This is a genomic window from Paenibacillus taichungensis (assembly GCF_003287275.1).
In the GTDB taxonomy this organism is placed as follows: domain Bacteria; phylum Bacillota; class Bacilli; order Paenibacillales; family Paenibacillaceae; genus Paenibacillus; species Paenibacillus taichungensis_A.
Genome location: NZ_QEVW01000009.1, coordinates 1 through 115343, shown reverse-complemented (window position 1 = coordinate 115343; position 115343 = coordinate 1). Strand labels below are relative to the sequence as shown.

The following is a 115343-nucleotide window of genomic DNA, read 5'->3' as shown; positions in this document are numbered from 1 at the left end:
AAACAGCAAACAAAAAACCCATCATACCCGCCGTTATGTAACGGAGGTGTGACGGGCCCTAATCTAATGCTGATCATCAGACATTGTTTGCTTTTATTCAATTCGTTCCAGATTCCCGTTGGCATCCATTTTGAATCTCGTTTTGAGTTCCTCTTCTTCTTCTGTCAGAAATGCAAGTCTGCGAGCACGATCCATAATCTGAATCAGCGCTTTATAATCGTCGTTTACAACACGATAATCCGTCTGTACTTCATTCACTTCCTTAGACAGACGATCATTCTCGCAACGCAGTTCATGAAGTTCATCCTCTTTTTCACGAAGCTCTTTCTCAAGCATTTTAAGCTGGCGACCGTTTTCCTGTACAGTTCCCTTCCATTGCCGCAAGAATCGTATAACTGCATCGATGGATAGGGAGTCTTCCGAAATACCATCCGCCTTGTACAGATTTTCTTCTGTATCTAGGGTGGACAAAGCTGCTACTTGTGGTCCAAGCAATGCCGGTTGTTTGCGAAGATAACTACGTTTTTGTCGTTGAGCCTTAGCATTGCTTATAGCAGACTCATACTTCTTACGTACACAGCTGTTCCAGCGAAAACCGCAAGCGGCAGAAGTTCTGCCTATTTTTTCGCCAACCTCTTCAAATGCAGCCAGTTGTGTACTTCCTTCCCGAATATGACGCAAAGTAACCTCAGCCAAAATCAAATCGTCCTCTGTACTCCAAGCATCCTGTCTCACTGCAGTCATGCTATAATACCCTCCTAACAACATCCTAAAATAACCGTCCCCATAACCGAGTTCCCGGCATGTGAATTAGGTATAAAAGCTGCTTTATTCATTCTTATGCCTCTCATAGAGTTCATAGAATTGATTTCATACTAAAATGTATTTCCACATTTATGAGTACTCATACGTTACATATGCAAAACTAACCATACTTTAACTCTTTTAGGTCAAAAAAAGAATTCGCTTTCATATCCAATTTTGTTTACACCTTTTTCCTTTCCCGGTATAATGTTGTGTAGACAATCTATGATCGTACATAGGAGAGGAGGACTTACCGTGGCACGCATGTTTCGGGTACTCGGGTTCTTCACGCTAGCGATTGGCCTGATGGCTTTTGCGGGAGACTTAGTCGAAATGGCTTTGCTTTTTTTCCTGCAGACTGCGTTTTTTGTCATTTTGGGATACTTGAAATTTACCGAACGTACGTACATATTGCTCTTCTGGGGTTATATGATCGTGACTTTCACAGGGTTCAGCTACTGGACCGTATTCCAAATGGATTTGCCGCTCTGATCCGCCAGCAGCATCAAAGCGATCCGGCTAATGTCGGATTGCTTTTTTGTCGTTTTCAGATTAAATGACTATTCTTTGTGTTATGTAACCACTACGGATATTTCACGTATCTATTTCATATATTGTCTGGAAGAGATAAGCCTGTACGCATCACATGTAGATATGGAAAGGAGAATGAGGGGTGAAACGTCGATACGGCATTCATGGCTTCATCGTATGTATTATATTTTTGATCCAGCTACCTTGGACTTATGCCTATGGAGAGCCTTCATCTGAGGAAACACGTGATATATTGCAACAAAGCCTATCCATCGTCGAAATCGATCATGAGATCGAACGGATCGCAGCAAGACAGAACCAGCTGGACGAACAGCGTCAGACATTATCCATTCAGCTTCAGGAACAGGAAGACCAGATACATACTCAGCAAGACCGAGCGGGTGCAGTTGTAAGATCCTACTATACCGGGGAGCGTGATAGTCTCTTGATGACAGTGCTCGGGGCAAGATCCATTAAGGACCTGTTCATTCTATACGATTACTATCAGATTATTATTGGCAGGGATCATGCTGTTCTGGACAAGTATCAGGATCAATATCGCACCATGCAGCAAACGTCTGTCCAGATTAATCAGACCTCCGCAGAGCTGTCTGAACTCAAAAATAATCTTCAAAATCAACGGGAACGGGTACTTGCATTGCAGAAAGAAGTGGACGGAAAAGTAGCTGCCAGCGGGGATGCTGCAGCCATGCAGAAATTGATGGATGAGTTGACCATCTATTGGGAGAACATCGGCATATACGAGGTCAAGCGATATTTTAAAGCATTGGCATCAGCTATGCAGAACCTGCCACAGTTTATTCAGGAACAAAACGGAGGAATCTCCACTACCGGAACATCGTACACCATTCGAATTGGACAAGATGAGCTGAATACGTTTCTTCGATCACAGAATCCGATATTTGAAGACTTTGCCTTTCAGTTCGACAAAGATCGAATCACTGCTTCTGGGCAGCGTGATCAGTTGCAATTAAGCATCGAAGGTCATTATACGGTCGAGGATGAACCTCAGAATTCAATTCGATTTCATGTCGATAAACTTGTGTTTAATCAGTTAGAACTGCCCGATACCACACGTCGTATGCTGGAACGAGAATTCGATCTCGGATTTTACCCCCAGAAAATTCTGTCCTTTGTCAAAGCCACAGAGGTATCCACAAGCAAAGGTATACTTGAAGTAAAGCTCGCCATTTCATTTTGACGAGCTTTGCAAGGCAATAATACTTTTGACATATTGATTAGCCGTGATCTCTCCCGCGAGAAGTTGTTGGATCTTCTTTTGAAAGGCAGAAGTTAGTATAGAACTTTCCGTCATTACAGCCTGTGAAGATTCAGCCGGAAACCAGGATTTTACATCAGTCGTATCATACTTCGTTATTAGTTTCTGTGACTCAAGATCTAGTTCCTGTTGCTTTGCTGGTAAATAGTTAGCCTGTTGGTACCACTCCGACTGCACGGCGGAGGAAGTCATTCCTTCAATCCAGCGACTGGCTTCTTCCGCTTCAAGTGAGCCAGCTGCAATAACAAGACTTCTTGATTTTAGCGGTTCTAACGCACTAAGAGCTATCTTCTCCGATGGACTCTGTTCGCCTGCCACGCTTTGATCTCCACTCAACAAACGAGAAAGCAACGTTACTACCATAGGAGTTCCTGCCTGCTCATCAGAAGAAGAGAACATCGGATTTATGGATTCGGCTGTAATATACGACTGAATTTGATCCAATAGCTGTATGATTTGTTGGTACGCCTCTGTTTGGGAAGAAGTTTGCGCTTTCTTTATTTGGTCAGGGGCCATGCCTGGCTCAAACTGATTTAACCACGCACTTACCGCGTGAAGGTCATTTAAGTTTATGCTTATCAAATCCGTTCCATCTTGCGTTGCTTGTTGTACAAGTTTGATCCATTGTTCCTTATTTTCGGGTAAACCTGCCAAACCGGCTTCGTCCAGAAATGGAGAGCGAGCTGCGAGTACATAAGCGTCAAAATCAAACGGCATCCCCCATTGGTAACCATTCCACTCTGTCATTTCCCGCAAGCCAACCACAGTTTCTCCTAAAGACTTGGACAGTGTTGTACCGTTTAACGGATACAGATGTCCTTTTTTGGCATGATATTGAACTTCCGCGCTATCCAGAAGAATAATATCCCCGCTCTCTCCTACCGAAAATTGATTATCAAGCACTCGCTTATATGTAACTGGCTCCAAATTCCGAAGACTGATTTCCACATGTTCAGAAGTTGCGACTTCATTAGCCATCTTTTTAAACGATTTAAAGTCTGTCTCAGACATCGAGACTACAATCTCTAGTGGGGCATGTTGGTCTTCGCTACGAGATGACGTATTGGGAAATGCATCTTTTTCCTGATCTCGTTCCTGATTAAGTTGTGAACCTCTAAAATCAAAGCTGGGAGACAGAATCGTTAACGAAAGCAGTAGCACTGCGAACAAAACAACCTGGTGTCCACGCTTCATTAACTTCCCCTCCTTGCTCACCTAATTTTTTCCTGCAACACTCATTGTAACAAATAAGTAGTGCTCTTGTCCTATCCTGCCAAAAAACAGTTTTCCGATATTTTGCATACCTCGAGCATATCGAGTTCTGTGCAATAACTGATTTTTATTTTTTCAGCAAAAAAACCGGCCCTAAGAGCCGGTTCAATAGAAACATTTTCCGGGAAATAAACTTCCCGTTACCTTACAATAAATCCGCTGCAAGCTGAGCGAGCTTGGAACGTTCTCCTTTTTCCAGCATAATGTGTCCACTGATTCCCTCTTGCTTGAATCGCTCCACAATATACGTCAAACCATTACTTGCAGAATCCAGATAAGGATGGTCTATTTGCTCAGGGTCACCCATCAAAATAATCTTACTGCCTTCGCCCACCCTTGATACTATGGTCTTCACTTCATGTCGAGACAGGTTCTGAGCTTCATCGATAATGATAAACTGCCCTGGTATAGACCGTCCACGAATATAAGTGAGTGCCTCGACCTGAATACTGCCAAGACCCATCAAAATTTTATCAATGTCGCCTGCTTTTTTGGTATCAAACAAAAATTCCAAGTTATCATAAATCGGCTGCATCCATGGTCTTAGTTTTTCTTCTTTCTCACCAGGGAGATAACCGATATCTTTCCCCATTGGCACAACCGGACGAGCGATCAATAACTTTTTATACTTATGGTCATCCTCCACTTTGAGCAAACCCGCGGCAAGCGCCAACAAGGTTTTCCCCGTACCCGCCTTTCCTGTTATCGTGACAAGTGGAATATCATCATTCAGGAGCAGTTCAAGGGCCATACGCTGTTGCGCGTTACGTGCACTGATGCCCCATACATTATCATTACTCAGGAAAAGTGGTTCCAACTTCGTTCCTTCTGTATTTACTTTGAGCAAGGCCGATTTATTGGTTCCCATCTCATCCTTGAGAATTACAAATTCATTCGGGTAAAGCGAATAAGACAACTGTAACGGTTTGATCGGTAGAAAGCGATATGTGTAAAACTCATCTATGACCGACGGATGAACCTTCAGGGCAGTGTAGCCTGGATATAATTCACTAAGGCCTGCCGTTCGATCTGATAAGTAATCCTGTGTGAAAAGACCGAGTACATCCGCTTTAATACGAACGAGCACATCCTTGCTGACCAGAACCACCTGTCGCTCAACGACCTCTTTCTCATTTTCCTCAATCTGATAATTAAGCGCGACAGCCAAAATCCGATTATCGTTGGACACTTCTCCAAACATTTCTTGTACTTTCACAAAACTACGATGATTCAGTTCCACTTTCAGATTGCCTCCATTAGCTAAAGGGACGCCACTGTGCAGATGTCCCAATTCACGCAACCCATCAAGAAGTCTCGATACATTACGGGCATTACGCCCAATTTCATCAGCATTTCTTTTTTTGGAGTCGATCTCCTCCAGTACAACCGCGGGAATGATTACCTCATGTTCCTCAAAGGCAAATATGGCATTGGGGTCATGCAGAAGCACGTTCGTATCCAATACAAAAATCTTTTTCATTCAATCCCCTCCAAAGCGGCGTCGTTAAAGGCATGGATAAGTTTGATCTTTCAGCAGCGACATGGACAATCATGCTCCCATACATAAATGTATTCGACTAGGACAAAATAATTGTCAACCATTCTGAAAAACTCCAAGAAAGGATGAACATTTATGAAATATTGGATTTGCACGCTGCTTCTGATCTTTATACTTACAGGCTGCAACAGTTCTACACGTAATGCCTCGCAGCAACAAGGTCAGCATGCCAGAGGTTACGGAGGAAATGTTACAACTCAGCAAGACCAACGGAAAGGATCTCACATGCTCAATACACAGGAAGATCGGTTGCACCCTTCAGCTATGGACCATCTGACCGAAAATACAGGTGAGGTTCATGAGAAAAACGTCATGGACAACACCAAGGCCGATCGTATGCCAAATGGAAAAAGGGTCACCCACCTCAAAACACTTGCCAAGCAAGTGGAAGGTGTCAAAGATGCCAACTGTGTCATTCTTGGCAATACAGCCGTAGTTGGCATTGATGTTGACGGTGAACTGGAACGTGCACGAGTAGGTACAATTAAATACTCTGTAGCCGAAGCCCTCCGCAAAGATCCGGAAGGTGTGGATTCCATTGTTACCGCAGATGCTGATGTCACTGAACGCATTAAGGAAATTGGTGAGCATATTCGTCAAGGTCATCCAATATCCGGTTTCGCTTCAGAACTCGCTGACATGGTGGGCCGGATCATTCCCCAACTACCCAAAGATGTCAAGGTCCGTCAAAATCCGGATGAACACGTTGAACGTGAACAACAAATGCAGCAGCTGCATTCTTCAGACAAAAAACAACAAAAAGCCCAGTGATCTCTCACTAGGCTTTTTTCATTGCAGTAAAAACCTGCTCATCTAATTTCTCAGCAGCACGCTGATCATATATTTTGACAAATTGAGGCACAGAAGATAGCTGGGCTCCATAAAAAAGGGCATTCCTTACCGCTTCAATGGAAATGTCGAAACAGCACATATTAAACGGAACATCCTGTAACGGATTTTGTCGTACGGAAGCACGTCCGTTTACCGCATACACCATCTCTTCCCCAAAAATGGTGACGGTAATAGCCGGATTTTCGATCATATTGTTCACGAGACGTGAACGATGATCAATCGCCACACGAAGGGTAGAAGCATTCTCCGCATAAATCCAGGAGATTGCTGTTGATGTCGGACCTCCAGATTCAATGTCCACGGTGCTCAAGAGCACAAAGGTTTCGTTCTTGAATTGCTGTAAAAGAGATTCAGTCAATTGTGTGACGGCTTCGGACATCCAACCAGCCCCCTAATCTTCTTTATGCAATTCTTGATTCGTTGTTGATGTTATTATAGCATACCACCAAACTTGCTTCCAATCCCAAAGAAATGAATGTTACTCCGCAGTTTGGGATGCTGTCACTTTGCCTGAAAGTGTATCCTGCAACGCCTGTTTGGCATTAGCCAATTCAGTTTCGTTGATATATACATATGGACTTCTCCACTCTCCGGTTACAGGTGTGTAGTGCACATCCGATTTGGAAATATTCCAATAGGTTGAAATGAAGTTTTTCATCTGCTCCGATTCAACGTCTGTTGTCATGTTGTCGTCAATAGCTCCAATCACTTTACCAATCTTCGTTACGCCTCCCAGTGATTTCAACTGATCCAACATGGAATTCAACACTTGATTCTGACGTTTATTTCGGTCAAAGTCATTGGATTCGTCTGTCTTCGGCTTACAGTTCGATTTACGGTAACGAACAAAATCAAGCGCTTCTTTGCCATCCAAATGCTGTGCACCAGCCACCAGGTTAATATCCGTGCCATCCGCCGTATCTTTGTAACACATGTTTTTATCCACTGTCACATCAACGCCACCTACAGCATTAACCGCATCACGGAACGCTTGAAAATTCAGTACCGTTGTATAATTGATATCCACATTCAGATATTTGCCCATCATTTCTTTCATTTGATCCTCTGCATTTTTGCCAGAGGTTTTTTCTTGGGCTTTAAATTTAGGATAATAAGAATTCAATTTATTCGCCTTGTATCCATCCAACTGAATACGGGTATCCCGAGGTAAAGATACAATGGTTGCCGTCTTGGTCTCCGGATTCAGAGATGCTACCATAACCACATCCGAGAGATACGTACCTGTTTCGGGACGATTGTCCGTACCTAGCAGCAACATCGTAATGGGTTTGGTTTTCGCTGACATTCCATCCGGTACTGGCTTGTCAATTCCCGTATCAGCTACCTGATTATATACCCAATAGAGATATCCACCGCCAACCACAATTGCAATAACCAATAAACTTAAAATCAGTCTGCCAAAGGTTCGCATCTTTTTCTTCTTCTTTGGTTGCTTACCTTTGCCGTTCTTCGATCCAGAAGCGCCGGATTGAGTCGGTGCCTGTCTCCGTGGAGGCAGTCCGTTCGAATTCGAGTTCATATCTTCAACACCTTTATCACATCTGTTTTGGCCTATATATAAGACAACCGCTTTCCCTAAGGAAAACGGATGGTCTATACTATACAGAATTTATGAGTTTCGAGCGGCAGCTTCCGCTTTTTTCTTTTGACGACCTTCAATAAAATAGCGCACTCTCACTAACAGCATCAAACCAACAGCCACCAGCAAACATTGAATAATTGGCAACTTGTCGATTTGAAAAACAAGAAGCATGAATGTGCCCATCGCCATCAATATATAGAGAACGATTTCCTTACCAAGTGGCAATTTCTGACGTACCCGAAACACCTTGTTATAAACGTAAGTAATCAATACAAAGATGACGATGTAGGCTACGATCGGGTTTGATGCGAACCATGCTTGCATGCACAGCCAGCTCCTTTCGTGTTCATGCTAGGATATAAGTTAACTATTGTGAAACCCTTTCGATAACTCTGAATAAGACACACATCGGAGGTGACCGTTCCGGTATCGGATCGTTCTTTTGATCGCTGTTATCCCCAGATTTTTTTGATCCATTTACTCAATGGTAAAATCCGGGGATAAAGGCGAACGCTTCGCTTCTACAGAATCGATTCCGATCCCTTCACTACTTCCACTGTGCATAACATCGTTAACTTCTCTGTTCCATCAAACGTTAACTTATATAGTTTATTTTGTTGTTATTAGGCTTTTGAAGCCATTTTGCGTTGTTTTTCTGCACGTTCACGCTCGGATTTGTTCAGTATCTTCTTACGAAGACGAATAGATTTCGGTGTAATCTCACAATATTCATCTTCATTCAGATATTCAAGCGCCTGTTCCAACGAGAAGATAATCGGAGTTTTAATTTTAACCGTATCATCTTTACCTGAAGAACGAACGTTAGTCAGTTGTTTTTCTTTACAGATGTTAACAACGATATCATTGTCACGTGTATGTTCACCAACAATCATACCTTCGTAGATTTCAGTACCTGGCTCCAAGAAGAGCGTACCGCGATCCTCAACGCCCATCATTCCGTAGAACGTAGATGTACCCGTTTCAGTGGAGATCAGTACACCCTGGTGACGTCCACCCACTTGACCGGATACTACTGGAGCGTAGCTGTCAAATGCATGGTTCATAACACCGTAACCACGAGTCAATGTCAGGAAGTTTGTGCTATATCCGATCAAACCACGTGCTGGAATCAGGAACTCCAGACGAACTTGACCACTACCTGTGTTGACCATGTTAACCATCTCTGCTTTACGTGCGCCCAGGCTCTCCATTACGGAACCCATGCTTTCTTCAGGGATATCAATCAACAAGCGCTCAAGAGGTTCCATTTTCTTACCATCTACTTCTTTAACGATAACTTCTGGTTTGGACACTTGAAGCTCATATCCTTCACGACGCATGTTCTCAATCAGGATACCCAAGTGAAGCTCACCACGTCCGGAAACGACAAATGCATCCGGGCTTTCCGTTTCGTCAACACGAAGGGAAACGTCTGTTTCCAATTCTTTTAACAAACGCTCACGAAGTTTACGGGAAGTTACCCATTTACCTTCACGACCTGCGAATGGACTGTTGTTCACGAGGAACGTCATTTGCAGTGTAGGCTCATCGATTTTCAAAACTGGAAGTGCTTCTGGATTGTTAGGGTCAGCAATGGTTTCACCAATATTGATGTCCTTGATCCCTGCAATGGCAACGATGTCACCTGCTCCTGCTTCTTCCGTCTCAATACGTTTGAGACCCTGGAAACCGAACAGTTTTTCGATACGTGCAGTTTTGCTCTTACCATCACGCATAATAACCGTAACGGATTGTCCTTGACGGATCACACCGCGGTTAACACGACCAATGGCAATACGGCCAAGGTATTCATTGTAGTCCATCAAAGTTACGAGGAATTGAAGCGGCTCTTCAACATTCTCTGTTGGGTGAGGGATATGACTAACGATCGTATCGTAGATCGCCATCATGTTGTCATCCTGATTAGCAGGATCATTGTCCATGCTGGATGTTCCGTTCAATGCGGAAGCATACACAACAGGGAATTCAAGTTGTTGATCATTGGCACCCAGTTCAATGAACAGGTCCAATACTTCATCAATTACCTCAGCTGGACGAGCCGCTGGACGGTCAATTTTGTTTACAATAACGATAGGTGTCAGGTTATGCTCCAGTGCTTTACGCAATACGAATTTCGTTTGTGGCATACATCCTTCGTAAGCATCAACAACGAGCAAAACGCCGTCAACCATTTTCATGATACGTTCCACTTCACCACCGAAGTCGGCGTGTCCTGGTGTATCCACAATATTGATCAGGTAATCTTTATAGGTAATAGCTGTGTTTTTGGCCAGAATCGTAATACCGCGTTCACGCTCCAAATCGTTGGAGTCCATTGCGCGCTCCTGTACCGTTTCGTGATCACGGAAAGTACCGGATTGCTGGAGCAACTTGTCGACGAGCGTTGTTTTCCCGTGGTCGACGTGGGCAATAATCGCAATATTGCGAATGTGTTCTCTTGAATGCATGGTTTGTATCCATATCCTTTCCAATTTCAATTCTTATCTACTAAACTTCCCGCAATTTCGCAGGTTACTCACCCAAAATAAGCGTCGGTGATATCCCGACGCATGTCTATATCCCTTATATTATAGTTGATCATAGGTAAAAATCAAGATATTTCGCTTGAAAGACCGCTGGGAAAGTTACCAGCCTCTCCCTTGGCGTCCTCGTCCAAACAGCAACCACATCCCGCCTACAATTAAAAGTACTGCCAAAACGTAGATAATACCGGTGTGAAGCAGTGTAAATCCGAATAAAATAATTGAAAGGATGCCAACTCCCAATGCAACCGGAAGAACCATTGCAGGTCTACGGTGATCAGCCAGTGCATATTCAAGCAAACCAACGGCAATTCCAAGCAAAAAAGCAGGCCACAGGTTGCTCATCAATCCGCTGCCCCATGTATTCGTGATTCCGAACAACAGACCATAGACGGTTAACGTTCCTGCTGGAACGAGTGACCATGATGGCGTAAGCCTTGCATAATATAATGCATGAAGAGCAATACCAGGCAACAAGATGAGCAAAGGCCAGAAGTGCCGTCCAATAAAGCCAAACACACCAAGTTTCCCGAGTAAAATTATTAAACCTGCAACAAAAATAAATATTCCGATTGCTTTTTCATTTCTCATCCTCATCTACAATCACCTCTTATAACATTTGGCTATGTACCCCGTAAGCTAAACTATAAACTTTCCATGATGACTGACTGTTCCCAGCCTTCTTCTAGTGTAGCCGATGTGTATGCAAAAAACTACACTTTATGTCGTACTTCGCCTCTCTCCATTACCCTGTATTACCCTAAATTGATCGGTCCATGACTTATTCAAGTTCCCTCATTTCTTCGAAACAAATAAATACAGCAAAAAACTGCCCGCAAAGGGCAGTTCGCCAGAAAAATTTACATTTCCATTTGTAATCAATTTACACGTTTCGACGAACGAACTTGTGCGCTCCTCCAATCGCGATTACAAGACAAGCCATAGCCACAGGCAGCACTGTATGCGCCTCAGCTGCCAAGCCACCAAGCCATTGTCCCAGTTTCGGATCATTCATCACCATCTCACCTGCTGTGAAGGCCAGAATACCTGAACCGGCAAATACTAGAATTGGAAACCGCTTCAACAAACCAACAATCACCCCGCTACCCCACACCACAATTGGAATACTTATGGCAATCCCGATGACTGTAAGCGCCAAGTCCCCATCCGCCAGTGCAGCAATCGCGAGAACATTATCCAGACTCATGACAAAGTCAGCAATCAAAATGGTTTGGATCGCTTTCCAGGTCGTGGACGCCTTACGAATATGTACTTCATCTTCATTCTGAAGCAGCAGCTTCACAGCAATCCAGAGCAACAGCAAACCACCAGCCGCCTGAATAAAAGGAATACCCAACAGCAGTACTGCTGCAAAGGTTAACAAACAACGCAAAACAACAGCGCCGAAAGCCCCCCACCATACCGCCTGTTTGCGCTGTCTCACCGGCAAATCCTTGCTCGCAAGTGCAATTACAACCGCATTATCTCCACTCAGAACCAGATTGATCATTAATATTTCGGTCAACAGCCATAGCGTATCCATGCTTCTCCCCCCCACTCTAACTTGTATGTCAAAGTTGTCCATGCTATTCTTAAACGTTGAACAAGCTTTCTCAGGTTTGGATATATAGAAGGAGTGACATCGTATGGAGCTGTTTAGCCCCGCTTTTTGGCTAGCGTTGTTGAACGTTGTATTTATTGATCTAATTCTGGCTGGCGATAATGCAATCGTGATTGGTCTCGCGGCTCGAAATTTGCACCCTTCTGTGCAGAAAAGGGCGATTCTTTACGGAACAGGTGGCGCACTTTTAATTCGTATTGTAGCCACTGTGATTGTGCTCTGGCTGCTTAAAGTGCCTTGGCTGCTTCTTGTTGGGGGATTACTCCTGATCTGGATTGCGTACAAGCTATTGGCAGATCAAGGGGAAGAGCATTCGGATATCAAGGCTGGCAGTTCTCTCTGGGTAGCCGTGCGAACCATTGTCATTGCTGACGCTGCCATGGGACTGGATAACGTCATCGCCGTTGCTGGTGCAGCACAACAGCATTTGGTACTGGTTATACTCGGACTGCTGATCAGTGTACCTATTATCGTGTGGGGCAGTACGTTGTTTATCAAATTAATTAACCGTTTCCCTTGGATTATTTATCTTGGAGCCATCGTGCTGGGATATACGGCTTCCAATATGATCACAGAGGAACACCGCCTTGTTCCTTTCTTCACTGAGCATCCTGCACTTAGAATCTTATTTATCGTCCTCGTCACTGCTGGTGTCGTGTTTGCAGGATATCGTAAACGTGCAAGCAGCAATAAACCAGGTGGAGAGCGGCAGCATTCGTATTCCTAAGCTTTAAATAAGTGAAATTCCCATCAGCCACAACCATAAAAAGGACTGACCGATAATACATCGGTCAGTCCTTTTTCTTCATGCAGATAACATAGTGCTTATTATGTCATTCAATCCAGAATGAGGTTCCTCAAAACCACTCTTCTTTCATGTCATTAACTTCAGCCTGTTGATTGGTTATCATAAAGTTTTCACCTGCATGCAGCGTAATTGTTTCTGTCTTCTCCACCGCCTGCTCCACCCATTCCGGTAGCTGACTCATGGTCGCTTCGATTTTGTCCACAATGCGAAGATTCGGGTTCGTTGTTGGGGATTTCGGTACAAAAAGAGTACAACAATCCTCATATGGCAAAATCGATATATCATACGTTCCGATCTGTTTGGACAGAGTAATAATCTCCTGCTTGTCCATCATGACAAGTGGTCGCAGCAACGGCAGATCCGTCGCACGTCCAATGACATTCATACTTGGCAAGGTCTGGCTCGCTACCTGACCCAGACTATCTCCGGTGATCAGTGCAAGCGCGCGCTCACGTTCAGCCAGCTTGGTTGCAATACGTAACATGGAGCGGCGCATCAGTGTGATGATCAAGTTATCCTGCCCCAGTTGGGTAAATGCAGTTTGAATTTCCGTAAAAGGAACCAGATGCAACTTAATTGTGCCTGCATGATCAGCAAGTGCACGCGCCAAATCAATGACCTTTTCTTTGGCTCGCTGGCTTGTGAACGGGTAACTGTAAAAGTGTACACATTCCACTTCCAGGCCTCTACGCATCGAAGACCATGCCGCTACAGGGCTGTCTATACCACCCGATAATAACAGCATCGCTTTTCCATTTGTACCCAAGGGGAATCCACCTACGGCTGGAATCACCTCACTGAAGATATACGTGCCCTGATCCCGAATCTCCACACGCAGTTCAATGTTAGGTTGGCGCACGTCTACACTTAACTGCTGGAATTTCCGAAGAATCGGGGAACCTACCAAATGGTTCATTTCATGCGAAGAATTGGGGAACTCTTTCCATACACGCCTTGCATTAACTTTGAATGTGGTACCGTCTTTGAATTCAGACTCTCTCTCATCCATAAAAGCAATGGCTGTCTCCACGATTTGGTCAGTTTCAGATGGAGTCACTTTAACAGGACTGATCGATGTAACACCGAATACTCGTTTCAGCACAGCAATCAGTTCTGTATGAGATTCACCACCCAGATCGACATACAACCTCCCAAACTCCTTCCGCAGACTTGCCCCTGGATAAGGTTTGAGCAGGGAACGCACCTGGGTGATGATCGTTTTTTCGAACCGGGCACGGTTTTTTCCTTTTAACATAAACTCTCCGAAACGGAGAAGCAGCATATCATATTTCATCTAAAATCACATCCGCCTTTCCAACGGGCGCAGCTGCGCCATCATCTGATGTAAAGCCTGCTCCAGCAGAGCCACATCTTCTTCTGTATGTTCATCTCCAAGACTAATACGCAATCCACCAGCAGCACAAGCATTATCCCTGCCCATGGCAAGCAATACCCTGCTCGGTTCAGCCGATCGCGAAGAGCAGGCAGATTGTGTAGAAACAGTTACTCCAAGTTGTTCGAGGGTATGCAGCGCTACTTCTGCCTTCATTCCAGGATAGGAAAAATGAACAATGTGCGGCGCCCCCTCTTTATGACTATTTAACACAAGTCCGGGAATCGTATCTATGACCTCCATAATACGATCTCTCAAAATCGTTGTACGTTGCGCAAATTCAGCCTGACGTTCCGCAGAGAGACGCATCGCCTTCGCCATACCCACAAGCAAAGGTACATTTTCAGTTCCCGCTCTAAATCCCTGTTCTTGAGACCCCCCTGACAATAAAGGGGTTAGCTCCACCCCACTTCGTACGTAGAGAAGTCCAGCTCCTTTGGGACCACGAATCTTGTGAGCAGACAAGCTGTACAGATCCGCGCCCCATGCCGCAGGTTTAGCCTCCATCTTGCCAAAACCCTGCACGCCATCTACATGAAAAAGCACCTTTGGTGTTTCCCTTTTCAGTCGTGCACCGATTTCAGCAATTGGGTGTATCGCTCCTGTTTCATTGTTTACATGCATCAAGCTCACAAGCACCGTATCAGATCTTATGGCATCCATTACCTGCTGGGCGCTAACCAGACCACTGGAATCCACGGGAAGCCAAGTGACTTCCCATCCCCACTGCTGTAGCTGCACAAAACTCTCGTATACCGAAGCATGTTCTGTTCCAGTTGTAATAATGTGTTTGCCCCTAGACTGATACTGTAAAGCCGCCCCTTTAATAGCAAGATTGTTGCTCTCGGTTGCGCCGGAGGTAAATACGATTTCTTCCGGTTTCACATCAATAGCGACAGCACAACCAGCTCGCGCTCGGCGTAACAATTGATGGGCTCGCTCACCGTACCCATGGATTGATGACGGATTCCCATATTGCGCCTCCATAATCTCGGCCATTGTACGAACGACATCTGGATGAGGAGGCGTTGTTGCAGCATAATCAAAATATTTCAAATGAGGTTCCCCTCCTTGTCTGTTCGTTGTGGAATCTACAGTGAGCATTGTAACACGATCCCCGCTCAACACAAAAAGACCAAACAGGAACCAAGCACATTTAAGGCTGCTGTTCCCGCGTTTGATCTCTTCCTGGACGTACTGTTGTGTTGCCATTTTTGTGGTTTATACCATTTATACCGTATATTTCGACTGTGCTTTCTCCACTTTGGAGATATAAGCCTGTGTTTCCAATGGGAGGCGGTTAAGTACACTCATCAGTTCAGCGTCGCTCGATACACCCAGACTCGAAACTCGTCCGGGTCCGGCATTGTAAGCAGCAAGTGCCATCTTCACCTCGCCACCAAAACGCTGAAGCTGGAGAGACAGGTATTTGGTTCCACCATCTATATTTTGAGCGGGATCATAAGCGTTACTAACTCCCAACCCTGCTGCCGTCCCATCCATCAACTGCATTAGTCCTTTGGCACCTGCCGAAGACACTACATTCGGATTGAAACCGGATTCTGTGTCAATGACCGCCTTGATCAATGATTCAGGCACCCCATATTTGGTGCTCGCCGAAGCAATCAAAGATTCAAAATCTGTAGGTACAGATGCACCCGAATCCACTGCTCCTGTGTTTAGCAGAGAAGATAAAGAAAACACATTACTGTTCGAGGAAGAAACAGAACTTGTGTCCGGGTTATACATGCTACCTAGTTGCAACCACAACAGACCGTCACTGGATCGTTTGGAGATCGCAGCAGAATTCACGTCTTCGCCAACGGTACCAGTATTGTTCAACGTATTTGAATTCGTTCCGAGCAGCCCGTCCATCATACTGGCAAAATCCACTGTTGAAGCGGAGTTTCCATCCGATGCATTGGTTTCGTTGAGACTATTGGACAATTGCAGTTCCAGCAACTGCCGCGACGCGCGCGGATCAATCTGCATGAGTTATATTCACTCCCGTATAATGTAAACGTAGATTATGACTTTATTCTACATTATTTTACAGGGAGGTTCCATTGTTTTCAAAAAAATAGACCGATCATACAACTTTATTACGCAAATGCGAAAAAACCTTCTGTAATCCCCCTTTAGAAGGCGGGAGCAGAAGGCTGAAAATAATAAGCTCATATCCTGTTCGTTAAGCACTTGTTTAGTGCTAAAAAGATTAGATCATGTTTGTGCTTTGCTTTATTAACGGGCGAATGGGATCATGAAGAAATAGCTGAGTGTTGCCACTGCCCCAAGTCCGATGGACCACGCACCCGCCGTTTTCCGGCCATTGACGTAAGCATAGTAACCAAGTACGGCTGCAGCTGGACCAAGGACAATGGACCACATAAATAAGGATGCGATACCAAAGGCCAGCCCCATATATCCAGAGATACGGCCAGTAGATTTCATAACACCGTCACCGTCATCTTCACGCTTAACAGGAGTATGATCTGTTCTTTCCGTAGGTTCTGTTCGAATAGAACCTGTTGGGGGCGCTACCTCTGCGCCATACTCTTCTCTGTGGCTACGTCTTGGATAGTCTACACGTTGACGCTGCTTTTCATCTAGCGGAGTCGATTTTGGACGTTGGAACGATTGATCATCTCTACGGTCATTATTCAATGCAAAGCACCTCCATATAAATGGGAATGACTGCTCATTTCGGTTTGAATGTGTGACAGCAAGTCGCAGATGAAGTACGGGCATGATCGTGATGATCGGAATCAAAAGTCTCTCCGGCAAATTCCTCATGTAAACGACGGGTGGCATGTTGGTCAATGTCAATCATGATGGCATCAGCCTGGCAGAAATTGTTTTCTCCCCAAAAGTGGCAGTTAGCAACACTGCATTTGACGATCGGCTTCTCTTGGCTCATTTTTATCACCTCGACATCTATTGTCTCCGCACCGTAAATCGGCTATTCTCCAACGAAATGCCAGATGATGACATGATCCTTTATCTACAAATGCCAGTTGAAGAAAACGCAAAAAAACCGCCCACAAGGGCGGTTTTGTCCAATTCGTATATAAGTTGAAAATGTAATTACGCGTGATTGCGTTGGTTTTGCATCCGACGCTGCGTCAGATAGTCACTTTCATAAAAGGCCAAATCATCGCGCAATTCTTCGTACGTTTTTGATATCTCAAGAATGACATCACGTACTGCACGAATTGGTTTATCACGGAAACGGATTGCATCCTGACCAGTGTAAGCATATCTTCCATCTTCGGAGTAACATTCATTTTTGGGATAAAAAAAGCTGTTTATACTTTGATGATATGTGTTATAGAGAGCCTTTTCGGCAAAATCGACATCAAAATTGGCACGACGCAGCACAACGCCAAGTTTTTCGTAAGAAACTTCAGAAAAAACGAGCAAATGACGGAGATCCGAAAGAAATCCTTTGTAGAAGGCTGATGACTCCTCCGTCTGATTCTGATCCAGTTCAGGCAAGGCATTTTCATTCAAAAATTTTTCGATCCGATCGATAGCCGGTTTTAACTTTTCCCTAGTTGACTCACATGTTTTCTGTACATTGGCTGCTGACATAAAGGTAGCTCCCCCTTAAATAAGTCCTTACATATAGATCGGCCAACGGGAGGTTCTCCCCTGACCTTGAATTCTCAGGTACTATCCTACCATAAAAAGATGACGAGCGGTATCCCTTAATCAGGCTTTCCCTTTCTGTTCCTGAACATGCCCTTTATACATTGCTCACCTGATGTTCATCTGCATAAAAATAACCGCTTTTCCTAACGATAGATATATCCAGTGACAACGATGATATCAGAGCACTGTAAGATGATTTTCAAAATAAACGAGGAGGTTCCATCCTTATGTCCAGACCGAAATGGGTTAACTGGGCCATTGCCGCGGGTGCGGGCGCACTTGCCTTGACGCTTTTGCTTCCAACGTCCAATCGCCCTGTTCCTGCTCCAAGTGCCATGCCCGATTCTCCACACGAGGAACATGCGAGCAAACAACGTCTTAAAGTCCAGGATGTAAAGTCAACCGATCTGCTGACCCGTGCAGATGCCAAACAGCACCTTAGCATCATGCTAGAGAAGACCTCCAAAATGAATGATGTGCAAATAAGCCAATACGTTAAAGAGCTACAAAAAACACATGATCATATACGATCTATTGATGTAATGAATACCAAAGGATCACGCAGTCGGCACTTTGACAAAACAGCAGCAAAAGGAAGCAAAATGGAACAGCAAAAGCTGGAGCATTCTCTCGCCTTAGCCAAGAAAGCAGTGAGCAAACGTCAAAGCTTCGAATCTTCTTCCTTTCCTCTCGGCAAGGAAAAGTTTTTTGTTATGGCGCAGCCCTCCAAGGATGGAGAACGTGCCGTCATTGCTCTGTTTAGCCAAAATGTACTGAATGCCGTGGAACAGCATCAGCGCAAAAATTTGCGCATGATCCCTTATCCTCGTGAAGGTAAATTTAAAATCGAGTCAGTGCACCCTGACACCCTTAAAGAAATCACTGTAAAAACAGGACATGATAATGCCAATGCCAGCCATTTTTACGAAAATGAAATCGTTATCCGGTTCCGTCAGGATCCAGGTGAACGGGATATGCGCATCATTAAATCTGACCTGCGGACGCAATCGGCACGCAAGCTGGGATACACGTATGTTTTTCGGTCGGAACATATGAATTATGAACAATTACATGCTTATTTCGAACGTAAATGGAATCCGCTGTATATGGAACCCCACTACATGTATTTAACCAATGAGACCGTTCCTGAACAAAAAGATGTAACCGTGCCCAATGATATTTTGTTTTCCGATTACCAATGGAACCTGCCCGCCATTGAGACTAACCGTGGCTGGAATATTACGAAGGGCAACAAGGATGTTATCGTTGCGGTGGTAGACACCGGCGTTGATCTGACTCATCCCGATCTGAAGGGTAAGCTACTGAAAGGTTATAATGTTGTCGATCCGGCGAGCCAACCGCTTGATGACGTAGGCCATGGTACACATGTAGCAGGCATCATTGGCGCTGTTGTGAATAACAACGAAGGTGTAGCAGGCATGAGCTGGTATAACAAGGTACTGCCTGTTAAAGTGCTGGATAATTCGGGTTCAGGCACAACCTATGCTGTGGCCGAAGGCATCATTTGGGCTGCTGATCATGGAGCCAAGGTCATTAATATGAGTCTGGGTAACTATGCCGATGCCCAATTTCTTCATGATGCTATCAAATACGCTTTTGATCGCGACATTGTATTAATTGCAGCGACCGGTAACGATAATACGGAGCGTCCGGGATACCCTGCCGCTTATCCAGAAGTATTTGCGGTATCCGCTACGGATGCTGACATGAACAAAGCTTCCTATTCCAACTACGGGGATTACGTCGATGTGACGGCTCCAGGGACCAGCATTGCAAGTACGTATCCGAACAACCAATATGCAGCCTTGTCCGGAACGTCGATGGCAAGCCCCCATGTGGCGGCACTTGCAGGCTTGATTCGCTCACTCAACCCTGATTTGACGAACACAGAAGTCATGGATCTCATGCGTCAAAGCGTCATAGATCTGGGAGACCCAGGTCATGACAAGTATTTCGGTTATGGTCAGATCGATGTGTTTAAAGCATTGGAGGCGGCCTCTGGCAACAGTGCCCCACTTCAATTCTGGCCACAACATGTGAGACAACAAATGGACAATACAATGAAAAGGTACATCAAACAATAACCGTACACTGTATAAAAAAAAAACAAAAGCAGCTGCGCCCCGGGGCGTATGCTGCTCTTTGGTATATTTACCTATTCCCCCGGGGCACCCGCTGCGACTAGCGTTTGCGGGATGTTGTGAGGGATTTGCTTGATTTTTTCACGGATTTTTTCTTCCCGTTGTAGCTTGAAACATAACAAGGATCTTCTTCTTTGACCACGACAGGATACATGTGATGATGGATTGGCACACAGTGATGTTTTTTGATGACTTCAATCGGGTGAATTACGGGTACGATTTGTGGGATGTAGTAATCTTCAACAACCTGGATAGGGTCACATACAATCGGACAAAGCGGTGGACAGAAATGGTTCATTTCAAACCAACTCCCTTTCAAGTGATACTATAACGTATTGCACTGGGTCCGATGTGGATTGGATGTATGTCCGTGTTCCGAAAAATTATATAAGCGGGAGCCTGTCCGCCGATGTCCCACCCTGTTGCGGTGTAATGTTCTTAATGACCATGCATAATACCCGCAGCCCTTCACATAACAGCTCCTGATTCGTAACCGTGAAGCAAATCCTTAGACTCGCCGTATCCGTTTCCCCCACATAACAAGCAGAGCCCGGCAAAAAAGAAACACCTGCAGAAAGTGACTGGCGATGCAGCTCACGCATATCCAAACCATCTGGCAATTGCAGCCACAAGTTTAGTCCTCCATCAGGCAAAGTCCAGTACATCCCGGGAGAACCTTGTTCCTCCAGTACCGCTGATGCGGCCAGCAGCCGGGAATATAACTCATCTCTCAATCGCGCTGTATACGCACTGTATTGATGTTGTATAAACGATTGCAAGGCCTTTTGTGTAAGCAGCGGACTCCCGAGATCTGCAGTGGATTTGGCTGCAACAAGTCGGGTGAGCACACTTCCGTCTGCAACTGCACACGCTACACGGCAGCCAGGAGACAGTACTTTGCTGAAGCTTTTGATATATATCACATGGCCCGTCCCATCCATCGATTTAATGGAAGCAGGTGGAGGATCACGGAAATACAGATCGGCGAACGGATCATCCTCCAGGATGAGACAATGATAACTCTGAGCAAGGTTAAGCAGTTGCGCACGCCGTTTGGCACTCATCGTAATGCCCGTAGGATTGTGAAACGTAGGAATCGTGTATATCAACTTTGGCGGGTATGTATCACACAATCGGGTTAACAAATCAATACGCATACCATCGTCATCCATCGGCACCGTAATAATCTTCGCTCCTCTGCTTGTGAACACATCAATGGCTCCCGTATAGCTCGGTGCTTCCATGTAAACGACGTCACCAGGACCAACAAACGTACGCGCGACAAGATCGATCCCCTGCTGGGTACCGCTCGTAATCAGCATTCGTTCAGGCATTACCCGCAAACCTCTTTCTGCAAAATGCCCAGAAAACGTCTGACGCAATTCCCTATCTCCCTGAAAGGACCCGTAGGCAGCCATGCGCTCTGGATGATTCGAGGAAAGTCGGTATGCACTATCGATAATCTCTCGCGTTGGCAACAATTCAGGCTGAATTGCCGACATATGCAGCTCATATTTAACTTGTGGAGATGCGTCAAAATGTCTCCAGAGCTGAGCTCGGGGCAAATAATCCACAAGAGCCATCTGCCAGTTCCAAGGTGTGCTGGATTCATTCTTTGCATGAGTACGGTGATTTCTCTCCATATCCTCCGTTTTCTCCAGTTCTTGCGCCCCCCGTACGTAACATCCCTTCCCCTGGGAACATGTAACCAGCTGTATGGCTTCGAGCTCGGCATAAGCTTTGGACACGGTGACCAGGCTGACGCCCAGATCAGTCGTCATTTTACGAACCGACGGCAGACGGGTTCCAGGCTCAATTAGTCCAGACCTTATTCGGTCAGCAAGTGTAAGGGCGATCTGAACATACAATTTGGTGCTGCTTCCCCGTTTCAATTCAATATGCACACCTGCACCCTCCCAACTGTTATGATCAGCATTTTACTGTTATACTGCATTCCGTCTATTATAGTTTATAATATCAGTATAACAGTGAATAACAGGAGATGAGAATAATATGAATATCCCTTGGTCCAAAATGGCACAAAATACCCCGTCCTCTGTCGTTCGCGACATGTTACAGGCTGCACAGGCGCCTGGAATGATTTCTCTGGCCGGCGGTTTACCTGCCCAGTCATCATTCCCGCTTGAGGCCATCCGTGACGCATACGAAAAGGTATTCATGGGTGGTTCGGCTGCTCTTCAATATGCAGAAACAGAAGGTTTCCGACCATTACGTGCCAAAATTGCAGAACGTCTTGAATCCAAGGGCATTCCCGCTTCACCTGACCATATGCTTCTGACTACCGGTTCCCAGCAATCCATTGACTTGGTATGCCGAATTTTGCTCGATCCAGGCGACAGCGTACTGGTTGAATCACCAACCTATCTGGCTGCTCTTCAAGTCATTCATTCCTATCAGGCTGAGGCACACGGTGTTACCTGTGATGATGACGGAATGTTACCTGAATCCCTGGAGGAACAGCTACAACTGCATCGACCAAAGCTCGTTTACATTAACCCTACGTTCTCCAACCCGTCAGGTAAAGTATGGAGTCGCACCAGACGGCAACAAGCCGTGGATCTGTGCCGGAAATATGGCGTACTGATTCTGGAAGACGATCCTTATGGTGAAATCCGCTTTAAACCGGAACAACTGGATGCCCCTGCACTGGCGCAATTGGATGCAGAATCCTATGAGGGTCCATCCAATGTCATCTATACCAGCACATTCTCCAAAACAGTAGCACCAGGTCTCCGCACAGGCTGGATACTGGCTGCTCCGGATGTTATCAAAATTGCTGCACGGGCCAAACAAGGGGCAGATTTGCACTCCAGCAGCATCGACCAAAGAGCACTTCATGCACTACTGGAGTCTTTCGATCTGGACGTTCATATTCGCACTATCTCACAGGATTATGAACAACGGATGAAAAAAATGACCACTCTCATGGCTGCAAAATCGTGGGAAGGCATCTCTTGGAACTCACCTCAGGGCGGAATGTTCCTATGGCTGCAACTGCCTGAGGGTATGCTGGCCAGCAACCTGTTTACCTATGGAATTCAAGAGAAAGTATGTATTGTACCAGGGGATTCCTTCTATGCGGGTACACCAGAGCTGAACCGTATGCGAATCAACTTTACTCATACTGATCCAGATCTGCTTCCCGAAGCTGTAGAGCGTATGGATCGTGCCATTCAACGCTGGCATGCATCATTACAGTCGGACAGTGTAGTTACACTGTAACGAACTGTCATCCACTGTATCATTAGGAACAATTTCTCATTCTTGAATAACAACAAAAATAAGGCGCCAGATTCGAGCAATCTCGAAGTCTGACGCCTTATTTATATGACCTGCTGTGCAGGAATTCTTTTGAAGTTTAGTTTAATCGCGTCCTTCTGATCAGTCAGGCACATCAGGTACAATCGATCTGTTTGCCCGTGACTGATAGTGGACTGTACTTGTTACTGTTGTGTTGTAGTTAGGAAAGCTTACCGTAAGCCGGGTTCTGTGCTCTTCGTGGTTCAGACGGGAACTACCCTCCCACCACAAGCGACAATCATCTATCTAGGCCATACATTGCTGCACAGCTCAAGCGACCAACCTAGACACACCTCGGGCTAAGGCTGCCTTCTCCGAAGAGTTGACTGTGTCCCATTAGGTCTTGCTCCAGATGGGGTTTACCAGGAACGAAGTCACCAGCGTTCCTCGGGGTCTCTTACACCTCGGTTCCATCCTTGCCTGTGCCGGAAAATCCGGCCATCGGCGGTCCATTTCTGTGGCACTATCCTTCAACTCGCGCTGACTGGACGTTATCCAGCATCCTGCCCTGTGGAGCCCGGACTTTCCTCTCGTGGCAACGAGGCCACCAGCGATTGTCTGTCAAGCTTTCCGAACAACATTACATAGTATACAGGCATTTGAGTTTACAAACAAGCTTAATCTTACTGGAAGCAATAAACTCGAGTGCTTTTAGATAAACTGGAAAACTTCCGTATTTACCTCGGATGCGGTCACTTGCGTGTCATAACGTTTGTCTTCCAAGCGTAAACGCAGCCAGTCCGCAGTTTTTGGTTTCATGATTTTCTCGGCATTATGCCCGGCGTCAATAATACACATGCCCGCCATCAGCGCATCGTGAGCCGTATGATAATCAATGTCTCCAGTTACGATAACATCGGCACCTTTGAACCGAGCTGGAAGGGTATATCGGCTGCCCGAACCGCCAAGCACTGCTGCTTTTTTGATTTGCCGATTGAGATCGCCTACTACCCTAACGTATGGCACATTCAGTTGGGCCTTAACGACCTCCACCAGCTCACCGAGTGTCTTTGGTTGTTTGAGTGGTCCCAAGCGCCCTAGACCAAGCGTACGGCCTTTTAAATCCATTGCATATAGGTCATAGGCCACTTCCTCATATGGATGAGCCTTAAGCATCGCTTGTACAACCTTGCTGCGCAGACTCTGCGGTACGATGGTCTCAATCCGCATTTCCTCTACACGCTCCATCTGTCCCTCTGTACCGATGAAAGGTTGTGTCCCCTCTCCCGGTACAAAAGTACCTGTGCCCTCCGTATTGAAGCTGCACTTGTTGTACTGCCCAATACTGCCAGCGCCGGCTTCGAGAATCGCCTGGAGTACCTGCTCATGATGGGTGCGAGGTACAAATACAGCCAGTTTGAACAAATGATCTGTATGTACATCCTCAAGTGATTCCTTGCTCTCAATTCCAATTGCCTCGGCCATCCAGTCATTCATGCCGCCTTCAGCCACATCCAGATTGGTATGACTGATGTACACCGCAATATCATGCTTGATTAGCTTCTCGTACAGTTTTCCCATGGGTGTGTCTGTGTTTAGCGATTTGACCGGGCGGAAAATGATGGCATGGTGCGCAATAATCAGATTGGCTCCAATCCGAATGGCCTCGTCTACAACTTCGTTCGTAACATCAAGCGCGATAAGAACGTGCGTAATTTCCTTTTGCAAACTGCCAAGTTGAAGACCAATCCGATCGTCCGGCACGGCCAGATGTTTGGGAGCAAGCTGCTCCATCAATTGAATTACAGTTTGACCTTTGGCAAACATGAGAGTACCTCCTTCAAGTTCACAATAAGACCTTCCACCTCAGCCGCCTTGTCCCGTGAAGACTCCTGATCGGATTTGGAGATGGACTGCACTACACTTTGCAGCTTGACGATTTCGCTTTCCCATTTGGCAAAAAACACATCCGTTGGACGGTCAGTTAAATAAGGCCCCATGCGGAGCAGCAAATCTGAAGTCAATTCCACTCCGCCTTCAAGCGGTCGTGCCCGATACACTTCCTCATTGGCAATCGGACTGAGTTCTTGCGGCATTGCTGTAATAATCTCGTACACTTTGCCATCTTCCTCAAGCAGCTGTTCTGCAACAACCACCCAGTGATGCTCCAACAACCAACGTCTGAGAATATCCTCACCAACATTAGGCTGCAAAATAAGGAGCTTGACCTCATCCAGTTTGGAGAGGCCACGATCCAGAATGGAGGCAATGAGAGCCCCTCCCATACCGGCAATGGTGATAACATCGACTTCTCCCGCAGAGATGACATCCAAGCCATCTCCACGACGTACTGTAATTCGTTCCTTCAGGCCTGCATCGCTGACTTGCTTGCGTGCAGCTTCATAAGGGCCAGGATTGACTTCTCCGGCTACTGCACCTGCTGCTTTCCCGCTGCGTACTGCCGCTACCGGAAGCAAAGCGTGGTCTGAGCCAATGTCAGCCAAACGGCTGCCTTCGGGAATTTGATCATGTATCCGCTGTAATCGATTCGAAAGTTTCATGAAGCACCTACACCATTCATTTAATTTATTGATTTGCATTGAACAACAAAAAGCGATAAAATGAAATCCAATAAAACATTTCAAGGATGAATTACCAAAACCAAGAAATTCAGATATTCAATTTAAAAATAAAGGAGACCCCGCCGCCGCTTAAGCGTCTTGCGGAAAGTCTCCCATAGTGATTTATTCGAGGAAATCTTTAAGCCGTTTACTGCGGCTAGGGTGACGCAATTTACGAAGAGCCTTGGCTTCAATTTGACGAATACGCTCACGCGTAACACCAAATACCTTGCCCACTTCTTCCAGCGTTCTTGTACGTCCGTCGTCCAGACCAAAACGCAGACGAAGCACGTTCTCTTCACGCTCAGTCAATGTATCCAGGACATCCTCGAGCTGTTCTTTCAGCAACTCATAAGCAGCAGCATCCGCCGGAGCCAATGCTTCCTGATCCTCGATGAAATCACCCAGATGAGAATCATCTTCCTCACCAATTGGTGTTTCCAGGGAAACCGGTTCCTGAGCAATCTTCGTAATCTCACGAACTTTCTCCACACTCAGATCCATCTCGGCAGCGATTTCTTCTGGTGTCGGTTCACGCCCAAGTTCCTGCAACAGCTGACGGGATACCCGGATCAGCTTATTGATCGTCTCCACCATGTGCACAGGGATACGAATCGTACGTGCTTGGTCCGCAATTGCACGGGTGATCGCTTGGCGAATCCACCATGTCGCATACGTACTGAATTTATAACCCTTTTTATGGTCGAACTTCTCAACCGCTTTGATCAGACCCATGTTACCTTCCTGAATCAGATCCAGGAACAACATTCCACGTCCAACATAACGCTTGGCGATACTGACCACGAGACGAAGGTTAGCTTCAGCCAAACGACGTTTCGCTTCTTCATCCCCGTTTTCAATCCGTTTAGCCAGTTCTACTTCGTCATCCGCAGACAACAAAGGCACACGACCAATTTCTTTGAGATACATACGAACAGGGTCGTTAATTTTGATTCCTGGTGGAAGGCTCAGATCATCATCAAAGTGGAATTCATCGTCTCCCTCTCTGGTGTTGTTCTCGGAATCTTCACTAGGGCGAAGGGTTACCTCTTCATCATTTTCGTTCACGACATCAATACCCAGGTCGCTCAGTTGTTCATAGAACTCATCCATCTGCTCTGCATCTTGCTCAAATGGGGAGAGTTTTTCTATAATTTCCTTGTAGTTCAATGAAGCTCTTTTCTTACCTGATTCAATCAATTGATCCTTAACCTGATCCAGTGTCAATTCTGTTTCTAGTTCAGTATGCTGATCATTCGCCATAACTCGACTCCCTCCTCCCTAGAAACATCCAACATTCAGACGTTCACTGTCTCTCTAGGGCAATCATTTCAATTGCAATTTGTGCCGCGCGTACAGAATCACCTGCCCGCTCTGCAGCAATCATTTCTTCTTTTTTCAGGTCGTACTCTTTCTTACGCGGATATTTCAGCACTTCCCTGATGCAATCGTCGAGCACCTGAATATTCCAATCACCTGGACCATCCATCATCGAGATTGAACTGACCGTCTTTTCCAGTCGGTCGTCATGCAGTGAAGACATAAAACGGCTTGTATCCGACGGTTTGCCTTGCGCATAATAGGCATATAGATAAGCAGCAATAGCTGCATGATCATCCAAGTTAAAAGCTTCACCAAGATGCTCATTCACGTACTGGGCAGCCTCATCATCCTGAAGCATCCAGGCGAGCAGTTTGCGTTCAGCAGCGTGGTAAGCCGGCAACAGATTGGGTGTAGGCACCTGCCTATTTTGTTGCCTACCATTATTCCACCTTTTCGGGTTATTATCCCCAAACTGGAGGTTATTTTTCATGGCCTCCCGTTCTTCATTACACTCCTGCTTCAGTGTTTCAAATGATACATCCACTTCTGCAGCCAGTTCCCGCAGATATACTTCCCGTTCTGTAGGAGAAGACAAAGGAGCAATAAGTTTGACCGCTTCCTTGGAATAAGCGATCTGTCCGCCGCCTTCTAGCAGTATATGGTTTTTTTTAAGGTTTATAAGCTTAAATTTTGTAGTCGTTACGGCGCCGTCCACAATCTGGTTTCGGAACCGCTCGCCACCATGCTTGCGGATAAAATCATCAGGGTCGAGCCCATCCGGTATCAGAGCAATTTTGACCTGCAATCCCGCTTCCTCAAGAATAGGGAAGTTTTTGAGTGCCGCAGCCTGTCCGGCTCGATCGCCGTCATAACATACGATAACTTCATCACACATGCCTTTAAGCATCAATGCCTGATTTTCAGTAAGCGCGGTACCCATTGCCGCTACACCATTCTGAATATCCTGATCCCAGGCGGAGATAACATCGCCATACCCTTCGAACAATATGGCCTGCCTTTGTTTGCGAATTGCATTTTTGGCATGATGCAGATTGTAGAGAACACGGCTTTTGTTAAATAACCGGGTTTCCGGTGAATTTAGATACTTCGGTTGCCCGTCTCCCAAAATGCGACCTGCAAATGCAATCGGCTTTCCGCTCCTGCCATTGATCGGAAACATGACCCTGTCCCGAAAACGGTCCACATACCCCTGACCTTCGTTTCGCGGTGACAGTAAACCACCCTTTTCCATCTCTTCAAGCGGAAATTCGCGCTTTTCCAGAAATTGTACCAAGGTATCCCAGCGATTAGGCGCATAGCCAATCTGGAATTGATCAATGAGTTTGTCGCTAAACCCACGTGAGCGTAAATATTCCATAGCCACTTTACCATGCTCTGTATTTTTCAATAAGAAATGATACAGCTTTGCGGTAAGCTCATATGCTTCCAATAAACGTTCGGTTTCTGGATTAACATGAGCCGATTCCCTCCCTTGCCAGTCCCCCATTGAAATGTGGCTTTCTTCTGCCATCGTCTTGACAGCCTCGGGAAAGGATAACCCTTCGATTTCCATCCTGAATTTGATGGCATTTCCACCCGTGCCGCAACCGTAGCAATAGAAAATTTGTTTCTCAGGCGTTACTGTAAACGAAGGCGTCTTCTCAGAATGAAAAGGACAGAGGCCTTTCATATATTTCCCCTGTTTGGTCAGATGTACAAATCGGCTCACCGTATCGACGATATCATGCTGCTGTAACACCGATTCAATAATGCTTTCGGGTATACCGCCTTGTCCGGTACTCATCTTGGTCCACCTTCATCTCTTTAACACGTAAATATTATTCGATAAACTTACACATTCTCCTGCAAATCTTTCAAAAGTTTTGTCAGTTTATGTTGAAAAATTTCCCGATCCTGCTCTGTGAAAGGCTTTGGGCCTTTTCCATAATGCCCTCTTTTTCGTGCTTTGGCCGCAGTATGACGGGAATCCAGCATGAAATCAATGTCACGATCATTAAATTCACGACCACGAAATGATAAAACATAACAACGTTTGCCAAGTGCGAGCGCCGCCAGTCCATAATCCTGTGTAATGACCACATCGTATGGCTTGATGTGATTGGCAATGTAAAGGTCTGCACTCTGATCACTTCGATCCACCTGAACGGTGCGTACTCCTTCTCCGCCTTGAAGAAAATGGTCAAATGAAGAAACCATCAATACAGGAACTTTGAATCGGAGAGCTGTTTCTGCGATCTCAGCCTTGACCGGGCAAGCATCACCATCCACAACAATATGGCGTACATTCAACTCACTCAAAGCCAGACCACCCGGTTTCATAAAATATCTGCATATTGTAATATACGACCCCAGCCAGTCAAAATCCTTCTGACTGGTCTATGGAAATCAAAGGCTAAAATACGGAACGGCTGTAAATATAAATTTTTCACAATCCGTTCCGTATATTTATACCCTCATATATCCTTCTTTAATACTGAATTTATGCTTTGCCGCAGATCTGTCCACTCGGAGCAGAAAAGGACTCGACTACCAGACCAATTTGGAGAAATCAGCAAAAGCTTTCAGATCACGGTCAATGGCTGCAAGCAGTGCCAGACGATTCGCCCGTACAGCCTCATCTTCAGCCATAACCATAACCGAATCGAAGAATACAGTGATAGCTTCCTTCCAAGCCGATGCAATCGCGAGCGCTTCAGCAGCAGCATGCTGAGACAATACCTGACGATATTCCTCATTGGTTTTACTCCATGCCTCATGCAGCTGGCGTTCCCCTTCTTCTGTGAAAAGTTCTGCATGAACCGAAGCATTGGATGCTTTGGCAGCCAGATTACCGACACGGTTGAAGGATTCGACAGTTGTTTTGAAGGCATCTCCCGTTTGGACAGCTGCCATAAGTGCTTCACCTTTTGGAACTACCGCGCTGATATCATCAAATCCGGAAGAAATCACTGCGTCCACAACATCATAACGAACCGTTTCCGACAACAGTTTTTTCACTCGAAGACCAAAGAAGTCCTGTAAATCTTTACGCACCTCTTCATCCGCACGTTTCAACAGGTTCATCTGAGCATGAACTTGAAGTGCAACGCCGAATACATCGGACAATGTCAGCGGAAGATTGTGATCCAGCAAAATTTGTACGATACCTGCTGCCTGACGACGCAGTGCGTATGGATCTTGAGAACCTGTAGGAATGATATTGATCGAGAAACAACCTACAATTGTATCCATTTTATCCGCAGCACTCACAATAGCACCAACGAGGGAAGCAGGAGATTGATCCCCGGCGAAACGTGGCTGATAGTGCTCAAACACCGCTTTGGAAACTTCTTCCTTTTCACCAGCTTTACGGGCATAATCCTCACCCATCACACCTTGCAGCTCAGGGAATTCGCCCACCATAAGTGTAACAAGGTCGAATTTGCAGATATCCGCAGAACGATTCACCGCTTCGGCTACATCAGCTGGTACTTGCAGCTTGCTAGCCAGACCATCCGCAATTTTGCGAATACGGCGAACTTTATCTCCAACCGTTCCCAGCTCTTCCTGGAAGACGATACTTTCCAATTTCGATAATGCATCCTTGATCTCCAGCTTCTGGTCTTCCTCGTAGAAGAACTTGGCATCAGACAGACGTGCACGAAGTACCTTTTCGTTCCCTTTTGCAATGACATCCAGTGAATCGCTGCCGCCGTTGCGAACCGTAACGAAGTATGGCAACAATTGTCCATCATTATCAAGCACAGGGAAGTAGCGTTGATGCTCGCGCATCGAAGTAATCAGTACCTCTTGTGGAATATTCAAAAATGAAGATTCGAATGTTCCAAATAGCACCGTTGGTGTTTCAACCAGGAACAGAACCTCTTCCAGCAAATCTTCCTTGATCGCAATATCCCATTTTTTCTCGGCAGCCAGTGCCTGGATCTGGGATACAATCATCTGCTCACGTTCTTTGATATCCGCAATGACGTGCTCGGAACGAAGCACTTCCACATACGAAGCGGGATCCGAAATAACCGCCTCTTTTCCGAGGAAACGATGTCCACGTGTTACATTGCCAGACTTTACGCCTGCAACTTCCAACTCAATCACATCGCTGCCCAGCAGAGCAACAATCCAGCGAATCGGACGTACAAATTTAAAATCATACGAAGCCCAACGCATGAATTTCGGGAACGTCATGGCATGCAGTATAGCCAGCAAACCCTGACCGATTACAGAGGAAGTTTCCACGCCTTTGCTGCTCTTGGTCGCATAGATATATTCCACGCCGCTCAGTTCCTTGAATGTGAACTGATCCGGTTCAACACCCTGGCTGCGGGCAAATCCGAGTGCAGCTTTACTCCAGTTGCCACTGTCGTCCAGTGCAATTTTACGGGAAGGTCCTTTAACTTCTTCCTCCACGTCCTCCTGCTTCTCGGCAACATCTTTGATCAAAACAGCCAGTCGACGTGGTGTCGCATAGGCATTCACTTCACCATAAGCAATACGAGATGCATCCAGCCATTTCACGACACGGTCTTGCAGCTGTTCAATTGCTGCTCGCATGAAGCGTGCAGGCACTTCTTCCAGACCAATTTCAAATAACAGATCCTTAGACATGCTCAGCTCCCCCTTTCTTGATCAGCGGGAAGCCGAGCTTCTCACGCTCTTCCACATATGTTGCAGCCACTTGACGAGCCAGATTACGGACACGGGTAATGTACCCGGTACGCTCCGTTACACTGATTGCTCCGCGGGCATCCAACAGGTTGAACGTATGTGAACATTTCAACACATAGTCATATGCCGGGAAAACCAGATTCTGTGCCATAGCCTTGTTGGCTTCCTCTTCATGCATGTTGAAGAGCGTAAACAACATTTTGACATCAGATACTTCAAACGTATATTTGGAGTGTTCGAATTCAGGCTGACGGAACACATCACCATAATTAATGCCGTCTACCCATTCCAGTTCAAACACATTTTCTTTTTCCTGAATGTATGAAGCAAGACGCTCCATACCATACGTAATTTCAACCGCTACCGGATTCGTCTCGATTCCGCCGACTTGTTGGAAATACGTAAATTGGGTGATTTCCATACCGTCCAACCATACTTCCCAGCCGAGACCAGCACAGCCAAGAGAAGGGTTCTCCCAGTTGTCTTCAACAAACCGAATATCATGCTTGAGCGGATCAATGCCCAACTGTTTCAGACTTTCCAGGTAAATCTCCTGAATATTGTCCGGAGAAGGCTTGATAATAACCTGGAATTGATGATGCTGATAGAGACGGTTTGGATTTTCTCCATAACGGCCATCCGAAGGACGGCGGGAAGGCTCTACATAAGCTACTTTCCAAGGCTCGGGTCCAAGCGAACGCAAAAAGGTCATCGGGTTCATCGTACCTGCCCCTTTTTCCGTATCATAAGGTTGAACAATAATACAGTTGTGCTCGGCCCAGAATTGTTGCAGCGTGAGAATCATCTGCTGAAAATTCATAATCATGCTCCTTTTCGATGGTTTGTGATGAACAAGCCTAGAACGGTACAGACAATAAAAAGCCCCCGTCCTACGCCTGTTATACAGACATAGGGACGAGAGCTATTCCCGCGGTTCCACCCTACTTGGCTTAGATATAAACAGGAGATCCTGTCATTCAAGCCCACTTTTCCGTGTCATTCATGCTCCCGAGTGCCATTTCAAAGACCGATTCAACCCGGCTCCCACCATCCCCGGCTCGCTCACACAAGATTAGTAAGGTCAATTGACCTTCTCTGCTCTTGAATGTAATAAATCAAGTCTCCTACTTTCTCGTTCAATGCATGTCTCAAAAAGAGAAATTATAGTCCATAATATATAAAAATAAGTACGAAGTCAAGATATATTCCTTATTTCACATCAAGACGACTCAAATCCCGTACTTTTCCATTTGATCAAGAAAAGAACGGGATTTTAGATTCAAGCCAAGCTGATGATCCATAAAGGCCCGCATGATCTTTTTAATCTCATCCCGGGTGCCTTCACTCACCGATATATTACCAAGCCTTTGCAGATCCAGCTGTGCAAACAGACGTAAGAGCTTCAATGCTTTCGGACTCACGGACATCGCCGGAGGATCAAAGTGTTTGCAAGCACGACACAAAACGCCCCCAAGCCTTGGACTAACAAATAACTGTTCATCCGGACGCTCGTGACCGCAAGAAATGCAATCATCCAGCTGAGGTCCATACCCGGCTGCCTGTAATATTTTCATTTCATACAGGCTTGTTATGACGACCGGATCCTTCTCTTCCTTCAACGCCTGAAGACAGGCTTTCAACTGTTTGAACCAGAACGTACCTGTCTCTTCATCCTGCAACACACGATCCAGCAGTTCACAAGCATAAGATGCATAAGAAGCTTTTATTAGATCTTCACGCAGCTCATGATAAGATTCGATAATCTCACCTGCGTTGAGTGTTCCCAGACCAGTGTTACGAAAATATACATATTGACCGTACGTAAATGGCTGCACCAGTGCAGCATGTCGGCTTTTGGGCTTTTTGGCACCGCGGACGAGCACCCCTACTTTCCCGCCGCTTTCGGTGCAAAGCGTAATGATTTTGTTTCCCTCGCCGTAGTCCATGCTGCGGATGACAATCCCTTCCACCCTGTATAGCATGCCTCGTCACCTAACCATTCCCGAATTAGCCAATTAACCTTCGGCTTCTTCATCTTCAATCACTTCCCTTGCAGGTTCCGACTCCTGTCCCACCGAGTTACATGCCTCGGAATACAACAAATAGGATTCCACATCCCCCGTCATCGCAAAAACCTTCCACGAAAAATCTCGCATCGGAATTTCATCCTCTCTTCGGAAATGACGTCTGCTTCTACCAGATAGGATGGAGTCTTGCAAGGTAAACTATGTGTTGCAATTACTGGATACTACATTTATTATTCACGTCCGAAGCCAAGGTCGCGTAGTACACGCTCCTGGTTTCTCCAATCTTTCTTCACTTTAACCCACAGGTCCATGAAGATTTTGGAACCTAACAGGTTTTGAATATCCTGGCGGGCACGTTTCCCCACTTCTTTGAGCAAGGCACCCTGTTTACCGATAATGATTCCTTTTTGCGAATCACGCTCCACAAAAATGACAGCTGAAATATAAACGACGCCATTGTCCTGTACTTTCATATCCTCAATCGTTACAGCAATGGAGTGAGGCACTTCTTCGCGTGTCATTTGCAAAATCTTCTCCCGAATCAACTCGGCACAAACGAACTGCTCCGGATGGTCTGTAACCTGGTCATCTGGATAGTACTGCGGACCTTCCGGCAAATACTTGCCAAGCTGTTCAAGCAACGTGCTTACATTGCTGCCGAGCATGGCAGAAACAGGTACGATTTCAGCGAAATTGTGCAGTTTGCGATATTCCTCAATCAGCGGAAGCAGTGCTTCCGGCTCAATTTTATCAATTTTGTTCATGACAAGAATGACAGGCGTCCGTACATTTTTCAGTTGTTCTGCAATATAACGGTCACCACCGCCCATGCCTTCCGAGGCATCGATCAGGAACAGAGCAGCTTCAACTTCTCCGAGCGTGTTCAAAGCGGTCTGGTTCATGTAATCGCCCAGCTTGGATTGACGTTTGTGAATCCCTGGCGTATCCAGGAAAACGATTTGTTGTTGTTCCGACGTATATACACCATGTATCTTATTACGCGTCGTTTGTGGCTTGTCCGACATAATCGCAATTTTCTGTCCAATGACTTGGTTCATCAGTGTGGATTTACCTACATTGGGACGTCCAATAATGGCTACAAAACCGGATTTGAATGCTTGTTTTTTCATATGTTCCTCCTCAGGCGCCTAGGCCTGGAATGTATTGGTTTTTACTTTTTAGCAGAGTTCAGATCAGATGGTCCAAAAGCCCATGGCAATAGTTCGGCAACTGTAGTCTCCTGAAGATCGCCTTTCATGTTACCCAGAATAACTTTCATATCCGGTTCACACAGTTCATACATGACTTGACGACATACGCCGCATGGAGCAATCGGGCCATCTGTATCTCCTACAATGGCAATGGCTTTGAAACTGCGTGGTTGCTTACCTCCTGCAATCGCGCTGAACATAGCTGTGCGCTCAGCACAGTTACCTGGCGTGTATGCAGCATTCTCAATATTACAACCATGATGCACATGTCCCTCACTGTCAAGCAAAGCTGCACCTACACCAAAATGAGAATAAGGCGTATACGCTTTCGTACGTGCCTTAATTGCTTCTTGCATCAACAAACCATTATCCATAATTAATCTCTCCCTTTGGGGTGTACTATAAAGTTGCACTCAATGAGTTAAATTCAACTTAAAACATTTGCACTGGCCTCTCCGCTGTCAGAACAACCTTACGATCGCTATTATCCCCAGATTTTATTGATTCTCTTTTCCAAAGTGAAAATCCGGGGATAAAGGCGAACGCTTCGCTTCTACAGGTTATTTCTGACCTCTCCGTTATTGTGCAAACCAGAAGTCCAACTTAAAAACGAGTCCAACTTTATAATTAGTGTGTAATATTAAAATCAAAACAAAAACAAAACAAAATCAAAGCAATCCCAGCCAGCTCATCACCGGCTTAATGAAAACGACACACCCAATGATGACGGCGAACACCGCAGCCAGCAAAACTGCACCGGCCGCGGTGTCCTTCGCCGCTTTTGCCAGCGGATGTATATGCGGATGCGCCAGATCCACAGCAGCTTCCACCGCTGTATTCATCAGCTCCGTCACAAGCACCAGAAAAACGGCTGTCAGTACAAACATCCAATCCGTTCTAGAAATCCCGAAAAATAAGCCGGCTGCACACATCAAAATGGCGACTCCTGTATGAACTCTTACATTCCGCTGAGTCCGCAGCCCGTATACGATTCCTTCCGCAGCATTGCGGAATACCATCCCCCAGGAGCGCCTTTTCATTATCGTGTCAACCCGGCTTGGGCGAGTACCGCTTCCTGTTTGCCCATCATTTCGGCTTCGCTGGCTTCATCCTGATGATCATATCCAAGCAGGTGCAAGAAGCCATGAACAAACAGGAACCCCAGCTCACGTTCAAAAGAATGGCCATATTCTTCACTCTGAAGAATGGTCCGTGGAACAGAAATAATAATATCACCGAGTACATCCGGCATTTCTTCCATTTCTTCATCCTCGTCCAACTCGTAGATAATATCCAGTTCCTCATCCACAGTCTCATTCATTGCAAAAGACAATACATCTGTTGGACGATCAATGCCGCGATAGTCGCGGTTCAGCTCATGAATCTGCTCATCATTTACGAAAGTCAGGGCCACTTCCCCGTCCGCAACACCCTCTGCTTCCCCTGCAAGGTTCAGCAGTTGCTCCAGCATTGCAATCATCGGTTCGGTGATTTCTTTATCCTGTTGTTCATTATTCCATGCTAGGTTAAGACTCATTCTTTCATACTCCTGTCTTCTCATATTAGCGAATCAACCCGCTTCAGGCGAGGTTGGCTTCGGTTTCTTCATTTCTTCCGGATATTCAATCCTGGAGTGGAATATACCCATAACGGTTTCCTTAAGGGTCTTAGCGACGATATCCAGCTCCCGCATTGTCAGATCACAGTCGTTAAACTGATGATCGTCCAGTCGACCTTTAATAATCTTTTCAATCATAGACTCCACTTGCTCCACAGTAGGCTTCCGCAAGGAACGGACCGCAGCTTCCACGCTGTCAGCAATACCAACAATTGCCGACTCTTTGGACTGAGCCTTGGGACCCGGATAACGGAAATCATCTTCCGTGAAATCAGGTTCCACTCCTGCTTCCTCAGCCTGACGCAATGCTTTGTGATAGAAGTAATGCAGGAAGGTTGTTCCATGATGCTGCTCAGCAATGTCTCGAATAGGCCTCGGCAGCTTGTAGTCCTTCTGCATTTCCACACCATCGCGTGCATGAGCAACGATTATCGACTTGCTCAGCTTTGGATCAATCGAATCATGCGGATTTTCCATATTGTTTTGATTTTCAATAAAATAAATCGGTCGCTTGGTCTTGCCAATATCATGGTAATATGAGCCGACCCGACATAACAACCCATTGGCACCGATCGCCTCCGCAGCGGCTTCTGACAGGTTTCCTACCATCACACTGTGGTGATATGTGCCTGGTGTCTCTGTTAGCAATTTGCGCAATAGCGGGTGATTGGGATTAGACAGTTCTACCAGTTTCAGTGCAGACAAAATGCCAAATGAAGTTTCGAAAAATGGCATAAGTCCAATGACCAATATGGCGGTCAGTACGCCACCGGCAAACGCAAATCCAATGCCATACAGCGTTGTTGTCCGGTTCCAGTCACTTGAGTCAATCAGAGCCAACGTGAAGACTGCGATCGATCCGAACAGACAGACCATAATGGCACCTTTCAGGATCGTAGACCGCTGACTTGCCCGATGGGTGGCGAAGATCGCAACAAACGATACCAACACCGCGAAGAACCCAAGTTCAAAATCAAAAATTTGACCCTGATGCGTATTCAAAATAATGCTCGACAGCATGCCGATAATAATCGAGCAGACAAAGGCAAGCGATGTATCCAGCAGCAATGCAATTAACATGGCTCCTACGGCAACTGGGGCAAGAAAGCCTACGTATGAATTCTCACTGGTCTGGAGTATCGCTGTAACATGCATAACCACAATCGTAATAATAAATATGAGAACTAGCATCAGCAGTTGAGCATTATTATATTTAAAATGCGTTCCGCTGAATTGCTGAATATACATGAGAATCGCTGCCGACAACAGACAGGACAGCATAAGCAGTCCAAGTTGAGGCCAATAGTTCACTTCGTTTTTCAGCAAATCGTTCTCGCCCAGAAGGGTGTACATCTCCGGGGTAATCATCTCACCCTTGGCAACAAGTGTATCTCCTTGCTTGATAAAGACCGTTTGAGTGTTCTCACGAGCCTGTACTTTAGCTTCCTTGGTACCCTCTTCATCGTAGAAGCGGTTCGACGTCACTACAAGACGTGCAAGCTCCTGCACAACCTCACGCTGCGTACGCTTGCTTAGAGAGCTCACACTGACCATCTCGGCCACTTTGGCACGAGCTGTTGTAGCCTCGCTAATCTGGTCGGTCATTAATCTGGAGACGATATCCCGAGCAACAGCCTTCATCTCCTGAATATCATCCGAAGTCAGACGTGAAATTTTGATATATGTCTCTTCCGGAATACGGTAGCTTTGCTCCTGTACCACATTTCTGATCTCTTCCAAAAGAGTTTCGGAGTATGTACCCGCTTTCCGGTTGTTGTTGATAAAATTGGAAACAAAGTCTTTCTGACGCTGCGGTATTTCATCACGATAGATGTCAATCTTGTCCTGACTGGAAATCTGATCATCCTGATTCAGTCGATCAATACGATCTAGCAGAGTGGTCATCAGATTTTCGTTCCGCATCTGCACGATCTGAAACATCGGCTGTACACGTTCAGCAGCTTCTTCTTGCGCTTTCAGCGTAGCCTTGGTATTCGGAATCTGCATTGGCGCAGCAATATTCACTTCACTTCGTGTGCCTTCCTGAATATCATACCGCTCTGGGAGCAGATTGGAAGCAAGACTCACGTAGAAGAGGATCACCAGAAACAAAAACAGAAGATAGCGTGCCCACACGCTATACTTCCATCCTGTAGCTCTATTTTGAAAAGATTTGCCTTTTGACAGTTCCTTCGAGGTCATCGAGACAATCCCTTTCTATTCTTGATTTTCTGCGGCGTGGTTATAGGCAACGATAATTTTCTGGACGAGGGAGTGACGTACAACGTCTTGCTCGGCAAAATAGACAAATCCAATCTCTTCCACTTGTCCCAGTATTGTATTTGCTTCCACAAGCCCCGACTTTTTGCCGCGCGGTAAATCAATTTGTGTCACGTCACCGGTAATGACCATTTTGGAACCAAAACCGAGACGGGTCAGAAACATTTTCATCTGCTCCGGTGTCGTATTCTGGGCTTCATCCAGGATAATAAACGAATCATCAAGTGTACGTCCCCGCATATAGGCTAGAGGTGCAATTTCAATCAAACCGCGCTCCAGTGCCTTTGCAGTCTGTTCTTGTCCCATAACATCGTACAAGGCGTCATACAGGGGCCGCAAATAAGGATCAACTTTTTCCTGAAGATCACCAGGCAAGAAACCAAGACTCTCTCCCGCTTCAACAGCAGGTCTTGTAAGCACGATCCGCTTGACGCTTCCTTCCTTAAGCGCTGCCACAGCCAGCACAACAGCAAGATACGTTTTACCCGTACCGGCAGGGCCGATACCAAATACAACATCACGTTTTTTAATTGTAGTTACATAGTGCTTCTGTCCAATCGTTTTAACCCGAATCGGCTTCCCACGGTACGTCGTTGTAATCTCGCCTTTGAACAGATCCAGAAGCTGGTCTGCACGCAGTTCCTTTGCAAGCTCAATGGCATACTTAACGTCCCTTTCGGTTAACACATATCCGTTACGTACCAATTGCAACAACACATCAAATAATTGTTCAAGCGATTCCACATTCTGAATGTTGCCATGGATCACAATCTCCGCTTCGCGGGATGCGATCTGGGCAGGAATCTCGGATTCAATCAGTTTCAGAAAAATATCTTGGGGTCCAAAAAGAGATTGACCCTCTCCCGCACTTTGGAGGGAGATTCGTATGCTGCGTGTTTGTTCTGACAAATAGCCTCATTCTCCTTGACTATGGACTAACGGAAGTTCTTCCGCAATGCTTTCTTCCACTTCAAATAATACTTTCATATAAACTTTACCATTCTCTTTCTTCTCATGCAAAATTTTTTCGCTTAAAATTTTCGTTCCTTTGCCGTTTTTAGCGATAATATCGTTTCTTGCTCCTTCCAATCCTTTCGTTCTAGCCCATTCAACCGTGTGCTGCTCCTCTTGTTCCCGAGTTTCCAGATCTTTCTCTGTCAGCCAACCCATGGGAAGAGTGAAGGATCTCCAGGTCAGCGGTTTATGATCACTTTCGGTATCAAATGTGGTAAAAGGCGTATTCCCGTATCCCCAGAGTTGTACTGCCCATTTCCCCAACACAATGTAAAAACGTTCCTTGCTATCTCCAGTCATCGTATTATGTTTCTGTACAAGGGGGACTTCAACCTGATATTCACGCCATACCAGTCCGCGCACTTCCCCTTTGGCTACAATGGTCTTTGTATTCTCTTCATCTCCCAAAATACCGGATATCAGCACCTGTCCCTTCTTAACGCGCATGTCCTTCTGCACGACAGGGCGACCCTGCTCCGCGTAGATTTGAGTGATTACAGCGTCTGCTTTACTGACCAGATGCCTCGGGTTCAACAGCGGCTCACGCTTTGGCTGTGCTGACTCCACAACCTGGATGGTGATGGTTGTCCCTTCTTTGCTCACCCCTATCCAGGTTACATCTGGTAGAGCTAGCGCGAGCTGCCTGGAGAGCTTGTCCTGACTTTGCAGCCGGAATCCCCACTGAAAGGGATAGATGCCTTCTTTTTTCGCTGCTGCGAGCACTTCATCCGTGGGAATCGTCACATTTCCTTTGACCTCTACATTCCAAACCATCGACGACAACGCAAACAGAGCTGCTACAAAAAACAGCATGCCGCCCAGAAAGAACTTCCTTCTTAACAAACGGGCTGCAAAAAAGGGAAATCCACTACGGTGCGTCACTTTTACACGGCAGCCTGTCCGTTTCAGCAAAGGACGCAGCTTGAAAAAATGCGGCAGCAGAATATTCATTTCTGCCTTGCGTCCGTCATGGGCACGCAGGTCCCATACTTCCAGTCCCTGCTCTGCCACCGTATTGATTAATGCTTCAATGTCCCCCCCAGTGACCGTGATTCGGACTGCTCCGCGCAGTTTGTACAGACTGGGCTGCTTCATCCGTTCCCCTCCGCTCCATTCATATGAATATCCAGAATTGTTCCTTCAACAGCCACTTCATCCGGCAAAATATTGCGAATCATCAGTTCAGTTCCTTTGATCTCCAGTTGGCCTTGAGAAAGAGCCAGAACAATGCGATCCGGTGTAAAATGAATGACACCACGATGATTCTCTATATACAATTGCTTTGTGCCGATCAGGGTTAACCGTGGCATATCGTAAAGCACGTCCTGCGGCAGGTCCAGAACTTCACTGGTCCATCTGCGCAGCTTGCGGCTGATCCGGGTCATTCGAAGGTCTTCCCCCTTCCTCTACAGTTCAACTTATGCGCAGATTCTTGGAATTATGAAAACTACGGACCGTGTTAGATGTGAAAATAAAAAGAAGCCGAAACAGAAAAAAACCGTCGTCTGGGATTATGCTCACCAGAGACGGCTTTTCACTTATTACAACAATATGAAGTTATAGTTTTCCTCGTGTTCCAAAGGGTTGTTTAGAGCGAGGAGAACCCAGAACTTCTGCCCATAACACACCAGTACGAATGTCTTCCCGGCGAAGCTGGGGTGATCCAGACTCGCCGGATGAAACTTCATCCCAACTGGAGTCAGACACAACCGGTGTATTTGCAGTAGAAATACGATCGAGTCGCTCACGAATTTCACGTTGTCGTTGCTCCATCACTTTCATTTGTTCTTCGAGGGAGTTTTCCATTCCACCCAGAGAACCCTGTCCTCCAAAGTCATCATTCACAGGATGGGCAGATGTCGTTGCTGGCTGCGAATAGGTTTGATCATATCGATCATCATACTGATCATCATCGTACCGTTCGTCATACTGTTCATCATAGCGTGGATCTGAAGGCCCCGATGACTGCTGAGGCGCGGTATTTCCCCGCGAGCGATCATTTCGGTCCGAATCACCACTCCCTCCAAACGTAGGCATCCCGTTATTTGGACGCTTTTTGTTCGGATCAGCCGATTTGGCTGCTTTTCCAAGGAAGGAAAAGAGTGCAAAAGCAATGACTGCTACAATATACAGATTGTTAAAAATCCATTCAAATAGGCCCATATGCACTCACCGCCTATCTTCCGTTTTTGGAATCACCCTGATCGTTGGAATTCGAACCTTCACCAGGTTTTCCCAATGTGTTACGCATTTGAGTATCTGCTTCAATGTTTTTCAGGTTCATATAATCCATGACACCGATTTTACCACTACGCAGTGCTTCGGACATCGCCAAAGGTACTTGGGATTCGGACTCAACCACACGCGCTCTCATTTCCACTACGCGCGCTTTCATCTCCTGCTCTTGAGCTACGGCCATAGCGCGACGTTCTTCCGCTTTCGCCTGGGCAATACGTTTGTCAGCTTCTGCCTGCTCCGTTTGCAGGAAGGCGCCAATGTTTTTACCTACATCCACGTCCGCAATATCAATAGACAGGATTTCAAAAGCGGTACCTGCATCCAGACCTTTGGACAGTACAGTACGGGAGATCAGATCTGGATTTTCCAGGACATCTTTATGGGAATTCGAGGAACCGTTCGTACTTACGATACCTTCGCCGACACGAGCAATAATCGTCTCTTCACCCGCACCACCGACGAGGCGATCAATATTGGCACGAACCGTAACCCGCGCTCTTACTTTAACTTCGATACCATCCTTGGCTACCGCAGAAACAATCGGCGTCTCAATAACACGTGGGTTTACACTCATCTGTACGGCTTGCAATACGTCACGACCTGCAAGATCGATTGCAGCAGCACGTTCAAATTCGAGTGGAATGTTCGCACGTTGTGCAGCAATCAGGGCGTTGACAACTCGGTCTACGTTACCACCGGCTAGGAAGTGACTCTCCAGTTGATTCATTGTCAATTGAAGTCCAGCTTTGGTTGCTTTAATCAGTGGATTTACGATCCGGCTAGGTGTTACACGTCTTAGTCTCATCGCTACCAGCGTGATAATTCCCACGCGTACGCCCGATGCAAGGGCTGAGATCCAGAGCATAACCGGGAAAAAGCTGAAGAATACGCTCAATACGATAATCGCAACTACCGCAATGAGCAAAACCGTAATCAAGGTTGGTTCCATAGTCAAAATTCCTCCATTTGCAATTTGATTTTTGTAAGAAACATGATAAAAACGGTGTGGAACTATGCTGCTGTGCATTGATTTACACCACTCCACTAGCAGCCTCCGTAGAATGGTTATGTACATTGCCGAAGCTGTAATCAACTCCGGCAACAGAGCGGGCTACACCGGTAACGCTTGTTGAACAACAATCCGGGTACCTTCCGCTTTGATCACAATGATAGGTGTATCAATCGGAATGAAATCTCCATCTGACACCACATCGACACGCTCTCCGTTAAATATCGCTGTTCCCGAAGGACGAAGAGGAGTCAGACTGATGCCCTGCAAACCGATCAACTCTTTGCGTTCTGTCGCCGAAGAGTATCCTTGATCAGCAGACAGCCTGTCACTTAATATGAATCGATTCCATATGCCTCGATCCTTAAATAGAATAACAACGATTGCAATGACTACCAGCGCAGCTCCAAAAGCAATACCTAACGATATAAATGCATCACTTGTATCATAGGCGGCTCGCACGACACCAGCGACAAGCGCAATCGACCCCAAAATACCCAGAATACCGAAACTTGGGATAAACATCTCCAGAATCATCATGATGAGTCCGACAGTGAATAACACCCATGTCTCCGCTCCAGCAAAACCGGCAATGTAGTTACCTGAGAAATAAAGCACAAAGCATACAATACCAACAATACCCGGCACTCCGAACCCAGGTACAATCAACTCAATGATCACACCGGCTATTCCGAGGAATAACAATACCGTCATGACGACAGGATTGGTGAGAAATGTGGATATGTTCTCTGCGGCTGTTCTCTGAACGGTGAACACATCATCTTGACTGTAACCAAGCCAGGCTGCTGCTTCTTCCGGCGTGTTGCTGATATGGTCCGCATAACCCACTTTCAGCGCTTCTTCAGCCGAGAGAGCAATAATTTCACCTTTTTCTTTGGTTTTATTAATCTCAGGCATTTCCACGACCATGTTAACATCCGTCATTCCGGCTGCAATTTTACCGTCACGGCCACTTTTCTCAGCCGCACCCTGCATCTTGCTCTTCCAGAATGCAACCAACTTCGGATCATCGACATGTTTACCTGTGCTGTCCACCATCGCTGCCGCACCAATCATACTGCCTGGCGACATTACGATCTTATCTGCATTCAAAGCCAGAAAACTTCCGGCCGAAGCAGCATCTCCACGGACAAATGCAACGGTTTCAACTGGGCTTTCCTTAATTAATGTACCCAGTTCTTCTGCCGTGTCGACACGCCCTCCCGGCGTATTGATATCCAGAACGATCAGGCCAGCATTCATCTCTTCTGCTTCCTTGAACCCGCGTTCCATAAACTTGCCAAGTCCCTGCTCGATTGGTTTATCCACCGGAATAATATATACGGCGCCACTTTTCTCAGCTGCATGCGCTGACGGTGATCCAATCCAGACAGGAAGCAGCAGCGTCAGTAGCATCATGAGCATCAATGGCCCCGTAAGCTTCTTCCGGCGCTTTCCCTTCACAAATAGTCCCCCCTTTTCCATTAATGTTATACTGTCCAGCTTATGGTATTTATTACGTACAATGCAACATTTCGTTTCAAAATCTTAAAATTATATTTGAAACCGGACGCAATTGCAACATTTTAAAACCATAATCATATATATCATCCATTTAAAAGCAATATTTGTGAATTTCCTCGAACAATGTGGACAAATCCCAAGCATGCTTCAAGTTACTTCTGGAACAGAGGCATGTATCATGAATAATGTAAAACGGAAAAAACACCCCCTGACAAGTCAGGAGGTGTTTATTGATTTGCTTTATTGCAGAAATTGTTGAACTGCTTGATTTACCAGTTTGCCATCCGCTTTGCCTTTGACTTTCGGCATAAGGGCAGACATGACTTTCCCCATCTCGGCTTTCGAAGAAGCACCGGTTTCCTGGATGGTCTGCTGTACAATAACTTTAATTTCTTCTTCGGTAAGCTGTGCGGGAAGGTACTGACTGAGTAATTCAATTTCCGCTTTTGCATTTGCCGCGAGGTCTTCACGGCCCGCTTTGTCAAATTCTTGGAGGGCATCTTTGCGCTGTTTGATTTCACGACTCAGAATATCAAGCACTTCGTTATCATCCAAATCTCTTTTCAAATCTATTTCAAGATTCTTGATCGTCGAACGAATCAACCGAATGTTGGAGAGCTTGAACTTGTCCTTGCTCTTCATCGCTTGCTTCATATCTTCGTTCAATCGTTCGCTAAGATTCATGTAGTTAAAATCCTCCTAAAACTTTCTCTTACGAGCAGCCTCGGACTTTTTCTTGCGCTTTACGCTTGGCTTCTCATAATGCTTACGTTTCTTCACCTCAGCCAATACGCCATCTTTTGCGATGGAACGTTTAAAGCGACGAAGTGCAGCATCAATAGTCTCGTTTTTGCGAACTTTAGTTTCAGACACCAGTTTTCCCTCCCTCCGACCAGACCGTCCAAGAGCAATAACACGGTTCATCACCTTTCATTATAGGCGAAAGGTAATAAAGGTGTCAACCTTAACGTAATGATCATTTATTTTATGTGAACTTCAGCTCCATATTCATGCCTTTTATGCATATATGAGTCAGTCCTGATTTAGAGTAACTTGGATCGTTTATTTGTGTGAGTCTGACAAACTTGTCAACACGCCAAGTCGGGTCCCACCAAGTAAATGATAATGCAGATGATGAACGGTTTGTTCTCCATCCTTGCCGCAGTTATTAATCAGTCGATAACCTGTTTCTTCCACGCCAAGACGCTTGGCCGCTTCCTGCGCAGCCAAATGAATCTCACCAATCAACGGCAAGTCTTCCGCCGTTACTTCATTCATGGAAGCAATATGTTTCTTGGGAATAACGAGTACATGGGTCGGTGCAGCGGGCTGGATGTCATGAAAGACGATGACATGGTCATTCTCCAGTACCTTATTGGAGGGAATGCTGCCCTCTACAATTTTGCAAAATAAGCAATCCATTGTTCACACCCTCCTTTGAATTAAAAATTATGTATACCCTTCTATCATACCGGAACTGAAAACTCACGTCCAATTTAACCTGTTCAGCTATGTGACTGAGATCGGATTTATCCACAAAAAAACCTTTCACATCTTGGTGGACTGCTCAGCATTCACCACAGATGTGAAAGGTCATTATTTGCAGCACACGCATTACTCCATCACACAATTCTATCAATAATAAGGTAATAATGTTAAGGCAGTGAGACCAATCAGAGGAAGTACCAGCCTATTAAAACGTCTGCGACCATAACCATAGTAAGGATATGGATATCCATATCCCGGGAAAAATCCCCGTGAATGCGCTGGATAAGTAACTGGCATCATATTTGGTCCCCAGTTTGCATTTGCATGATTAACTGCAGCTTCATGCCCTACGGGAACAGCCAAATAAATCATGTCATCATCCACATGTTCCACAATGCCATCATAATGGGCACCGTCATGCATCTGTATACATACATAGCGATGCATGTGTTCCTTACACAGTTTCTTCGCTTCTACCTTTTCCACGTTCGATCGCCTCCCGAATCTGTTCTGCTCTTCATCACCCTTTCATGGTATTCAGATCTGGGCGAAATGACACTGTCAATGACAAGAGTTTCAAGATAAGTGCCTAAGGAGTGATATCCGTATAGAAGTTGTACCCCTGTGAATTAAAAAACGAAAAAAAGAAGCACCCCGTTGCAGTTTCCATACGGAAGTCTGCTGTCGCGGGCGTCTAACCAGGATGATTCCTGATCAGACGTCCGCCGGGGTGCCTAACATAAAGTTTGTCGGCTTAACTGTAGTATAACAACAGGATGAACCTGTATCTGTGAGCAATCTCACTCAACTGTCACAACGAATATATATAAATGAGATTCAGACTAACAAACCTCAATTATTCAGGAGCTTCCCCTTAGGATCAAACTTTAAAGATTAGTTTATGACAAGAATCACAATTGGGAATCATTCAATCATATGTGTTCTGTGTTCAAATCCCTATAATGTTTCCAATACTACGCGAGAGCCAGCTCCGGCTTCACCCGCTGGAATAACTACAAGTTTGCGTGGCAAGCGTGCTCGCAGCTCTGGAACGTGACTAATAATACCGACGGCAAGACGGTCATCATGCAGTTTTTCTAATGATGTAATGACGGTATCCAGCAATTCAGGGTCCAATGTGCCAAAGCCTTCATCCAGGAAGAAGAATTGCAGTGGGTACTGACCACGCAACTGAATCTGGGCAGACAGAGCCAGTGCCAGTGACAACGAAGTCAGGAACGTCTCTCCACCGGACAAGGTGGACACCGGACGTTTAACCCCACCGTTTGCATCATCACAGATGACGAAGCCGCCGCCCGAATCCACCTCAAGTGAGTAACGTTGTTTGGTCAGGAAGCGCAGACGCTGTGAAGCAGCCTGACTAACCTGCATCAGTTGTTCTTCTGCAATATACTCGACAAATGCATTACCTCTGAAAGCTGCTTGCAGTTTGCTAAGCATTTCACCTTGTCGGCTGACTTCCACCCGTTTGTTCTCCAACTCGGTCCAACGAACGTGTCGCTGTTGCACATCTTCCAGATCCCGTTCTGCACGCGCCTTGGCTCTAAGAGCCGCTTCATCGTCCGCACGAGACTGCTGGAGTCGCTCTGTGCAAGCCAACCATTGTTCCTCGGATACAACAGCTCCGCCCAGTTTTTGTTCCAGCTCACGCAATTGAGATACGAGTTCACGATCACGCTCCCGATGCTGCTGAATTTCCGCCACCATCCGCTCTGCTTCTTGGGAAGGAAGGGCTGCTTCCACAACGGCATTCTCGGAATCAAATGGCGATTGATCCAGCAATTGCTTCCAGCGTTCCTGTGCCTGCTGCAAATGCTCTGCTGCCGAAGCTGCTGCTTGATGAGCCATGACATCCTTTTTGGCTGATTCCTGTTTTAGCGCATCTGCTTCTTTGTAACGCTGTGCCGAATCGGAAGCAATTTTCCGCAGCCCATCCAGTCGTGTCTGGGCCGCAGCAATCAAGTCCTCGACCCGCTGCTCGCCAACCCATTGGCGCAGACGTTCTTCCTTCTCGGCGAGCTGTTTGCTGTTTCCTTGCCATTCCGTTTGCCACTGGATCAGCTGTTTATCCAACTCAACCAGCTTCTGCTGGAGGGACTGTACCAGCTGTTCCTTTTCTTCAAGGAACGTCACGCTCTTGTTCAGTCGTTCCTTGATGTCTTCTGCGCGCGCGTCGCGCTCCTGCATCGCCTGATGAAGGGCCATGGCCTGCTCCTGAGCGATGCCTGGCAGTTCCGCGGCCCAGCGGCCGTGCAATGCGGTTGCGGCGGCCTCACTCTCGGCCAACCGGCGCTCCGCCTGGGCGAGTCCGGCTTGGCCGGCCTCCTGCGCAGCAGCCGCTTCCATGCGGCGCTGCTGCGCGCCCACAGCCGCCTGCTGCAACGCGGCGGCTTCCGCTTGCAGCGGCGCTGCGGCTGCGGCCAGTGCCCGCGCGGCTTCGCGCAGTGCGGCGGCACGCTCCGCCCAGTCCGACGGGGAGCTCCCGTGTACGGGCGACCCGGCGGGCTCCGGCTCCGCTGCCGCAGGCGCGGCCTCGGCTGCGGCCGGGGCTTCGCCGGCCGCAGCACCAAGCTGCGTCAGCAGGCTGCGACGTTCGTGCAGCTGCTGGCGCAGCCCAAAGCGCAGCTCCTGCAGCTCCGCGTGCAGGCTGCGCAGCAGTTCCAGGTCCGCATCGCCTGCGGGCGGACCTTCTCCCGGCGGCGCAGCCGGGAGTGGGTGGTGTGCGGAGCCGCACACCGGGCATGGCTCGCCGTCGCGCAGCTCGGCGCGCAAGGCGGAGGAGAGCCGGTGCAGCTCCTGCTCACGCATGGATCCGCGCAGCTGCTCCTCCGCCCTGGCCAGCAGGCTCTGTTCGCGGCCAATGTCCTGTTCACAGGCAAGCAAGGCCTCAAGACCCGTTGCCGCCTGTTCAATCAGATGCTGACGCTGTTCACTCAGACGGCTCTCTTCCTGGGCAGCCAGCTTCAGCCGATCTGCCCCCTGTTCAGCCGACTGCCTATTGGCTTCCATCTCAGCCTTGTTCAGGCGCAATTGCTCCGCCGCAGTATCCAGACGATGCTTCAATTCCAGTGCAGCCTGCAGCTGCCTGCGTTCTTCGGACTTCACTTCATTCGGCTTCAGACTTTCCTGTAATTCTTCCCGCCGTTTGCGGCCACGCTGCTGTAATTCTTTCTCCTTCTCCAGCTGTTGTCCGATGACGCTGTGTTCTGACTGTCCTTTGTCCAAAAGCTGCTTAAGACGGGTACTATCCTCTCGTAGCCCGTCCCGTTCCCGCTGTAACTCCTTGGCCTGTTCCAGCTGTTCCAATCGAAGCAGCAGCTTGGGTTCTTCCTCAGCCATCTGTACACGGGCCGTTTCGGCCTTCTCGGCTTCCAGTACAGCCAGCCGTTCATGTTCCGCAGCTTGCTTATGAGCAATCTCGGCTGCATCCTCACGTAACTTCTGCTGTGCTGCTGCGTCACGCATCGTCTGCAAAGAAGGGAGTATCGCGTCTGCCGCCCCAGCCAGTTTCAGCCGTTGTTCCCCAGCTTCGATCTGTGGTGCACGTGCTTTCAGCTTTTCGTGTTCCTCCATACGAGCCTGGCGTTCATGGCTTAACTCACGGACTTTGCCGAGCTGTTCGGCTTCCTTCATCGCTTCATCAAGCGTTTTGCGTGACAATTCAGACTGTTTCACAGCAGCTTGAAGAAGAAGCTCCGTTTCCGCCAAAGTCTCTTTGCTGGCATTGCCGAGCCCTTGCTGCTCGGCAGCCAGTGACTGATGAACCATATCATTGTCCTTCACCCGCCGGCTGAGCTTGATGGCAAGCTGATCTCCATACTTCTCCAGATGGAATAAGCGTTGCAGCATCTGGCGTCGTTCACTGCCTTTCAGCGACAGAAACTCAGCGAATTTCCCTTGTGGAAGCACAACGGCTCGCGTAAAATCATCCATTTTCAACCCAATGACATCTTCAACGCAGCGGTTCACGTCTGCCAGTTTATCAGCCAGCACCTGTTCCTCTCCGTTGACGGTCTCAATGAATTTGCTGATGGTGTTGCTCACCGAAACCTCATTGTTTCGTTTGAAACGTCGTTCCACCCGAAATCTTCTTGTACCTTCCGCCGATACAAGTTCAAACGTAAAAGAAACGGACAACGAATCCTCAGCGTGATTCATGATTCCTTGGGTACCGTTAACCGCACGTTCTACTTTTCCGTACATCGCCAGCGTAATCGCGTCGAGCAAAGAAGATTTGCCGCTGCCTGTAGGGCCAAAAATGCCGAACAGTCCCGTTTCCGTCAATACGGTAAAATCAATCTCCTGCGTCTCCCGATAACTTTGCAGACCTGCAACTTTCAATAAAATCGGCTTCAATTTCCCTCGACCTCCTCACGCACACCCGGCTCGTCCTCATCGACGAGTTCCAGGAACAGTTGAACCAGACTGTCTTCGGGTAATGCCCCACCTGTCTGACGCTGATAAAATTTGCGGAAAAGCTCATGTACTGGAAGCTCGGATCGTTGTTCCAAAAGCCCAGCAGCTGCCATCTCGGGATACACCGGACGGATATGGATGATTCCGTCATGCGACTTACGAAGCTGCTGGATTTCTTTCAGAGACATGGCGTCATCCAGCCAGACTTCCATATCAATATAAGCCTGAGGATCACGCCCTTCATCCAGCCACCGATAAACTTCAGCCAGACCGCCACGCGCCTTCCAGCGTACAAGTGGACGTCCGGAGGTCAACAGCACTTCTTCCACGTTTGCGGCTCCTCCTGGTGCCAGATCAACCATGGTGACGGACTTGCTCTGCCCCGCTTCAGAGAAACTGTAGGCCAGTGGAGAACCACTATACCGAATCACACCGTCCCCTTTAACTGCCTGCGCACGATGGAGATGCCCCAGTGCTGTATATTGGGCACCAGTCGACAATGCAGAAGGGTCAACCGTATAGGCGCCCCCTACCTGAATGGGACGTTCCGAATCACTTTCCACTCCGCCCAGAACATAAATATGACTCATTGCCAAATTCACCGTATCCGCACGAAAAGAAGCAGCCAAACGCTGCATTAACATGCCGACCCGGCGACTGTAAGCCTGGCGAAGCACATTCTCATCCCCATCCGTTGTCAGCAATTCGTTCAGTCTCGCTTCCGAGGGATATGGCAATGCAGCAATCTGCGCAGTCTCTCCCGTTCGCTTGGCATGGATCGTAACTGCTTCTGAAGTAGGCATGCCTACAAGTGTAATTCCCTGTCTGTTCACAAGCGGGGTCACCGAAGCCACTCGCTCCGGCTGATCATGGTTCCCGGCAATCACCACAAGTGGTCTCCCTTGTTCTGTCAGACGCGCCGCAGCCTCATAAAAAAGCTGTTCCGCCGATGCAGGTGGATTTACAGAATCGTACACGTCTCCAGCCATCAATATGGCATCTGCCTGCTGCTCATCCGCGAGTCTAACAAGCTCATCCACAAAATCCTCCTGCTCTCGCAGCCGGCTCCGTCCCTCCAGCGTTTTCCCCAGATGCCAGTCCCCTGTGTGCAAAATCCGCATCGTCCGTTCAACCCCTCTCTCATGCCAAATCCAATGATAAAAATTCCATCCGGCCGTTTTAAAATTTCACTTTATAGTTTCACAGCATGTCCGCCATCAAAAAAGTACAGCCACTTCCGGTCGACTTTCCGACCCAGAATATCTTCAATAGCCCGGCCGTACAGCTCCAGCTGGAAACGATAGTTTTCCGTCAGTTTATCCAGTCCGCCCCGATGCTCCAACACCCGATCTGTCTTGTAATCGAGCAAAACAAGCTCCTCATCCACCTCATACAGGCAGTCAATAATCCCCTGTACCAGCGCCGTCTCATTTTCAAGCGATGCCTGCATCTTACCGTCTTCCTCCAACGTTTGCATACCTGCATCTGGTGACAGACTATGAAGCCATTCGTCAGGAGAATGATGTGCAGGAAGTCCATAAATAAACGGGATCTCCCGTTTCACCCACTCCGCACGCAACAATTCTGTCCCAGGCTCTGTATTGAAGAATCCAGCCAGTTGTTCAGACTCAATAACCTCTGCCTGATGGGGGAGCAAAAGCTGGAGCTCAACTAACCGCAAAAGTGTCTGCTCAACGATTTGCGAATCAACAGGTGAACCATCTACAGGAAGATGCTGCATCAACGTATGATACACCGTTCCCCGCTCGGCTCCAGTCAATTGTTTCTCCTCCATGAATTTGGGACGACGGAGATGCAATTTAAAGAACGAGCCTCCATCCTTCGCTTCACGGCCCTCATAATCCACAGAAGCCTCAGATTGTTCTTCAACTTCCTCCATCATCTGTAACGGTTGATGGTCCTGCATGGCAAGCAATGTCTTCAGTTCGGTAACCGATGTGCTGGCAGCTACTTGCGTTGCTGCTTGATGAGGATATGTCCATGAAAGCCGTTTATCTACTTCACGAAGCAGCTGCACGGCCTCTTGCTCACCTATTGATAATACAGCTTCCTCACTGATGTCTCGTGGTGTTGAATCATGTGTATCCTCGATCATCCCTTCTTCAGATGAGGAAGGATACAGCTCCACAGGCTGAGCTGCTTTTAGGGCAGCAATTCGATGTTTCCGCACTTCTGTCATGCCGTCTTCTTCACCAAGCGACTGATCCACAAATATCTCCCGGGATACTTGATCAGCAGAAATGACGGAAATGCCCCAGCGTGATTCATCATCCACAAGGCAGGCAGAATACGAATCAGTGCCTCCCGCAAGTTCACGCAGCAAAGCCGCGTCCGGATGTCTCATCAAGGAGGGACCGATCCAGTCCAGGTAACTCCGTCCTGCTGCAAGCAGATAGTCAGGCAATACCCGTTCCGGGCTGTCCTTAATCTGAGACCAGGCCACTGCCTTTTTAACAACATCTTTCACCGTACCAACCAGAATCATTTTCTCTTTTGGACGGGTCAGAGCCACATAGAGCACCCGCATTTCTTCGGCAAGCAGCTCAAACTGGGCACGACGACGAATCGCCAGATTAGCCAACGTTGGATAGGCAACCCGATTCTCACGATCTACAAACCTCGGACCAAACCCCAACTCCTTATGCATCAGAAACGGCGAATTCAGATCCTGCTGATTGAACATTTTGGATATGCCCCCTACAAAAACAATAGGGAATTCCAAGCCCTTACTCCGGTGAATCGTCATGATGCGTACCGCATTGTCCTGCTCACCAGAACCACTTGCTACGGTGCCAAGATCTCCCCCGTTCTCACGTAGTCTGGATACATAGGTCAGGAAGCGGAACAACCCACGATTGGCCGTTGCCTCTTCATATTGCCGAGCGCGATCATATAGAGCCTTCAAATTACTTTGACGCTGCATGCCTCCCGGCAGGCCGCCAACCCAGTCCAGATAACCCGTTTCCCGATACATTCGCCAAATGAGTTCACTCAGGCTGCCTTGTCTGGCTTCAAGCCGCCATTGTTCCAACTGACGCATAAAGCGAATTAACTTTTGTTGCAGCTCTGAGTCGGTATCGTTCTCCCTATGCGTATCTTCGCTTATACCTCCACCCATACTTGCATCTATACCGGCATCCAGGATCTCGTCTTTATTTGCATGTACAGAGGATTCCTGTACACGTTCGATAACATCTGCTTCGGCGGATACAGCCGACTCCCGCTGCCCCTGTTCCATTTCCGACCAGGCTTCCGGCCATTCCAGCTGGATTGCAGATGAATCCGGATTCGAAACTTTCTCACCATGCAGTCTGGAAACATTCAACGAACTATTGAATGCTCCTGCAGCTGATACAACAGCATCATAGAAAGACTGTCGCTTGTCCCCAAGGCGAATCTGCGCCAGCTCTTCTTCATCCAAACCGACAATCGGCGAACGAAGCACGGAAGCAAGCGGGATATCCTGTCTTGGATTATCCACAATCTGAAGCAAGGACAACATCACTTCCACTTCGGTCGCCTGAAAATACCCTTTGCTTTGCTCCCCTCCGGCAGGAATACCCTGCTGTCTGAATTCCTCAATCATGAGCGGAGCCCACATCAGGGCAGAACGAAGCAAAATGACTATGTCTCCGTAACGCGCAGGTCGCATGGATTTGAGGGCTTTATCATAAACGTTAAGAGCTGGTTTATCCGTATCTCCAACCATTTCACGAATACGTCGAGCCATGGCCCGAGCCTCCAGCTGGGCGGTTTCGAGCTCCGCACTCTCCAGCTCAGCAGAAGGCAACGCATCCCCATTCTCGTCCGTGCTTTCCGTCAGATCAGGTCCTCCGCCTTGACGATCGATCAACATGAGTTCAGGTGTGTAAGCCTCATCTCCAAGGGTCTCAGCCGGGAAAGTAGCTCCATAAGCAAGCTGTGCTCGTTCATCATAGGCAATCTCAGCTACCCCTTCATTCATCAGCTGCTTGAATAACATGTTGACCGAATGGACGACTTCTGCACGACTACGGAAGTTGCGTGCAAGATCAATACGTCTTCCTGCATGCAATGAATCTCTCTCTTTGTCCACTTCCATATCCGAATTCGCTGCATATTGACGATACTTGTTCAGAAACAGACCGGGTTCCGCCAGACGAAAACGGTAAATACTCTGTTTTACATCACCAACCATGAATCGGTTTCCTGGATTTTCTCTGGAAATCAGTCTGACGATATCTTCCTGCACCGTATTGGTATCCTGATATTCATCCAGTAGCACTTCATCGAAACGCGCCCGGTATTCCATTGCTGCATCCGAAGGCATGGACAGCTCAGGGGTTGAATCCTCATGGCGCAAAATATGAAGACAGTAATGCTCCAGATCACTGAAATCGACCTGACCGCGCTCCTGTTTAGCCTGTCGATATCGCTCTCCAAATGCGCTGACCAGCTTGGACAGTTCCTGCATTAGGGGTGCAGCCTGCTCCAGCTCCTGCCAAAACGAAAACGCACTTCTTCCAAACAACGACCCTTTCAGGTCCGTAACAGCTTTTTTCGCCGCCTCACGCAGTTCCTTGACCTGTTCTTGTAACCCCGGGTCCGTCTGGTCCTTTTTGCAAGGTTTCAGCTTGCCAAAAGCTGCTGGCTGAAACACTTCAGGCAATCTTTCCCACGGCATGACCTCAACAGCTGACAGAAGCTCTTCGACCATTGCCAGATCTTCTTTTAATGTATCTGCATAAGGTTTCGGACCTTCCGGCTGCATCGATATGCTGATCCCTTGACGCAGCAGACCAGCAGCTCCACTCAGGGCAAGCGCGGCATCTCGCAAAATACTCTGAACCCATGCAGAATGCCCAAGTGCCTCGACACTTTCCACCTGAAAAGCAGATGCCATCTCCGCAAGCCAATGATCCGGCCAGGAATGACTGCGTGAGAAATCATACAAACGCTGCACAAGTCGATGCATGGCATCATCGTTTCGTTCCCCACTGAACCAATCCACCAATTCGCGGAATGTACTGCCTTCGTCTTCTTCCCCATACTTTTCCTCAAACAACTGCTCCAGCAATTCCTGCCGCATAATTTCAGCTTCATTTTCATTCAGAATCCGGAAAGCCGGGTTTAATGGGATTTGCTGATAATAACGACGAATGACCTCCATACAGAATGAATGCAGAGTCGTAATGGATGCCCGCCCAAGTAGAGAAAGTTGTTTGCGCAAATGTTCTTCGGCAGGCTGCTCTTCAAGTGCACGTTCCAGTGCTTCCCGTATCCGTTGCTTCATCTCGGCCGCAGCAGCTTTCGTAAATGTTGCAACCAGCAAACGATCTACGCTGAATCCGCGGGAAGGGTCTGCAATCTTACGAATAATCCGTTCAACCAAAACAGCCGTCTTCCCCGAACCCGCAGCAGCAGCAACCAGAATGTCTTCCCCACTTTGTGAGATGGCACTCCATTGGTCATCACTCCAGAAGCTTCCCTCCGGTTTTGGCATATTCGTCATGATGATTCCCCTCCTTTGTCATGAGACAGCATGTCCCAGATTTGCTGTTTGCCCGGTTTGGACAACAGATTATATTCATTGCCTTCGATATTTTCATCAAATTGACAGACTGGCTTGTACGGACAGAAGGTGCATGCAACCTCCTGCTGGATACGGTAAGGTTCAATCGCCACATCCCCGTCTGTAATCCGGGTGCCAATCTCACGTATATTGCTGCGAACTGAAGCCAGCAAAGTATCCCATTGCTCTGGCGTAGCTACAGCAGCACTGCTATAAAAGCTGCCATCAGCCTTAAGCGCAACCGGAATAATAGCTGAATAGCCTTTGTCCAGGGTATTGTCCATTTGAGCGATCGCATCCCGGTCCGCGAGCAGCAAGCCTTTCATTTTGAACCTTTTCAGCAGTTCTTGTCCTGCCTGCTCAGAAGTCATGCCATTCGCCGATTGAAGCAACGGGTTATGCACATGGAAATAGAGTGTTCCTCCAGGCATCGCCGATTCTCCAAGCCACTCCTCGGCAGCACTAAGCAGCACCTCCAGGTACGTGAGCATCTGTAATGATAGGCCATAATATACTTCATGCAGCTTGAGATCGGTCTGGCTCGATTTGTAATCAATAACCCGCAACAGCAGGCCGTTCTCTCCTTCAGCCACATCCACACGGTCGATCCGTCCCACGATCTCCATCACACAGCCATTTTCCAATTCGAAGCGCAGCGGTGGCAGGGGTTTGCCTGGTCCAAAATCAAGCTCCAGCCCAATCGGTTCAAAGCTTCCCCGTCTGGACTGTTCACCCAAAATAACCGATGCCCGGCTAACGATATCCTTCAGCTTGCGGAAAATATAACCATACCGTTTCGTGCTAAGCAAAATCTCTCCCTGCAACTGTGGTGCAATTTGCTCCACGGTGTGTTCCGCTTCCTTTCGACATTCATCCGGAGACAGACTGCCCCAGCTGCGATTCTGCTCACGCAAACGTATGGCAAGCTGACTCAAGGCAGCATGGAACAATTGTCCAATATCAGGGGCTTGCAAGCGGTACAACTGGCGCTCTTTCAATCGCAGCCCATGGGATGCAAAATGGGAGAACGCACATGCCACAAAACGCTCCATTCGAGAGACACTCGTCCTTACCTCTGTACCATATAATCTACGACTGGTAGCCGTACGAAGAGGTAACGCCCGATTGCGATAAAAGACCGATCCAAGCAATTGTTCCAGCTGAGGTCTGCTCGTCTCCCGAGAGACATGCCAGTTATAGATCGCCCACCACATTTCAGGAATATCTTCTCCACGACGCCATCTGCGCAATTGTCCGATGAGATAAGAGAGGCTCTGACCAGGATGGTTAACATAAGACCAGTGTATCTCTTCAGCATTGGTAACCGGCGGCTGGGCAAGCAATGGCTGCTCATGCAGACCGAACATCTTCCGTACATGTCGTACAATTTCCGAGGGCAGTAATGTTTTCCCTTCATCATCTGCAACGGGATAACTCAGCCATAACTGCTTGCTCGCCGCTGTCAGGGCTGTATAGATCAGAAAGCGTTCATCCAGCATTTGTCTTGTTGCTCCTGGCCCAAGTCCCAGTCCTCTCTCTGTCAATAACAGCCGTTCCTGCTCAGTTAACACACCATCATCCTGAGGCACAGCAGGAAGTTCACCATCAACTGCACCAAGAATAAATACGTAATTGATACCCTGAAGACGTGTACGATCCATCGATCCAACCAACACTTGATCAAGCGCTGGAGGAACAAGTCCCAACTTCAGTTCAGTTAATCCGGTCTCCATCAGCCCGGCAAACAGATCAATATCCAGCCGTTCGGCACCCATCATATCAACCATCTGATCTAATAGATCTAGGACGGCACCCCACATTTGACGATGCTCTCTTGACCGTTCCGGATCCCCCTGGTCCTTGGCTTCTGCAGACATCTGATCCAGCTTCCAAGGAATCTCGGCATCTTCCAGTAATCTGTATAGCGCCGCACATTGGTCTTTGGCTGTCTTTGCCTTGCTCATTCGTTTCTCAAAAGCACCCAGTGGATCAACAATTACCGTACGGCATTTTTCCATTAAGGACAGCATTTGTTCCCGGCCCCGGCTGCGGACTTCCTGATCGTTGTCTTCCAGGGAAAGGCTGGGTACATACTTCCATGGCTTTCCATCTGTCCAGCGGTATCCGTGAATTCCGCATGCCAATATATAATTTTCGAGCTGGTCCATATCTTCACGTTTGATGGAACCGTCCCGCGGTAGAAGCAGATCCGTTTTAACACAACGAAACACATCCTCATAACGCCAGCGACGGCGAACGATATCGAGTGCAGAACGAATAAATTCCGCTAATGGATGATGTAGTTCATTTCTTCTCCGATCCAGAAAGACAGGCACACCATAGTCCCTGAATAGGGGCTCAGCAATATCGGCATATGTATCCAACTGACGAACAAGCACTGCCATATCTCGATAACGCGCACCTTCATCTTGCGCCAAACGACGCATCTCACGAAGTGCTCCTTCCATCTCAGCCCGGCGGTTCTCCGCGGTGTAAAGTCGGACACCTGCATCGCGCCCTTCACTCTTCCAGCGAACTCTGCGATCAAAGCCAGCCTCCAAATGCGCCAGTCCAGGACTGCCTTCATATCTTGGCAAAACTTCCGGTTGAAGCAAGGTTGTCTCATTAAGAACACCCAGATCTTCAGCCATGCCTTTGAGACGTGCGTATGCACTCGCTGTGGGATGGAACAGCTCCAATTCTCCTGGAAGTGCGCCGTGGTCGTAAGCTCGATCCAACGTCAATGTAATTGTAACGGAAGAAGCTTGCAGCATCAGTCTTCCAATGACACTCATTTCCTGCGGGGTAAATCCCTGAAATCCATCGATCCAGATCTGTGCATCTTGCAGCAACATGCTTTCTGGCAATCGCTCTGTCAGTTCAGTCAACGTGTCTTCATCATCGATATATAGCTCGGTTAATTCCTTTTCATAGTCACGGTATATAAGAAGCAAGTCATGCAGCTTGTCTCCCAGAATCGGTGCAGAAGAGGAAGTATTCCATGTGGAAAGTCCTTCTTCCAGTGAAGCAGGGTCAAGTTCATAACGTTTAAACTCACTGTATAAATCATTTAAGTCTCCTATAAATCCCAGCTGACTGCCCGATGCTCCAAATAGCTTCAATTCTTCCTTTCGACGCTGGAGCACTTTGTAGAGCAGCATTTTTTTGCCTTCAGCTCCAATGGGAATACGTGCAGAACCACCTGCCTCCTGCATTACCCGATAGGCCAATCGGCGAAAACCAAGCACTTCAGCGCGCATGGTACCTTTAATAGCCCCTGAAGAAACCAGTGACTGTTCGGTTCGAAACGAACTCTGTTCCGGGACCAGAAGAATCAGTGGTTTACCTTGCGGTTCCTTTTGAAGCAGGGATGTGATTTCCCGGGTAATCAGCGCACTCTTGCCGCTGCCTGCCCGGCCAATAACAAAGCGTACGGACATGTTTAATCCTCCAAACCATCACGAACAAGATTTTAATTCCCAGTATAACATATCTGACTTGGTTCGGAACATACGTTTGCCACTATCCGGCAATTCCAGAGAGCTTTTGCATGAGCATAGCAAAAAGCCCGCAGCTTATGAAAACTGTGGACTCTTTACGTAAATGTGTGTTCCATTTAATTGGAAATCGCTCAATTAATTCTTTTTGCTGCGTACTTCGAAGATGGCAAATTTCAGGTAATGACCTTCGTCTACACCCAAAATTTGAGGGTGATCCTTACCAGCTGCTTTCCAGTCGATTAAACGTAGCACTTTGCCTGCATCCTCGGCTGCATCCGCAATGGTTTCCAGGAAGAGATCCGGACGCATGTGGTATGAACAGCTTGCGGTTACGAGATACCCGCCCTCATTCACCAGCTTCATTCCTTGCAGATTGATATCCTTATACCCACGGCATGCGCCTTTGACTGCTGATTTCGTTTTGGCAAAGGCTGGTGGATCGAGGATAACCACATCAAATGTTTTACCACCAGCTGCAAGCGCTTTGGACGTATCCACTTTCTGTTCGCCAGCACGGGCACGTACGTTACGCTCATCGAGGCCTTTCACCTGCTCACGCAAATATTGGAATGCATCCGCAACGACAAATTCTACCCGGTCAGTGAAACCATTCAGCTCTACGTTAGTACGTGCACTTTCAATTGCATGCTCTGAGATATCAAGGCATGTTACTTTTTTGGCTCCATATTTGCAGGCGTTCAATGTGAAGCTACCTGTATGGGAGAAACATTCCAGCACAGTGGCCCCATCCCAATAAGGGAACGTCACAACCTTGCCACTTTTATTCACAGGAAGCAACTGCTGCGTACCATCCTGCTCAGTCTGTTGGAGCGTAATGCCACTCTTGTACCCCCAACCCTTCATAAGTGGTTCGATGGCTGCACGATTCTCGCGCTGGTCGAAGAAATACCCTGTCTTTTGGCCTTCCACGATGTCCACCTTAATGAGCAATCCGTTCTCGGTTACCGTGACATGACGCGGGCAATCCCCGTACAATGGTCCCTTCGTCTGCTCCAAACCTTCCAGTTCACGAATGGATACATCACTGCGTTCATAGATGCCTTCTGGCTGCATCACTTCAATTAGAGCTTGTACAATCGCTTCACGACAACGGTCCATACCCAATGTGAGCAACTGAACAACAAGGATGCTGCCAAAACGGTCAACAATCAGTCCTGGCAGGAAATCAGCTTCCCCATAAACGAGACGGTATGCCTCTCCATCCTGGATAAAACGCTCCCGGTGGCGCAAGCAATCACGGAAACGCGCTGCAAAAAACGCGGTGTCCATCTGTTCAAACTCCAAAGGTTGATAGGCCACAACTCGAACCGTGATCTGAGATGCAGGATTATAGTATCCCGTCGCAAGATAGCGACCTTGGTGGTTCAATACGTTGACGAGATCTCCCGGCTCGGGATTTCCTTCAACAGAGGCGATTTCATTGTTATATATCCATGGGTGTGCATGTTCAAGCCGCTTTTTGCGGCTACGTTCCAGTGTAACTGATGGCAAGATAGATCCACTTCTTTCATATGTTAGTTGTTGAAAAGATAGGTTTGGTGCAAAGGTGACCGCTACGGGGATGGATTGAAATTTCGATTGCTGTATAGGTCGTTTTACAGATGAATCTCAAATTCCACACTTGCCACTGCGATGACAGAACAACCTTCCGATCGCTGTTACCCTCAGATTTTTTTGATTCCTTTTTCACTATAGGAAAAATCCGAGGATAAAGGCGAGCGCTTCGCTTCTTCAGGTTTTTTCTGTCCTCTCCGTTATCGTGTGAATCTTTAGATCACCCCATATGACCGTAAGCGCTTCGCTTCTTCAGTTCCAATTCCATCACCTCCGCTACGTTTGCAGAATCTCCGTATCTTTTGATTGGGGGTGCGGTAATTTGGGTGAAGCTTCGACGCGAATTGTTCCTACGATTCCTTTTACCTAATTGGTAAATCCGTTAGCCTGTCATGGTTGTCCTTATTTACTCATAGGATGGGAATAAGGATACGCACGGAAGGAATGATGTTAACTCATGTTTAGAGATGTAGTGCTGCCCCTGTTATACGGGCTTCTTATCTTTTTTGGCGGGATGAAGCTGATGGAAACAGCCTTGCAGCGGATGGCGGGGCCCATGCTGGCTGGATGGTTGGGCCGGGCTACCTCTGCTCCCTGGAAAGGCATGGCTTTCAGCGCGGGCGCTACTGCCCTGCTGCAAAGCAGTACTGCCGTCACCGTATTAACCATTGGGCTGGCGAACACCAGATTAATTACCTACGGACGCACACTTGGCATTATTCTCGGCACCAACATCGGGACGTGCCTGACCACCGAGCTGGTCGGACTGCAGATCGGACGGTTTTCCCTGCCTCTGCTTGCCTTCTCTCTGACAGGCTGGGCCGTCTTTGTTGTGCTTGGCGAACGAAATCAGTTCGCTCCTGAACGCACACGCCGGACGCTATTTACCATGCAATACAGCTTTCTCGCTTCAGCCGGATTTGCCCTAGTCATGACAGGTATTCAAGTGATGCAATCCATTGCCGTCCCCCTGCGAAGTATGGGTGTTTTCCAGTGGTTTCTGGATCGCTCAGCCGACAGCTTGTGGTGGGGCTTTCTGGCTGGTGCCTGTCTGACGGCGCTCATTCATAGCAGCGCAGCCGTCATCAGCATGGCCATTACGCTTGCAGCCACAGGTGTACTGCCTGTGGAGATCGGCATCGCTATTGTGATCGGGTCGAACGTGGGGACCTGTATCACCGCCGTGATTGCTGCGGCAGGCGGAGCATCCGCAGGCAAATTTGTCGCAGCCTCCCATGTCGTACTAAACATTGCGGGAGCGCTGCTATTTATGCCGCTGATCGGCCAGCTGCATGCAGTTTCGGCCTGGCTGTCAGCGGATAACGGGGCACAGATTGCGCATGCCCAGACCCTTTTTAACGTCACCAGTTCACTGCTTGCCTTGCCATTTTGCTACTTGCCGATTTGGCACAAAAAACCACCGGTCTCCACCCCAGTAGCGAAGTCACCCGTGGCTTGATGCTCAAAACGCTCTCAACAAACAGTAGCGATACGTCACTCAATAGAAAATAGCTATACGTTAATGCCTAATTTGTTCAGTGCCACACGTAAAATATCATCGTTATTATCGTATCCACTTTGCAGCTGTCTGGACCAAGCTTCTTCCGGAGCGTACCAATCCACACCTTTGATTTCTTCAATCTGAGGCTGCAGATCGCCGCTTTCCGCTTCAACAAGATAATAATGAACTTCCTTATCCACCGGTCCAAACTCAGCATGCTGATACGTATAGGCAATGATATCGACGGGTTCTACAATTCGGCCGACCATGCCTGTCTCTTCCAGAATTTCACGCAATGCGGTCTGTTCCACCGTTTCTCCATCTTCCATTTTGCCCTTGGCGAGGGTCGTTTTGCCGTAGCGATCTACAATCAGTTGAATTTGAAGTTTTCCGTCTTCTCCCGTGCGGTAGACGACTCCGCCTGCCGAAATTTCTTTTCTGTTCATGTTGCTCTCCCCCATTACGTGGAATTGTCTTTATCTTTTTTTTGGAAAAAGAAGGACCTCATCTCCACGGGTACGCTCCCCAAGGAAATGAAATCCTTGTTTCTGACGCCTCGATTACATCGCTGCGGACTTGAGATTTTCTTCCAACACACGAACCAGCGTAGCCTGACTTTCATTCACACCCGCCTCGGTTACTTTGACACGGCATACTTTGCCGACCATATCCATGGAACCATCAAAGACCAGCTGAATGTAATTGTCACTGTAACCGTGCAGTTTACCACTGCCTTCACGGCCCTTGGCTTCACCTTCAGGAATGACATCCAGTACTTGCCCCACAAATTGCTTGGCGTATGCCAGCTGCATTTGCTCGGATAGATCAATCAGTTCATGCACGCGTGCATTTTTAACTTCCTCATCCACCTGATCCTCCATACGCGCTGCCGGTGTTCCGGTCCGCTTGGAATATGGGAATACGTGCATTTCGGAAAAACCGATTTTCTTCATCAGTTCGTAGCCGTTACGGAACATCTCATCCGTCTCACCCGGGAACCCAACAATAACGTCGGTTGTAATCGCTACATCCGGCATCGCTTCCCGAATGCGAAGCATTTTATTGTAGAACTCTTCGGTCGTATATTTACGACGCATGCGTTTCAGTACGGTATCATCGCCCGCTTGCAGCGGAATATGGAAGTGGCGCACAAGTTTGTCTGAACGTTTGATCACATCCAGCATCCGATCATCAATCTGACTGGCTTCAATCGAACTGATCCGAATACGCTCCAGGCCCTCTACTTTATCCAAGTCCCACAGCAGGTCCGTCAGATCGTAATTCTCCATGTCATCCCCGTATCCACCAGTATGAATGCCTGTCAGAACAATTTCCTTATATCCGGCGTGCACGAGTTGATGAGCCTGTTGAATGATGCTATTTGCTTCCCGACTACGGGAAAGTCCACGCGACCACGGAATAATGCAGAACGTACAGAAATTATTGCAGCCATCCTGAATTTTGAGAAACGCACGGGTACGATCGGCAAAATCCGGTACGTCCATCTCTTCAAATACCCGCGTTTTCATGATGTTGCGCACTGCATTGACGGGCTGACGAGATTCCTGAATTTCATTGACATATGGCAAAATTTTGTCCCGATCCTGTGTACCGATAACTAGATCCACGCCAGGGATGTCCAAAATCTCTGCTGGAGAAGTTTGCGCATAACAGCCTGTAACGGCTACAATTGCTTCCGGGTTGCGCCGTATGGCACGACGGATAATCTGGCGGCTCTTTTTGTCGCCGGTATTGGTTACTGTACAAGTATTAATCAAATATACATCTGCTGTCTGTTCATCGAAGTCTACCTGATCGTATCCTTCGTTTTTGAACAATTGCCAAATCGCCTCTGTATCATAAAAATTAACTTTGCAGCCTAAGGTGTAAAACGCCACGGATGGCATAATTACATTCCCCCCATTTCTCCGGATTCATATAAGACACAAGTTAGCGCCGCCATTCCAGCTGTCTCGGCCCGCAAGATGCGTTTGCCCAGTCCAACGGATACAGCACCCGCCTGATCGGCTTCAATCGTTTCCCTCTCCGAGAATCCGCCCTCAGGTCCAACAACGATCAACACTTCTGCACTCGCACCAGGTGCAAGCTGCTCCACAAACGGCTTCAAAGCGTCTCTTAACTGCTTGCCGTTTTCCTTTTCATAACAATAACATACCAGACTGTAACCCTCAAAAGAAGATAGCAGCCCTTTCCAGGAAAGTGGCTGCTCGACGGATGGAATGCGGTTTCGATGGCTTTGTTCAGCGGCTTCCTTCGCGATTTTCCGCCACCGCTCCAACCGTTTGCCTTCTTTCTTGGCATCATATTGTACAATCGTACGCTCAGACAAGAAAGGAACAAATGAAACTGCTCCGATCTCTGTACATCTTTGAATGACTGTCTCCATCTTATCGCCTTTTGGCAAGCTTTGAGCCACGGTTACACGTATCCGTGCTTCATGGTCCATTTCGAGGGGTTCCACAATATTCGCTGTTACTTGCTGGGCTTCGATACTTTCAATCTCCACCAAAGCTTCTTTGGAGTTTCCGTCACTGACAATCAGTTTATCTCCAGGTTTACCACGCATTACTTTGCCGATATGGCGCGCATCATCACCCGTGATGACCACGGAATGTTCATTAAACTGTTCTGCAGATACAAAATAACGCTGCATTAGTCTATCCACCCATTCTATCCTGTTATGACTGGAATTCACCCCGCCTGATGGCAGGCGTGAATCCAATCGCCACAGATGATCATACAACTTTTATGTCCTTCTGACCAGTATTTCAGTCCCATACACTATACGTTTCTAACGATATAAACCGATGATTAGCCTTGCCAGATCCAGATACATATTCTGGGCAAATTGATATAAAGGTTGAATCGTCGCATTTTGCAATGGAGGAATAACAAGGATCAACAGGAAAATAAATATGGACCATTGCTCTACCCCTTGCAGTTTGCGGCTGATTGAAGGCGGCAGAATATCCTCCAGAATTCGATATCCGTCCAATGGAGGCAACGGAATAAGATTAAAGAGAAAAAGGAAAAAGTTCGTCAGATTAAATATGGAGAAAAACATGGAGATTGCCGTAAGCAACCTTTCATTCTCAATGCCACCCAATGCCCCCGAACCAACCAGGGACGCATAGATGATCGTACCGATGATCGCAAGCAGCAAGTTACTCACAGGCCCTGCTACAGATACAATGACACCCATTAATCTCGGTTTGTCGAAGTTCGCCCGATTTACTGGAACAGGACGTGCCCAACCAAAACCGGCAATAAGGAGCAGCAACACACCAAACAAGTCAAAATGCACAACCGGATTGAGTGTAACCCTACCCAGCAGCTTGGCTGTTGGATCGCCGAATTTGTTGGCAAAATAGGCATGAGAAAATTCATGGACCGTAAAAGCAATCAGGATCGCCAACAGGAAAAACGGCAGTTGATCCAGCGGATAACGAAAGAACGAGTTTAAGTCCATCGATTACCTCTTTCTGGCCACAAACGCGATCCAGTCCTCATCGCGATGCACCGAACTTATTTCGAAGCCGGAAGCAACGAGCGCATCATGGACAAGCTGCTCTTTATTTTTCCAGATGCCTGAAGTAATATAAACGCCGCCAGATTCAAGCGCATGATAGACATCATCCACAAACAGCATAATAATTTCGGCCAAAATGTTGGCAACGATAACTTTCACCGGAAGCTTCACGCCCAGCGCAGGGTCCTGACTACCCAGAACAGACAACAGATCACTCTCTTTAACCGTAATTTGTTGTCCCAGGCCATTGAGTTCCACATTTTCCTTGGCACTTGCAACCGCAACCGGATCAAGGTCCAGCGCCAGTACATGTTTTGCACCTAGGTGGACAGCTCCAATGGCCAAAATACCAGAGCCTGTACCTACGTCAATAACTTCCTCGCCACCCTGAATGACCGATTCGAGTGTACGCAGACAAAGTGAAGTTGTTGGATGTGTTCCTGTACCAAACGCCATGCCTGGATCAAGCTCAATAATTTTCTCATTTGGGCTTTCCGGTGTATACTCTTCCCATGTCGGTTTAATGGTTAGACGTTCCGAGACACGTACTGGCTTGAAATATTGTTTCCAGGCGTTAGCCCAGTCATTTTCATCCACTGTCCGAGTCTCAAAACGAACCTCACCCGTCTGGATATCGAATTCGGAAAGTTGCTCAATGCGTGGACTTACTTCAGATTGCAATGCATCCATGTCTGTACCTTCCGAGAAGTATCCTTTAATGACCGCAAAGCCTTCAGGAATATCATTCAATGGAAACTCGTACAACTCGCCATACGTCGTATCCCGTTTTTTATTTAAAGTACCGGACTCTTCAATCGAGACCCCTCCAGCACCCGCTTCATGTAAAAAATTCGAAATCATCTCCACAGCTTCTTCTGTGGTATGTATTGTTAGTTCATGCCATAACATACTTCGTTTTTCCTCCTCATTTTTCAAACATCCCAACCATTGTACTACACAAGCACGCAGGAGTACAAAACGGCAGCATTAAAAGAAACAACAAAAACAGGATACCCGCAGCCTGACTGCTCGAATACCCTGTTTTAATTATGAATACACTCGATTAACTTGTTAGCAAAAGCGTCCACCATTCTGTGTAATCATCTCTGCAGCTTGCGGGAGAGAGTCACTGGATACGGATACGGTCAGCAAGATTTCTTGCTTGGACCTACCTTCAGAGCCAGCATGCGGATCGTCATAAACTTGTCCACCCGACAACATCTCGGTCTCATCGCTTATAAGGGAAAGTACATTCAGCTCACCACTGAATCCCCCAATCATGGCCATGGTTGAGTTATCAGTGCTCTCATCCGCTCCCGGATTTACTGAAGACGATGAGTCATTCAGACTCTCTATACTCAACTGGTTTGGGTGCAGCAATTCCAGCGCTCTGCGTGCAGATTCAGCCTCGGACCAGCTTGTGAACACTGCTTCGATAATTACTGCAGAGCGATCTTCAGTCATGAATCTCCCGACCCTGACGACGATTGGCAGCTTCACTTCGGCGCAAAGCCTCTATATCTTCATGATCTGCAGCTTCGGCGCTGAATTCCACATCCTCATTTTTGGCGGACTGCATTCGCTTCATCTTTTCCGTTTTCGTCAAAATCTTGCCTGGACGTTCATGTTCTGCCATCGTTATGTTCCTCCTTCAAATTGTATAAGTTCAACTAAGCGTATTTACACTGGCACTCCGATGACAGAACAACCTTCCGATCGCTGTTATCCCCAGATTTTTTTGATTTTCTTTAAGGGAAAATCCAGGGATAAAGGCGAACGCTTCGCTTCTCCAGGTTTTTTCTGTCCTCTCCGTTAACGTGTAAATGTTTTAGATGAAACTTACATGGATTTTAAAACTAAATCATACCGCCGGCTTGTTCGATAATGGATAGAGCACGGTGATGTACCGCCTCGTCTACGACAACGGTCAGTAATACATCTCTGCCCGTCGGACCCTCTTGTCCGCCATCGCTCATACCGCTTGCAGAAGGATCTGCTGCGGCCATGATGCCCGCGCTGGCATTTGTGCCTAGAGCACCTGGTACCCAGGAAGAAAAACTGCCTGATACGCCTGGTGTATAGGATGCTCCACTCGGCCCGACACCCGCATAACGACTGAATCGATTGATCGACAGGTCTTCCACTCGCAATGCCTCCAGTTTTTTGGCTGCCCCTTCCGCTTGCTCCGGGCTATGGAAATAAGCCAAAATATTTTTTTCGGTCATCCGGTTCACCTGCTTCCCTAGTTTCGGCACATCAGTAAACCACTGAATGCTCATGTCTGGTATCTTTCCGCAAGCGTGCCCATTTTATGCAAAAAAGGACACCCCTCGCGGAAATACCGCTGTGGTGTCCTTTTTTAAATTAATGATTAAGACTCAGTCTCCACGGAATGCCCGTTTCACCCGGTCAAAGAAGGATTGCTCATGCTCATGAGTTTGTTCTCCATCCAGCGCAGCGATTTGGCGAAGCAGATCTTTCTGCTCGTCATTCAGCTTGCTAGGCGTAACGACAACAACTTTCACATGCTGATCCCCTTGCCCCATGCCGCGCAGGCGTGGTACGCCTTTGCCTTTAAGACGGAAATAAGTTCCTGTCTGTGTACCGGCAGGGACTTTCAGCTTCACTTTCTCGGACAGCGTTGGGATTTCAATCTCATCTCCCAATGCGGCCTGAGCAAAGGTAAGCGGAATTTCACAATAGATATCATCGCCTTCACGCTCGAAGAAATCATGTGATTTCACACGAATGACAATATACAGATCTCCTGCTGGTCCTCCGCGCAGACCACCTTCACCTTCACCAGTCATACGCAGTTGAGCGCCGTCATCTACACCCGCTGGAATGCGAACATGAATTTTGCGTTGTTTGCGTACTTTACCGCTGCCGCTGCATGTTGTACATTTTTCCTTTATAATTTGTCCAGAACCGTTACAGTTCGAACAAGCACGACGGTTGACCATACGGCCAAACGGTGTATTTTGAACCACTTCCTGTTGACCGCTACCTTGGCAGACGGAACAGGTCTCCGGTTTGGTTCCCGGTTTCGCACCTGAGCCATGACAAGTATCACAGCCTTCGGTACGAGGAATGGTAATGTCGGTTTCCTTACCAAATACCGCTTCCTTGAACTCAATCGTCATGGTGTATTGCAGATCGTTCCCCCGTTGCGGAGCATTCGGATCACGTCGTCCACCGCCACCGCCAAAGAACATATCGAAGATGTCGCCAAAGCCGCCGCCGCCAAAATCGCCACCGCCGCCGAATCCGCCCTGATTTGGATCAATATGACCGTATTGATCATACTGTGCCCGCTTCTGGCCGTCACTGACTACATCATAAGCTTCTTTAACTTCCTTAAACTTGGCTTCCGCGTCAGCAGCCTTGTTTACGTCAGGGTGATACTGACGGGCAAGCTTGCGGTATGCCTTTTTGATTTCCTCGTCGCTGGCATTTTTGCCGACGCCGAGTACCTCATAATAATCACGTTTTTCAGCCACTCTTCCACCCCCATATCATTCACCATATCGCACATCGTGACAAAAGGAAAGCCAAAGCACGGGAGCCCCGGCTATGACTTTCCCTTCGATCCGAACGTCACCGATGATTAATTCACTAAGAATCGTGAATTAATTTTGTTTTTTATCTTCATCCACAACTTCGTAATCAGCGTCTACGACGTTGTCACGTTTTGCAGAACCTTGTTGCTCTTCAGCACCTTGAGCTGCTTGCTCTTGAGCTTGTGCTTGCTCATACAGTTTTACAGACAGTTGTTGAACGATCTCTGTCAGTTCTTCTGTAGCGGCTTTGATGTCTTCCAGATTGTCGGAAGCCAGAACGCCTTGCAGTTTTTCTTTTGCAGCATTCGCTTTTTCAACTTCACCAGCGTCTGCTTTTTCGCCAAGATCTTTAATCGTTTTGTCAACAGAGTAGATCAGTTGATCTGCGCTGTTTTTCGCTTCAACGAGTTCTTTGCGTTTTTTATCTTCTTCCGCATGCAGCTCAGCATCTTTCATCATTTGCTCAACTTCAGCATCGCTCAAACCGCTGGAAGAAGTGATGGTGATTTTTTGAGTTTTGTTTGTACCTTTGTCTGTTGCAGATACATTAACGATACCGTTGGCATCAATATCGAAGCTAACTTCGATTTGCGGAACGCCACGTGGAGCTGGAGGAATATCTCCCAGCATGAAGCGACCGAGGGATTTGTTACCCGCTGCCATCTCGCGCTCCCCTTGCAGAACGTGAATCTCAACGCTAGGTTGGTTGTCCGCATAAGTGGAGAATACTTGGGACTTGCTTGTAGGGATCGTTGTATTGCGCTCGATCATTTTAGTGAATACGCCACCCGCAGTTTCAATACCCAGGGACAATGGAGTTACGTCAAGCAATACAACGTCTTTCACGTCACCTGTCAGTACGCCCGCTTGTACAGCAGCACCCAAAGCTACAACTTCATCCGGGTTAACCCCTTTATGAGGCTCTTTACCTGTCAGTTTTTTGATTGCTTCCTGTACTGCAGGAATACGTGTTGAACCACCAACCAATACGATCTTGTCGATATCGTTAGCTGTCATTCCAGCATCGCTCAATGCACGACGAGTTGGTTCAAGCGTACGCTCAACCAGACCAGCAGAGATTTCTTCAAATTTCGCACGGCTCAGGTTCAACTCCAAATGTTGAGGAACGCCATCAGCCACAGTAATGAACGGCAGGGAAATGGTTGTAGTCAATACGCCGGAAAGTTCTTTTTTCGCTTTTTCCGCTGCATCTTTCAAACGTTGAACCGCTGCTTTATCTTTACTCAAGTCAATACCTTGATCTTTTTTGAACTCACTTACGAGATAATCAATGATTACTTGGTCGAAGTCATCGCCACCCAGTTGGTTATCCCCACTAGTTGCTTTAACTTCGAAGAAGCCGTCACCCAGTTCAAGGATGGATACGTCGAATGTACCGCCACCCAAGTCATATACGAGAATCGTTTGGTCTTCGGATTTTTCCATACCGTATGCCAAAGCTGCTGCTGTTGGCTCGTTGACGATACGCAGAACTTCCAGACCTGCGATTTTACCTGCATCCTTTGTTGCTTGACGCTGGCTGTCATTGAAGTAAGCTGGTACGGTAATAACCGCTTGAGTTACGGTTTGACCCAGATATGCTTCAGCATCGGATTTCAGTTTTTGCAGGATGATTGCAGAGATCTCTTGTGCAGAGTAGTCTTTGCTATCGATTGTTTCTTTGTGGGATGTACCCATATGACGTTTGATCGACATGATCGTACGATCCGGATTTGTGATCGCTTGACGTTTAGCCGTTTCACCGACAACGCGTTCTCCATCTTTTTTGAAACCCACTACGGATGGGGTTGTACGTGCGCCTTCCGGATTTGGAATAACGACAGCCTCGCCGCCTTCCATAACCGCTACGCATGAGTTTGTTGTTCCTAAGTCAATACCGATTACTTTGCTCATCGGAAAATTTCCTCCCTCGACAATTTAAATGGATCAGATTGATCCTTATTTGTATTTGTTGTTCCTAATCGTGCTCTATGTGTGTACTAACCTTTATATTAAACTTCGGTGGCATCGTACAATCAAGAGTGAACTCAATTATTCATTCTGTAATAGAAATTTATGAGCTAACTTTGACCATAGCCGGACGAAGTACTTTATCCTTCAACATGTAGCCTTTTTGGACTTCCTCGACAACGGTACCTTCTTCATACTCGTCGCTCTCCACGGACATGATCGCCTGGTGGAATTCAGGATTAAACGGTTGTCCTACCGTATCCATTGACGTCAGACCTTCATTGTTAAGCACAGTCTCCAGTTGACGGAAGATCATTTCGATGCCTTTGGAGAAGGACTCGACTTCCGTACCTTCCGGTACAGTAGCCATGGCACGCTCGAAATTATCAATAACCGGCACCAATTCGGTGACCAGCTTCATCGAAGCGTATTTCGCCAGTTCTTCTTTTTCTTTTTGTGTACGACGACGGAAGTTATCAAAATCAGCTTGCGCACGGACAAAACGTTGTTGATGTTCCTCGGCTTCCGCCTTCAAACGTGCGATCTCATCTTGCTCCTGATCTGTCATCTCTTCCGCCTGTGCTTCTGCAGCTCCGGCTTCGTTGACAGGCTCCTGTTCCGCTGCTGTAGTTGCTTGTTGTTCCTGTTCTTCTGCTGCGAATGATTGCTCCTCTTTCAAGATGTTCACCTCCTTATAAGAATGAAATGCTTCAATTCCCTTATTTGAAGCGATGCGTTAGCATGGCCGTCAAATCACGGGATAATGTATTTAAAATATGAATGACACGTGCGTAATCCATTCGCGTAGGTCCCAAAATTCCGATGGAGCCCAAAGCCTCTCCATCCAATGAATAGGATGCCGTTATCAGGCTGCAATTGGCGAAGGCTTCATGATCATTCTCGGTACCTATTCGCACCTGAATACCAGATCCACCCTGCACGGGCATCATCAATTTCATGAGTGTTGGTGTCTCATCCAGCAGGTCAAGAATATCTTTTACCTTTTCAATATCTCTAAATTCTGGCTGAGTCAACATATTGGTGGCACCACTAAGGAACAGACGATTGTCATGCTCGTTGTCAAAGGCACTGTTCAGCACCTGCATGACTTCCTCATAACGTGTAATATGCCGTTCCATCTCTTGCCCAAGCTCGGTGTAGAGACGAGACTTTAATTTGTAAATTGGCACGCCGACCAGCTTGGTGTTTAATAAGCGAACTACATTTTCCATCTCCGCTACCGAAATTTCGGGTGGAATCTGAACCGTCTTGTTCTCCACCTGACCCGTGTTCGTTACGATAATGGCTACAGCCTCGTTTTCATTAAGCGGAAGCAGCTGAAAATGACGAAGTGACGTGTGAAAAACTTCCGGTCCAAGCAGGATCGAAGTATAATTCGTCATATGCGACAAAATGACTGAGGCATGCTGAATAACTTGTTCCATCACGTTCAGCTTTTCTGCGAAAAATGACTTCAGGTCGTCCAGCTCTTGTGGCTCCACCTGATTCCAGGGAACCAAATGATCGACATAATATCGATAGCCTTTGTGCGAAGGTATGCGACCAGCCGATGTATGCGGCTGTTCCAGAAAGCCCATATCTTCAAGGTCCGCCATTTCATTACGGATCGTCGCCGGACTGTATCCAACATCTCCCCTTTTGGAAATGCTCCGGGACCCTACGGGCTCAGCTGAACGGATATAGTCATCCACTATGGCGTTCAGAATCATTCGTTGACGCTCTGTTAACATGGTGAGTATTCCCTCCTTCTGACTGTACTGTCCCATGTCGTTAGCACTCCGGTTAGATGAGTGCTAAGCGGTAATACAAAAATACCAAAATGACGTGAGCATTGTCAAGTCAGTTTGATGAGTACGCTCATCTATTTATAGTATAGACCAATGTCTCCAAGACATAACAACTTTACTGTGCATCTTATGAATTAAAAAGAACCGCAGGTGAGATAGAGTATACTCGGCTCAATCCATACGGTTCATTCATTTATCAGGCTGAAATATTCAACTCTTTTAATACAGCAATCTCATCACAGCAATCCTGTTTGCTGCAATGAACACAGTCGGTCCATACTTTTTCCGGGAAAATCTCCTTATTCACAACGGCAAAACCGTTTTTGAGAAAAAAGGACACTTCATATGTCAATGCCATGACCTTGGGAATTTGCTGTTTCTCCGCTTCCTCTACCAGTCGGTCCAGCAGCAGTGAGCCAATGCCCATGCCTTTGTGACCTTCGGAGATGCCGAGCGATCTGACTTCCACCAGATCATTTCCCAGACGGCAGAGAGATCCACAGCCTACAACCTGACCATTCACTTCCGCTACAACAAAGTGCTCCAGCTGCCGTTGCAGTACTTCCCGTGAACGCGGAAGCATGATTCCACGCTCTGCATAGCCCTTAATCATTTCAAATAATGGTTCAACATCTTCCGGTACGGCTTTTCTGCATATGGCCGACATCCAGCTCTCCTCCTATAAGAAGCTTTCCAGAGGAAAGCCGACTTCGTAGTTGTATAAATCACACGCTCTGTAAAATCAATATGAATAAATATACAACAGAGCGTATAGAATTTCAAGCTACGAATTCAGCGATATGGAACCGATAAACTCGGCAAAAACGTCATTTCCGAACAGGATGCCCTGTTCACTAAGCCGGAAGCCGTCTGGCGTCTTCTCCAGCAGTCCTGCATTCAACATTTTGCCCAAAGGCTTCGCAAACACTTCCTCCATAGGCTCCCCAAACTGATCACTAAACCGTGAGGATGAAGCACCTTCCAGCATTCTCAACCCAACCATCAGATAATCTTCCATTGCCTCGGCGCGGCTGATCTCAAAATGATCGAGACGCGGCAGACCTCCTTTGGAAGCTTCAACATACGGGTTTATACCTTTTATATTCATATGGCGTTCGCGGCCTACATATCCATGCGCACCTGCACCCAGACCGTAGTAGTCCTCATTACGCCAGTACGTAATATTGTGACGGCTCTCGAAGCCGGGTTTGGCAAAGTTACTGATCTCGTATTGTCCGTAACCCGCTTCTTTCATACGCTTCATTAATAGAAGATACATTTGCAACTCGTCGTCTTCATGAGGAAGCGGTAGCTGGTTCTTCTGATACAACGTGTGGAAAAGTGTATTTTCTTCCACCTTCAGGCTGTATATCGAGTAATGCGGCAGATCCAGTTCCAGCGCTTTGTCGATACTCTCGTTTAGGTTCTCAACCGTCTGGTTTGGCAAACCAAACATCAGGTCAATGGACAAGTTATGCAATCCAGCTGCTCGGGCATTTTCCAAACTGCGGTATACATCATCTGTATTATGAATCCGGCCAATACCTGTCAACAGATCATTTTGAAAAGCCTGTACTCCAAAGCTGACACGGTTCACTCCGCCTTCTTTCATAACTGCGAGCTTCTCTGCATCGGTCGTGCCCGGGTTAGCTTCCATTGAAAACTCAATATCATCTGCCCAATTCGGAAAATAGGTTTTGACGGACTTCAGGAATACGGCCATTTCGTCCGGTTTCAGTGCAGTTGGCGTACCGCCGCCCACAAATATGGTTTTGATTTCTCCCGGCGGATTCGCTTTAACCGTATGTTCCATCTCCCGTTCCAGCGCTTCAAGGTACTGCATAACGGGCTGGTCCTTTAATACATAGGAGTTAAAATCGCAGTAAAAACATTTATTTGTGCAAAAGGGAATGTGAAGATACACCGCTTGGGGTGCACCTGTCTTCCGGCTGTGTGCTGCCAATGTCATGGCAAGTCCCCCTCTATTTGAAAAAAGGAAAGCCATCCGGCTTCCCTTTCAGCTTGGTTTATTGGTTATTCTGTAATCTAATTTGAATACACACATTCTGTGTTGTACCCGCGTTTGCAAGCAAACGGCTTACAATTCAATTTTGATACACACATTCTGTGTTGTACCCAAAATTGAATTATTAATCATCAATTTTCAGCACCGCCATGAACGCTTCCTGCGGAACCTCTACGTTACCAACCTGCTTCATCCGCTTCTTACCTTCCTTCTGCTTCTCGAGCAGTTTCCGTTTCCGCGAGATGTCACCGCCATAACACTTGGCAAGTACGTTTTTACGCATTGCTTTTACCGTTTCACGAGCTACAACTTTGGTACCCACAGATGCTTGGATCGGCACCTCGAACATTTGCCGTGGAATCAGCTCGCGCAGCTTCTCACAGATAATGCGTCCGCGGTTATACGCACGGTCACGGTGAACGATGAAGGACAAGGCATCGACTTGCTCACCATTAAGCAAGATATCCATTTTCGCCAGATTGGACTGACGATAACCGGACAGCTCGTAGTCGAAGGATGCATATCCTTTGGTGCTTGATTTCAATTGATCGAAGAAGTCATATACAATCTCGGACAACGGGATCTCATACGTAATGGTAACCCGAGTTGTGTCCAAATATTCCATATTCACATATTCACCGCGTTTATTCTGACAAAGCTCCATAATGGTACCTACATAATCATTTGGTACGATAATCGAAGCTTTAACATACGGTTCTTCAACGTAATCAATTCTTCCCACCTCAGGATAGTTGGATGGGTTGTCAATCTGCATAACTTCACCATTGGTCAACGTCACGTGGTAAATTACGCTTGGTGCAGTCGTAATCAGTGGAATATTGAACTCACGCTCAATCCGCTCCTGGATAACATCCATGTGAAGCAATCCAAGGAATCCGCAACGGAATCCAAAACCGAGTGCACTGGAAGTCTCCGGCTCAAAGCTGAGTGAAGCATCGTTCAACTGCAATTTCTCCAACGCTTCACGCAGGTCAACATAATCCGATGTTTCAATCGGATAGAGACCGCAGTATACCATTGGATTAATTTTGCGGTAACCCGGCAAAGGTTCAGGTGTTGGATTTTTGGCATCTGTCACCGTATCCCCGACTTGTGTATCGCCTACATGACGGATACCTGCAACGATAAATCCAACATCACCGACGTTCAGCTCGTCCACGATAGTCATGCGAGGTTTGAACGCTCCAACCTCAATGACTTCAAAAGTTTTGCCTGTTGCCATCATTTTGATTTTGGAACCTGATTTGATCTTGCCGTCTACAACACGTACGTAAACAATTACCCCTTTGTACGGGTCATAGTGAGAGTCAAAAATCAGCGCTTTCAAAGGCTGGTCCGGATCACCTTGTGGAGCTGGTACACTTTGCACGACTTGCTCCAGAATCTCTTTGATACCGATACCCGCCTTGGCTGAAGCCAAAACCGCATTGCTTGTATCCAGTCCAATGACATCTTCCACTTCCTGTTTAACCCGATCCGGGTCAGCACTTGGAAGGTCAATCTTGTTAATTACCGGTAAAATTTCAAGATCATTATCTAATGCCAGGTACACGTTAGCCAGCGTCTGGGCTTCAATTCCCTGTGCCGCATCCACAACCAGCAAAGCACCTTCACATGCAGCAAGGCTACGTGATACTTCATATGTGAAGTCTACGTGTCCAGGCGTATCAATCAGATTCAAGAGATACTCTTCGCCGTCATCGGCTTTGTAAGTCAGCGCTACCGCCTGCAACTTGATCGTAATTCCACGTTCGCGTTCAAGTTCCATTTGGTCCAATACTTGTTCTTGCATTTCACGTGTAGTTAGCGCACCTGTGTACTCCAAGATCCGGTCCGCAAGTGTTGATTTGCCGTGATCTATATGTGCAATAATTGAAAAGTTACGAATTTTACGTTGTCTTGCCCGAATGTCAGTCATTCCTTACCCCCAGAAACAGCCTAGTGTCAATCACTTCATTATAACAGTTGATGCAGGGTGCATCAATCCCGCGTTGCCTCAACTTTATAATTAGCGCCACAATTGCGAACTCCCAAGGGTATATTTTGCCTATATGTCACAACCTTTTATTCAGCGACTCCGCTAAATAAGGATACTACCCACTTCATTCCGTTATGGGACAGATTTTGAAGAAGACCTGCCGTTTTGTCAGCCAGCACGTCGACCGGCGCTTTGCTCTGCTCTGCACCAAGCACCTGACTCGGTGACAGAACAGGTACTGCTGGAGGTTCTTTAATCTCCTGTTTTACGGACGTGGTCGGAACAGACTCGGCAACCGGTGACACCGGCTGAGTTTTCACCACTGCAGGGTTGCCGGTCGAATCATCGCCCCTATTAAAGCTGCTGCCTGCCAGCTGCATTCCAAACAGAACACCCAGCAACATTAATACACAGATGGAAAACAATCTTTTGCCGAATCTGGACACATTCCTCGCCTCCTGTTATATCTTTGTGTCTTCTATTCTTTCATCTCAAGAATACTAGCCACCTTTTGACGTCTTTTCCGCACTCGCTTTGTCCACCTTCTGATCATCCCAGTACACCTCTGCAATCATGTCGGCGAGTACTTTGGATGTCCGTTCCAGTTCAGCAGCCGTATTATCAATGCCGCCAATCTCAATCAATATGCTGTTGGGAGAAAGCGTCTGGTTGTATTCACCATTGTTGGCCCCGCCACCATCTTTGCCCCAGACGCCCCGAGACACCCCTGGATACTTCGCTTCCAGCTTCTTATGAATTTTGGCCGCAAAGGCTTCATTCTGCTGCCAGTTTGGATTTTCATGTCCTATAATAAAATATACTTTGGCATAACCCAGATTATTAATGGTCGTCGTTGTTTTGTTATGACGCTGAGAGTCACGGTGGATATCGATGAGATACGTAAGATCGTCATTTTGAGCGAGTGCAGCTTTCACTGTCTGACGAGAGTATTTATAGGAATAATTCCAGTTATAATCTTTTACCTTGGTCGGATAATCTTCCTTAGCATGTTCCACCCCAATCCCCAGTTTCTCTAAACTGTCGGTCAAGTAGGTTCCCACTTGAAAAACATTACCAGTCGATTTACCAGAGGAAGGATTGTCACTCTTCGTGCCCAAGAGAGGATTGTATCCTTCACGTGGATGAGAATGGTAGACAAGGATCGCTTTTTTTCCTGTCGTTGGTTTACTCGGTTCATCTTTACCGCCACTCTTCGGTGGAGGATCACCCTTTACTTCACCATCACCGGGGTCCTTTGGATCGGATGGATCGGGATTATCCTGACCTGGCGGGATATGCTGCTCGCCACCTGATTTCCCTCCGCCTGCCGAGGCCGTATCAATGAGTCCTGGACCCGGCTGATAATCTTCTGGAGCTTCAGCTTTTTCATTCCCCGATCCCGGTCGCAGCAGTACGGGTTGATTGGAACCCATGCCAGGCATTTCTCTAGCGATCAGGCTTTTGGGGTCTTGCGGATTCACATTCGTCAGCAGTTGGAACACAAACGAAGTCAGATTCTCACCAGAAAATGCAGAAGCCTGATCTTTCTTAGCTAGATGAGGCATTTCCATGCCGAGCATGTCCACAAAAAAGCTGCTTGATACGGCTCCCGCAAATCCTTTCATAGAAGAAACGGGCGAGCTATTCAAACGCTTCTCTGCCATGCCTCCTAGACCGAGTACAACAAAAAACAAAGCAGATATGATCATAAGCAACAACAACGTACGGCCCATGGCCAGCACGTGCAAACATCTCTTTTTCCATTTACCAATATTCCAGGCCAATATTTTGTTCATTGCTTCTGTCTCCTTCCCTGCTGGACAACGCTTATACTTCAACTCTATGAGCCTGCCAGATTTGATAGAACAGGAAAAAGAAGATTGCACAAAAAAAGAAAGTCCGATAGATTCGGACCTTCTTCCCAGGAGTCTCAAACATTTTAAACTTCAAAATGTTATTTAATGAGTGTAGGCAGCCACATTCTCAGCATTTACTGCGTCATGGAGCGCGGCATTCAGACCTGTTGCAATAATATTGGCAATATCTTCGACAAATTCGTCGATTTCTTTGGGGGTAACGATCAGATCATGACCTAGTGGCTCCAGTACCTCTTTTACCAAACTGAGACGGTCATTTTCGCCGATATCGTCCAGCATGCCCATAATCTGTTTCGTCTGGTCGGTCTCTTGCCGAAAATGAGTACGCATCATTTCGATGACGTTATTCACGATGGTCGAAGCATAACATACGGTAGGTACACCAATGGCAATGCAGGGAACACCCAATATTTCACGTGTAAGTCCACGTCGCTTGTTCCCAATTCCTGAGCCAGGATGAATGCCGATGTCTGCCACTTGAATCGTTGTATTAACACGTTCGAGGGAGCGTGAAGCCAGCGCATCAATCGCAATGATTGCATCCGGTTTCGTTCGATCCACGATCGCTTGTACGATGTCACTGGATTCTATACCCGTTGTACCCAGGACACCTGGCGCAATGGCACTGACTTCCCGATACCCCGGTGCAACCTGATCCGGCACCAGCTCAAAATACTGACGGGTAACCATCAGATTCTCCACTACCAGCGGACCAAGTGAATCAGGCGTGACGTTCAGGTTGCCCAAACCCACAATCAGCACCTTGGATGTCTTGTTAATTCCGGCCTTGGCCAAAAAATCTTCCATCTCCCGCGTGAATTCTGCCGCCACCCGCTCCTGAAGATCGGTATCCCCGTTACGAAGCGATGGAACCTCCAAAGTGACATAGTGCCCCTTCACACGCCCAATTGCTGAAGCGGCTGCATCATCAAGCACATCAATACGTGTGATTTTGATACCGTCTTTCTCATCCACATCCTCCCGCAGCCCGGGAATCGTCTGTTTCTGTCCCCCCTGAGCCATCTCCTTGGAGTCAATTGCCAAGTCGGTACGAACTGCATAATTTTGCAAATCCAGTGTCATCTGTCCCTGCCTCCCTTACCGCATTTGAGCATATTGTGTGGGAAAATGGTGTGCTTTATGCAGCACTATCGAACATCATAGGAAAATCTGTTGCAATTTGCATGCCAGCGTGCTAGAATATTTTAAGTTGTGAAACGTTTGTATTCATGCAAATGCCTTACAGGAGGTGAATGTAATGCCAAACATCAAATCCGCTGTTAAACGCGTAAAAACGAGCGACAAGCGCCGCGCACTCAACGCTTCCCAGAAATCTGCACTCCGTACAGCTGTTAAAGCTGCTGATGCTGCTCTGGTAAGTAACGAAGTTGATACTGCAAAAGCTGCGATTCAAGCTGCTTCCAAAAAGCTGGACAAGGCTGTAACTAAAGGTCTGGTTCATAAAAATGCTGCAGCCCGCAAAAAGTCTCGCTTGGCGAAAAAACTGAACGCTCTTTCCGCACAAGCGTAAGAAGCGTTACTTATACGATCTAATGGAAAAATCCTGAACAGCACGAGCTTTCAGGATTTTTTAGTATCTGATTCTATAAGCACTCATTTAAACAGAGCGGCCTTTATTCCGATGATCTCACCATCAACGGATTAGAGGCCGCTTTGTATTACAGTTATATCTAAGTTTAAGCTCCGAGCCTTAACAAGAAAAGCTCCAGTCCGAGCACTTTATCCACTGCCCCGGTCTTCATCTGATAATCCAGTTCACTGAGGTGACTCAGAATCAACCTCAAACGTTCTGCCTGAAACTTGCGAGCCTGTTCACCAGCAATTTTAACAGCATACGGATGCAGACCAAGCTGGCTGGCAATTTGCTGTTGGGAGTAACTCTGCTGCCCTAACTCTTTTACCTGAATCATAATTCGAAATTGACGAGCAATCAAGGCAGCAATTTTGATTGGTTCTTCACGCTGCTTCAGCAACTCATAAAAAAGACCCAAGGCTTTCTCCAGCCTTAAGTTAGCAAGCTCCTCTACCAATGCGAACACATTCTGCTCCGTACTTCGCGCCACCAGTGATTCGATATCCGCGCGTGTGATCATGCCGCCGTTACCAGCGAACAGACATAACTTGTCCACTTCCGCAGATAACGTCTGAAGGCCTGTTCCTGCATAACTCACAAGTGTGTCAGCCGCTCCGGCCTCAAAAGATACATCCTGCTGCTTCGCCAGCTTTACAATCCAACCCAGCAGCTCCTCACCACTTAGCGGGGCAAATGCAAGGACAACGGCTTGTTTCTTAGCTACCTTCACTAGTTTTTTACGCTCGTCCAGTTTATCTCCTTGGGCCAGAAACACAATAGTACTGTAATCTGCCGGATTGTCCATATATGTAAGCAGCCGATCAATCTGGTGATCAATTTTGGAATCCTTGCCTGCTGTAAACAAATTAGCATCGCGAACGATAATGAGTTTACGTGGAACAAGAAAAGGAACCGTCTCCGCTTCTTCAATGACCACCTCCACAGGTGTCTCAGAGAGATCATATGGAATGATCGCAAATTCTCGGTGTTCTTCTTCAATTACCTGTTGTTTTAACATATCCGTAAATTGCTGTATCTGGTACTTCTCCGTTCCGTACAGCACATATACCGGAGCCGTTTCTCCATTACGTATTGCCTTTGTCGCACTCTTTACATCCATCACGGTGCCCCCTTATCTCTCTTATCCTACCAGAAAACGTAACAGACAACAAAGGGGCCTTACATCCGGTTAACGGATGAAGGCCCCCTGTCCTACATCTATATAAACGCTGACACCAACAATTCTAGAAAAAGCTGGTGCGCGGTCATACGACGTCAGTTATGCCAACTGAGATAGGACGTTGTTGTTACTTTCAATATATTCTTGATACAACAGAAATGTTCGGCAAGTCTTGAGGCCAAACGTATAATTCACAGCCTATTTGGCAGAGGTTCCGCTTGAAGTAGTAGACACGTTAAACGATTTTTTCACTGTTGTTCCATCTTGATCTGTCTCGTAATTAAATACGGCGCTATCCTGAGACCAGCTCGCAGATTTTAGTGTACCCTCCACATTACGTTGCTCGACCAGATTTAGCACATCCGAGTCAGCGGCTGGTTTAGAGTAGATGCTGATCTGATCGCCGAGCAGCATGACCAGATAGGAGCCATCGGGTGACTTCCATTCTTTTGGAGTCGTGGTGGCAAGTGCCCCTGAATCCGTGGCAGCCAATCCTTTATTTCCTCCCGCTGCATCCATACCTGTCTCGGAATCAGGACTCGTCACACCCTCTGTCGGCTCTTCTACCTTAACATCAGGCATATCCTGAGAAGTGAATGATTGTGCGTCCCCATTTTCAGGCTCTGTTGCTCCGCTCTCAGTAGAACCTGTCGAAGATCCCGTAGCAGGTCCTGAGTCTTGACTTTTTTGCTGATCCGCACTCTTGGTACTATCAGCAGGATTGGAACTGGAAGGGGCGTTCTTCGTTGCATCACTCTTGTTCAATTCTGAACCTGTATCCGGCTGTTTAGAAGTTTGGCCTTCCTTCAATTCAGGTTCCTGCTTCTTCTCTGAACTGTCTTCTTTAGGGCCAATTTCTTGAGCTTGTTTATCTTCAGCGGATGGCTGACTTTCCGAACTATCAACCCAGACACTGTTATCGCTCTGTAGAGAGGAGGAAGAATCTTCATTGTTGATCTCTCTGCTCAGTGGATTTTGACCCTCATTCCCGCCTTCTTGAGCACTGCCTGTGCTCATTATCATTTCTGCATTTTCAATCTTCTCTGGCTGATATCCGAAAATGGCAACGCCCAGTACAACAGCTGCTGCTGCTGCGCCCATAGACATCCGACCTGCCATGGAATTCAACCATTTTTGCTTCGGTTTCCGCTCACTTGAACGCTGTAAATTCTCAAATGCAGCAGGGACAGGACTCATTTCCTGTATGGTACTGCTTTGTTCTCTTTTCGCTTCGTCGATTGCATCCAGTTGCGGCATAATGGCATCAACCAGACTGAATCTCGGGGTTACCTGCGGCAAATCTTCCAGTTCTCTGGAGAGAGCTCTGAGCAAACTAAAGTTTTCAGCGCACTCCGGACATTGGGCCACATGCTGTAGCATCTGCGCAGTTTCCGCCTCGCCCAGATCATGATCCAGATACCGGTGCATCCATTCCACCACCTCTTCGCATTTCATCCTGTCACACCACCTTTCTGATACTCCTGTAGTAGATTCTGTAATTGCTGTCTGGCTCTAAATAAATAAGATTTAACCGTATTCAACGGAAGATCGAGGCAATCCGCAATTTCGTTATAGGATAAGTCCTGCAAATATCTTAGAACAATAACGGTACGATGATGCTCAGGCAACTTGTTAATAGCATCCTGAATATCCTTTGCCACATATGTGGACATCACTTCGAATTCCACATCCTGATTGTCCTGAAAAACCATATCATGTTCGTCAATGGAGACGGAAGGCTTGGTTCTTCTGAATTTATCAATACAGATATTCGTGACGATGCGCTGAACCCATGTCTTAAACTGGGCCTTTTCCTCATATGAATTAATCTTGGTGTAAATTCGGATCAACGCTTCCTGAGCAGCATCTAAAGCGTCCTGTTCATTATTTAGAATGTAATATGCGGTCCGATAAACATGCTGTTCAATGTCCCGCAATAGGGTAATTAGAGCGTCGCGATCGCCCGATTGAGCGGCTCTGATGAGTTCCGGCTCTACCACAAAGGATCCCCCTCTCCCTGCAACCTTACAGACGTGACCATCAATAAAATTGTTGCAAAGTTAAGTATTTTTTTTATTGCCATAACAAAATAACGGCTTATGTATTTGGGGCCGCTGAAATCTTCTCTTAGAATAACAGAAATTGCATAACGAGTCATCAAGCCAGCTCAAAAGTCATTCCAGTACTTACACGACTCAATTTAATTACAATGGCATACATTATAGCTAACAACACTTATAGCATTGAAAATAAAAAAGTTCAAATTTCGTACAAATTTAAGCTCATTTTAATGTAATTTTCATGAAAACAGTGTATTGTAAATTTACATTCATAACACGAGGTGATGAGCATGCCAGCTCTTGCAAAAATTCAAGCGTTAAAAGAACAAATGCCCAAAGAATATCAAAGCATATCCCATTTTGTGGAACATGCATTGCAATCTATCGATACCCTGGTTGAAGAACATCGGAAATACACCGCTGCACAGGCATTATACGGCGATAAAATTGTCGGATCGGAAGAACGCTTGTACAGAGAAACCGTGCTCGATGTTCGCGCTCAGCTCTTGCTTACGCTTGAGAAAACTGTAGAAGATCTGTTGCACAAAGGCGACAAACACTGGAGTAAACACTTCAAAGATGGCGTTGAATAATTCCTTGTTATAAGTCATTCCAAAATTAGCCCGCTTTCCGGCATTCTCCCCGAGGAGTATACCGGAAAGCGGGCTTTTGGTTTCATTCTACGAGCACATGATGTACTTCTTTAGTATTTATAGAGAGGCTTCTAGAAGTTATTGAGAAATGTGTAGATGTTATCATTATAGAGCGAACATGATGAACAAGGAATAACTCCCCACTTTAAACTAAATTTTACATTAGTCTCACATAAACAGCATAATTAGTCCCATTTTATAACTTATAATAGAAAATATAGCTACGTAGAGGAGGTAAATCAGACAACTAACGGAAAAACGAGACACTATTTTTATAGTAATTCAAGCTGCACTAACACGAATTAGAATTCACAACGGCGCAACAAAATTTATAACCGGATATGAGGCAGATTAATGAATTTGAAAATCTTCTTAAAATACTTCCTAGGATTTTTTCTACTCTGTAGTCTATCATTTATTGTATTCAATATGATAATACGCCATAAAACTTGGGATGAAATCGATCACATGATTAATATATTCAGTGCGACTATAATTAGTTTAATAGTTGGTATTTCAAAAGCAAGAGAGTAATCCATTTTAGTCAAGTCCCACAGAAATTCATGAATCATCCATCGTCAACTTATAACGCACATTTATCTTCCCATCTTTGATTTTCATCTGAATTTCCCCCATTTGATCAGTTCGATAGATGTCTGTACTCGAATCTACAAGACGTTCGAGCACCCCAGGATTGGGATGTCCATATGTATTGTTGGCCCCTGCAGATATCACGGATGCGGATGCATTCCAGTACTGTAACCAAGCTTCCGTTGACGATGTTTTACTCCCATGATGTGCGACTTTTAATACATCTATGGTGACAGGAACCTCCTTATGATTCTCCCCCGAGTGATGTGTGAACATCTCCTGAACAGTACCATCTGCTAACGTAGCATCTGCATCGTACTGTCCAAACGAGGCTGCGAGCGATCCATCCTGAATCATAAAGAGCAGATCCTGCTCGGCTGCAGCATCCATGTCTCCAGTGAACAATAATGAGGCGCCTGCCATTTCCAACAAAAAGACAACTGAGTCATGATTCTGATGTTCCGATACGGGCAATCTTTCTCCTGTGTCCATCGCTTTCTCCAGATCCGGATATAAAAAATGCAATCTGGTTTCTCCATCCGGAGCGTAAGACATCCCTTGGCGAATGGCATATAACGGTATCTGCTTGTCTATAACGGTATCCAGCAATTTCTCAAAATTGGCTGTACCACTGGTTGTCCCATTGAACATGAATCGTTCCACCGGGATCTGTTCGAGCACAGCCTGCAATCCCCCGGCATGATCCTGATCGGCATGGGTTACGATTACGGCGTCCAGCCTATGAATGCCCCGCTTTTTCAATAAGGGAACGACCACCTTGGCCCCTACTTCATATGGATCACGTCGTGTCTTCCAGGAATGTTCAGACTTCCCGAATTGAACTGTACCTCCACCATCAACCAATATATGTTTACCTTCAGGTGTTGTAATAAGTGTACTGTCCCCTTGACCGATATCCAAAAACTGCACCACTCCGGTCCCCGCAGGTTGCGGTGTCTGGTACGCCCACCATAATCCCGCCACAAAGCTGAGAGCCAGCAGCGTACACATCCATTTGTGGAAGACGTTCATCCGTTCACCAGAGTAAAAACCCGCCCCTCGCGCAGCAAATGCACTTGTGTATTCCGGCCAGGCAATGCTCGCACTTAATGTCGTCATCGAACCAGGACTAGCTTCACGTCGACCTTTATTTAATCTTTGTGATGATACATTAGATATTCCAGACACCCCCAGAGCCGCTTTAGGCGTTCCCTCAACATATCGGCGATCCAGGGGAGCCGTGTCCTCTTCTGTGCCTTGAACTACAGGCTGGTCACCTCGGCCGCGATGGAGGACCCGCAAAAGCGCATAGAGAACGACATAATATGCTGCGATCCACAGTAGCGATGGGGTAGCCCAGATCAGCACAAAACCAGACAAACTATTCATCCACTCCACACTTACAAAGGTCAATTTGTTCAGCATAATAGCAATCCACGCCAATGGTTTAGCCAGAGGTATCCAAATAAACGATAAAATCAGAGCGACCGTTCCAAGAGGAAGCACAATGGCACTGATCAAAGATACAAGCAGGAAGTTTGCGACAAATGAAAGCAGTGAAAACTGGTTGAAATACAGAATCGTGACCGGAAAAGAAATGAGCTGTGCGGTTACCGTCACAGAAGCTGTTGCTGCAAGGCCCTTGGGCCAACTGCTAAATATCCGATTAATCAGTGGCATGTAAATCATCAGTCCGGCTGTTACCAGAAAAGATAGCTGGAAGCTCACGCTTAGTAAAAAATACGGATTGCACCACATCATTAACAACGCCGCTGCACTGATCATCTGCAATCCGTCCCTGGCAAGGCCACGCCGTGCCATATACAAGCCAATCATCGACATGATACCCGCACGAATGACCGATGGCGAACCGCCAGACAACAGTACATATGCAGGTATCAGCAGCAACACAATGGTGAGCGATGTTTCTCGGGTTAACCTAAGCCAGGATAAAAGGAGCAGCAGTGATGCCACATACACCGCAACATGTGTTCCGGAGATCGCCAATATATGAGTTAAACCAAGCTGTGAAAATTGCCCATATGTATCCGGATCGATATCATTAGCCATCCCGATAATCAGACCTTTCATATAGCCCGCATGAGGTTCGGGAAATATCTGTTCTACCGCTGCGCCAAGCTTATGCCTGATGATGTCATTCCACCGAAGGATATTGAGTTTCCCCAGCCCTTCAGGTGGAACGGTGGTTACTGAATTGGCCCCCTTCACTTTAAACAACCAATGGATATGAAGAGTCCTTAAGTATTTTTGATAGTCAAAGCCACCAAAGTTTCTGGCTTCACCAGGGAGCGCAAGGGAACCCGTCAACATGATCGAATCTCCTCGCTTCCACCCCGCTGCGACTTGCTGTTCTTCTTCCTCAGCCAAGCGAACTTGGACCATTAGATGTTCTCTCAAGTTAGACGCATTTCCCGCTTCCGACCCTGCTGCTGTTGATGCCTCGGATAGTGGAAGTATCGACGTGACCTGCATTTCAAAATCGGCCCGATCCCCATCTATGCGTACATCCGACATAAGGGTTCCTTCGAATGTAGCTGCATAACCATCCAAATCCTCCGCAGCCGTATGTGTGATATCGGGCAGACTGCTCCGATTCCGCGCATCATTCCATTCCCAGTGCACAGCGCCGCCAACGAGTGCCCCGACCAGTAACAAGATGGACCAACCGCGTATATCAATCCATTGTAGTAAAAGTGGCAGACAAATTAATGCCCCCATCATTCCCACGATCAAGGACCAACCCGATAATGCACATGCCATCCCACTACCGCATAACCAGCAGACGGTAAATACCAGTAAAGGCCTGCCTTTCATTTTCTTCCCCCTCCTATGTGTCACCCGTATGAACGCAGAAAAACCCCCGGCAGCTGATACAGCAACCGGAGGTTCTTCCCCGCAAATTTGAATATTATATTGGTTCTAGTCACTTACGGTCATCATCGTCTCCCGCGGAGGCTGGTAATTTTCCAGCCGACGAAACGTAATGCCTTTTTGCTTCATCATGTTTGTAACTTTGCCTGTGTCCTTGGGATACGGGCGATGAAACACGATTTCTGTAATACCGCTATTCGCGAGCATATTGGAGCAAGTCCAGCAAGGTTCATCCGTGACATATACAGAAGAGCCTTCGCGGTCAATCCGATCGGTGAACAAAAGCAAATTCTGCTCCGCATGAATAGTACGAATGCAGCGTTGCTTTTTGACCATTGCCTCCTGACCGTCGGTTACCACCAGCTCATATTCTTCCGAGATCATGCATCCTGCTTCAGAGCAGTCCGGAACCCCCATGGGCGCACCGTTATAAGCTGTTCCAAGCAGTTTCTTCCCCTGTACAAGTACAGCGCCAACATGACGGCGTGAACAGCGGGAACGGGTAGAGACCATATATGCGATGTCCATGAAATACGTATCCCAGTCTTTGCGTACGTCTGCTGTGCTCATAACCGTTTCCCTCCCCTCGGATACAAGTTGAACCCATCTCATTGTCATCCAGACACTCAGCGTACAGAGAACATTGGGATGGCTATTCTGTCATTCAGATTCAACTTATATCCTAATATTTATTATTGCGTAATTATCTGATCTGCACATAAGGAGCCATTTTCTCCAGCATCTTCATTCCGATTCCTTTCACTTTGGTCAGATCGCTGACTTTGGTAAAAGGACCATGGGAATTACGATAATCAATAATGGCTTGCGCCTTTTTCTCCCCAATTCCGGGAAGTTCCATGAGCTTGGCAGCAGGAGCTGTATTGACATCAATTTTGCCATTGTCGACAGCTTCATTGCTCACCAATGCTTGGTTATTGTCTGATGAAGCAGCGGTTGCCTCGGATTTCGTTTGTGTCCCACCTGTAGAAGTATCCGTTTGCTTAACTGCAACTGTCTGATCAGCCACTTTCCCTGCTGCGGTATCAACCTGATTAGTCTCTACAGGGACCTCTGTTGTTGGCGGTCTCTGTTCTGCATCGGAAGCTTTCGTTTGTTCCTGAACCAAAGTAGCCGACTGTACAGCAGGGGTTTCCTGCTCTATCGTCGGCTTCTCGGTGGCGAGCTGCATAGGTTCCCAGCCAGAAGGCGGCTGTTCACTTTTGCCCGACCATAATATTAGTATACATCCGACCACCGCCGCAGCAATGGTCATCCCCTTTGTCCATCTCATTTCTTCCACACCTCTCCCTGGATTCAAAATAAATCTATTCTGAACACGGGCGGTGCTTCCGAACCGTTGGACTTGCCTGGTAAACCAAGCTGTACTATTTTCATGTCATGTGAAGCAGGTCCTGACGCATACACTAGAGGGAAAGAACTGCGCCATTACCGTAAAGCATGAAAGGAGGCCTGAACAATGAAGGTTGGATTTATCGGAACCGGCAGCATGGGCAGCCTGCTGATCTATGCCTTGATTCAATCCGGTGCACTTGAGCCACGGCAGATCGCCGCCAGCAATAGAACTCCTTCCAAAGTACGGCAGCTATCCCTCCGTTACCCCGGTCTGCATGAATCACAAAGCAACCGGGAAACCGTCATCCGCAGCAATATCATCTTTTTGTGCGTGAAGCCACTTGAATTCAAACATGTCATTGACGACATCCTGCCTGTCGTGAATCCCAATCATATAATCGTCTCGATCACCAGTCCCGTGCAGCTGCGCCATCTGGAATCTTCACTTCCTTGCAAAGTCTCCAAAGTTATCCCCAGCGTTACGCACCAGGTCGGCAGCGGAGCGTCCCTGTGTATACACGGTGAGCGAATGACTACCGAAGACCGCGCTGTGCTGGAAGGGCTGCTCAGTCATATCGGCAGACCCTACCAAGTGGATGAAGCCTGTACCCGGATCACATCCGACTTCTCCAGCTGCGGACCTGCATTCATATCGTTCTTTCTGGAGCAATGGATCGAGAGTGCAGTCAAGCTTACAGACATCAAACGAGCCGATGCCTGCGCTCTTGCCGGCGAGATGCTCCTGGGAACAGGCAAACTGCTTACCGAAGGAGGATACACCCCGCAAGAACTTCAAGCTCGAGTGGCTGTACCTGGCGGCATCACCGCACAGGCACTTGCCCTGCTAAAAGTGAATCTGAATGGTGTTTTTGACAGCTTAATCCAGACAACTCATGACAAATATGATGAAGATTTGTTAAAGCTGGATGAACTATTCAAAGCCGGTGAGATTAACCGGCAACAATATTAACGAGTTTGCCTGGAACGGCAATGACCTTGCGAATGGTCTTGCCTTCCAGAGCCTGTTTCACAGGTGCCAGTTCCATTGTAAAGTCCTGCATGCCCTGTGCGTCCAGATCCTTCGCAATCGTAGCACGGGTTACAATTTTGCCATTCACTTGAACAACAATCTCCACTTCGGCGTCAACCGTCATGGACTCATCATACTCAGGCCAAGCTACGTAAGAGATTCCACCTTCATGACCGAGACGGCTCCACAGCTCCTCTGCCATATGCGGTGCCAGCGGTGACAACAGCTGTACAAAGTTCTCCATGGCTTCACGCGGCAGCGTATCTGCTTTGTATGCATCGTTGATGAAGATCATCAACTGGCTGATCGCTGTGTTGAAACGCAGATGTTCCAGATCCTCTGTAACCTTTTTGATTGTTTTGTGTGCAGTGCGCTTGAACTCATCGGTTCCACCATCTGCTGTGATCTTGTCGTTGATTGCACCTGTATCTTCATTGATGAACAGACGCCATACACGTGACAGGAAGCGGTGCATGCCCTCAACCCCGTTAGCATTCCACGGTTTTGTCGCCTCCAATGGTCCCATGAACATTTCGTACAGACGCAATGTATCTGCACCGAATTCATTGACGATCTCATCCGGGTTAATAACATTACCACGGGATTTACTCATCTTCTCATTGTTGGTTCCCAGGATCATACCTTGATTGACCAGTTTGTGGAACGGCTCTTTGGTATGCACCACACCCAGATCATACAGCACTTTATGCCAGAAACGAGCGTACAGCAAGTGAAGCACCGCGTGCTCTGCTCCGCCGATATACAGATCAACCGGCAGCCACTGCTGCTGTTTCTCTTGAGAGATCAGTTCCTTGTCATTGTGTGGATCGATAAAGCGCAGGTAATACCAGCAGCTACCTGCCCATTGTGGCATCGTGTTCGTCTCGCGACGTGCTTTCATTCCTGTTTCCGGATCTACGGTGTTAACCCATTCCGTAACATTCGCCAGCGGTGATTCGCCAGTACCCGAAGGTTTGATCTGGTCGATATCCGGCAGCAGCAAAGGCAGTTGATCTTCTGGCACCGTCTTCATCGTTCCGTCTTCCAGATGCAGAATCGGAATTGGCTCACCCCAGTAACGCTGACGGCTGAACAACCAGTCACGCAGACGGTAGGTCGTTTTGCCTTGTCCCTTACCGTTCTCTTCCAACCAGGCAATCATCTTCGCAATCGCTTCTTCGTTGTTCAATCCGTTCAGGAAATCGGAGTTCACATGCGGTCCGTCTCCGGAATACGCTTCTTGTGTCACGTCGCCACCCTGTACAACCTCGATGATGTCCAGACCAAACTGTTTCGCAAACTCCCAGTCACGAGCGTCATGTCCCGGAACGGCCATGATCGCGCCTGTGCCGTATCCAGCCAGAACATAATCGGCAATCCAGATTGGCACCTTCGCTCCATTTACCGGATTGATTGCATAAGTTCCTGTGAACACACCCGTTTTGTCTTTAGCCAAATCGGTACGTTCCAGATCGCTTTTGCGAGCAGCCTGTTCCTGATATGCCTTGATTGCTTCACGCTGTTCAGACGTTGTAATGACTTCCACCAGCTCGTGCTCAGGTGCCAATACAGCATAACTTGCGCCAAACAACGTATCTGCACGTGTCGTAAACACTTTGATAACTTCTTCATGACCCTCAATGGCAAAAGTAACTTCCGCCCCGGTCGATTTACCGATCCAGTTGCGCTGCATATCCTTGATACTTTCTGACCAGTCCAGCTCTTCCAGGTCCTCCAGCAAACGCTCTGCATATTCCGTAATTCTCAATACCCATTGGCGCATCGGTTTACGAACGACCGGATGTCCACCACGCTCACTCTTACCGTCGATAACTTCTTCGTTCGCCAGTACCGTGCCCAAAGCTTCGCACCAGTTAACAGGTACTTCATCTACATATGCCAGCCCTTTATTGTACAATTGGATGAAGATCCATTGCGTCCATTTGTAGTAGTCAGGGTCTGTTGTACTGATCTCCCGATCCCAGTCATATGAGAAGCCCAGTGATTTGATCTGGCGGCGGAAATTGTCAATATTGCGGAATGTAATATGTCGTGGATGCTCACCAGTATCCAATGCATGCTGCTCAGCAGGCAGGCCGAAAGCGTCCCAACCCATTGGATGCAATACATTGAAGCCGCGCATACGTTTGAAACGGGATACGATATCCGTTGCCGTGTATCCTTCCGGGTGACCTACGTGCAGGCCTGAGCCAGATGGGTACGGAAACATATCCAGGGCATAAAACTTCGGTTTAGCCGGGTCCTCACCCGTTTTAAACGTTTTATTGTCATCCCAGTACTGCTGCCAACTTTTCTCCATGACTTGTGGCTTGTAGCCGTGTTTTGGCTGTTGATTCTCACTCATCTATTGTTCCTCCTCTGGTTATTCGCATTTATTGCAACAAAAAAACCTCAGCATCCCGTAGCGTTTGCAGCGCTAGGGACGAGAGGTTGAATTCCCGTGGTACCACCCTAGTTAGCGGACGATCGTGCTTCGTCATCCACTCCCTTTGGACCTGTAACGGCGGTTAACCGATGCGGATTTCCATTCCTGAACCGAGTGTTACTTCAGTCGGTTGCAAGATGGTGTAATCACCGCATTTCTCCAAGGCGAGTTCGTGAAATACTGTCAACCGACTTGCACCAACCGTCGGCTCTCTGTCATGTACAGGACTCACTACTGATCCTTATCATCGAAATATGTATACGATATGATCGGAAACATTATATAAAAAAGAAGCATTAAAGTCAATATTACACTGTCTGTTGAGTATAAGCAATGCTATGCATCAGTATACACATTAAGACGACTGGAATCGCTTGATTCCTTCTTCTAGGTTATCAATCGTCCACTGAATGTGTTCCTTGTTATCGTATTGACGATACGGACACTCGATTCTCAGCGCCAGATCAAAGTACAGATCATATAAACTTCTTCTTTTTCGTTCGCTGTCTGTTGTAACTGCTCTTCCATATCCTTTGAGGAATCCTGGTGTATTATTAAAATGACTGAAGTAGTGCTCCATCAGAGGATCTGCCCAGAGGGAACGTTCGAAATCGATAATGGCCGTGATTTGACCTGCCTCCACAAATACATTTCCATCCCACAAATCCCAATGTACAAGTACAGGTTCTTTGACGTCATCCAGCACACCTGATTTCTCTTGAATTAAACGCTCCAGTTCCTCATAACGAATCGAAAATTCCACACCCGCTGCTTTGCTATCTGAGAGCATATCATCCATCAAATTCAGGAAAGCTTCTTTCCACGTCGCATAATGTGGTTTCTTTGAGGAAAAGTACCCAAACTTCTCCCCTTTAATTTCATTAATCCGGCGATTGTATGCACCCAGCTGTTGCTCTATGGATTTCTGCCCTTCTGCACTGTACTGATCTTTGACTTTGTTATACGGCGTTCCTGGCATGTACTCCATAAGAAAATATTCTGCCGGAACCAGGGTGAGCGATGGATCGTAAGCCAATACTCGGGGAACGGGTACATCCTGAAGCTCTGCTGCAAGTCGCAGTGCCTCAACCTCAGCAACCATGACATGCTGTTCACAGCGCATCAGCTTAATGCCATTAGAAGGAGCTATTTTGAGTACTACCTTCTGTCCGTCGTCCTTGGTGATAAAGTAAGCGTGGTTTGCCCAGCCGTCAATCATCTCTTTGTATTCCTGGATACCTGTGTTAAAATGCTGCTGCATTATTCCATCTAACTGTTCGGAAGTCAGTCTTGTTTTGTATGTACTTTCCATTCTGCACCCCACCCGGAATTTTAATTTTCTGAATTAAACTAATTAAGAAAACCGTTTCCATTCAACTAGTATGGCCTCCTTCAACCCATGCTGACAATAGCTTTTATTACAAATTTAAAAACATTCTTATACGTAAAAACTGCCCTTATGCATCATAATGCATCATAAGGGCAGTTCAACATCATGCTCCTATTTGACGGCTACATAGAATAGACGCTGTGCGCCTTCTCCCGCCTCTTTCCACTCAAAATCAGCATATACACGGACATCTCTGAATCCGGCCTTCGTGAGCTCCAGCTTCATCCAGTCCGGATCATACGCACGCTGAACATGAACCTCTTCAAACCGTTGGTACATATCCTTGCCACTCTCAGCCACACGTGAAAAGATACTTAGGTGATGCTCAATCTCACACCGATCATGATCCATATCACAGGTCCAAATATACGATACGGAGCGTTCGTCCAACACAAATGGTTGCTCCTCTTCGTATCGAATAAGGGTATTCGGATGATGTACATCGAACAGGAATGTGCCCTCCGGCTTTAGCATCTCGTAAGTACGCTGAAAGGTACGAACAACATCCTCTTTTTCAAGCAGATAATTCACGCAATCACAGAACGATATCACCGAGTCCACAGGCTCCGGAACCCTCCAGTCCCGCATATCCTGCTGCACCCAGCGGACACTGCCTTCCCGATATAAGCGGTGGCCTTGAGGCGTGGCTTCCATTTTACTGCGTGCAACAGACAACATGTCCGCTGACAGGTCAATACCTGTAACTTCGAAGCCGGAGTTCACCAGCGGGATCGTAATTGAACCCGTGCCACAACCCAGTTCAGCCACACTTTTTGGCATGCCATGCCGTTCCCAAGCCGTTCTCGCAAACCTTATCCAGTCCGGATAAGGCATATCCTCCATTAATTCATCGTACACATAGGCAAATTTCCGGTAAGACATGTCAGGCACCGCACTTTCAATTTCATTTTCGAATCTCTTTTGAACAAAAGAAAAAGCAGGGGCGTCCGGAGTTCACCCAGCCTTGCCCTGCCTTTACTTGTGAATTCAAGCACTTCCTTGATCCATGATACCTGTTTGTTACTTGTCTTCGTTCTGATCCTGAGGTACAGACTCTGTCAGATAGGTCCAGTTTTCCTTTTGAGTTACCAGACCGTCCTTCATAAGTTTGCCCAAGGCCCGCTTGAATGCGGATTTGCTGATACCAAAGCGCTGCTTGATGATGTCCGGTGGGGTTGCATCCGAATACGGCATGCCGCCCGTAGGGCGCTCTTTCATGAAAGCAAGCAGTTTGTCTGCATCTTCATTGCGACCAACCTCTTTGAGAGGAGACATCGCCAGATTGACACGTCCATCTTCACGTACCATGGTTACCCGGCATTTCACCTTTTCACCCAGACGCAGCATGCGGTTTCGTTCCGAAGAATGAATCATGCCGATAGCGCCAAATCCCAGCACTCCACCTTCGACAAGTACAAACGTACCCATCTGAAGTGTCTTGTAGACTGTTGCTTCAACCCATTGATTGACCCACGAGGTTGGCGCATGGAAAGACAATGGTGCAAGCTCACGTTCTCCAGCCAATTTCGCCCGCAAACGTCCCTGCTTGTCATGTTCCATGATAACAAAGACTTCATCCCCCACCTGGGGACGCAGCTCTTCCAATTCAGACAGTTCACGAATCGGGAGCAGCAATTGCCGTCCAAGCCCCATTTCGAGGAAACAGCCGAGGCGTGGATGAATATCAGCCACAACCAGTCGTCCCATTTCGCCGAGTGTGAGATATGGTTTTTTCATGGTTGCCGCCAGGCGATCTTCCGTATCAAAGAACAGAAAGACCTCCAGCGTTTCTCCAATTTTAACGTCACGTGTGAGCTCCGTATAGTGAAGCAGTACATCTTCCGATCCTGTCGTCAAAAAATAACCAAACGGAGACACTTCACGTGAAACCGGCAAGCTGACGACTGTTCCTGCGATCAAACTCATACCGTTTCCACCACTTTGGCATCAGACCACAGACGCTCAATGTTGTAATACTCACGCTCGTCGCGGTGGAAGATATGAACAACCACATCGCCCATATCCATCAATACCCAACGTGCCGAATCCATACCTTCGATGCCTTTGATGTTCACGCCGGCTGCATGCGCCTGTTTGCGAATCTCTGTTGCAATCGCCTGTACCTGAGTATCCGAATTCCCGTGACAGATAACAAAATAGTCTGCTACCAGTGAGATACCAATCAGATCCAGCGCTACAATGTTGGATGCCTTTTTATCGTCAGCGGCCGCAACCGCCATATTCATAAGTTCTTTCGATGATACTGTCATGAACCAACCTCCATAATCTAATCTATAAATGTGCAATCAAATCATTTCGCGACAACATGGTCAAAGGATAAATAACACGGCGCTGCGAGATCAATAAGCTGATCGTCGAGTCGAAACCGGCAATTAAACCTTCTTCCAGACTGTGCTCAGCCTGTTCGCGAATATGATTCACTCCCGGAAAGTCTCTTCCCGGTTCAATATAATCCGCAAGACATACCACCTTATCCAGCAAGCTCATGCCTACTCGACCTGAGGTATGCCAACGAATAGCATTAATAATTTCGTCATCATTAATGCCATAGTCACGCTCGGCAACAAAAGCACCCACTTCGGAATGCCAGAGCTGCTTGTCATGCTGCAAAAGTTCTTGATTCAATCCATTATCACGGATGACCGCTTCCATCTCGGATACAGGCCAATACTTGGCCACATCATGCAAGATTGCTGCCAGATCCGCTTTTACAGGATCAGCACCATATTTTTCAGCCAACATCACTGCCGACTCCATGACACCCAGCGTATGCTTCCAACGCTTCTCCGGCATTTGACCGGAAACTGCGCGGATCAGTTCGTCACGGCTTAGTCCCATATAAACCGCTCCTTACAATGTATTGGTGCACCTCATCAGGAATCATGAAACGTACCGAATGACCTTTGGCAAGACGTCTGCGTACGGCTGTCGATGAAATATCGACCAAGGGCATCTCGGCCAGCAGGACCCGATCCTGTAATTCGTCTGGTAGATCATCCAGATGTAACTGGAAACCTGGTCGACCAACCCCGATAAAGGTTAGGCGTTCTGCAAGTTCTTCAATCTGCTCCCATTTGGGAAGATAGTTCACCATATCCGCCCCAATAATGAAATAAAACTCATGTTCAGGATGGCGACGCCACAGTTCCTTCATCGTATCAATGGTATAAGACACTCCGCCAAGTTCCATCTCGATACCCAGCACCTCATATTGCTGCACACCTTTCACAGCCGCTTCCGTCATATCGAGACGTTGTTGTCCCGAAGCTCCGGCGCCGCGTTTGTGAGGTGGAACGTGGGAAGGCATGAACCAGATCTCATCCAGTGCATGCGAATCCCTTGCCGCTTCAGCTGCCAGGAGGTGTCCCATGTGGATCGGATCAAACGTACCACCCATGATACCGATCTTCACCCGCGTCACACTCCCTTATCTAGGTAGTTCGATTTGTTTGTTATCGCGCGATTCTTTGTACAGGATGATTGTGTTACCGATGACTTGTACAAGCTCACTACCCGTTTCACGGGCAACTTCTTCGGCCATCTCTTTTCTGTCCTCGTCATTGTTGTTGAGCACTTGCACTTTCATCAATTCGCGCTTCTCAATCGCATCTTCGATGTGACGGAACAGGTGCTCATTCGTTCCCCCTTTGCCGATTTGAAATACAGGGGTCAGATGATGTGCCTGTGAACGCAAAAAGCGCTTTTGTTTACCGTTTAACATGAATACTCCATACTCCTTATGGTGAGCAAGCCTCAGCAACAGCACAATGACTGTCGGGGCCTGACCGTTCAATTATATTTTTACATTCATAAAACGAACTAACAAAGTTTACACAGTGTGACTACGATTGCAGTACCATCTTACGATCGCTGTTATCCCCAGATTTCTTCATTTCATTTTTATAAAGGGGAAATCCGGTGATAAAGGCGAGCACTTCGTTTCTTCAGATTGCTTCTGCACTCTTCGTCATCGTGTAATCTTGATTTCATTTTACAATATTAAAAACTGTCTAACACAGCACGCCGCATCGTCTCCACGGGCGCCGGGATGCCGAGCCAGTGCTCGAAGGCTACGGCGCCCTGGTATATAAACATACCCAGGCCACCATGCACAGTACATCCACGCTCCCTTGACTCGCGAAGCAGACGTGTTTCCAGCGGATTGTAGATCAGGTCGCTTACTGCTGCGCCTGCTCGAATGAGTGCAGGGTCGACAGGTACGTCATCTACATGCGGATGCATGCCTGCGGCCGTCGTGTTAATCACGATATCTGCCGAAGCCAGTACCGCAGCAGCCTCTTCCATTCCACTACCCGTGATGTCGCCCAGTCCATGAGCCCGCAGATCGGAAGCAAGGGCAACGGCTCTGTCGGCTGTACGGTTAAGAATACTAATCTGTTCAGGCTTTTCCAATGCAAGGGCGTATATCACACCTCTCGCTGCTCCGCCAGCCCCCAGAACAGCAATACGTTTACCTGCGAGTTCCGGAACAGCTTCTTCCTTCAAGGAACGCACATAACCGATGCCATCCGTATTGTACCCTGTCAGCTTGCCTTCTTCATTGACAATAGTGTTCACCGCGCCAATCAGGCGTGCACTTTCATCAATGACATCCAGATACTGCATGACCTGTTCTTTGTGCGGAATGGTTACATTCACACCACGATACCCCAGCGCCACAATGCCTCGAATGGCTGATTCCAACTGCTCGGGACGAACATGCAGTGGCATATACATTCCATTCACTCCTGCAGCCTGCAGAGCCGCATTATGCATGGCAGGCGATTTGGAATGTGCAATGGGATCACCCATGACGCCAAGCAGGACAGGCAGTGAAGGATTTGTTTTTTTCTGTTCCGACATACTTCCGCCTCCGATCTGATGGAAATACTGCTGTGATTACATTAGATCAAGGATGGGCGGATCAGTACACGAATACCTTTTGGAGCATGAACAGCTACAAGGGCCCCATTCTCACCGTTAACCTTAATCCAGCCCAGTCCGGAAATGAATACATCCGACTGGCTGCCACGTTTGATTCGGAATTCATGTCTGGTCCATTCAGGCATATCTGCTGCATCTTCACGCGTTGGTGGAGACAGCAACTCACCCAGATGGTCACGATACAAATCGTCTGCACGCTCCAGCTTCGTCCGGTGAATATCAAGCGCAGTGCTGATAAAACAAGTGAAGGACTGACGATCTCCCTCCACAAAGTCAAAACGAGCCATGCCGCCAAAGAACAGCGTCTGACCAGAATTCAATTGATAAACGGCCGGTTTAAGTGGTTTCTCTGGCATAATGGCAGCCAGATCTTTGCGGGATACAATCTCACTGAAACGCCAAGGGTATACAATTCCCGGTGTATCAATAATAGCTTTTCCATCGTCCAGCGGAATATTAACCATATCCAGCGTTGTCCCCGGGTAACGTGATGTTGTGAGCTCCTGCTCGAGATCACTGTAGTCCCGAATCAGACGGTTAATCAGTGTGGATTTGCCCACATTGGTACCACCCACCACGTATACGTCACGATCTCCGCGATACGTGCCTACAAGCTCAAGCAGTCGGTCGAAGCCCTGATTTTGCTTTGCACTGCACAGAACGACATCTACCGTACGCAAACCTTGTTCTTTGGCCTGTTTTTGCACCCAGTTGCGAACCTTGTTCCAGTTGGTTACTTTTGGAAGCAAGTCCGTTTTGTTCACGGCAAGCAATACCGGATTGTTGCCTACAAAACGCTGCAAACCAGAGATGATACTGCCATCAAAGTCAAACAGATCAACGATATGGATGACAAGTGCATCCTTATCCCCGATTTTGCTCAGCAGGGCCAGGAACTCGTCCTGATCCACTGTAACGGATGATGACTCATTGTAATTTTTGATACGGAAACAACGCTGGCAAATGACGGGTTCACGATCCAACGCTTTTTCGGGGATAAATCCTGGTAATTCCGGGTTTTCCGTTTGCAGATGCACTCCGCATCCGCTGCACCTTACGGCAATATTGCCGTTATGCGGTTCTGTCATTTCTTCTTTTCCTCCTCAAGCCATAAGCCTTTCTTGCGCAAACTCGTTAGAGCAATCCGTTCCACGCGCCGATTGAAGCGGGTCATGAAGCCTTCATCTCCGATGGAGATCGGCAACACCAGAACCGTATAGAGTCCCAGTCGATTACCTCCAAAGACATCTGTAAGCATCTGATCGCCTACGACAATCGTTTTTTCAGGAGTTAACTCCATCATCTTCATTGCTCTACGAAACGGAACATTCGATGGTTTGCGTGCACTATGCACAAACTGGATATCCAGTGGCGTCGCAAACAGGGATACACGATTCAAATTGTTATTGGACACAATCATGAGCTGGAAACCAGCCTCTTTGACACGTGCGAACCACTCGATCAGTTCGGGCGTGGCGTCAGGAGCTTTGGCACCAACGAGTGTATTGTCCAGATCAGTTATAATTCCACGGTAGCCTTGAGCGTATAGCTCTTCCAGATTAATGTCAAAAACCGTGTCTACACGCAGCTTGGGCATTAACATTTCAAACAAAGAAGTCACCTCAGTTTCATACGACACACTATATCACAAATCCGTCTTTCCTGAAAATGCATACAGCGCCTGATGGCATAGGAAAAAAGGAAAAACGGGACGGGCGACATTACGCCCGTTCCGCTTTAAGTTCCTTACGCAGCTTCGAAGCGGTCTGATAGACGGCCTTCCAGTCGTCTGCGGTTACTGACGCCGGACTATAGCGAGTCTGTTCAAACTTCGCTAGAAGTTCATGCAATGTCGCTGCTGCAGCTGGTTTTGCCTGGCTCCAGCGGGTTACGGATTCACGAAGTGTCTCGTCCCCGCTCCGGGTCAATCCCTTGCGCTTCACATAACGAATCCAGCGTTCTGTCTCTGCCACTACCTTTTGTTCAGGCGTTAGCGGTCCACCTGTCCGCAGACGAAGTACAAAGAATCGAAGCGAGAGACGATTTCGCCAGAACATATAAGCCACCCACAATACGATGATGGCTCCCGCAGCCCAGATTACAAAAGCCGGGATACTGGATGAAGCCTGCTCAGGCGCAGGAGTCTGCTCTTCCTCTTTTACCGGTTCCTCTTCAGGCTGTTCTTCAGGCTCATCTACAGGCTGTACATCTGGTTGTTCCGTGAGCAACGGCATGTCAAAGCCCGGCGTTGCTTCAACCGGAATCCATCCATACTCGCCAAAATAAACTTCAGCCCAAGAATGTGCATCTGCATTCGTTACAGTGTAAGTTGTCTCGATCTCAGCCCCAGGTTGGCGCGGGGCCTGCATGTCTGAATTCAGCGACAGCTGTCCAGGTGCGTACCCTTTCACCCAACGAGCAGGAATCCCTTCAGAGCGCGCCATCATAACCAGCGCAGTCGAGAAGTAATCACAATACCCTTCACGAATGTCAAATAAAAATCCTTCCACAAAGTCACTGCTTACTTTTCGAGATAAATCCGGATTGTTTGTGTAATCAAAATTTTGTTGTAAATAGTTTTGCAGTAATGCCACTTTTTCATACGGCGTATTTGCTGATGCTGTAATTTCAGTGGCCAAATCCGTCACCCGATCAGGGAATCTGGATGGCAGCTGGAGATACATATCATCTGCCGGATTGCTCGTATACAGATCATCAAAAGATTTGGTACGAAGCTCATCTTCCACAATAACCGGAGCTTCGGATACAATCGTATACGTTTTGGGATATTGCGGTTGCTGGCGGTCTGTTACGACATGCAGCTCTGCCTGCTCCGGATTCCATAACATGCGGTCCGAATTCGCCTCACCATTGACAGATGTGACTTCAGAGATAGAATAGGCTCCAAAGAGGATCGGATACACGTTGTCATTCAACATCGTCACTTTCTGAGTGACTTGCTTGGTAGTTACATTTCCGGATTCGTCATTCTCCAAAGCCTGTCCGGCCTCAACATCCTCTGTTGCACCTCGTCCACGATCATCCCAGCCTGTTCCTGTATACTCTGCACGCGTCTCACCACGCCAGTAACTGCGCTCATTGGTAGTGACGGACATGACAGGGGTATAGTCGAAGTTGAATCCTCCGCCAAGCTGGTTGTCTTCCCTGCTGTATCCTGACTCGGTAGCTGCCGGAATGTCCAGTGTTCCGTTGCCAGTCTGACTCCCCGAACTTCCGGTGTAGTTACGCCACGCGGTATAAGGATCAGTAAGGGTAGGAGGAACTTCCGGCATGTTCACACTGGCTACGATAATGAGAGAGAATATGATTGCAATGTTGGCCAGAATTTTATAGGGATATCGGATAATTCGCTTCCACCCTTGTGGATATTGCAGTTGGAAATTACGGAAGTGCTGACATACCAGCCATCCCATTCCCGCAAACATAACCCAAGCGATTTCAATCCAAAGTGGAAACTGAGTAAAGGAGTCCAGAATTCCCATCGATATAATGTTAATGCCCAGAAAAACGAGAATCCGGCGCGTTGTAGTCACCAGGCGCAGGGCAGCTTCAAGCATCACCCACGCGCATAGGGAGAACCAGATGTAAGGTGTCAGGTGCAGCACAAATTGCTCTGTACGCTCCATTAACGTGCCATAAGGAATATAAACCGTGTAATCAGTTAAAGTCTTATGCAAAATATATACAAGGACAATCGCCTTGATTATCGTTCGAATCATTATTTTGAAAGGAAGAATAACTTCCAGAATACAGACCGCTGCGAGTGTCCACAGTACCAATGAAGTGGTCTCCGTATACCAGGATTCCTGTGTAAATGATATCCACTGCATGCCAATCAGGAAAATCCAGAGCAACGAAGCCGCATGATACCAGGATCTTCTCCCCACTGTCAGCTCTTGGCCATTAGTACTCATACACTACCTCCCCCCATAACCGTTGGAAGCTCCTGCAAATGGGAAACGGTAAAGGATCTTGTGCCTCTTCCGCGCAGCATGGCATTCCACTCGGAACTCCGGCGGGAATCAGTGGGTTCAATCAGAATATGACAAGGGGTCATCCCACGTGTGTCAGCCCATCGGAGCAGTTCCAGAACTTTTTCATCTTTTTGGGGAGAAATCACTACAAAATAAGCACCTTGAGGAAACTGACGTGACATCTTCTCGACACCTGGCAGCAGCCGTTTCTCCTGGCCATTATATTGGATATCTACCAGATGATGAATCATCTTCTGCCGTTCCATCGGACTTTCGCTGGGAGCAAAAAATGATGTCATCTCCGACAGTGTCAGCAGCCCCATGCCCATTCGTTCTCTTGTGCCATATTCCAGCAGGGAGGCAGCCGTAGACACAGCTAGTTCAAAGGCCTCACCATGTTCGTAGCTGCCTGACAGCGCATCCAGCACCAGAATCGTTTTCGGCACCGATTCATGTTCAAATTCCTTGGACTTCCACGTTCCCGTCTTTGCCGTTGCATTCCAGTGAATGCGGGAAAGGCGATCTCCATAAACGTAATCACGGACGCCGTTAATCTGGGTCGTTTCCCTGCGTGAGCGGGTCAAGGCTGTCTGTGGACCAGATAACCGTGATTTGCGGTCGTACAGCTGCCAGTACGGTATAAATACCGTCCGCGGCAGCACCCGGAATTCGCCTTTGGCTTTGAACGTTCCCCGATGCTCAATCAGTCCAAAGATGTCCTCGCTGGCACATTCCGTTTCGGAAAAGACATACTTTCCTCGCTCCAGCGGGGGGGTCTGAAATGACAATTCACCATAACCTCGCATGCTTGGAATGAGGCTTTCTTTGAAAGACCAGGATTCGCCGTTATGCCGATGCAGCATTTCGCGCACAACCACATATGGAAGTGGTAAAAATCCCGGAATGTTCAGACTTAACTTTACCTGTACCTGATCACCCGCATGCAGCAACTCTTCATGATCCTGGCCGGAAGAGAGCTTACGCACGCCGTGAGTACGCCTCACACCGCTAAAACCAGCAATCGCAAGGTAAATACAAAGCAGAGTCACCATCGACAGCAGCATCAGGGAGGTCTTCCCACCCTGGAACAAAACATAAGCCAAACAGCACATCCACACCGCCGCGATGCTCCATACGCGGGGGTGGCGTATTCCCCTTCTGACTGTACTCAAAAGCGGCTTCATCAATTATTGCCCCATGGAGACGGGCACTCGAACCTGCTGAAGTACGGAATTTAATACAGCCTCAGAGCTCATGCTGTCCAGTCTCGATTCGGGACGCAGCACAATCCGATGGGAGATGACATAAGGTGCCATCGTTTTCACGTCATCCGGAAGCACGTAGTCACGTTCCTGCAAAAAGGCAAAAGCCTTCACCGCCATCATAAATGAAATGGCTGCCCGCGGGCTTGCGCCCAGCAATACGGATGGGTGGGAGCGAGTTTTGCGAACCACATCAAGCAGATAATCCATGACCGGATCACCGATGAATACTTCCTTGATCTCCTGTTGAATGGCTGATATCTGATCCATATGGGTTACGGATTCAAGCCGATCAACAGGCTGACCAGACTGGTGCTGCTTCAGCAGCGTTTTCTCGATATCCTTGTCGGGATAACCCAGACTTATTTTCAACATAAACCGGTCCAGCTGCGCTTCCGGCAATGTGTAGGTTCCTTCAAAATCGATTGGATTCTGGGTTGCACAGAGCATAAATGGATGAGGCAGATCATACGTATCGCCATCTACCGTTACACTGCGCTCTTCCATGACTTCCAGCAAAGCGGACTGCGTTTTCGTAGTTGCCCGGTTAATCTCGTCTGCCAGCAAAATATTGGTCATCACCGGACCCGGACGGAAGTAAAAGCGCTCGTCACGTGGATGGAAAACGGATACACCTGTGATGTCACTTGGCAAAATATCAGGATTACATTGAATGCGGCGGTACTCTCCGCGCATGGATTTCGATAATGCTTTAACCAACTGCGTCTTGCCTGTTCCTGGTACGTCTTCAATCAGAACGTGTCCGCCTGCAAGCAAAGCTGTGAGCAAAAGTTGAATTTCAAAAGATTTTCCCATTATGCATGATTCCAGATTAGAACGAACTGCTGATATGATTTGGATCGACTCTTTGCGCACAGGCATGTGGTCTAACCTCCTAAAAAAGCATACAGATTTCCTTTTATTGTACATGATCCAAGAGCGCGCGTACACTCGAAGGAACTCAACATTTGTTTCCAGCCGTCAGATTCGCCGCAGTTATCGCATGATTACGACAAAAAGAGGCTCGGATAGAAGTTATCCGAAGCCTCTGCTGATTCCATATATAATGGGTAGCTCTGCCATGCTCTATTACCCTTTGGGCCGAACCACCAATGCCGCGAGAAAAGAAAAGATTATCGCTGAGGAAATACCCGCGGCGGTCAAATCGAATATCCCCGTAATGACACCAATCCATCCCTCTTTCTCCAGTTCCGTCAATGCCCCGTGCACGAGGGAGTTACCAAAACTGGTAATGGGAATAGAAGCTCCTGCCCCTGCAAATTTGACGAGTGGATCATACAGCCCAAACGCATCCGCAACCGCACCAGCCACTACAAGTGTACTCATCGTATGTGCAGGCGTCAGTTTGACACCATCCATCAGAAGCTGTCCCACGACACATATCAACCCGCCAACAATAAAAGCCCATAAAAATTGCATCCTTTATCCCTCCTTTTCTATGGCCACAGCATGTGCAATACAAGGAATGCTCTCGCCCTGCTGGTATGAAAGTGGAGACAACAATGCACCGGTAGCGACCACCAATACCTTATTGAGTTCACCCTTTTGCATCCGGTTCAAAATGTGACCATAGGTCACTGTCGCTGAACATCCACAGCCGCTTCCTCCGGCCACAACCTGAGGCTGCTTTTCCAGGTTATATATCATCAAACCACAGTCATTGAAGACCGTTTGTTCCATAGGGATACCCTCTTTATGCAAAAGCTCCTTAACGATGGGCAATCCAACCGAAGCAAGGTCACCTGTAACGATCAGATCATAATAACCAGGTTCCAGGCCTGTGTCCCGGAAATGAGAAACGATGGTATCCGCTGCGGCTGGAGCCATGGCAGCCCCCATATTAAACGGATCTTTGATACCCATATCCATAATTCGGCCAATTGTCGCTCTGGTGACTACCGGGCCCTGACCCGTACGCGATATCACACTACACCCTGATCCCGTAACAGTATATTGGGCATATGGCGGCTTCTGGGAACCATATTCTGTTGGATAACGAAATTGCTTTTCCACCGTACAGTTGTGACTGACCGTACCCGCGAGTACATAATCCCCTGCACCCGAATCCACGATGAGCGAGGCCAGGGCCAACGTCTCCATTGAGGTTGAACAGGCACCAAATACCCCCAGATAGGGAACACCCAACTTGCGGGCAGAAAAGGAACTACTGATAATCTGGTTCATCAGATCTCCGCCGACAAAGAACTGAAGCTCTTCCTTCGTAATATTCGCATTGATCAACGCCATTTGGGATGCCTGTTCAAGGAGTTTGCGCTCTGCCTTTTCCCAGGTCTTCTCCCCAATCTCCAAATTGTCATATACATAGTCAAAATCAGATGCCAGAGGCCCTTGGCCTTCATCTGGTCCTCCGACTGCCGACCTGCCAATAATGCGTGGACGGTTCTCAAATTGCCAGGTTTGTTGTCCCAGGAGCTTCATAGATGTCCACCTCCGAAGCCAAGAATGGCGTATATGATCCCCACGATGAAGGCAGCAACTACACCAAACACGATGACCGAACCAGCCAATTTGAACATGTTCGCACCAACACCCAGCACGAGTCCCTCGGCGCGATGCTCCAGTGCTGCCGAGCACATGGAGTTGGCAAATCCGGTAACAGGGACAGCCGTTCCGGCACCAGCCCATTGCGCCATTTTATCGTAGACACCGAGGCAAGTCAGGATAACTGAAATAAGAATCATGACCGCAACGGTTGGACTGGCTGCTTCCTTGGAAGTCATGTCAAACCCGGCCATAAAAGCTTCCTGGATAGCCTGTCCAATGACGCAGATGAATCCGCCGACGAAGAATGCCTTAATACAGTTCGCCCAGATAGGACGAGCAGGCTCATGTTTTTTGGCGACTTTTTTATATTCCTGTTCACTGATGGACAGGGATGATGATGATTTTTTTCCGCTACCCTTATTTTGAGCTGGCAAGATACAGAACCTCCTTGAAATGAAAATCAGTCAACAGTTGTGACTGCACATACTGTGTGTAATCCTGTATTCATTGTTTGTTAAGGTTGGGAAAGTTATGTATCCGGCAAATGGCAGCATTTGTTTCCAGCACAATGAAGCAGCCGAATCAGATGAGTCGCTCAGCGCCGGATCAGAGTCTTGAGAAATTTATAAATAAAGCAGAACGATCACGAGCAAAATAAAGAGGACGATAAAAAGCATGGTTTCATTGCCTTCATCGGGTAGCTTCATCTATTGTCCCAGCTCCTTCCTGTTGTCAGGCAAGTGAAATTAGTAGCCTATTAAATAACCTCATCGAAAAAGGTTAAGCAAAATGATTTCTCACTCTATGCATATTCAATGTTGCTGCTTGTCGACTGTGTTTGGTGCGGATTTAATGTCCCGATGAATCATCAAACGAGCAAGCATTTATGCCTGAGATACGTGACATAACCATGGACAATTACTTGCGCAAGGTTCATACTGTAGTGTGACCAGTGGTTAAATAAACGTTCTTCTTTTTCGAAGGACAACAGTCCGGCAGCCGTTCTGCTGAGACCTGATCTACATACAAGCAGAGGAGTTGTCGACACATGAATCAAAAAACGTTGGAAATGTTTCGAACGTTAACGGAATTCCCTTCCGTTTCAGGGTTTGAACGCGAGCTTCGCGGATGGATGAAAGAACAAATGTCTCCTTATACGGATGAATTTGTCCAGGATCGCCTGGGTAGCCTTTTTGGTGTATTGCGAGGAGAAGCGTCTGGACCCAAAGTCATGGTTGCAGGTCACTTCGACGAAGTTGGCTTCATGACCACAGGCATTACGGAAACAGGCATGATCAAATTCCGCCCACTTGGTGGATGGTGGAGTCAGGCTGTACTATCACAACGTCTGGAACTCATCACTCCGGATCGCAGAATTACAGGGGTTGTCGGTTCAACACCTACTCATCTTCTCGATGAATCCCAGCGCAATAAACCGGTTGATCTTAACCATATGTACTTGGATATTGGTGCAGATAACCGTGCAGAAGCAGAGTCTTGGGGAATCCACCCGGGTATGCAGATCGTACCGATCTGTGAATTCACACCGATGGCCAATCCGAAGAAAATCATGGCTAAGGCATGGGATAACCGTTACGGTGTAGGACTTGCACTTGAGCTGGTTGAAGCATTGCATAAGGAAAAATTGCCAAACACCCTCTATTGCGGTGCAACAGTTCAAGAGGAATTGGGACTTCGCGGCGCACGTACAGCTGCCAATCTGATTGAACCAGATATTTTCTTTGCATTGGACTGCAGTGCTGCGAATGATATGACCGGGGATAAACAATCATTTGGACATATTGGACAAGGCGCTTTGCTGCGAATCTTCGACCCAGGCATGTTCACCCATCGCGGCATTGTTGAATATGTTCAGGACACAGCATCATCCAACCAGATCAAAATGCAATATTTCATCTCCCCTGGTGGAACAGATGCCGGAGCGGTTCATTTGAGCGGTATCGGTGTACCATCCACGGTAATTGGCATCTGTGCTCGCTACATTCATACTTCTTCTTCCATTATTCATACGGATGACTATGATGCAGCAAAAGAGTTGCTCGTGAAGTTGGTGAAGGGTCTGGATCAGACAACACTGAACACGATTATCGGAAACGCATAATTGTGGATTCATGGCAGAATCTTGAGACTACATTTGCTTCATTGCTTAACTTCATTTAAATTAATAAATTCAAGAGAGATCCTGACTTCATCAGGGTCTCTCTTTTTTTGATGCAACTAGTTTAATAGCTAGAACATTTATAGAAAAGATACATAATATACAACAACGGTAGAAGAAATAAAGATCAAGCAGCGGGGGACCTATTATGGCAATGAGAAGGAATGGAAAATCGAATAAGGGTTCCAAAAAAACAGATGCTGCAAATACCCTTCTCAACGGTAACCTAAAAGGAAAAAATCTGGAGATTATCGTTGCAGCCTTGCTCGTAAGTGGAAAATTAAGAGTTGATGCCGTAACGTTGTTTCGAGAAGCCACACTCGTTGTTGAATTAGTTGGTCAGTACAAAACACTTAAAAATATTTCGCCGTCGAACGCCGATAAGCTAGTCCAATTTCTTGACGAAATGGGCGACATGACACTGGATGATGTAGTACGGGCTTTTCAACAAAGGATAAATTCCTAGATAGCATGAAATGAGGTTGGGATGATGTCTGACTTTGACGGAATCGGCTTCGCCGAACTGATAATTGTAGTTATCCTTGTAATGTTATTTGTATTTGGTTCAACAGATATTGAAGGTTTGTCAAGTACACCCACAACCACATGACCCTCTCCATATTGATTACAGCCATGGATATGAACAAAAGAAATACCAGTCCTCTTGCAGGACTGGTATTTTTGAGATTTTACAGAAATAAAGGGGAGAACGCAATCCAGGCCAAAATGAGAGCCAGTACAATACACACATTTTCCACAACAGCTCCATGCTTCGTGCCCGTACTCATAAGATTGACCCTTATACGCCACTTGAGTGGCGGCAATGGACGAATGCCGCGATTCGTCAACGAATCAGCCAGTAGATGCATGACATACGCTGTACCTCCGGCTACCCAGATCTCTGGACCTTGCAGATGAGTTGTACTGTAGAACAACCCAGCCCATACCGCGGTCCCATATAATGTGTGGGTTAACCCCCTGTGGGTTAACGTGGTACACAGCATTAACAGACTGCCAGCAATTAGATTCCACGGTGCGAATGCATGTCCATAAAATACAAGTCCCAATCCGATCGCAAACATCAACACTTTGCGCAGGGAACGGGACGGTAGGAAAGATACCATCGCAATCAGAATGGCAAGCAGCAGATTCCAGGGTTTCGCCTGAACATAGAAGTACACAAATACGGCGACAGGCAGCAGGATTGTCTGTAACAGCCGAATAAGACTGTTCGGCAATGCCTTGGATACCAGTAGCGAATTGGGCTCATCAATGTCTGGCAGCAGCGAACCGATCAGGGCCACGGTAACCGCTGGTGCAGTCACGGGCATGCCGGCCAATTGCAAAACAGAGAGGGATACAGTTGTCCCGATAATCAGGTGGGATCTTCCCATCATGGTGCAAAAACTTCCTTTCGAAGAAATAGGGAACATATACGGCCCACTCCAGATATTACAACGAAAACAATATAAGAACAATAGTTCGCATTTCTCAATTCATTTAACTATAACCTATATCCCTACTTATATGAATTGATATTCATAAAATAATTAAAAAAGCTTCCGTGACAGGCATCACACTTTGAACTTGTCATGTCTCTATAGTATTTAGTGAAATTAATCACATTTAATGTCACAATTGAACGTTATGATTCAAATATAAACCACTAAAAATGATTGTAATGTACAGTGTTCACTAAAGGAGGCATATACACATGAACGGAAATAAAGAAAAACTGGTTATCATCGGTAATGGTATGGCAGGCATAAGTACAGTTGAACAAATTTTGAAATTGAGTTCCCGGTTCGACATTACCGTCTTTGGCACAGAGCCCTATCCCAATTACAATCGGATAATGCTGTCCTATGTGCTGGAAGGCAGCAAAACAATTGATGATATTGTGCTTAATGATCTGCATTGGTATGAAGATTACGGTATCACCCTCCATACGGGTACAACCATAACACGCATTGAGTCAGAAACACTTGAAGTAGTAACTGCGGAAGGCTTACGTTTCCCTTACGATAAAGTCATCATCGCAACCGGCTCCAGCTCTTTCATTCTTCCTGTACCGGGTCATGACAAACAAGGGGTCGTTGGGTTCAGGGATATAGCGGATTGTAACGTCATGCTGGAAGCAGCGAAACAATATAAAAAAGCGGCTGTCATTGGAGGAGGTCTTCTCGGCCTCGAAGCTGCCAAAGGCTTGGTCCAGCTCGGCATGGAAGTTACAGTCGTGCATCTGATGCAGGATCTGATGGAACGCCAGCTTGACCCTCAGGCATCTGCGATGTTAAAAACCGAACTTGAGCGACAGGGCATCCGGTTCAAGATGGGCGCACAAACCGCAGAGCTTCTCGGTGGAGAACGGGTAGAAGGTATTCGTTTTGCAGACGATTCCGTGCTGAACACTGATTTTGTTGTCATGGCAGTAGGCATCAAACCCAATACGGGTGTAGCCCGGGAAAGTGGCCTGGAAGTTAACCGAGGCATTGTAGTGGATGACTATATGCAGACGTCACTAAATAACGTGTATTCCGTCGGAGAATGTACCGAACATCGCGGTGTATGCTACGGCCTCGTTGCCCCACTGTTTGAACAGGGCATGATTCTGGCCAAACATATATGCGGTGTTGATACAGCTCCCTATGAAGGTTCTGTGGTATCCACGAAATTGAAAATTTCGGGCGTAAACGTCTTTTCCACCGGTGAATTTATCGACAGTCCCGAACATACGATCATTTCACATAAAGACGACTGGAAACGCACCTACAAAAAAATTCTGCTTCGGGATAATATCATGGTTGGCGCTGTACTCTTTGGTGATATTACGGATTCTGCCGAATTACAGAAATTGATTAAACAACAGGCTGAGATGACAGATGAACTGTATGCTTCACTGATGGGTACAGGTTGCGGTGGGCACAAAAAAGCCACATCCGTGGAAACCATGGCAGAAGACGAAATTGTCTGTGGATGTAACGGAGTAACCAAAGGAACCATTGTCGATGCCATTACGAATGAGGGATTGACCAGCGTAGACGAAATCAAAGCCTGTACGGGTGCAACCCGCTCCTGCGGCGGCTGTAAACCGGTTGTTGAACAGATTCTGCAATATGTGCTTGGAGACAACTTTACAGCGGGTGCCAAACAGGGAATCTGCGCTTGCACCTCCCTCAGCCGGGATGAGATCGTAGCGGAGATTAGACAAAAAGGATTGCAAACGACCAAAGAGGTCATGCATGTTCTGGGTTGGAATCAACCCGAAGGGTGTTCCAAATGCCGCCCGGCCATTAACTATTACCTTGGTATGATTGCACCAGATACTCATGTGGATGAAAAGGAATCCCGTTTTGTCAACGAACGTATGAATGCCAATATTCAAAAAGACGGCACGTATACGGTGGTACCGCGCATGTATGGCGGCGTCACAACGCCGGAAGACTTGAAACGCATTGCCGACATTTCGGTCAAATACGATGTAAAAGCCGTCAAAGTGACTGGAGGTCAGCGGCTGGACCTGATTGGAGTCAAAAAAGAAGATCTGCCCAAAGTCTGGGCTGAATTGGATATGCCTTCAGGCTATGCATACGCCAAATCGCTGCGTACAGTCAAAACATGTGTCGGCTCACAATTTTGCCGCTTCGGCACGCAGGATTCCATGGCGATGGGTGCTCTGCTAGAACGCAAGTTCGAACGTCTCGATCTACCTGCCAAGTTCAAATATGCCGTAAACGGTTGCCCTCGTAACTGTGCAGAGTCGTGTACAAAAGATATCGGAATCGTGGGCAATGACGGCGGCTGGGAAATATTTATTGGAGGCAATGGCGGCATCAAGGCCAGACTGGCTGACTCTCTGTGCAAGGTGAAGACCGATGAAGAACTAGTTGAGCTTTGTGGAGCGATCATGCAGCATTATCGGGAGACAGCCAACTACCTGGAGCGGACTTCCGAATGGGTGGAACGTGTTGGGTTGGAGCAGATTCGGGCCGTTGTTGTCGAAGACGTAAAAGAGCGTAAGGCGCTTATGGAACGAATTGAATTCGCTCTTGAGCAAGTGGAAGATCCTTGGAAAAAAGCACTGCGTAACGAGGAAGGCCAGAACAAACTTTTCCAGGGCATAGAAGTTTCTGCTCGACCGTAGTCCTCTGTCTCTGCCATTATGATATATATTGACCCTGTAACGTGAACCTGATAATGAAGGAGATGTTCATATGACAACACAGCAATCTGCCATCTACTATCCTGCCGGAGAGATCGAAGAATTTCTGCCGCAGATAGGTAGAGTGGTTGAGATCAAAGACCATGAACTAGCTGTATTTCGCACCTCAGATGGCACCATCTTTGCTGCAGAAAATAGAAATCCTCATCCCAAGGGTGGACCGCTGGCGGAAGGGATTGTCTCCGGGTATTATCTGTACGATCCACTGTATGATTGGAAAATTGATCTGAACACTGGTCTTGTGCAGGCCCCCGATCAGGGACAAGTGCAGATGTATCCCGTGAAGGTCGAGAACGGGCAGGTCTGGGTCGCTTTATAGCAATAAGATTTTCACTGTCAACGACAGATGCACCAAAATGGGGGGAATCGTCATGTATACATCAAATGTTGAAGGAATTATTGAAGCAGCGGTTAAAAAACGAGATCAAATGAACAAAAGCCTGCCACGTTACATGGTTGCCGCTTTGATGGCTGGCGCATATGTAGGCCTTGGCATCATTCTGATATTCAGTATCGGTGCCCCACTGCTTGCTGCCCAGTCCCCACTGCAGATGATGCTGATGGGCATGTCTTTTGGACTTGCCCTCACACTCGTCATCTTTGCTGGATCGGAGCTGTTTACTGGTAACAATATGTTCTTTACAATGAGCACACTAGCTGGTCGGACTACTATTCGGGATACTCTCAAAAACTGGGGACTCGTCTTCCTTGGCAATCTGATCGGTGCCGTTCTGCTCAGTCTGCTTATTGTGGGGAGCGGTCTCTTCAAGACTGCGACTCCGGAACATCTGCTTTTTGTCGTTTCTGCCAAAAAGATGGCTGCTCCCGTTAGTGAACTTTTCTTCCGTGGCATTCTCTGTAACTGGCTGGTCTGTCTGGCGATCTGGATGGCGGCCCATTCAAAAGAAGATATTGCCAAACTCGTCCTCATCTGGTGGTGTCTGTACGCCTTTATTGCGAGTGGATATGAACACAGCGTCGCCAATATGACTTTGCTATCCTTGTCCTGGTTGTTGCCAAACCACCCGGATACAATTACTCTGGCAGGCTGGATGCATAACATGATTCCGGTCACGCTCGGTAATATTATCGGCGGTGCGCTGTTTGTAGGTATGGCGTACTGGTTTGTTTCGCCCGTGAGGAAAAAAGGCTAGCTTATTCCCCATCCCTTTTCCCATCCGCAATATCTTAAATCAACGGATGTAGATAAACGCAAAAGCCATCTTATTCTCTG

General features: G+C 47.3%; 103 protein-coding genes, 1 other RNA gene and 1 other annotated feature. Of the genes, 15 read left to right on the top strand and 89 right to left on the bottom strand.

Annotated elements, in window-relative coordinates:
• Positions 1 to 93 precede the first annotated feature (93 nt).
• On the bottom strand, positions 94 to 744 hold the full coding sequence (locus tag DC345_RS15295; protein WP_063567002.1) for an RsfA family transcriptional regulator: 651 nt from the start codon (positions 742 to 744) through the stop codon (positions 94 to 96).
• Positions 745 to 1059: 315 nt separating this feature from the next.
• On the opposite strand from DC345_RS15295, the gene DC345_RS15290 reads away from it, so the two are divergent.
• Positions 1060 to 1296, top strand: a complete 237-nt coding sequence (locus DC345_RS15290; protein ID WP_053781237.1) for a DUF2626 domain-containing protein — start codon at positions 1060 to 1062, stop codon at positions 1294 to 1296.
• Between the two features lie 181 nt (positions 1297 to 1477).
• Positions 1478 to 2557, top strand: a complete 1080-nt coding sequence (locus DC345_RS15285) for a coiled-coil domain-containing protein (protein ID WP_113053837.1) — start codon at positions 1478 to 1480, stop codon at positions 2555 to 2557.
• On the opposite strand, the gene DC345_RS15280 is transcribed toward DC345_RS15285, so the two are convergent.
• Both DC345_RS15280 and DC345_RS15275 read right to left on the bottom strand, forming a co-directional pair.
• Complete coding sequence (locus DC345_RS15280) at positions 2549 to 3829, bottom strand: ABC transporter substrate-binding protein (protein WP_113053836.1); 1281 nt, start codon at positions 3827 to 3829, stop codon at positions 2549 to 2551. The two genes, DC345_RS15285 and DC345_RS15280, sit on opposite strands and share 9 nt — an antisense overlap.
• Positions 3830 to 4052: 223 nt before the next feature.
• Positions 4053 to 5387: a PhoH family protein gene (locus DC345_RS15275; RefSeq protein ID WP_024628438.1), complete on the bottom strand. Its 1335-nt coding sequence runs from the start codon at positions 5385 to 5387 to the stop codon at positions 4053 to 4055.
• A 153-nt stretch (positions 5388 to 5540) separates the two neighbouring features.
• Here DC345_RS15275 and DC345_RS15270 point away from each other — a divergent pair, with 153 nt between their 5' ends.
• On the top strand, positions 5541 to 6236 hold the full coding sequence (locus DC345_RS15270; protein ID WP_113053835.1) for a YhcN/YlaJ family sporulation lipoprotein: 696 nt from the start codon (positions 5541 to 5543) through the stop codon (positions 6234 to 6236).
• 7 nt (positions 6237 to 6243) lie between these two features.
• Here the strand turns inward: DC345_RS15270 and DC345_RS15265 are convergent, their stop codons facing one another.
• From DC345_RS15265 to DC345_RS15240, 6 genes are all read right to left on the bottom strand, one after another.
• On the bottom strand, positions 6244 to 6696 hold the full coding sequence (locus DC345_RS15265) for a pyridoxamine 5'-phosphate oxidase family protein (RefSeq protein WP_063567005.1): 453 nt from the start codon (positions 6694 to 6696) through the stop codon (positions 6244 to 6246).
• Between the two features lie 99 nt (positions 6697 to 6795).
• Positions 6796 to 7857, bottom strand: coding sequence for an LCP family protein (locus DC345_RS15260; protein WP_113053834.1), 1062 nt, complete (start codon positions 7855 to 7857; stop codon positions 6796 to 6798).
• Positions 7858 to 7947: 90 nt separating this feature from the next.
• A complete protein-coding gene (locus tag DC345_RS15255) occupies positions 7948 to 8244 on the bottom strand; it encodes a YlaH-like family protein (protein WP_053781242.1) in 297 nt (98 codons plus the stop codon).
• 299 nt (positions 8245 to 8543) lie between these two features.
• Positions 8544 to 10388, bottom strand: a complete 1845-nt coding sequence (gene typA, locus DC345_RS15250; protein WP_109998743.1) for a translational GTPase TypA — start codon at positions 10386 to 10388, stop codon at positions 8544 to 8546.
• Between the two features lie 177 nt (positions 10389 to 10565).
• Positions 10566 to 11060: a hypothetical protein gene (locus DC345_RS15245; RefSeq protein ID WP_113053833.1), complete on the bottom strand. Its 495-nt coding sequence runs from the start codon at positions 11058 to 11060 to the stop codon at positions 10566 to 10568.
• Positions 11061 to 11346: 286 nt separating this feature from the next.
• Positions 11347 to 12006: a TerC family protein gene (locus tag DC345_RS15240; protein ID WP_113053832.1), complete on the bottom strand. Its 660-nt coding sequence runs from the start codon at positions 12004 to 12006 to the stop codon at positions 11347 to 11349.
• Between the two features lie 103 nt (positions 12007 to 12109).
• On the opposite strand from DC345_RS15240, the gene DC345_RS15235 reads away from it, so the two are divergent.
• Positions 12110 to 12811, top strand: a complete 702-nt coding sequence (locus tag DC345_RS15235) for a TerC family protein (protein ID WP_062326458.1) — start codon at positions 12110 to 12112, stop codon at positions 12809 to 12811.
• Between the two features lie 130 nt (positions 12812 to 12941).
• Here the strand turns inward: DC345_RS15235 and thiI are convergent, their stop codons facing one another.
• From thiI to DC345_RS15205, 6 genes are all read right to left on the bottom strand, one after another.
• Positions 12942 to 14186, bottom strand: a complete 1245-nt coding sequence (gene thiI, locus DC345_RS15230) for a tRNA uracil 4-sulfurtransferase ThiI (RefSeq protein ID WP_113053831.1) — start codon at positions 14184 to 14186, stop codon at positions 12942 to 12944.
• 6 nt (positions 14187 to 14192) lie between these two features.
• Positions 14193 to 15341, bottom strand: coding sequence for a cysteine desulfurase family protein (locus DC345_RS15225; RefSeq protein WP_113054046.1), 1149 nt, complete (start codon positions 15339 to 15341; stop codon positions 14193 to 14195).
• A 174-nt stretch (positions 15342 to 15515) separates the two neighbouring features.
• Positions 15516 to 16277 (bottom strand): lytic transglycosylase domain-containing protein, encoded by a 762-nt coding sequence (locus tag DC345_RS15220; RefSeq protein ID WP_113053830.1) that lies wholly within the window; start codon positions 16275 to 16277, stop codon positions 15516 to 15518.
• Between the two features lie 249 nt (positions 16278 to 16526).
• On the bottom strand, positions 16527 to 16949 hold the full coding sequence (locus DC345_RS15215; RefSeq protein WP_113053829.1) for a hypothetical protein: 423 nt from the start codon (positions 16947 to 16949) through the stop codon (positions 16527 to 16529).
• Positions 16950 to 16983: 34 nt separating this feature from the next.
• Complete coding sequence (locus DC345_RS15210; protein WP_064636410.1) at positions 16984 to 17202, bottom strand: DUF1540 domain-containing protein; 219 nt, start codon at positions 17200 to 17202, stop codon at positions 16984 to 16986.
• A 167-nt stretch (positions 17203 to 17369) separates the two neighbouring features.
• Complete coding sequence (locus DC345_RS15205; protein WP_063567014.1) at positions 17370 to 17876, bottom strand: YpuI family protein; 507 nt, start codon at positions 17874 to 17876, stop codon at positions 17370 to 17372.
• Between the two features lie 287 nt (positions 17877 to 18163).
• Here DC345_RS15205 and DC345_RS15200 point away from each other — a divergent pair, with 287 nt between their 5' ends.
• Positions 18164 to 20041: a S8 family peptidase gene (locus DC345_RS15200; protein WP_113053828.1), complete on the top strand. Its 1878-nt coding sequence runs from the start codon at positions 18164 to 18166 to the stop codon at positions 20039 to 20041.
• A gap of 97 nt (positions 20042 to 20138) precedes the next feature.
• Here DC345_RS15200 and DC345_RS15195 read toward each other — a convergent pair whose 3' ends face one another.
• Both DC345_RS15195 and pdxR read right to left on the bottom strand, forming a co-directional pair.
• The gene (locus DC345_RS15195; protein WP_113053827.1) at positions 20139 to 20396 is read right to left on the bottom strand and encodes a hypothetical protein; all 258 of its coding nucleotides are present in this window, start codon (positions 20394 to 20396) and stop codon (positions 20139 to 20141) included.
• 85 nt (positions 20397 to 20481) lie between these two features.
• The gene (gene pdxR, locus DC345_RS15190) at positions 20482 to 22002 is read right to left on the bottom strand and encodes a MocR-like pyridoxine biosynthesis transcription factor PdxR (protein ID WP_113053826.1); all 1521 of its coding nucleotides are present in this window, start codon (positions 22000 to 22002) and stop codon (positions 20482 to 20484) included.
• Positions 22003 to 22111: 109 nt separating this feature from the next.
• Between pdxR and DC345_RS15185 the strand changes: the two genes are divergently transcribed.
• The gene (locus DC345_RS15185; RefSeq protein ID WP_113053825.1) at positions 22112 to 23341 is read left to right on the top strand and encodes an aminotransferase-like domain-containing protein; all 1230 of its coding nucleotides are present in this window, start codon (positions 22112 to 22114) and stop codon (positions 23339 to 23341) included.
• Positions 23342 to 23580: 239 nt separating this feature from the next.
• On the opposite strand, the gene rnpB is transcribed toward DC345_RS15185, so the two are convergent.
• The 30 genes from rnpB to DC345_RS15035 form a co-directional block, all read right to left on the bottom strand.
• Positions 23581 to 23989: RNase P RNA component class A (gene rnpB / locus DC345_RS15180), an RNA gene on the bottom strand.
• Between the two features lie 81 nt (positions 23990 to 24070).
• Positions 24071 to 25186 carry a Nif3-like dinuclear metal center hexameric protein gene (locus DC345_RS15175; protein WP_113053824.1) on the bottom strand — a complete coding sequence of 372 codons (1116 nt, stop codon included), beginning with the start codon at positions 25184 to 25186 and terminating at the stop codon, positions 24071 to 24073.
• Positions 25162 to 25920, bottom strand: coding sequence for a tRNA (adenine(22)-N(1))-methyltransferase (locus DC345_RS15170; RefSeq protein ID WP_113053823.1), 759 nt, complete (start codon positions 25918 to 25920; stop codon positions 25162 to 25164). The genes DC345_RS15175 and DC345_RS15170 overlap by 25 nt, the downstream gene beginning before the upstream one ends.
• A gap of 183 nt (positions 25921 to 26103) precedes the next feature.
• Positions 26104 to 27243, bottom strand: a complete 1140-nt coding sequence (rpoD, locus tag DC345_RS15165; protein WP_024628459.1) for an RNA polymerase sigma factor RpoD — start codon at positions 27241 to 27243, stop codon at positions 26104 to 26106.
• Between the two features lie 43 nt (positions 27244 to 27286).
• Positions 27287 to 29107, bottom strand: coding sequence for a DNA primase (dnaG, locus tag DC345_RS15160; protein WP_113053822.1), 1821 nt, complete (start codon positions 29105 to 29107; stop codon positions 27287 to 27289).
• A 47-nt stretch (positions 29108 to 29154) separates the two neighbouring features.
• On the bottom strand, positions 29155 to 29643 hold the full coding sequence (locus DC345_RS15155) for a YaiI/YqxD family protein (RefSeq protein WP_090901596.1): 489 nt from the start codon (positions 29641 to 29643) through the stop codon (positions 29155 to 29157).
• 207 nt (positions 29644 to 29850) lie between these two features.
• Positions 29851 to 31926 carry a glycine--tRNA ligase subunit beta gene (gene glyS / locus DC345_RS15150; RefSeq protein WP_113053821.1) on the bottom strand — a complete coding sequence of 692 codons (2076 nt, stop codon included), beginning with the start codon at positions 31924 to 31926 and terminating at the stop codon, positions 29851 to 29853.
• Positions 31919 to 32806, bottom strand: a complete 888-nt coding sequence (glyQ, locus tag DC345_RS15145; protein ID WP_113053820.1) for a glycine--tRNA ligase subunit alpha — start codon at positions 32804 to 32806, stop codon at positions 31919 to 31921. The genes glyS and glyQ overlap by 8 nt, the downstream gene beginning before the upstream one ends.
• A gap of 409 nt (positions 32807 to 33215) precedes the next feature.
• Positions 33216 to 33968, bottom strand: coding sequence for a DNA repair protein RecO (recO, locus tag DC345_RS15140; RefSeq protein ID WP_063567024.1), 753 nt, complete (start codon positions 33966 to 33968; stop codon positions 33216 to 33218).
• Between the two features lie 33 nt (positions 33969 to 34001).
• Positions 34002 to 34142 (bottom strand): YqzL family protein, encoded by a 141-nt coding sequence (locus DC345_RS15135; RefSeq protein WP_113053819.1) that lies wholly within the window; start codon positions 34140 to 34142, stop codon positions 34002 to 34004.
• Between the two features lie 101 nt (positions 34143 to 34243).
• Positions 34244 to 35143, bottom strand: a complete 900-nt coding sequence (era, locus tag DC345_RS15130) for a GTPase Era (protein WP_090901607.1) — start codon at positions 35141 to 35143, stop codon at positions 34244 to 34246.
• Between the two features lie 41 nt (positions 35144 to 35184).
• Positions 35185 to 35598 (bottom strand): cytidine deaminase, encoded by a 414-nt coding sequence (locus DC345_RS15125; RefSeq protein ID WP_090998102.1) that lies wholly within the window; start codon positions 35596 to 35598, stop codon positions 35185 to 35187.
• A 294-nt stretch (positions 35599 to 35892) separates the two neighbouring features.
• On the bottom strand, positions 35893 to 36264 hold the full coding sequence (locus DC345_RS15120; RefSeq protein WP_113053818.1) for a diacylglycerol kinase family protein: 372 nt from the start codon (positions 36262 to 36264) through the stop codon (positions 35893 to 35895).
• Positions 36264 to 36761, bottom strand: coding sequence for an rRNA maturation RNase YbeY (gene ybeY / locus DC345_RS15115; protein WP_036674804.1), 498 nt, complete (start codon positions 36759 to 36761; stop codon positions 36264 to 36266). Before ybeY ends, DC345_RS15120 begins: the two co-directional genes overlap by 1 nt.
• A gap of 33 nt (positions 36762 to 36794) precedes the next feature.
• Positions 36795 to 39044, bottom strand: a complete 2250-nt coding sequence (locus DC345_RS15110) for an HD family phosphohydrolase (RefSeq protein ID WP_113053817.1) — start codon at positions 39042 to 39044, stop codon at positions 36795 to 36797.
• Positions 39045 to 39059: 15 nt separating this feature from the next.
• Complete coding sequence (locus DC345_RS15105; RefSeq protein WP_024628470.1) at positions 39060 to 40031, bottom strand: PhoH family protein; 972 nt, start codon at positions 40029 to 40031, stop codon at positions 39060 to 39062.
• Positions 40032 to 40037: 6 nt separating this feature from the next.
• Positions 40038 to 41231, bottom strand: a complete 1194-nt coding sequence (yqfD, locus tag DC345_RS15100) for a sporulation protein YqfD (protein WP_113053816.1) — start codon at positions 41229 to 41231, stop codon at positions 40038 to 40040.
• Entirely contained in the window at positions 41228 to 41521 is a 294-nt protein-coding gene (gene yqfC, locus DC345_RS15095) for a sporulation protein YqfC (RefSeq protein ID WP_024628472.1), read from the bottom strand. Before yqfC ends, yqfD begins: the two co-directional genes overlap by 4 nt.
• A 172-nt stretch (positions 41522 to 41693) precedes the next feature.
• Positions 41694 to 42299 (bottom strand): hypothetical protein, encoded by a 606-nt coding sequence (locus tag DC345_RS15090; RefSeq protein ID WP_113053815.1) that lies wholly within the window; start codon positions 42297 to 42299, stop codon positions 41694 to 41696.
• 13 nt (positions 42300 to 42312) lie between these two features.
• Positions 42313 to 43323, bottom strand: coding sequence for a flotillin-like protein FloA (gene floA / locus DC345_RS15085; protein WP_076288088.1), 1011 nt, complete (start codon positions 43321 to 43323; stop codon positions 42313 to 42315).
• A 162-nt stretch (positions 43324 to 43485) separates the two neighbouring features.
• Positions 43486 to 44808, bottom strand: a complete 1323-nt coding sequence (locus DC345_RS15080) for an NfeD family protein (protein WP_099858506.1) — start codon at positions 44806 to 44808, stop codon at positions 43486 to 43488.
• A gap of 339 nt (positions 44809 to 45147) precedes the next feature.
• Positions 45148 to 45591: a GatB/YqeY domain-containing protein gene (locus DC345_RS15075; protein ID WP_053781272.1), complete on the bottom strand. Its 444-nt coding sequence runs from the start codon at positions 45589 to 45591 to the stop codon at positions 45148 to 45150.
• Between the two features lie 15 nt (positions 45592 to 45606).
• A complete protein-coding gene (gene rpsU, locus DC345_RS15070) occupies positions 45607 to 45780 on the bottom strand; it encodes a 30S ribosomal protein S21 (protein WP_005547957.1) in 174 nt (57 codons plus the stop codon).
• 189 nt (positions 45781 to 45969) lie between these two features.
• Positions 45970 to 46329, bottom strand: coding sequence for a histidine triad nucleotide-binding protein (locus DC345_RS15065; protein ID WP_024628477.1), 360 nt, complete (start codon positions 46327 to 46329; stop codon positions 45970 to 45972).
• A gap of 213 nt (positions 46330 to 46542) precedes the next feature.
• Entirely contained in the window at positions 46543 to 46842 is a 300-nt protein-coding gene (locus DC345_RS15060; RefSeq protein WP_258530696.1) for a hypothetical protein, read from the bottom strand.
• Positions 46843 to 47352: 510 nt separating this feature from the next.
• Entirely contained in the window at positions 47353 to 50772 is a 3420-nt protein-coding gene (locus tag DC345_RS15055) for an AAA family ATPase (protein WP_113053813.1), read from the bottom strand.
• Positions 50769 to 51953 carry an exonuclease SbcCD subunit D gene (locus DC345_RS15050; RefSeq protein WP_113053812.1) on the bottom strand — a complete coding sequence of 395 codons (1185 nt, stop codon included), beginning with the start codon at positions 51951 to 51953 and terminating at the stop codon, positions 50769 to 50771. The genes DC345_RS15055 and DC345_RS15050 overlap by 4 nt, the downstream gene beginning before the upstream one ends.
• A gap of 71 nt (positions 51954 to 52024) precedes the next feature.
• A complete protein-coding gene (gene addA / locus DC345_RS15045) occupies positions 52025 to 56344 on the bottom strand; it encodes a helicase-exonuclease AddAB subunit AddA (protein ID WP_113053811.1) in 4320 nt (1439 codons plus the stop codon).
• Positions 56341 to 59844, bottom strand: a complete 3504-nt coding sequence (addB, locus tag DC345_RS15040) for a helicase-exonuclease AddAB subunit AddB (RefSeq protein WP_113053810.1) — start codon at positions 59842 to 59844, stop codon at positions 56341 to 56343. The genes addA and addB overlap by 4 nt, the downstream gene beginning before the upstream one ends.
• Positions 59845 to 60039: 195 nt before the next feature.
• On the bottom strand, positions 60040 to 61416 hold the full coding sequence (locus tag DC345_RS15035; protein WP_113053809.1) for a class I SAM-dependent rRNA methyltransferase: 1377 nt from the start codon (positions 61414 to 61416) through the stop codon (positions 60040 to 60042).
• Positions 61417 to 61936: 520 nt separating this feature from the next.
• Here DC345_RS15035 and DC345_RS15030 point away from each other — a divergent pair.
• Positions 61937 to 62938 (top strand): Na/Pi cotransporter family protein, encoded by a 1002-nt coding sequence (locus tag DC345_RS15030; protein ID WP_113053808.1) that lies wholly within the window; start codon positions 61937 to 61939, stop codon positions 62936 to 62938.
• Between the two features lie 53 nt (positions 62939 to 62991).
• Here the strand turns inward: DC345_RS15030 and DC345_RS15025 are convergent, their stop codons facing one another.
• The 18 genes from DC345_RS15025 to gpr form a co-directional block, all read right to left on the bottom strand.
• On the bottom strand, positions 62992 to 63426 hold the full coding sequence (locus DC345_RS15025) for an NUDIX hydrolase (RefSeq protein WP_113053807.1): 435 nt from the start codon (positions 63424 to 63426) through the stop codon (positions 62992 to 62994).
• Positions 63427 to 63540: 114 nt separating this feature from the next.
• On the bottom strand, positions 63541 to 64887 hold the full coding sequence (gene mtaB, locus DC345_RS15020) for a tRNA (N(6)-L-threonylcarbamoyladenosine(37)-C(2))-methylthiotransferase MtaB (protein ID WP_113053806.1): 1347 nt from the start codon (positions 64885 to 64887) through the stop codon (positions 63541 to 63543).
• Positions 64888 to 64889: 2 nt separating this feature from the next.
• Positions 64890 to 65654, bottom strand: coding sequence for a 16S rRNA (uracil(1498)-N(3))-methyltransferase (locus DC345_RS15015; RefSeq protein WP_063567294.1), 765 nt, complete (start codon positions 65652 to 65654; stop codon positions 64890 to 64892).
• 138 nt (positions 65655 to 65792) lie between these two features.
• The gene (locus DC345_RS15010; protein ID WP_076288076.1) at positions 65793 to 66470 is read right to left on the bottom strand and encodes a site-2 protease family protein; all 678 of its coding nucleotides are present in this window, start codon (positions 66468 to 66470) and stop codon (positions 65793 to 65795) included.
• Positions 66471 to 66473: 3 nt separating this feature from the next.
• Complete coding sequence (gene prmA / locus DC345_RS15005) at positions 66474 to 67439, bottom strand: 50S ribosomal protein L11 methyltransferase (RefSeq protein WP_113053805.1); 966 nt, start codon at positions 67437 to 67439, stop codon at positions 66474 to 66476.
• A 162-nt stretch (positions 67440 to 67601) separates the two neighbouring features.
• Complete coding sequence (locus DC345_RS15000; RefSeq protein WP_113053804.1) at positions 67602 to 67994, bottom strand: hypothetical protein; 393 nt, start codon at positions 67992 to 67994, stop codon at positions 67602 to 67604.
• Positions 67987 to 68166 carry a YfhD family protein gene (locus DC345_RS14995; RefSeq protein ID WP_113053803.1) on the bottom strand — a complete coding sequence of 60 codons (180 nt, stop codon included), beginning with the start codon at positions 68164 to 68166 and terminating at the stop codon, positions 67987 to 67989. The genes DC345_RS15000 and DC345_RS14995 overlap by 8 nt, the downstream gene beginning before the upstream one ends.
• Positions 68167 to 68386: 220 nt before the next feature.
• Positions 68387 to 68755 carry a hypothetical protein gene (locus DC345_RS14990; RefSeq protein WP_063567301.1) on the bottom strand — a complete coding sequence of 123 codons (369 nt, stop codon included), beginning with the start codon at positions 68753 to 68755 and terminating at the stop codon, positions 68387 to 68389.
• A gap of 153 nt (positions 68756 to 68908) precedes the next feature.
• On the bottom strand, positions 68909 to 70030 hold the full coding sequence (gene dnaJ / locus DC345_RS14985; protein ID WP_063567290.1) for a molecular chaperone DnaJ: 1122 nt from the start codon (positions 70028 to 70030) through the stop codon (positions 68909 to 68911).
• Positions 70031 to 70159: 129 nt separating this feature from the next.
• The gene (gene dnaK / locus DC345_RS14980) at positions 70160 to 72004 is read right to left on the bottom strand and encodes a molecular chaperone DnaK (protein WP_113053802.1); all 1845 of its coding nucleotides are present in this window, start codon (positions 72002 to 72004) and stop codon (positions 70160 to 70162) included.
• A gap of 160 nt (positions 72005 to 72164) precedes the next feature.
• On the bottom strand, positions 72165 to 72740 hold the full coding sequence (gene grpE / locus DC345_RS14975) for a nucleotide exchange factor GrpE (RefSeq protein ID WP_076288071.1): 576 nt from the start codon (positions 72738 to 72740) through the stop codon (positions 72165 to 72167).
• Between the two features lie 40 nt (positions 72741 to 72780).
• The gene (gene hrcA / locus DC345_RS14970) at positions 72781 to 73812 is read right to left on the bottom strand and encodes a heat-inducible transcriptional repressor HrcA (protein ID WP_113053801.1); all 1032 of its coding nucleotides are present in this window, start codon (positions 73810 to 73812) and stop codon (positions 72781 to 72783) included.
• Between the two features lie 253 nt (positions 73813 to 74065).
• Complete coding sequence (locus tag DC345_RS14965; protein WP_063567287.1) at positions 74066 to 74536, bottom strand: N-acetyltransferase; 471 nt, start codon at positions 74534 to 74536, stop codon at positions 74066 to 74068.
• A 117-nt stretch (positions 74537 to 74653) separates the two neighbouring features.
• The gene (hemW, locus tag DC345_RS14960; protein WP_113053800.1) at positions 74654 to 75838 is read right to left on the bottom strand and encodes a radical SAM family heme chaperone HemW; all 1185 of its coding nucleotides are present in this window, start codon (positions 75836 to 75838) and stop codon (positions 74654 to 74656) included.
• Positions 75839 to 76019: 181 nt separating this feature from the next.
• The gene (gene lepA / locus DC345_RS14955; RefSeq protein WP_076288069.1) at positions 76020 to 77834 is read right to left on the bottom strand and encodes a translation elongation factor 4; all 1815 of its coding nucleotides are present in this window, start codon (positions 77832 to 77834) and stop codon (positions 76020 to 76022) included.
• A gap of 146 nt (positions 77835 to 77980) precedes the next feature.
• Positions 77981 to 78340: a hypothetical protein gene (locus DC345_RS14950; protein ID WP_113053799.1), complete on the bottom strand. Its 360-nt coding sequence runs from the start codon at positions 78338 to 78340 to the stop codon at positions 77981 to 77983.
• A gap of 54 nt (positions 78341 to 78394) precedes the next feature.
• Positions 78395 to 79690, bottom strand: coding sequence for a stage II sporulation protein P (locus DC345_RS14945; protein ID WP_113053798.1), 1296 nt, complete (start codon positions 79688 to 79690; stop codon positions 78395 to 78397).
• A gap of 162 nt (positions 79691 to 79852) precedes the next feature.
• Complete coding sequence (gene gpr, locus DC345_RS14940; protein ID WP_113053797.1) at positions 79853 to 80854, bottom strand: GPR endopeptidase; 1002 nt, start codon at positions 80852 to 80854, stop codon at positions 79853 to 79855.
• Between the two features lie 175 nt (positions 80855 to 81029).
• Here gpr and rpsT point away from each other — a divergent pair, with 175 nt between their 5' ends.
• Complete coding sequence (gene rpsT, locus DC345_RS14935) at positions 81030 to 81302, top strand: 30S ribosomal protein S20 (protein ID WP_024628504.1); 273 nt, start codon at positions 81030 to 81032, stop codon at positions 81300 to 81302.
• Between the two features lie 166 nt (positions 81303 to 81468).
• Here the strand turns inward: rpsT and holA are convergent, their stop codons facing one another.
• The 3 genes from holA to DC345_RS14920 all read right to left on the bottom strand — a co-directional run bounded on the left by holA (position 81469) and on the right by DC345_RS14920 (position 84545).
• Positions 81469 to 82485: a DNA polymerase III subunit delta gene (holA, locus tag DC345_RS14930; protein ID WP_113053796.1), complete on the bottom strand. Its 1017-nt coding sequence runs from the start codon at positions 82483 to 82485 to the stop codon at positions 81469 to 81471.
• Between the two features lie 258 nt (positions 82486 to 82743).
• On the bottom strand, positions 82744 to 84000 hold the full coding sequence (locus tag DC345_RS14925; protein WP_113053795.1) for an anti-sigma factor: 1257 nt from the start codon (positions 83998 to 84000) through the stop codon (positions 82744 to 82746).
• Positions 83997 to 84545: an RNA polymerase sigma factor gene (locus DC345_RS14920; RefSeq protein WP_024628507.1), complete on the bottom strand. Its 549-nt coding sequence runs from the start codon at positions 84543 to 84545 to the stop codon at positions 83997 to 83999. Before DC345_RS14920 ends, DC345_RS14925 begins: the two co-directional genes overlap by 4 nt.
• A 350-nt stretch (positions 84546 to 84895) precedes the next feature.
• On the opposite strand from DC345_RS14920, the gene DC345_RS14915 reads away from it, so the two are divergent.
• Entirely contained in the window at positions 84896 to 85198 is a 303-nt protein-coding gene (locus DC345_RS14915; protein WP_053781298.1) for a hypothetical protein, read from the top strand.
• Positions 85199 to 85819: 621 nt separating this feature from the next.
• Here DC345_RS14915 and DC345_RS14905 read toward each other — a convergent pair.
• The 3 genes from DC345_RS14905 to DC345_RS14895 all read right to left on the bottom strand — a co-directional run bounded on the left by DC345_RS14905 (position 85820) and on the right by DC345_RS14895 (position 90032).
• Positions 85820 to 88684: a ComEC/Rec2 family competence protein gene (locus DC345_RS14905; RefSeq protein WP_181586602.1), complete on the bottom strand. Its 2865-nt coding sequence runs from the start codon at positions 88682 to 88684 to the stop codon at positions 85820 to 85822.
• Between the two features lie 105 nt (positions 88685 to 88789).
• Positions 88790 to 89311, bottom strand: a complete 522-nt coding sequence (locus DC345_RS14900) for a deoxycytidylate deaminase (RefSeq protein ID WP_113053793.1) — start codon at positions 89309 to 89311, stop codon at positions 88790 to 88792.
• Between the two features lie 133 nt (positions 89312 to 89444).
• Complete coding sequence (locus tag DC345_RS14895; protein ID WP_258530683.1) at positions 89445 to 90032, bottom strand: ComEA family DNA-binding protein; 588 nt, start codon at positions 90030 to 90032, stop codon at positions 89445 to 89447.
• Positions 90033 to 90218: 186 nt separating this feature from the next.
• On the opposite strand from DC345_RS14895, the gene comER reads away from it, so the two are divergent.
• The gene (comER, locus tag DC345_RS14890) at positions 90219 to 91064 is read left to right on the top strand and encodes a late competence protein ComER (RefSeq protein ID WP_113053792.1); all 846 of its coding nucleotides are present in this window, start codon (positions 90219 to 90221) and stop codon (positions 91062 to 91064) included.
• Here the strand turns inward: comER and leuS are convergent.
• The 17 genes from leuS to spoVAC form a co-directional block, all read right to left on the bottom strand.
• Positions 91045 to 93489, bottom strand: coding sequence for a leucine--tRNA ligase (leuS, locus tag DC345_RS14885; RefSeq protein ID WP_113053791.1), 2445 nt, complete (start codon positions 93487 to 93489; stop codon positions 91045 to 91047). The genes comER and leuS overlap by 20 nt on opposite strands.
• Before the next feature lie 71 nt (positions 93490 to 93560).
• Positions 93561 to 93827 (bottom strand) — a binding site (T-box leader).
• 98 nt (positions 93828 to 93925) lie between these two features.
• Positions 93926 to 94882 (bottom strand): phosphotransferase family protein, encoded by a 957-nt coding sequence (locus DC345_RS14880; protein ID WP_113053790.1) that lies wholly within the window; start codon positions 94880 to 94882, stop codon positions 93926 to 93928.
• 189 nt (positions 94883 to 95071) lie between these two features.
• Positions 95072 to 95842, bottom strand: a complete 771-nt coding sequence (locus DC345_RS14875) for a class I SAM-dependent DNA methyltransferase (RefSeq protein WP_090998008.1) — start codon at positions 95840 to 95842, stop codon at positions 95072 to 95074.
• A gap of 138 nt (positions 95843 to 95980) precedes the next feature.
• Positions 95981 to 96886 carry a CvfB family protein gene (locus DC345_RS14870; protein WP_113053789.1) on the bottom strand — a complete coding sequence of 302 codons (906 nt, stop codon included), beginning with the start codon at positions 96884 to 96886 and terminating at the stop codon, positions 95981 to 95983.
• On the bottom strand, positions 96883 to 97230 hold the full coding sequence (rsfS, locus tag DC345_RS14865; protein ID WP_072734522.1) for a ribosome silencing factor: 348 nt from the start codon (positions 97228 to 97230) through the stop codon (positions 96883 to 96885). Before rsfS ends, DC345_RS14870 begins: the two co-directional genes overlap by 4 nt.
• A 22-nt stretch (positions 97231 to 97252) precedes the next feature.
• Positions 97253 to 97819: a bis(5'-nucleosyl)-tetraphosphatase (symmetrical) YqeK gene (gene yqeK / locus DC345_RS14860; RefSeq protein WP_113053788.1), complete on the bottom strand. Its 567-nt coding sequence runs from the start codon at positions 97817 to 97819 to the stop codon at positions 97253 to 97255.
• Positions 97803 to 98393 (bottom strand): nicotinate-nucleotide adenylyltransferase, encoded by a 591-nt coding sequence (locus DC345_RS14855; protein ID WP_074095918.1) that lies wholly within the window; start codon positions 98391 to 98393, stop codon positions 97803 to 97805. Before DC345_RS14855 ends, yqeK begins: the two co-directional genes overlap by 17 nt.
• A 15-nt stretch (positions 98394 to 98408) precedes the next feature.
• Positions 98409 to 98702: a ribosome assembly RNA-binding protein YhbY gene (yhbY, locus tag DC345_RS14850; RefSeq protein ID WP_063567269.1), complete on the bottom strand. Its 294-nt coding sequence runs from the start codon at positions 98700 to 98702 to the stop codon at positions 98409 to 98411.
• Between the two features lie 278 nt (positions 98703 to 98980).
• Positions 98981 to 99844 (bottom strand): shikimate dehydrogenase, encoded by an 864-nt coding sequence (aroE, locus tag DC345_RS14845; protein ID WP_113053787.1) that lies wholly within the window; start codon positions 99842 to 99844, stop codon positions 98981 to 98983.
• Between the two features lie 41 nt (positions 99845 to 99885).
• Positions 99886 to 101013, bottom strand: a complete 1128-nt coding sequence (gene yqeH / locus DC345_RS14840) for a ribosome biogenesis GTPase YqeH (RefSeq protein ID WP_024628522.1) — start codon at positions 101011 to 101013, stop codon at positions 99886 to 99888.
• Complete coding sequence (locus DC345_RS14835; protein WP_076288052.1) at positions 101010 to 101537, bottom strand: YqeG family HAD IIIA-type phosphatase; 528 nt, start codon at positions 101535 to 101537, stop codon at positions 101010 to 101012. The genes yqeH and DC345_RS14835 overlap by 4 nt, the downstream gene beginning before the upstream one ends.
• 109 nt (positions 101538 to 101646) lie before the next feature.
• Positions 101647 to 103860 carry a transglutaminase TgpA family protein gene (locus DC345_RS14830; RefSeq protein WP_113053786.1) on the bottom strand — a complete coding sequence of 738 codons (2214 nt, stop codon included), beginning with the start codon at positions 103858 to 103860 and terminating at the stop codon, positions 101647 to 101649.
• Positions 103857 to 105104 carry a DUF58 domain-containing protein gene (locus DC345_RS14825; protein ID WP_113053785.1) on the bottom strand — a complete coding sequence of 416 codons (1248 nt, stop codon included), beginning with the start codon at positions 105102 to 105104 and terminating at the stop codon, positions 103857 to 103859. Before DC345_RS14825 ends, DC345_RS14830 begins: the two co-directional genes overlap by 4 nt.
• Positions 105105 to 105107: 3 nt before the next feature.
• Complete coding sequence (locus DC345_RS14820; RefSeq protein WP_053781313.1) at positions 105108 to 106064, bottom strand: AAA family ATPase; 957 nt, start codon at positions 106062 to 106064, stop codon at positions 105108 to 105110.
• A 207-nt stretch (positions 106065 to 106271) separates the two neighbouring features.
• Entirely contained in the window at positions 106272 to 106622 is a 351-nt protein-coding gene (spoVAE, locus tag DC345_RS14815; protein WP_053781314.1) for a stage V sporulation protein AE, read from the bottom strand.
• Positions 106623 to 106625: 3 nt separating this feature from the next.
• Entirely contained in the window at positions 106626 to 107642 is a 1017-nt protein-coding gene (spoVAD, locus tag DC345_RS14810; RefSeq protein ID WP_113053784.1) for a stage V sporulation protein AD, read from the bottom strand.
• Entirely contained in the window at positions 107639 to 108142 is a 504-nt protein-coding gene (gene spoVAC / locus DC345_RS14805) for a stage V sporulation protein AC (RefSeq protein WP_113053783.1), read from the bottom strand. Before spoVAC ends, spoVAD begins: the two co-directional genes overlap by 4 nt.
• Positions 108143 to 108756: 614 nt before the next feature.
• On the opposite strand from spoVAC, the gene DC345_RS14800 reads away from it, so the two are divergent.
• Both DC345_RS14800 and DC345_RS14795 read left to right on the top strand, forming a co-directional pair.
• Positions 108757 to 109830, top strand: a complete 1074-nt coding sequence (locus DC345_RS14800; protein ID WP_113053782.1) for a M42 family metallopeptidase — start codon at positions 108757 to 108759, stop codon at positions 109828 to 109830.
• A 205-nt stretch (positions 109831 to 110035) separates the two neighbouring features.
• Positions 110036 to 110353, top strand: a complete 318-nt coding sequence (locus DC345_RS14795) for a hypothetical protein (RefSeq protein ID WP_113053781.1) — start codon at positions 110036 to 110038, stop codon at positions 110351 to 110353.
• 223 nt (positions 110354 to 110576) lie between these two features.
• On the opposite strand, the gene DC345_RS14790 is transcribed toward DC345_RS14795, so the two are convergent.
• Entirely contained in the window at positions 110577 to 111284 is a 708-nt protein-coding gene (locus DC345_RS14790) for a metal-dependent hydrolase (RefSeq protein ID WP_113053780.1), read from the bottom strand.
• 317 nt (positions 111285 to 111601) lie between these two features.
• Between DC345_RS14790 and nirB the strand changes: the two genes are divergently transcribed.
• The 3 genes from nirB to DC345_RS14775 all read left to right on the top strand — a co-directional run bounded on the left by nirB (position 111602) and on the right by DC345_RS14775 (position 115263).
• Entirely contained in the window at positions 111602 to 114031 is a 2430-nt protein-coding gene (gene nirB / locus DC345_RS14785) for a nitrite reductase large subunit NirB (protein ID WP_113053779.1), read from the top strand.
• Between the two features lie 70 nt (positions 114032 to 114101).
• Positions 114102 to 114428: a nitrite reductase small subunit NirD gene (gene nirD, locus DC345_RS14780; protein ID WP_076288043.1), complete on the top strand. Its 327-nt coding sequence runs from the start codon at positions 114102 to 114104 to the stop codon at positions 114426 to 114428.
• 52 nt (positions 114429 to 114480) lie between these two features.
• Complete coding sequence (locus DC345_RS14775) at positions 114481 to 115263, top strand: formate/nitrite transporter family protein (RefSeq protein WP_113053778.1); 783 nt, start codon at positions 114481 to 114483, stop codon at positions 115261 to 115263.
• Positions 115264 to 115343 lie beyond the last annotated feature (80 nt).

Excerpts from the sequence above, each read along its gene's own strand:
- DC345_RS14915 (WP_053781298.1), top strand. The coding sequence starts at position 84,896 with ATGCCAGCTCTTGCAAAAATTCAAGCGTTAAAAGAACAAATGCCCAAA.
- yqfC (WP_024628472.1), bottom strand. The coding sequence starts at position 41,521 with ATGACCCGGATCAGCCGCAAGCTGCGCAGATGGACCAGTGAAGTTCTG.
- DC345_RS15185 (WP_113053825.1), top strand. The coding sequence starts at position 22,112 with ATGAATATCCCTTGGTCCAAAATGGCACAAAATACCCCGTCCTCTGTC.
- nirD (WP_076288043.1), top strand. The coding sequence starts at position 114,102 with ATGACAACACAGCAATCTGCCATCTACTATCCTGCCGGAGAGATCGAA.
- glyS (WP_113053821.1), bottom strand. The coding sequence starts at position 31,926 with ATGTCTAAGGATCTGTTATTTGAAATTGGTCTGGAAGAAGTGCCTGCA.
- lepA (WP_076288069.1), bottom strand. The coding sequence starts at position 77,834 with ATGACTGACATTCGGGCAAGACAACGTAAAATTCGTAACTTTTCAATT.
- DC345_RS14820 (WP_053781313.1), bottom strand. The coding sequence starts at position 106,064 with ATGCCTGTGCGCAAAGAGTCGATCCAAATCATATCAGCAGTTCGTTCT.
- DC345_RS14895 (WP_258530683.1), bottom strand. The coding sequence starts at position 90,032 with ATGAGATGGACAAAGGGGATGACCATTGCTGCGGCGGTGGTCGGATGT.
- DC345_RS15295 (WP_063567002.1), bottom strand. The coding sequence starts at position 744 with ATGACTGCAGTGAGACAGGATGCTTGGAGTACAGAGGACGATTTGATT.
- DC345_RS14925 (WP_113053795.1), bottom strand. The coding sequence starts at position 84,000 with ATGAAATGCGAAGAGGTGGTGGAATGGATGCACCGGTATCTGGATCAT.
- recO (WP_063567024.1), bottom strand. The coding sequence starts at position 33,968 with ATGCTATACAGGGTGGAAGGGATTGTCATCCGCAGCATGGACTACGGC.
- hemW (WP_113053800.1), bottom strand. The coding sequence starts at position 75,838 with ATGACATTGGCAGCACACAGCCGGAAGACAGGTGCACCCCAAGCGGTG.
- DC345_RS15280 (WP_113053836.1), bottom strand. The coding sequence starts at position 3,829 with ATGAAGCGTGGACACCAGGTTGTTTTGTTCGCAGTGCTACTGCTTTCG.
- prmA (WP_113053805.1), bottom strand. The coding sequence starts at position 67,439 with ATGTTATGGCATGAACTAACAATACATACCACAGAAGAAGCTGTGGAG.
- rsfS (WP_072734522.1), bottom strand. The coding sequence starts at position 97,230 with ATGACAGTATCATCGAAAGAACTTATGAATATGGCGGTTGCGGCCGCT.
- comER (WP_113053792.1), top strand. The coding sequence starts at position 90,219 with ATGAAGGTTGGATTTATCGGAACCGGCAGCATGGGCAGCCTGCTGATC.
- DC345_RS15210 (WP_064636410.1), bottom strand. The coding sequence starts at position 17,202 with ATGAGCCAAGAGAAGCCGATCGTCAAATGCAGTGTTGCTAACTGCCAC.
- DC345_RS14870 (WP_113053789.1), bottom strand. The coding sequence starts at position 96,886 with ATGAGTTTGATCGCAGGAACAGTCGTCAGCTTGCCGGTTTCACGTGAA.
- dnaK (WP_113053802.1), bottom strand. The coding sequence starts at position 72,004 with ATGAGCAAAGTAATCGGTATTGACTTAGGAACAACAAACTCATGCGTA.
- aroE (WP_113053787.1), bottom strand. The coding sequence starts at position 99,844 with ATGTCGGAACAGAAAAAAACAAATCCTTCACTGCCTGTCCTGCTTGGC.
- DC345_RS14830 (WP_113053786.1), bottom strand. The coding sequence starts at position 103,860 with ATGAGTACTAATGGCCAAGAGCTGACAGTGGGGAGAAGATCCTGGTAT.
- DC345_RS15120 (WP_113053818.1), bottom strand. The coding sequence starts at position 36,264 with ATGAAAAGGCGCTCCTGGGGGATGGTATTCCGCAATGCTGCGGAAGGA.
- ybeY (WP_036674804.1), bottom strand. The coding sequence starts at position 36,761 with ATGAGTCTTAACCTAGCATGGAATAATGAACAACAGGATAAAGAAATC.
- DC345_RS15220 (WP_113053830.1), bottom strand. The coding sequence starts at position 16,277 with ATGCAGATTGATCCGCGCGCGTCGCGGCAGTTGCTGGAACTGCAATTG.
- DC345_RS14995 (WP_113053803.1), bottom strand. The coding sequence starts at position 68,166 with ATGGCAGAACATGAACGTCCAGGCAAGATTTTGACGAAAACGGAAAAG.
- DC345_RS14880 (WP_113053790.1), bottom strand. The coding sequence starts at position 94,882 with ATGGAAAGTACATACAAAACAAGACTGACTTCCGAACAGTTAGATGGA.
- DC345_RS14990 (WP_063567301.1), bottom strand. The coding sequence starts at position 68,755 with ATGACCGAAAAAAATATTTTGGCTTATTTCCATAGCCCGGAGCAAGCG.
- gpr (WP_113053797.1), bottom strand. The coding sequence starts at position 80,854 with ATGACACTGGATTTGCAAAATTATGCAGTTCGTACCGACTTGGCAATT.
- DC345_RS15170 (WP_113053823.1), bottom strand. The coding sequence starts at position 25,920 with ATGAAACTTTCGAATCGATTACAGCGGATACATGATCAAATTCCCGAA.
- DC345_RS14795 (WP_113053781.1), top strand. The coding sequence starts at position 110,036 with ATGGCAATGAGAAGGAATGGAAAATCGAATAAGGGTTCCAAAAAAACA.
- thiI (WP_113053831.1), bottom strand. The coding sequence starts at position 14,186 with ATGAAATATGATATGCTGCTTCTCCGTTTCGGAGAGTTTATGTTAAAA.
- DC345_RS15030 (WP_113053808.1), top strand. The coding sequence starts at position 61,937 with ATGTTTAGAGATGTAGTGCTGCCCCTGTTATACGGGCTTCTTATCTTT.
- DC345_RS15080 (WP_099858506.1), bottom strand. The coding sequence starts at position 44,808 with ATGCTCATGATGCTACTGACGCTGCTGCTTCCTGTCTGGATTGGATCA.
- DC345_RS15205 (WP_063567014.1), bottom strand. The coding sequence starts at position 17,876 with ATGTCAGCAGCCAATGTACAGAAAACATGTGAGTCAACTAGGGAAAAG.
- DC345_RS15275 (WP_024628438.1), bottom strand. The coding sequence starts at position 5,387 with ATGAAAAAGATTTTTGTATTGGATACGAACGTGCTTCTGCATGACCCC.
- yqeK (WP_113053788.1), bottom strand. The coding sequence starts at position 97,819 with ATGGGACTAAGCCGTGACGAACTGATCCGCGCAGTTTCCGGTCAAATG.
- yqfD (WP_113053816.1), bottom strand. The coding sequence starts at position 41,231 with ATGAAGCAGCCCAGTCTGTACAAACTGCGCGGAGCAGTCCGAATCACG.
- DC345_RS15050 (WP_113053812.1), bottom strand. The coding sequence starts at position 51,953 with ATGCGGATTTTGCACACAGGGGACTGGCATCTGGGGAAAACGCTGGAG.
- DC345_RS15000 (WP_113053804.1), bottom strand. The coding sequence starts at position 67,994 with ATGACTGAAGATCGCTCTGCAGTAATTATCGAAGCAGTGTTCACAAGC.
- DC345_RS15235 (WP_062326458.1), top strand. The coding sequence starts at position 12,110 with ATGGAGCTGTTTAGCCCCGCTTTTTGGCTAGCGTTGTTGAACGTTGTA.
- spoVAD (WP_113053784.1), bottom strand. The coding sequence starts at position 107,642 with ATGAAGCTCCTGGGACAACAAACCTGGCAATTTGAGAACCGTCCACGC.
- DC345_RS15175 (WP_113053824.1), bottom strand. The coding sequence starts at position 25,186 with ATGTTTGCCAAAGGTCAAACTGTAATTCAATTGATGGAGCAGCTTGCT.
- glyQ (WP_113053820.1), bottom strand. The coding sequence starts at position 32,806 with ATGAATTTTCAGCAGATGATTCTCACGCTGCAACAATTCTGGGCCGAG.
- DC345_RS15110 (WP_113053817.1), bottom strand. The coding sequence starts at position 39,044 with ATGACCTCGAAGGAACTGTCAAAAGGCAAATCTTTTCAAAATAGAGCT.
- DC345_RS14775 (WP_113053778.1), top strand. The coding sequence starts at position 114,481 with ATGTATACATCAAATGTTGAAGGAATTATTGAAGCAGCGGTTAAAAAA.
- DC345_RS15270 (WP_113053835.1), top strand. The coding sequence starts at position 5,541 with ATGAAATATTGGATTTGCACGCTGCTTCTGATCTTTATACTTACAGGC.
- addA (WP_113053811.1), bottom strand. The coding sequence starts at position 56,344 with ATGACGAATATGCCAAAACCGGAGGGAAGCTTCTGGAGTGATGACCAA.
- rpoD (WP_024628459.1), bottom strand. The coding sequence starts at position 27,243 with ATGGCGAATGATCAGCATACTGAACTAGAAACAGAATTGACACTGGAT.
- spoVAE (WP_053781314.1), bottom strand. The coding sequence starts at position 106,622 with ATGCAATTTTTATGGGCTTTTATTGTTGGCGGGTTGATATGTGTCGTG.
- DC345_RS15010 (WP_076288076.1), bottom strand. The coding sequence starts at position 66,470 with ATGGACTTAAACTCGTTCTTTCGTTATCCGCTGGATCAACTGCCGTTT.
- DC345_RS14905 (WP_181586602.1), bottom strand. The coding sequence starts at position 88,684 with ATGAAAGGCAGGCCTTTACTGGTATTTACCGTCTGCTGGTTATGCGGT.
- yhbY (WP_063567269.1), bottom strand. The coding sequence starts at position 98,702 with ATGTTAAACGGTAAACAAAAGCGCTTTTTGCGTTCACAGGCACATCAT.
- era (WP_090901607.1), bottom strand. The coding sequence starts at position 35,143 with ATGAAAAAACAAGCATTCAAATCCGGTTTTGTAGCCATTATTGGACGT.
- DC345_RS14900 (WP_113053793.1), bottom strand. The coding sequence starts at position 89,311 with ATGAGCACAGCAGACGTACGCAAAGACTGGGATACGTATTTCATGGAC.
- leuS (WP_113053791.1), bottom strand. The coding sequence starts at position 93,489 with ATGAGTGAGAATCAACAGCCAAAACACGGCTACAAGCCACAAGTCATG.
- yqeH (WP_024628522.1), bottom strand. The coding sequence starts at position 101,013 with ATGACAGAACCGCATAACGGCAATATTGCCGTAAGGTGCAGCGGATGC.
- DC345_RS15265 (WP_063567005.1), bottom strand. The coding sequence starts at position 6,696 with ATGTCCGAAGCCGTCACACAATTGACTGAATCTCTTTTACAGCAATTC.
- DC345_RS14800 (WP_113053782.1), top strand. The coding sequence starts at position 108,757 with ATGAATCAAAAAACGTTGGAAATGTTTCGAACGTTAACGGAATTCCCT.
- nirB (WP_113053779.1), top strand. The coding sequence starts at position 111,602 with ATGAACGGAAATAAAGAAAAACTGGTTATCATCGGTAATGGTATGGCA.
- DC345_RS14875 (WP_090998008.1), bottom strand. The coding sequence starts at position 95,842 with ATGTCTTACCGGAAATTTGCCTATGTGTACGATGAATTAATGGAGGAT.
- DC345_RS15015 (WP_063567294.1), bottom strand. The coding sequence starts at position 65,654 with ATGCAGCGTTATTTTGTATCTGCAGAACAGTTTAATGAACATTCCGTG.
- DC345_RS15090 (WP_113053815.1), bottom strand. The coding sequence starts at position 42,299 with ATGGGCCTATTTGAATGGATTTTTAACAATCTGTATATTGTAGCAGTC.
- DC345_RS15200 (WP_113053828.1), top strand. The coding sequence starts at position 18,164 with ATGTCCAGACCGAAATGGGTTAACTGGGCCATTGCCGCGGGTGCGGGC.
- dnaG (WP_113053822.1), bottom strand. The coding sequence starts at position 29,107 with ATGAGTACCGGACAAGGCGGTATACCCGAAAGCATTATTGAATCGGTG.
- DC345_RS15125 (WP_090998102.1), bottom strand. The coding sequence starts at position 35,598 with ATGGATAATGGTTTGTTGATGCAAGAAGCAATTAAGGCACGTACGAAA.
- DC345_RS15260 (WP_113053834.1), bottom strand. The coding sequence starts at position 7,857 with ATGAACTCGAATTCGAACGGACTGCCTCCACGGAGACAGGCACCGACT.
- DC345_RS15245 (WP_113053833.1), bottom strand. The coding sequence starts at position 11,060 with ATGAGGATGAGAAATGAAAAAGCAATCGGAATATTTATTTTTGTTGCA.
- holA (WP_113053796.1), bottom strand. The coding sequence starts at position 82,485 with ATGGATGTAAAGAGTGCGACAAAGGCAATACGTAATGGAGAAACGGCT.
- DC345_RS15255 (WP_053781242.1), bottom strand. The coding sequence starts at position 8,244 with ATGCAAGCATGGTTCGCATCAAACCCGATCGTAGCCTACATCGTCATC.
- rpsT (WP_024628504.1), top strand. The coding sequence starts at position 81,030 with ATGCCAAACATCAAATCCGCTGTTAAACGCGTAAAAACGAGCGACAAG.
- typA (WP_109998743.1), bottom strand. The coding sequence starts at position 10,388 with ATGCATTCAAGAGAACACATTCGCAATATTGCGATTATTGCCCACGTC.
- DC345_RS15065 (WP_024628477.1), bottom strand. The coding sequence starts at position 46,329 with ATGGATTGCTTATTTTGCAAAATTGTAGAGGGCAGCATTCCCTCCAAT.
- mtaB (WP_113053806.1), bottom strand. The coding sequence starts at position 64,887 with ATGCCATCCGTGGCGTTTTACACCTTAGGCTGCAAAGTTAATTTTTAT.
- hrcA (WP_113053801.1), bottom strand. The coding sequence starts at position 73,812 with ATGTTAACAGAGCGTCAACGAATGATTCTGAACGCCATAGTGGATGAC.
- DC345_RS14965 (WP_063567287.1), bottom strand. The coding sequence starts at position 74,536 with ATGTCGGCCATATGCAGAAAAGCCGTACCGGAAGATGTTGAACCATTA.
- DC345_RS15195 (WP_113053827.1), bottom strand. The coding sequence starts at position 20,396 with ATGAACCATTTCTGTCCACCGCTTTGTCCGATTGTATGTGACCCTATC.
- DC345_RS15075 (WP_053781272.1), bottom strand. The coding sequence starts at position 45,591 with ATGAATCTTAGCGAACGATTGAACGAAGATATGAAGCAAGCGATGAAG.
- DC345_RS14825 (WP_113053785.1), bottom strand. The coding sequence starts at position 105,104 with ATGAAGCCGCTTTTGAGTACAGTCAGAAGGGGAATACGCCACCCCCGC.
- addB (WP_113053810.1), bottom strand. The coding sequence starts at position 59,844 with ATGTCCGTACGCTTTGTTATTGGCCGGGCAGGCAGCGGCAAGAGTGCG.
- DC345_RS15240 (WP_113053832.1), bottom strand. The coding sequence starts at position 12,006 with ATGGATACGCTATGGCTGTTGACCGAAATATTAATGATCAATCTGGTT.
- DC345_RS15155 (WP_090901596.1), bottom strand. The coding sequence starts at position 29,643 with ATGAAACCGGGTGGTCTGGCTTTGAGTGAGTTGAATGTACGCCATATT.
- DC345_RS15060 (WP_258530696.1), bottom strand. The coding sequence starts at position 46,842 with ATGCATCGCTATGTATGTATACAGATGCATGACGGTGCCCATTATGAT.
- DC345_RS14945 (WP_113053798.1), bottom strand. The coding sequence starts at position 79,690 with ATGAACAAAATATTGGCCTGGAATATTGGTAAATGGAAAAAGAGATGT.
- DC345_RS14790 (WP_113053780.1), bottom strand. The coding sequence starts at position 111,284 with ATGATGGGAAGATCCCACCTGATTATCGGGACAACTGTATCCCTCTCT.
- DC345_RS15025 (WP_113053807.1), bottom strand. The coding sequence starts at position 63,426 with ATGAACAGAAAAGAAATTTCGGCAGGCGGAGTCGTCTACCGCACGGGA.
- DC345_RS15135 (WP_113053819.1), bottom strand. The coding sequence starts at position 34,142 with ATGCGAGATTTTTCGTGGAAGGTTTTTGCGATGACGGGGGATGTGGAA.
- floA (WP_076288088.1), bottom strand. The coding sequence starts at position 43,323 with ATGGAACCAACCTTGATTACGGTTTTGCTCATTGCGGTAGTTGCGATT.